This is a genomic window from Alkalibaculum bacchi (assembly GCF_003317055.1).
Classification (GTDB): Bacteria; Bacillota; Clostridia; order Eubacteriales; family Alkalibacteraceae; genus Alkalibaculum; species Alkalibaculum bacchi.
In genome coordinates, this window is the sequence record NZ_QNRX01000004.1 from 111,952 (window position 1) to 197,007 (window position 85,056).

Consider the following 85,056-nt stretch of genomic DNA (forward strand, 5'->3'; position numbering starts at 1 on the left):
GAGTTATATCTGAAATTCTTTAATAAAAAAGGGCTAAGGCCCTTTTTTTATTAGCATGAGCGTAGCTTCAGGTCATGCCTTTAGGGTCCAGCCACCAGCGTTCCGTCACCAGTATTGGGGTCATCCCTTACGGGTCTTTTTTAAGCTACCCAAGGGTAGCAAAATGAAGATAAGAGAAGCTAGTCGGCTACCGTAGATAGTAGTTGCATTGACTTGACCTAAAAGGAATAGCAGAAAGCAAAGCCGTAAAAGAGGCGACCCAAGCCCACTGATTGCTGATTGCTGGATGCTGATTGCTGGTGGCTAGTGGCAGGTCACTGAACGCTGATGGCTGGTTGCTGTATTTTTCAGCTTCCAGCATTCAGCTTTCCGCTGAAAACCAAACAACTATAAGGTGACTTTCAACTAACGAGGATATATTTTAAAGAAATAAAAAAAATAATCAAAAAAACACAAAAAAACTTGTATCCAAGTTCTAGTTATTATATAATATGTAAGCTGTGACAAATGCGATGAAGTGAAAGGTTGCTATGCAATAGGGAATTTTCACGGAGTAGTCCAGATCATGAATCGGGCGACGTTATTTTTGGGGAAATTCATTATTTTTTAATAATGAAACACCAGGCAGGGTGTTCCTAAGAATATAAGTCGTACCTAAGAAAAATTTTCGAGGAGGGGAATTTAGGTATGGCAAAACAAAAAATCAGAATTCGACTTAAAGCATATGATCACAAGGTATTAGATCAATCTGCTTTAAAAATTGTAGAAACGGCAAAGAGAACTGGTGCTGAAGTGTCAGGTCCTGTGCCATTGCCAACGGATAAAGAAATCATTACTATTCTTAGAGCAGTTCACAAATACAAAGACTCTAGAGAACAATTTGAAATGAGAACACATAAAAGACTAGTCGATATCTTAAATCCAACACCAAAGACAGTAGATGCTCTTATGAGATTAGATTTACCTGCAGGTGTCGACATTGAAATAAAACTTTAAGAAAAGATATTATGATTGCCCTGAGCAATCCGCTAATATAGGAGGTGTAACGATTGAAGAAAGCTATTATTGGAAAAAAAGTAGGAATGACTCAAATATTTGACGCGGAAGGTCAAATGGTACCAGTGACCGTTGTAGAAGTTGGTCCTTGTAAAGTAGTACAGATTAAAAATCAAGAAGTAGATGGTTATAATGCCCTTCAAATTGGTTATAAACAGGTGAAGGAAAGCAAAGTAACAAAGCCTATAAAAGGACATTTTGACAAAGTAAACGTCGATTACATGAAAGTGTTAAGAGAGTTTAAGCTGGAAGATACTTCTGCATATGAAATTGGTCAAGAATTAAAGGCAGATGTATTTGAAGCTGGAGATAAAATCGATATAACAGGTACTTCTAAAGGTAAAGGTTTTGCAGGTGTTATAAAAAGACACGGACAATCTAGAGGACCTATGAAGCACGGTTCTAAATATCATAGAAGCCCAGGTTCGATGGGTGGTTCATCTAGCCCTTCAAGAGTTCGAAAAGGTAAAAAACTACCAGGACAAATGGGTAATGTAAAAGTAACTGTTCAAAATTTAGAAGTCGTTAGAGTAGATGCTGACAGAAATTTATTACTTGTTAAAGGCGCAGTTCCAGGGATTCGAGGAAGTGTAGTCACTATCAAGGATTCAGTTAAAAGCTCAAAGTAATATAAGGAAGGAGGACTAGGAATGGCAAAAGTTGATGTTTTAAATATTAAAGGCGAAAAAGTTGAAGAAATAAATTTAAACGATGATGTTTTTGCAATTGAACCTAACGAAGCAGTTGTGCATCAAGTGGTAGTAGCTCAACTTGCTAACAAAAGACAAGGCACTCAATCAACAAAAACAAGATCAGAAGTAAGAGGCGGCGGAAGAAAACCTTGGAGACAAAAAGGAACAGGTCGTGCAAGAGCAGGTAGCATCCGTTCACCATTATGGAAGGGTGGCGGCGTTATATTCGCTCCAAAGCCAAGAGATTACTCACAAAAAGTAAACAAAAAGATGAGAAGATTAGCGATGAAATCTGTATTGTCTTCAAAAGTACTAGATAACGAACTGATTGTATTAGATAGTTTAAACTTTGATGCTCCAAAGACAAAAGAGATGGTTGAAGTACTAAAAAACATAAATGCAAACAAAGCGTTGCTTGTTTTAGCAAACAACGATGAAAATGTATATAAATCAGCTAGAAATATTCCTGATGTTGCAACAGCAACAGTTGATAGTTTAAATGTGTATGATATGTTGAAATACTATCAATTGGTTGTAACAAAAGAAGCTGCTCAAAAAATTGAGGAGGTGTACGCGTAATGTTAAGTCCTCATGATATTATCGTAAAGCCAATCGTTACTGAAAAAAGCATGGATGACATGGCTGAAAAGAAATACACTTTTAAAGTAATGAAAAAAGCGAACAAAGTTCAAATCGCAAACGCAGTGGAAGCAGTGTTCGGCGTAAAAGTAGAGAAAGTATATACAATGAACATGACTGGCAAGAAAAAACGCATGGGAAGATTCGTTGGAAAAAGATCTGATTGGAAAAAAGCAATTGTTAAATTAACAGAAGATAGCAAAGAAATTCAATTCTTTGAAGGACTCTAAAAATTTAATGACCTATAGCACAAGGAGGTAAGAAGAAATGGGTATAAAAGTATACAAACCTACTTCCCCAGCTAGAAGAAACATGAGCGTTAGTACATTTGAAGAAATCACTACTGACACTCCTGAAAAAAGCTTACTAGCTCCCTTATTTAAAAGGGCTGGAAGAAATGATAACGGAAAAATCACTGTCAGACACAGAGGCGGTGGAGAAAAAAGAAAATACAGAATTATTGATTTTAAGAGAAATAAAGATGGTGTTCCTGCAAAGGTAGCAACAATCGAATACGATCCAAATAGAACATCTAATATCGCACTACTACATTATGTTGATGGCGAAAAAAGATATATCATTGCTCCTGTAGACTTACATGTAGGCGACACAGTTGTTTCAGGTCCTGAAGCGGATATCAGAACTGGTAATGCATTGCCACTTTCTAATATTCCAGTAGGTACCGTTGTTCACAATATTGAATTAAAAGCAGGTAAAGGTGGACAAATGGCAAGATCAGCTGGCGCTTATGCTCAGTTAATGGCTAAAGAAGGCAATTATGCTATTCTTAGACTACCATCTGGCGAAATGAGAATGGTTCGTAAAGAGTGTAGAGCGACTGTTGGACAAGTAGGTAATACAGATCATAGTAATCTTACAATCGGTAAAGCTGGACGTGTAAGACATATGGGTATCAGACCAACTGTAAGAGGTTCTGTAATGAATCCTAACGATCACCCTCACGGTGGTGGTGAAGGTAGAACTCCAATCGGCCGACCAGGTCCATCAACTCCATGGGGTAAACCTGCACTTGGATACAAGACAAGAAAGAAAAACAAACCATCCGATAAGTATGTCGTTAGAAGTAGAAAAAAATAGCACTGAGAGGAGGTAACTAGCCCATGAGTAGATCGGTAAAGAAGGGCCCTTTTGTACAAGAAAGACTCTTAAAAAGAATTGAAGAAATGAACGAAAAGAATGAAAAGAAAGTCATTAAGACTTGGTCAAGAAGTTCAACGATTTTTCCACAAATGATAGGGCATACTATTGCAGTTTATGATGGAAGAAAACACGTTCCTGTGTATATATCTGAAGACATGGTAGGCCATAAATTAGGTGAATTTGCTCCTACTAGAACATTTAGAGGTCATGCAGGAGAAAAAACTTCAGGTGTTAGAAAATAAGGTTTGGAAGGAGGTATACTAATTGGAAGCTAGAGCTACAGTTAAATATATAGGGATTCCCCCTAGAAAAGCTAAATTAGTTATCGATTTAATTAGAGGAAAAAAGCTAGGTGAAGCGTTAAATATATTAGCATTGACACCAAATAAATCAGCAAAAGTTGTGGAAAAATTAGTAAAATCTGCTGCTGCAAACGCTGAAAATAATTATGATATGGATCCTGCAAACTTGTATATCGCTGAGATTTGTGCAAATCAAGGTCCTACCTTAAAGAGATTTAGAGCGGGCTCTATGGGTAGAGCGAGCGTAATCAAAAAGAGAAGCAGTCATATATCTGTTGTATTGAAAGAAAAAGAGTGAGGAGGGGATAATTAGTGGGTCAAAAAGTAAATCCGCATGGATTAAGAGTTGGAGTTATTAAAGACTGGAGTACTAGATGGTATGCAAAAGATAAAGACTTTGCAGACTTATTGATAGAAGATAATAAAATTAGAAATTTTATTAAGAAAACACAGTTTCAAGCAGGTGTATCTAAAATTGAAATTGAAAGATACGCAAATAGAGTTAAAATTCACATCTACACAGCTAAACCAGGTATGATTATCGGTAAGGGCGGAGCTGGTATTGAAGCTCTTAGACAAGAGATTGCTAAGAAGACAGGAAAAAATATTTTCATTAATATCGTAGAAGTAAAACAAGTAGATGTTGACGCTCAATTAGTTGCTGAAAACATTGCATCTCAAATCGAAAGAAGAGTTTCTTTTAGAAGGGCTATGAAACAAGCAATTAGCAGAGCTATGAGATTTGGTGCTTTAGGTATTAAAACAAGCATATCAGGCCGTTTAAATGGTGCTGAAATGGCGAGAAGAGAGCATTATAGCGAAGGCAATGTGCCACTTCATACACTTAGAGCGGATATCGAATATGGTTTTGCTGAAGCAAACACAACTTATGGAAAAATAGGAATTAAAGTATGGATAAATAAAGGAGAAGTTCTTCCTGAAAAGAAGGTTAGCAAGAAGAACTAAGGAAGGAGGATACCGTTATGTTAATGCCTAAAAGAGTAAAGAGAAGAAGAGTGTTCAGAGGCCGAATGAAAGGCAAAGCAACTCGAGGCAATACGATAACTTACGGAGAATATGCAATTCAGGCTACTGAGCCAGGCTGGATTACTTCAAGACAAATTGAAGCAGCCCGTGTTGCGATGACAAGATATATAAAAAGAGGTGGTCAGGTTTGGATTAAGATTTTCCCAGACAAACCAGTCACTCAAAAACCTGCTGAAACTCGAATGGGTTCTGGTAAAGGTTCACCAGAATACTGGGTAGCAGTAGTTAAACCAGGTAGAGTAATGTTTGAAATTGCTGGTGTATCAGAAGAACTAGCTCGTGAAGCTATGAGACTAGCACAGCACAAACTACCTATAAAGACAAAATTTATATCACGCAAGGATATTGAAGAGGAAGTGGGTGGACAATCCGATGAAGGCTAAAGAGATTAGAGAGCTAACTACTCCAGAATTAAATCAGAAATTAGTTGATTTAAAAGAAGAATTATTTAATCTAAGATTTCAAATGGCAACTGGCCAATTGGATAACCCAATGAGAATAAGAGAAGTAAAAAGAACTTATGCAAAGGTAAAAACAATTCTTAGAGAACGTGAAATAAAAGCATTAGAAGCTTAATGAAAGAAGGAGGTCTGACTAGTGGAAAGAGCATTTAGAAAGACGATAGTCGGAAAAGTTGTCAGCGATAAAATGGACAAAACGATCGTCGTTGCTGTTGAGACTTTTGTAAAGCACCCTCTTTACAATAAACGAGTTAAAAAAACAGTGAAGTTTAAAGCGCATGACGAAGAAAATGTATGCAAAATTGGCGATACAGTAAAATTAATGGAAACAAGGCCTTTAAGTAAAGATAAAAGATGGAGAATGGTCGACATCGTTAAGAAGGCACAATAATTACTGGTGCTGAAGGGAGGTAATAGTTATGATACAACAAGAAACTAGACTAAAAGTTGCAGACAATACTGGGGCGAAAGAACTTTTATGTATTAGAGTTCTAGGAGGTTCTGGTAAAAGATATGCAAAAGTTGGAGATATAATCGTTTGTTCTGTAAAAAGCGCAACGCCAGGCGGTGTTGTTAAAAAAGGTGACGTAGTAAAAGCGGTAGTAGTTCGTACAAAAAAATCTACTAGAAGAAATGACGGAAGCTATATTGCATTCGATCAAAACGCTGCTGTTATCATTAAAGATGATCAACAACCAAGAGGAACTCGTATATTCGGACCTGTAGCTAGAGAGCTAAGAGAAAAGAAATTTATGAAAATATTGTCCCTAGCACCAGAGGTACTATAAGAGGAGGTGACTTTATTGGCTAACAAAGTCCATGTGAAAAAAGATGATATAGTTATGGTAAACGCAGGTAAGAGCAAAGGCGTTAAAGGCAAAGTCTTAGCTGTTTACCCTAAAGAAAATAGAGTAGTCGTTGAAGGTGTTAATGTCATTACAAAACATATGAAACCTTCACAACAATCGCCTCAAGGCGGTATCGTAAAAAAAGAAGGAAAAATCCACGCTTCTAATGTATTATTATACTGTGAAAAATGCCAAAAAGGCGTTCGAGTTGGAAAGAAATTCTTAGAAGATGGTTCAAAAGTAAGATACTGTAAAAAGTGCGGAGAAACATTTAACAAGTAGTTGGGAAGGAGGTACTATTAGATGCCTAGATTAAAGGATAAATATACAACAGAAGTAATTCCAGCATTAATGGAAAAATTCAAATATAAAAACATTATGGAAGTTCCTAAACTAGAAAAAGTCGTTATCAATATGGGTTTGGGAGATGCCAAAGATAATTCAAAAGCTTTTGAAGCAGCAGTAAATGATTTGGCTATTATCTCAGGTCAAAAGCCGATAATAACAAAAGCAAAAAAATCTGTATCAAACTTTAAACTTAGAGAAGGTATGAACATCGGTACTAAAGTTACTCTAAGAGCTAACAGAATGTATGAATTTACGGATAAATTATTAAATATTGCATTGCCTAGAGTTAGAGACTTCAGTGGGGTTTCAAACAAGTCATTTGACGGAAGAGGAAATTACTCTTTAGGAATTAAAGAGCAATTGATTTTCCCAGAAATTGAATACGACAAAGTAGACAAAATAAGAGGTATGGATATCATTTTTGTAACGACTGCAAAGAGTGATGAAGAAGCATTGGAATTATTGACTTTGCTTGGAATGCCTTTTAAAAGATAATAGGAGGAATAACAAATGGCTAAAAAAGCAATGGTGAATAAACAACAAAAAACACCTAAGTATTCTACAAGGGCTTATAATAGATGCCGTATTTGCGGAAGACCTCACGGATATTTAAGAAAATACGGAGTTTGCAGAATATGTTTTAGAGAATTGGCTTATAAAGGCGAAATACCAGGCGTTAAAAAAGCAAGCTGGTAATTGATTTAGTGGAAGGAGGTATACGGAATGACTGATCCAATAGCAGATATGCTTACAAGAATTAGGAATGCGAACAATGCAAAACATGATACAGTAGAGATTCCAGCATCTAATGAAAAGAAAGCAATTGCAAAGATTTTATTAGAAGAGGGATTCATTAAAAATGTTGAGTATATAGATGACAATCTTCAAGGCATTATTAAAATTGCTTTGAAATATGGTGCGAACAAAGAACGTATCATCACTGGTATTAAGAGGATTTCTAAACCAGGTTTAAGAGTATACAGCAATAAAGAAGAATTGCCAAAAGTACTAAATGGCTTAGGAATCGCAATTATTTCAACATCTAAGGGTGTTGTGACGGACAAAGTTGCTAGAAAAGCAGGCGTAGGCGGAGAAGTGCTTTGTTACGTTTGGTAATAGTATTATTTGATTAGGAGGTGCTAGTATGTCTAGAATAGGAAGATTACCTATAACAATTCCATCAGGGGTTACGATTGATATGAATGACGGTGTAGTTACTGTTAAAGGACCTAAAGGTCAACTTACAAAAGAATTTCACCCTGATATGAAAATTGAGCTAAATGAACAAGAATTAACTGTGTCAAGACCTTCTGATAAGAAAGAACACAGATCGTTACACGGCTTGACAAGATCACTTATAAATAACATGGTTGTAGGTGTAACAAATGGTTTTGAGAAAAAACTTGAAATCAATGGCGTAGGATACAGAGCTGCAAAGCAAGGAAATAAATTGACTTTAAGCCTTGGTTACTCACATCCAGTAGAAATGATTGATCCAGATGGTGTTAGTACAGCAGTAGAAGGTACAAATAAAATCACTGTTTCTGGAATCGATAAAGAAGCGGTAGGTTTACATGCTGCAAATATCAGAAGCAAAAGAGCTCCTGAGCCATATAAAGGTAAAGGTATTAAATATGCGGATGAAGTAATCAGACGTAAAGAAGGTAAAACAGGCAAGAAGTAAGAAGGAGTGAATCCAGTATGATTAAAAAGCCAATAAAAAATAAAGTAAGAAAAGGTAGACATAAAAGACTGAGATATAAAATCAGCGGAACTACTCAAAAACCTCGTTTAAATGTCTTCAGAAGTAACTCGAATATTTACGCTCAAATTATTGATGACGTAAACGGAGCTACTTTAGTTGCTGCTTCTTCTCTTGATAAAGATCTAAAAGGTACTTTAGAATCCCTTAATCATAAAGAAGTAGCAAAGGCTGTTGGCAAAGCTATTGGTGAAAAAGCAGTGTCTAAAGGCATTGAGTCAGTAGTATTTGATCGTGGTGGTTATATATACCACGGACGAGTTAAAGAACTTGCAGACGGAGCAAGAGAAGCAGGACTTAAATTCTAGGAAAAGGAGGTTAATTATGCAAAAGCAATTAATTGATGCGAGTGCTCTTGATTTAAAAGAAAGAGTTGTAACAATAAATAGAGTAACTAAAGTTGTTAAAGGCGGTAGAAACTTTAGATTTAGCTGTTTAGTAGTAGTCGGAGATGAAAATGGTCATGTAGGAGCTGGAGTTGGTAAAGCTTTAGAAATCCCAGAAGCTATTCGAAAAGGCATTGAAGACGCAAAGAAAAATCTTATTAAAGTTCCAATCGTAAACACGACAATCCCACATGCTATAAATGGAAAATTCGGCGCTGGTAGTGTTCTATTAAAACCAGCTGGAAAGGGTACTGGAGTTATTGCTGGTGGCCCAGTTCGTGCCGTACTTGAATTAGCAGGTATTAGGGATATTAGAACAAAATCTCTAGGAACGAATAATGAAAGAAATATGGTTAATGCGACAATGGAAGGTTTATCTCGATTGACTACAGTAGAAGAAGTTGCTAAAAAGAGAGGGAAAACCCCAGAAGAGATTTTAGGATAGGAGGGATTATCCTTGGCTAATTTGAAAATAAAGCTTAAAAGAAGTAAAATCGGAAGAAAAAAAGACCAAATTGCAACCATTGAAGCTTTAGGACTTAAAAAAATCGGTCAAACGGTTATAAAAGAAGATACACCTCAAATAAGAGGTATGGTTAAAAAAGTGGACTTTATGCTAGATGTAGAAGAAGTATAAGGAGGTGTAGTAATGAGATTACATGAATTAAAACCTGCAGAAGGCTCAACTCATAAGAAGAAGAGAAAAGGTAGAGGTACTGGTACAGGACTAGGTAAGACAGCTGGAAGAGGTCAAGATGGTCAAAAATCAAGAGCTGGCGGTGGAGTACGAATCGGTTTTGAAGGTGGTCAGATGCCACTTGCTAGAAGACTTCCTAAGAGAGGTTTCTCTAATGCAAGATTCAAAACACAATATGCTATTGTAAATGTTCAAGACTTAAATGTATTTGAAAAAGATACAGTCGTAAGCCCAGAAACATTGAAAGAAGCAGGTTTAATCAGCAAATTATTAGACGGCGTTAAGATACTAGGCGAGGGAGAACTAAATGTTGCCCTTACAGTAAGAGCTAATAAAATAAGTAAATCTGCTGAAGAAAAAATAACATCAGCAGGAGGAAAGGTAGAGGTGATTTAATATGCTTTCTACCTTAAGGGACGCTTGGAAGATCCCTGAGCTCAGGAACAAAATTATATTCACCTTAATCATGCTGCTTATCTATCGTTTAGGTACGTTTATACCTGTACCTTACATTGATACAGAGGTTTTGCAACAGTATATAGCTGATGGTGGTATGTTAGGTTTGTTCGACATTATGTCAGGGGGAAACTTTAGCAACTTTACTATCTTTGCAATGAGCATTACACCTTATATTAACTCATCTATTATCATGAACTTATTGACTTTTGCTATCCCCTCACTTGAGAGACTTGCAAAAGAAGGTGAAGAAGGTAGAAAGAAAATCACTCAGTATACTAGATATTTAACTATATTGCTAGCGATTGTTCAAGCTTTGGGAATTGCACTTTCATTCTCAAATATTTTAACTGAGAAAAGCTGGATGACGATCTCTATAGTGATTCTTACAATCACCGCAGGAACAGCTTTCTTGATGTGGTTAGGGGAGCAAATAACGGAGAGTGGAATCGGGAATGGTATCTCTTTAATTATCTTTATAAGTATTATCTCTCGTTTACCATCTAGTATAGTTGAATTGTTTAATTTGGTACAGGTTGGAACTTTACATTGGTTAAGTGTTGTGTTATTCTTTATTTTTGCAATAGTTGTTATTGTAGCTGTTGTAGCAGTACAAGAAGGCCAAAGGAAAATTCCTGTGCAATACTCTAAAAGAGTTGTAGGTAGAAAGATGTATGGGGGCCAAAGCACTCATATACCTCTTAAAGTAAATATGGCTGGCGTTATACCAGTAATATTTGCAAGTTCGATAACGATGTTCCCAGCGACTTTAGCTAGTTTCTTTCCAAGCTCGAGCGTAGCAAACTGGATTAATAAATTCTTTGCGTGGGGAAATGTATTTACAACAATTGTGTATATCATACTGATTATTGCCTTTACGTACTTTTATACGGCGATTACATTTAATCCTATTGAGATTGCTGATAATATGAAGAAACAAGGTGGGTTTATACCAGGGATTAGACCAGGAAAACCTACATCTGATTACTTTAATAAATCAGTTACAAAGCTAACATTGTTTGGTGGAGTATTCTTAGCATTTATTGCGGTTATTCCAATAGTGGTGGGCAATATCATGAACGTTAACCTTCAATTTGGAGGTACGAGTCTTTTGATTATCGTTGGTGTAGCCCTAGACACAATTAAACAACTAGAGTCACAGATGCTAATGAGAAATTATCAAGGATTTTTAAAGTAAATAAGGAACGGAGATGGAACTGTGAGAATTGTATTATTAGGACCTCCAGGAGCTGGAAAGGGAACGCAAGCAGCTAAGATCATTGAAGAGTATAGTGTTCCACATATTTCCACGGGAGATATCTTTAGAAAAAATTTAAAAGAAGGCACACCTCTTGGCATTAAGGCAAAGGGATATATGGATCAGGGTTTACTTGTTCCAGATGAATTGGTAGTTGATCTCGTAAAGGACAGACTTTTAGAAGAAGACTGTAAAGACGGATTTATGTTGGACGGTTTTCCGAGAACAGTTCTCCAAGCAGAATCATTAGAAGAAGAACTGACTAGATTAGGTCAAACTTTAAATGCAGTGATCAATATCAATGTAGATGCTGAACTTTTATTTAAAAGATTAACTGGAAGGCGAATATGTAAATCTTGTGGTGCTACTTACCATGTTTACTTTAACCCTACAAAGTCAGAAGGCATTTGTGACAAATGTGGAGGAGAACTTTATCAACGAGATGACGATCAAGAAGCTACAGTTAAAAAACGACTTGAAGTTTATCAAGAACAAACTCAACCACTAATTGATTATTATAAAAATAAGGGAACTCTTGTAGATATAGATGGCGTTGGAGAAATCGATGATGTATTTAGTCAGATTAGCGCCTCTCTTCAGGAGCGAGCATAATGATTATTATCAAATCCCCATCTGAAATAGAATTCTTGCGAAAAGCGGGGAAATTAGTAGCCCAAACTCACGAATTGATGAAAAAACATGTAAGACCTGGTATTACCACATTAGAATTGGATAGAATAGCAGAAGAGTACATCCGTAAGTCAGGTGGAACGCCAACTTTTAAAGGCTATAATGGATTTCCAGCTTCAATTTGTGCATCTGTTAACGACCAAGTAGTCCACGGTTTTCCTTCTAAGAGGCGTTTAGAAGAAGGAGATATTATCTCTATTGATATAGGGGCTACTTTAGATGGATATGTCGGCGATAGTGCGAAGACTTATCCAGTAGGGCAGATTGATGAAGAAGCAAAGAGATTAATTGAAGTGACGAGACAGAGCTTTTATGATGGAATAGAAAAGGCAATCAATGGAAATAGATTATCTGACATATCTAATGCCATACAAACCACGGTTGAGAATAATGGTTTTTCTATAGTGGTTGACTATGTAGGTCATGGTGTTGGAAGGGAAATGCACGAAGATCCACCTATACCTAATTATGGAAGACCAGGAAGAGGTCCCAGACTACAAGAAGGTATGGTATTGGCAATTGAACCAATGGTTAATCAAGGAACCTACAAAGTAAAAGTCCTTGACGATGATTGGACTGTTGTTACACTTGATGGCAAATTATCAGCTCATTATGAACATACAATTGCTATTACAAAAGACGGTCCACCAGATATACTGACAATCTTATAAGGTACAGAGGTGAATTCATGGAAGAACAAGACTTAAATCTAGGTCAAGTTGTTCGTTCACTTGCTGGTAGAGATAAAGGACACTTATTTCTAGTGATCGAAAAAGTAGATGATCGTCATGTCATCATAAGTGACGGTAAATATCGAAAAGTTGATAAAGGAAAGAAAAAGAAAGTCAAACACCTGAAAAAGACGAACTATATAGTCTATGAGCTACAGAAGAGTTTAAAAGAACAGAAAACAATATCTGATGCCCAGATTAGAAGATATCTGAAAGACTATCCACAAAGCCTATAAGGCACATACCTGAATGAAGAATGGGGGAATTGAAAATATGGCTAAACAAGATATGATTGAAGTAGAAGGTACGGTGTTAGAAGCACTTCCTAATACGGTATTTCAAGTAGAATTAGAAAGCGGACACAAAATACTAGCGCATATATCCGGTAAGCTTAGGATGAATTATATAAGAATATTGCCAGGAGACAAGGTAATAGTCGAATTATCACCTTATGACTTAACCCGTGGCCGAATTATATGGCGTGGTAAGGGTAAAAAGGTATAGAGGAGGAATCTATTATGAAAGTTAGACCATCAGTTAAGCCTATTTGTGAAAAATGTAAAATTATTAAGAGAAAAGGCAAAGTAATGGTTATTTGTGAGAATCCTAGACACAAACAAAAGCAAGGTTAATAACAATGAATGTGATGCGGCTGAGTGTAATACTGTCATGTTCTTTATATACAAATACAATCTAACAGGAGGTGTGACATGGCTAGAATCGCCGGTGTAGACTTACCAAAAGAAAAAAGAGTTGAAATAGGGTTAACTTATATTTATGGCATTGGAAATACAAGTGCTAAAAAGATCTTAAAAAAGACTGGTATAAACCCTGATACAAGAGTAAAAGATTTAACTGAAGCAGAAGAAAATCAATTAAGAACACTTATTGATGAAGAGTATACTGTTGAAGGTGACTTAAGAAGAGAAGTAAACTTAAATATAAAGAGATTAATTGAAATAGGTAGCTATAGAGGACTTCGTCATAGAAGAGGTTTACCTGTAAGAGGTCAAAAAACGAAGACGAATGCTAGAACGAGAAAAGGTCCAAAGAGAACTGTAAGCAGAAAGAAAAAATAGTTTAGGATAGGAGGGGAAGACAAGAGTGGCAGCAAAAAAAGTAGTAAGAAGTAGAAAAAAGAAGATTAAAAAGAATATTGAACGCGGTCAAGCCCACATTCAATCTACATTTAATAATACCATTGTTACAATCACAGACGTTGCTGGAAATGCATTGTCTTGGGCAAGTGCTGGTGGATTAGGTTTTAAAGGTTCTAGAAAGAGCACTCCTTATGCAGCTCAAATGGCGGCAGAAGAAGCAGCGAATGCAGCAATGGAACACGGTTTAAAACATGTTGACGTCTTTGTAAAAGGACCAGGCTCAGGAAGAGAAGCTGCAATAAGATCATTACAAGCAGCAGGTTTAGAGATTACTTCTATTAAAGACGTAACTCCTATACCACATAATGGATGTAGACCACCAAAGAGAAGAAGAGTTTAGTTAGACTAGGAGGTGTAAAAAAAGATGGCAAGATATACAGAAGCAGTATGCAGACTATGTAGACGTGAAGATATGAAACTATACCTTAAAGGGGATAGATGTTATACAAATAAATGTGCAATTGATCGTAGAGGTTATGCTCCAGGTCAACATGGACAAAGAAAGCACAAACAAACAGAATACGGCATGCAACTTAGAGAAAAACAAAAAGCTAAGAGAATTTACGGCGTATTAGAAAGTCAATTTAGAAAATATTATGACATGGCTGTAAAGAAAAAGGGTGTAACAGGTAATAACTTACTACAAATCCTTGAAACTCGTTTAGACAATGTTGTTTATCGACTAGGTTTCGCAGCATCAAGAAAAGAAGCAAGACAATTGGTTTTACATGAACACTTTACTGTAAATGGTAAAAAGGTAAATATTCCTTCTTATCTAATAGAAGTAGGCGATGTAATTCAATTAAAAGATAAGAGCAAAAAGTCCGACAAATTTAAAGCTGTTGTAGAATCTACTTCTAGTAAGATTGTTCCAAAATGGTTAGAAGTTGATGTGGATAAATTTGAAGGAAAAGTAATCGCACTACCTGAAAGAGAAGACATTGATTTAGAAATTGAAGACCATTTAATTGTAGAGCTTTACTCAAGATAATTTTTTTAATTAGTTACCCTCAGAAAATTCCACGATTTACAAAATATTATAGGAGGGTTTTTAATGATAGAAATTGAAAAACCAAGAATCGAGATTATCGAATTGTCAGATGACGATACCTATGGAAAATTCAGTGTTGAGCCTTTAGAGAGAGGTTATGGTATAACTTTAGGTAATTCCCTTAGAAGAATTTTACTATCCTCTCTTCCAGGAGCAGCAGTTACAAGTGTGAAAATCGAAGGTGTTTTACACGAATTTTCTACTGTCCCTGGAGTAGCAGAAGATGTGGTTGAGATTATCCTAAATCTAAAAAAGATTGCTGCTAAATTGTACAGCGAGGAACCAAAACTTGTGCGCATCGAGAAAAAAGGTGAAGGCGAAGTCACGGCAGCGGATATTATTGGCGATGCAGATGTAGAGATTTTAAATCCTGATCTACATATCGCTACATTGAGTAAAGATGCAGAATTGAATATGGAAATCGTGTTTGAAAAGGGTAGAGGTTATGTTTCTTCCGATAGAAATAAGAAACCAGATCAACCTATTGGCACGATTCCAATCGATTCTTCCTTTACGCCTGTAAGAAAGGTTAATTACGATGTAACGGATACTAGAGTAGGTCAAGTGATTGATTATGATAAATTGACTATGGAAGTGTGGACAGATGCGTCCTTATCTCCAGAAGAAGCTGTCTCTCTCGCGGCAAAAATACTAAACGAGCATTTAAATCTCTTTATCAACTTAACTGAACACGCAAGTACTGTCGAAATCATGGTTGAAAAAGAAGAGAACAAGAAAGAAAAAATGCTTGAAATGTCTATAGAAGAACTTGAACTTTCTGTAAGAAGTAGCAATTGTCTACGTAGAGCAAATATTAATACAGTAGAACAATTGACTCAAAAGTCTGAGGAAGATATGATGAAAGTTCGAAACTTAGGCAAAAAATCATTAAATGAAATCAAACGTAAACTCGCAGAAATCGGTCTAGGACTTAGACAGAGCGATGAGTAATAAGTAATAAGGAGGGATAAACATGGCTGGTTATAGAAAACTGGGACGTCCCACAGATGAAAGAAGGGCAATATTAAGAAATCTAGTTACTGCTCTATTAGATAATGGCAAATTAGAAACTACTGTTACTAGAGCAAAAGAAACTAGAAGAATTGCAGAAAAAATGATCACTCTTGCAAAAAGAGGAGATTTACATGCGAGAAGACAAGCCCTTTCTTATATTAATAGTGAAGCTGTTGTAGCAAAGTTGTTTTCAGAGATTGGACCAAATTATGCTGATCGCAATGGTGGATATACTAGAATATACAAGCTAGGACCACGTAGAGGCGACAGTGCTGAAATGGCAAAAATCGAGTTAGTATAAAGATTCAATTGCTTCAAACATGAATAATGTTTGGAAAAATGTAAAATTTGTAGATTGAATTATTGGGATTAAACGCTGTTTAATCCCTTTTCTCCATCATGAGTACAAGGAGGAAAAGCAGTGAAGGATGTCATCTCAATAAAGGATGTTACCTATAGATATATACAGGATGAAGAAGAGAATACTGCTCTAAATGAAGTCAGTTTGAACATAAAAGAGGGAGAATTTCTTGCTATAATTGGACATAATGGCTCTGGCAAATCTACTTTGTCAAAGCTTATGAATGGAATTCTTATGCCTACAAGCGGAGACATAAAGATTTTTGACTTAAATACAAAAGATCCTGAGAATATTTGGAAGATAAGACAAAGTGCAGGAATGGTATTTCAGAATCCAGATAATCAGCTTGTGGCTACAATAGTAGAAGAAGATGTAGCTTTTGGACCTGAAAACCTAGGTGTTTCTCCTAAAGAAATTCGACAACGGGTAGATTGGGCTCTTGATATCGTGGGCATGTTAGATTATAAAAAACAAAAACCACACCAATTGTCTGGAGGACAAAAACAAAGAATTGCAATTGCTGGAATTTTAGCTATGAAACCTCGATGCATCATTCTAGATGAACCAACTGCCATGTTAGATCCATCTGGTAGAAGAGAAGTAATCAATACCATTAAACATTTAAATAAAGATGAGAAGATGACTATTGTTCATATTACTCATTATATGGATGAAATCGTAGATGCAGATCGGGTAATCGTCATGGAAAAAGGTAAAATCGCAATGGAAGGGAAACCAAGAGAAATATTTTCTCAGGTAGAAAAGCTAACATCCCTTCGGTTAGATGTACCACAGATTACAGAATTAGCGTTTGAACTGAGCAAAGAGGGGATTGACATCGATAGTAATATATTAACGGTGGATGAAATGGTGAATCAATTATGGCAATCGAATTAATTAATTTAGAACATACATTCTCTGAAGGTACGCCCTTTGAACATAAAGCTTTAGATAAGATTAGTTTAACCATTGATACAGGAAATTTTATTGGACTTATTGGGCATACGGGTTCAGGGAAATCTACTCTAATTCAACATATTAATGGTCTCATTAAGCCTACAGGTGGCACAGTCGTCGTAGATGATTTGGATTTAAGTCATAAAGATACGAAGATGGCACAGATTAGGCGGAGAGTAGGTCTAGTATTTCAATACCCAGAGTATCAGCTCTTTGAAGAAACCATAGAAAAGGATATTGCCTTTGGACCTACAAATCTTGGATTTGATAAGGAAGAAGTATCAAAGCGAGTTGTAGAGGCTATGGAATCTGTCGGTTTAGATTACAATGAGTACAAAGATAAATCACCCTTTGACTTGAGTGGCGGCCAGATGCGCAGAGTAGCTATAGCTGGAGTAATTGCTATGAAGCCAGATGTCTTAATATTAGATGAACCTACTGCAGGGCTCGACCCTAGAGGAAGAGATGAAATACTAGAAGAAATACAGACAATGCACGATAAATTTAAGATGACCGTTATTTTAGTATCTCATAGCATGGAGGATATCGCTAAATACGCAGATAAAATCATCGTTATGTATAAAGGTAAGGTTGAATTTTATGATTCTCCTAGTAGTATCTTTAAGGAATCAGAACGCTTGATAGAGATTGGATTAGCAGTGCCACAAGTTACAGAGCTCATGAAGAAATTAAAGGCTGTGGACCCTTTAGTTGATGAGGGCATTTTTACTGTAGAGGCTGCCAAAGAGGAAATAATGAATATGATAAGGAGACGTAATAATGTTTAAGGACGTTACCGTTGGGCAATATTATCCTACAGATTCCATTATCCACAGTTTGGATCCAAGGACGAAAATCAATTTTACCTTTCTATATATTATTTCTTTATTTTTAATTAATAATTTTACTGGATACTTAGTAGCATTCTTGTTTTTAGTAGGGATTATCCTTTTATCAAAGATACCTGTAATGTATGTTGTACGAGGAATCAAGGCATTATTATTTATCATACTCTTTACTGTAGTCATCAATCTCTTTATTACACCAGGAACGCCGAGATTTGAATTTTGGATATTTACTATTACAGAAGAAGGTATCGCCTTAGCAGTATTTATGGCACTTAGATTGATCTTCTTAGTGACCGGCACTTCTCTTATGACCTTAAGCACATCTCCCATTGCCTTGACAGATGGTATTGAATATTTATTAAAAAGAGTCCCCATTGTAAAGCAATATGCTCACGAATTGGCTATGATGATGACCATTGCTCTCAGATTTATTCCTACATTGATGGAAGAAACAGATAAAATCATGAAAGCACAAAAAGCTAGAGGTGCAGATTTTGAAAGTGGAAATCTTTTCGCACGAGCAAAGAACTTAATTCCTCTATTAGTACCTTTATTTATTAGCGCTTTTAGACGAGCGGATGAATTAGCTGTGGCCATGGAAGCAAGATGCTACAGAGGTGGCGAAAACAGAACGAGAATGAAAGAATTAGCTTATAACAAAAGAGACTATGCAGCTTATTTTATAACGATACTTATGGTAGTGATTATCTTCTTGACTAGGTACTCTCCAATATGAACTTTGAAAGAAATATCCAGCTTATTATAGAATATGATGGTAGCAATTATTGCGGTTGGCAAGTTCAAAAGAATGGAGTTAGTATACAGGAAGTGTTGAATAAAGCCATTCAAAAGATTACGAAAGAAGATATTTACATTACTGGATCAGGTAGAACAGATGCGGGCGTACATGCTTTAGGACAAAGTGCTCATTTTAAGACTCAAACCTCTATACCAATAAATAAAATTCCTTTTGCTATAAATAGTCAATTACCTAAGGATATACGCATTCAAGATGCAATAGAAAGAAATATAGATTTTCACAGCAGGTATAGTGCTGTAGGGAAAATATATGAATATAAAATATTAAATAGTGAACACGGTAGTGCTTTAGATAATAATCGTATGTATCACATTAGGGAGCGACTAGATATAGATAAAATGCGACAAGCTGCGAAATATTTTTTAGGCACTCACGATTTTACTGGCTTTTCTAGTGTTCATAGCAGTGTTATAAATAAAGTTAGAACAATCGATTATTCAGATTTTGATATAGATGGTACTCATATTATTTATACGGTAAGAGGCAATGGTTTTTTGTATAATATGGTACGAATTATAATTGGTACATTAATACAGGTTGGTAAGGGAAAGATTGATCATGAGGACATACCCATGATTATTGGCAGTAAAGAGCGAGCTAAAGCAGGACCTACAGCACCAGCTCATGGATTATATTTACAAAAAGTTTTGTATTAAACTATTTGACACGCCCGGCACAATGTAATAGAATATAGTAGTTAATGGCATGTTATCTGATCCAAGCCCCGGGTCAGTTTAATCATAAAAAATGAATAGAAACATAAGAAACATAGGAGGGAAAACCATGCAAGCAAGAGCTACAGTTATGGCTAAAGTCAATGAAGTAGAAAGAAAATGGTATGTAGTTGACGCAGATGGAAAGACATTAGGTAGATTAGCTACTGAGGTTGCTACAGTATTAAGAGGGAAACACAAAGCAATATATACACCTCATGTTGACACAGGAGATCATGTAATTATAATAAATGCAGAAAAAATCGTAATGACAGGTAATAAATTAGATCAAAAAGTTTACAGAAGACATACAGGATACCCAGGTGGACTAAGAGAGGTAAGCTACAGAAAATTATTAGCGGATAAGCCAGAATTCTTAGTTTACAAAGCAGTTAAAGGTATGATTCCTAAAAACAGATTAGGAAGACAAATGCTTTCAAAATTAAAAGTATACAAAGGTAGTGAGCACCCACATCAAGCTCAAAAACCAGAAGTATTAGAAATCAAAGGTTAATTAGAAAGGAGGAAAAAAGATTGGTACAATATCAAGGAACAGGTAGAAGAAAAAAATCAATAGCTAGAGTAAGATTATTACCAGGTACAGGTAATATCACAATAAATAAAAAGAACATAAATGATTACTTTGGTCTAGAAACATTAAAAGTAATTGCAAAACAACCATTGACATTAACAGAGACATTAGACAAATATGATGTATTTGTAAATGTACATGGTGGTGGATTTACAGGACAGGCAGGTGCAATCCGACACGGAATCGCGAGAGCATTACTGCAAGTTGACGAAAACCTAAGAGGAGACCTTAAAAAAGCAGGCTTCCTAACTAGAGACCCAAGAATGAAAGAACGTAAGAAATACGGACTTAAAAAAGCGAGAAGAGCACCACAGTTCTCAAAAAGATAATATTGGTTGCGCAAAAATACAGTACATCGTGGAAGCGAGTTTCCAGATGCTACTGTATTTTTTTAGTTGAAAGGTGGTCCACCTTCTTCCGTATATTTTGTACTAAACTCTACCTATAGCTGCATAAATTAGTTAAGAGGTGAGGATATTGGGAAGAAATAAAAATATTATACTAGCAATAATTGGGATAACTATTGTGATGTTATCCATCTCATATTACATAGGAACTTATTTGCCAGCTAGTTTAGAATACCCATTAAACGGAAAGACTATCGTTATAGATCCAGGTCATGGCGGGATTGATCCCGGAAAAGTAGGCCTGTACGGTGTAGATGAAAAATTTATTAATTTTGATATTTCCATGATGCTAAAAGAAGTATTAGAGATATCAGGTGCAAAGGTAATTATGACAAGGGAGGATAATGAGGGTCTCTATGTGGAAAATGTCCCTAATCCTTCATGGATTAAAAGCCAAGATATGCTTCAGAGAAGAAAGATCATTCAAGAAAGCAAACCTGATATTATGATCAGCATCCATATGAATAGTTTCCCTGACACGAATGTTTATGGTCCTCAAACCTTTTATCATGAAGGGGATGAACAGAGTGAAAGATTGGGCAAATGCATACAAGAAGAATTACTCCAAGTGTCTTGGAAAGAAAGTAGAAGAGTAGCAAAACCTAATAGCTCGTATTTTATTCTAAAAAACCATATGCCATCTTTAGTAATCGAATGTGGATTTCTCTCAAATGTTCAAGAAGAACAGAAGTTAAACGACAAAAACTACCAAGAAAGTATTGCCTGGGCAATAGTAAAGGGAATTATGAGGTATTTTTACGAAGAATGACACTCTTTGCCGAAAGCTGAAGGCGGAACTCTGTATGTTATTGGGTGGAAAAACCATAAAACCGTCTCTATTAAGCTATTCTAGTCATCCAGGGGAGTCAAGTGACGAAGGATCTTATCAGTAGGACTAATACATAAGGTACCATAGTTATATAAAATCTTCAGTGAACAATGAAAACTGAACATTGAACAGCGAACAGTGCGAGTATACGACTCTTGCTATGCATTTGCTTACCACCTGACCACCTCGCATAAGTTGACTATCTGCCACCCTATGCCTTTTGTCAGAGAATAACTAGTGACTAGTAAATGTTTATGATATAATAAAAAAGATTCTAAAACAGAAAGAGTTGATCTATTTGGGTAATAAGGATTTACCTATTGGGGTCATGGATTCTGGAGTAGGCGGATTGACTGTTGCTAAGGAGTTGATTCGCTTATTGCCTTGCGAGAATGTCATCTATTTTGGTGACTCTAAGAGAATGCCCTACGGAAATAAAACAGAAGAAGAAATTGTATATTTAGCAAATAAGATTATTGAATTTTTAGAAAATATAGGCGTAAAAGGTATCCTTCTTGCCTGTAACACGGTCTCATCTCAGATACACAAATTGAGGAGCAATGTGCCCTTATTTGGCATAATTGAAGCGGGTTGTGAAGCGGCTTTAGATGCTACTGTAAATAGTGAGATTGGCTTAATTGCTACAGTTGCTACAGTAAAAAGCAGCGTATATGAAAGAACACTAGAAAAAATGGACTCAAGTAAAACAATTTTATCCAATGATAGTCGAAAGCTTCCCAAAATTATAAACGATCATTTGGAGCGAAGAGATTTACTAGATATTCACATTAAAGAGTGCATAGACCCTATTCTAGAGAAGGGGAATATAAAAGAACTTATATTAGGTTGTAGTCATTTTCCCATTATTCAAAAAGAAATCCAAGAACTTTACCCTAATCTAGTACTCATTAATCCTGCAAGCAAACAAGTAAAAAAAATCCAGACTTATTTAGAGGAAAAGAACTTTTTACGCCAATGTCAAGATCACACTGTCCAAATATACACCACAAATGGCATAGAAGAGTTTAAGGCAACCCTGAATCGATTGGAGATTGGTGAATATTCACTAGATAAGGTAAAGTTGTTAGAGGGAGATTGAGTACTCGGTTGGACGGTTGGGCGGGAAAAACTTAAAAGTGGGAAGCTGAAGAAAAAACCGCCTTGGGCGAGATAGTGAAAACATAAGATCCTTCGTCGCAAGCTCCTCTAGGATGACTTACGCAGTAGCTAGGGTCAAAAATGTGCCTTTGGCACATAAAGAAGACCCACAGAGCTAGTCTCAGCTAACTGCCTCAGTCATTCTTGAGCGAAGCGAAGAATCTAAAGACCCGCAAAGCGCGACTTAAAAGGAATGCATAAGTTTTAATAGCTGAAAGCAGAAAGCTGAAAAAACAACTGATAAATTATGATATGTAGAAGCTTTAAACAATTGTTTAACTACCGTTTAACCATCTTTTAAACAACCGCTTAACTATTGTTAACTAGTCGTCTTAGATGCTTTAACATAGAACTTAAAACATAGAACTTAAAACTTAAAACATAGAACTTACAACTAATATACAAAGGAGAAAAGAATGGAAGAACAAAAGAAGATTTTATTTAGTGGAATACAGCCTTCTGGTGTATTCACTATTGGTAATTATTTTGGCGCTTTAAAGAATTGGGTTGAATTACAGGATGAATACAATTGCTATTACTGTGTAGTAGACTTGCATGCAATTACCGTTCCACAAGTGCCAAAGGACTTACGACAAAATAGCAAAAACGCATTGGCAATGTTATTAGCTTGTGGGCTAGATCCTAAAAAGGCTACAATTTATTATCAGTCTCATGTGTCAGGTCATGCTGAATTGGCTTGGATTTTAAATTGCTTCTCTTATATGGGAGAGTTAAGCCGCATGACTCAATTTAAGGACAAGTCTAGAAAGCAAGGTGAAAATATACGCGTTGGCTTATACGATTACCCAGTGCTTATGGCTGCAGATATTCTCTTATATCAAGCTGATTTAGTACCTGTTGGACAAGACCAAAAGCAGCATCTAGAACTTACAAGGGATATTGCTCAGCGCTTTAATAATACTTTCTCACCTACATTCACAATTCCAGAACCTTATATTCCAAAAGCAGGGGCTAGGGTAATGAGTTTGCAAGAGCCAGAGAAGAAGATGTCAAAATCAGATGAAAATATTAATGCTTTTGTCTCTATGACAGATCATAAAGATACGATTATTAAAAAGTTTAAAAGAGCTGTAACAGATTCAGAGGCAGAAGTTCGATACGATGAAGAGAACAAGCGAGGAATTTCTAATTTAATGGAAATCTATAGTGTAGCCACAAATAAATCCTATGAAGAAATCGAAAGAGAATTTCAAGGAAAGGGTTATGGAGACTTTAAACTTGCAGTAGGTGAATCCGTAGCAAATCTCTTAGAGCCCATTCAAAGGGAATATACAAAATTATTAAATGAAAAAGGATATATGGAAGAAATTCTAAAAGAGAGCACAGAAGTCGCTAGAAGAGTTTCCAATAAGACTCTAAGTAAAGTAAAGAAAAAAGTAGGCTTTGTCAGCTTCTAGAAGCACCTGTAGCGCTTCATTTCTAAGTTGTACGTTGTAAGTTTTAAGCAAAACCTTTTAGACCATAGTGCTCTGCAGATAAACCTCAAAGGAAAAGACACATTGGAAACAAATAAATGAAAGTTTTTTAAAAAAACTTTCACCCGATTGAATATACTGAATAATAATGATATAATATTCGAATCAACAGATTGGCTCACAGAAATTAGGATGTTTTTCGTGTTTGCACGAGAAAATGGGATGGTTTCTATGAGCAGATGCCAACGACCAAAACTGAGAAGTGACTGAAGCAATCTGCGCATATTTGTGATATAAAATACTATTATACCAGAATAGGGAATTGGGATTTAGAAGGAATGAAATTTGCTCTGAAATCCTAATTATGCATGTGAACAAGGAATATAATTCATAATGTTATGAATATATATCCAGGTGTAATTGAAATCCTAATAATTAAACTTGCAAACGGGAGGCAGATATATGAGCAAAGAGTATAAGTATAAACCTATAGATGTAACAGAAGCGAATTTATATAATGAATATTTTCCGTATGAAGAAATACCTAAGGTAGCCATTAATAATAAAATTGTACCTTTAAATCTGCCAGAAGAGATCTGGATTACAGATACTACCTTTCGGGATGGTCAGCAATCTATGTCCTCTTTTACAGTAAGGCAGATTCTAAAGCTTTATGATTACCTGCATGAAATTGACAACAATATGGGCGTTATTCGACAATCAGAGTTCTTTTTATATTCTAGCCGAGACCGAGAAGCTGTTAGAAAGTGCCAAGAAAGAGGATATGAGTTTCCACAGATTACATCCTGGATTAGGGCAGACGAAAAAGATTTTGAGTTGGTAAAAAAGATGGAAATCAAAGAGACTGGTATGTTAATGTCTTGCTCGGATTACCACATCTTTAAAAAGCTAGGACTAAATCGAAGAGAAGCTATGGAAAAGTATATAACTGTGGCCAACAAAGCTTTAGACGCAGGTATTACGCCAAGATGTCATTTAGAGGATATTACTCGGGCAGATTTCTATGGCTTCGTCGTTCCTTTAGTAAAAAACATAAACGAGCTAGGAAAGAAAGCAAATATCCAGGCAAAATTTAGAGCATGTGATACCCTTGGACTAGGTCTTCCATACGGAGGAGTAGAGTTACCTAGAAGTGTCCCCGCCATCATTAGCGGTTTACGTGAAGAATGCGGAATTCCCTCTAAAGCTCTGGAATGGCATGGTCATAATGATTATCACAATGTAGTAACCAATTCTACAAGCGCCTGGTTATATGGTGCAGCCTCTGTAAATACAACATTACTAGGGGTTGGGGAGAGAACAGGAAATAGCCCTCTTGAGGCTATGCTTGTTGAATACGCCCAATTAAAAGGACAAAAGGGAATTCGATTAGAATTGATACGAGAAGTTTGTGAGTATTTTTCGAGAGAGTTTGATTATACTATAGATGCCAAAAGACCATTTGTAGGTTCTGAATTTAATATGACCAAAGCTGGCGTTCACGCCGATGGTATACTTAAGTATGAGCCGATTTACAATTCCTTTGACACGAAAAAAATCCTTAATAGCCCAGTAGTCATAAAAGTTAATCAAAGTTCAGGTCTTGCTGGTATTACTGCTTGGATTAACTCTTATTACAATTTAAAAGGTCATAATAAGATTAACAAAAGGGATTTAAGGGTTCAATCCATTAAGAATTGGATAGACAACGAATATGAAAGTGGAAGAAATACAGATATTACGAGCAATGAATTAGTAAATTTGACTAACAGATACTTTTCAGTAGAGTTGGCAAATTTAGAGATGGATCAATTAGATGAAGTAAATTAAGAAAGGTGGAGCAAAATGGGATTAACGCTAACGGAAAAAATCATCAAAGAACATTTAGTCGTAGGAGAAATGATTCGAGGTACAGAAATTGGCATTCGAATTGACAATACACTAACACAAGATTCTACTGGAACAATGGCTTATCTTCAATTTGAAGCAATGGATGTACCTAAAGTAAAGACAAAGAAGTCTATCGCGTATATTGATCACAATATGCTACAAACTGGTCCAGAAAATATGGATGACCATATATACATTCAAACTGTAGCTAAAAAACACGGTATTATCTTTTCTAAACCAGGAAATGGAATATGTCATCAAGTCAATATCGAACGATTTGGCAAGCCAGGTGAAACTTTACTGGGTTCTGATAGCCACACACCAACTGGTGGAGGTATAGGTATGTTGGCCATTGGTGCAGGGGGTCTTGATGTAGCAGTTGCCATGGCTGGTGGTGAATACTATATTACAATGCCTGAGATCGTAAAAGTAGAGCTAAAAGGGAAATTACAACCAGGAGTAACATCAAAAGACATTATATTAGAAGTGTTAAAGCGATTTACTGTAAAAGGTGGAATCAATAGAGTTTTCGAATACGTTGGAGAAGGTGTAAAGTCTTTATCTGTACCAGATCGAGCTACTATTACCAACATGGGTGCTGAACTAGGTGCGACTACATCTATTTTCCCATCTGACGAAGAAACAAAACTTTTCCTTAAAGCACAAAAGAGAGAAGACGATTTTATCCCTCTAAATGCAGATGTAGATGCTATCTATGACGAAGAGACCGTAATAGACTTAGGCCAATTAGTACCTATGGCAGCAGCGCCACACAGTCCTGACAATATAAAACCTATAGATGAACTAGAGGGAATGAAAATCAATCAAGTAGCTATAGGTTCTTGTACGAACTCCTCATTATATGACTTAATGAAGGTAGCGAGCATTCTTGAAGGCAATACGGTAGCAGAGGAAGTATCCCTAGTAATTTCTCCGGGTTCAAAACAAGTACTAAATATGCTTGCAGAAAACGGCTCTTTAGCGAAGATGATCGATGCTGGTGCAAGAATACTAGAATGTGGCTGTGGTCCATGTATAGGTATGGGACAATCTCCAAATACAAAAGGCATTTCTTTAAGAACATTTAACCGAAACTTTAAGGGACGCTCTGGAACTACAGATGCAGATGTTTACTTAGTAAGCCCTGAAGTAGCTGCTATATCAGCTATCCATGGAGTAATTACAAATCCTGTAGGTAAAGTAGGTGAGGCTGTAGCAGGCGTAGAAGTAGCTAAAGAATTTAAAGTCCATGACAATATGTTTGTTGTGCCAGCTGAGGAAGGGGAAGAAGTAGAAGTTATAAAAGGACCAAATATTAAGCCATTCCCTAAAACAGAAAAATTAAAAGATAGCATTCACAAAAATGTGTTGATCGTTGTAGAAGACAATATTACAACAGACCACATTATGCCATCGAATGCAAAACTATTGCCATATAGATCGAATATTCCTTACTTATCAGATTACTGTTTAACGCCATGTGATCCTGAGTTCCCAGCAAGGGCTAAAGAGCAAGATGGTGGAATCATTGTAGCAGGTCACAATTATGGACAAGGATCAAGTAGAGAACATGCAGCTCTTGCCCCATTGTATTTAGGAATTAAGGCAGTAATCGCAAAATCCTTTGCTCGAATCCACAAGAATAACTTAATAAATAATGGAATACTTCCATTAATCTTTAAAGATGAAAAAGACTATGATAGCTTAAATCTAAGGGATCGCTTATCACTAGACAATGTATTAGCTGGAGTAGAAGCTAAAGAGCTCATTGTAAAAAATGAAACAACTGGAAAAGAAATAAAAGTAGTTCTAGACATTACAGATCGCCAAAAAGAAATGATTCTTGCAGGTGGATTGATTAATATGATGAAGGAAAATGTCTAAAGGCAGGTGGTAAGGTAGTCAGGTGGTAAGGTGGTAAGAAAAAGCTTGGTGGCATTATGACTTCTCTACCTATATGGAAAAAAGCGCTGAAAGGCGCTTTTTTCGTATAATAAAAATCTGACCTTGATTCTGACTTCTACGCCGTCATTTTGGCTCCCACTCTGTCATTCTGAGCCTTAGCGAAGAATCTTAGCTTAACAATTCTAACAAGTGTTTAACGATGGTTTAACCACAGTTAAACTATTGCTCAACAATTGTTCAATTACTGTTCCCCAAAAGGGGTACAATAGAATAAAGTACAAACAACAGGGTGGTGTGAAAAGTGGTTGCTTTAATTTGTCAAGTAGAGATGCGCATACAGGATGCTACCACATTAAAAGAAAAGCGAAGTGTGGTAAAGAGCATTATTGAACGAACGAAGAAAAAGCATTTTATCTCTATTATAGAAAGCGATTTTCAAGATTTTTGGCAAAAGTCCCAGCTTAGCTTTGCCTTTTGTTCCTTAAACTTAAAGGACGCAGATAAGAAATTAAATAATATCCTTGATTACATTGAGTCTAATCCTTATATTGAGGTTTATGATATTCAGAGGGAGGAAGTGCATTTGTAAAAACGGCGCACGCCGTTTTTACAGCTGAATGCTGAACTCGCTAGTTGGAATGTTGGAAATGTAGCTAATTAGCTAAGAAAAGAGATGTAGACTCCATTAGGAATCAAGCAACGAAGGATCTCACTAAGGTATCTATTGTATATTAAGCACAGTAGTTATATAAAAACTTTTAATGAACAATGAAAAATGAATGTTGAATAATGAATAGTACAAATATGCGATTATTTGTCTAGTCTTTAATATTGTTCATTATTCATTGTTCCATATTCACTGTTCATTGCGACGTCAGTCGCATATTTGCCGTCCAACCAAAATAGAGAAAAAACCAATGAATCAAATTCATTGGTTTTTTCTCTATTTATAACTATTGGGGAAGGGGATCAATCACATTTAATATCGGAAGAGGATTGCCATAATCCGTGAATATTGCAATAGCTTAGTGCATAAAGTGTACCTGGTGTTTGTACTTTTGTCTTTACTACTCCATAATAATCGCTGTAGACTTCAGATTCGCCGTGAGCGCTGAAATTTACATTTCCAATTTCTATAGGGAATTTGCTTCCTTCTGGTTTAAAGAAAACTTTAATCCATACAATGTGATGTTCTAATGTATTAGGATGAGAGATTTCATTGCCGATGCTTACTACGACGTCAAAGGTCTCATCTTTTTTAACACTTTGAGGTGCTGTAATTACTGGTACGTGTTTTTCGTTTTTCCAATCTCCACTTTGTATCGTTTCTGCTAATAAATGATGCATATTAAAATCACTCCATTCTAATCTTTGTTCAATTTAGATATACCCATTATCTAAGAATTTAAACAATTGACAGCAATATTATTATATTTCAATTAATGTGTAGTAATTCATTGTAAAAAAATGAATTATCGTATATAATTCATTGAGAAAAAAGGAAAGCCGTCAACGGTCAGCAATCCGTTTAGACTACTTAAATTAGCTAAAACAACCAAAAAAGAATGCTCGAGTACAATACTTAGGGATTGGTGGCTGGGAGTTTAAAAATGGAGGGTACAAATGAGTTTATATGAACAATGGAAAAAAATAATTGAAGAAGCATCAACAGATGAAGAAAAACAGCGGGATTTTTGGGTCGATTATTGCGAACAAGAAAAAAATATTTACCAAGATATACTTGCAAATAAGGATGCTGTTGTAGAAGGAACAGTAAAGGAATTAACTCAAAAATATAATATGGAAATCCCATACTTCATAGGTTTTTTAGATGGAATCAATGAAAGCATAAAGAATTCTTTAGACATATCTTCATTAGAAGAAGAGAGCACCATTACATTAGAAATCAATTTTAGAGAGCTTTATAAAAACATGTTAGCAGTTCCAGCAGAATGGCTTTACAATCTTGAAGAATGGTCTAATATCTTTACAGAAAAAGAAAGAAAAGAAATCTCAAAAGAGTACAATAAATCAAAAACTTTTGTCAACACAAACAAAGTAGGCAGAAATGACCCATGTCCATGTGGAAGTGGGAAGAAGTACAAGAAGTGTTGTGGAGCGAATTAAGGTGGTAAGATAGTAAGGTGGTAAGGTGGTAAGCAAAACTCGCCTTCGGGCAAGGTAAAGGCCAACGAAGCTAGCCCAAGCTCCTGCTTTTGTCATCCTGGAGCGCTAGCGAAGGATCTTTGACTTCAGAGACTGACCCAAACTAACTGCCCCAGTCATTCAGAGCGTAGCGAAGAATCCCTGTATTATAACTATGCGATAGTAAGCTATGGTAAAGCTAGATATTAGGTTAGGAACGTCATTATTCGCCTCCGGGTGAGCGTAGTTTTCAGCGTTCAGCATTCTGCTTTCAACCTTTTGAAGCATCTGGCACCTTTATACTTATAAGTTAAAATCTGAAGCAAAACAGCCTGGCGAAGTGCCAGGCTGTTTATTTATCCGTCAAATAGAGCAATGTCACAATCGACAACACCGTCTCTGGAGAGAAAAGACTGACTAGTTTAGTCATAAGGTTTACAGAGCTCGTCTGAAGACTAATAAAATACATATAGTAGCTCATAAATGTAAGATTAGTTAATGGAATAGTAGATAATTCACTAGGTGTTTTAAAGATACTGGTGATATTGTCTGTGCTCCTAATGAGTTGAATATTATCTTGTATTAAATTATTTACAGCAATTAAGATCTCACGAATAAGTTCACTAGGTTTATATACTTTTAAACGCTCTATATTGAGTTGATTAGCAGTAATCTCCAGCAAACTCAATGGGATGCTCTTGTTTTTATACTTTGTACGGTTAAGGAGGTTTAGTATAGGAGGTATTAAATCAAATTTAGATTCAATAGAATCTACGCCAAGGAGTAAGGGGAGCTTCTTATTTACTTCACCCTTTAGAGGATTTCCCAACTTCTCAGAAAACCTAGCGTAATACGAATCTTCTTTCTCAAGATCAATATAATAACAAAACCCACTTAATCTACCAAATTTTCTTAAAGTATCTAAATACCCTAATTGAATATTTCTCCTCATTAAATTAGGAGTAAAGTCTAATACGCCGCCGAGTTGATCAGAAGGGTCAATGTTTATGATATTTAAGTCTTTTATTTTTGTTTTTGTTTTAATACCAAAACCCATAAGAGACACTGTAATCAAGTTCTCATAACCACATGAAGTAAGAAGTTTTACAGGAAGATTATCATAGAAGCCTCCATCTAAAAAAACAGTGCCATCGATTTCATGTTTCTTAAATGCAGGTAAAGCTGCACTAGCCAGTAAATAGTCGTTTAATTTTCCCTGAGGTATTTGGTCAATCATCAGCTCAATAGGTTTTAAATCTGTAAGAGATATGGTTACTAGCCCTAGTTTAATGGGGGATTTTCGAATCCTATCTTCACATATATACTTATTCATATTCTCTTTCAGAGGGCCAATATCTAAGCCGCCGTCGGAGAGCAATGTTCTAAAAGTAGATAAAAGAGTACGAAAATCCAGTCTGACCCATTCAGAATTATATTTTTCTAAAGACTCTTTATCGATAGAGAACACATCTTCAATTTTTACATTAGTCCAAAAATCTATAGCCCATTCTAAGTCGTTTTGAGCAATAATAGCACCATTAATAGCACCTATAGAAGTTCCAGAAACGGCAGTAATATTGATACCTAATTCTTTTAAAGCCTTCCACACACCAATTTCATAAGACCCCATAGTCCCCCCACCACCAAGGACCAAACCGTATTCCATAGTAATCAACTCCTGCTTTAGATTTTGTTGTTCATATTATATCATATGAGGTGGTCAGGTGGTCAGCTTTAAGGTGGTCAGGAAAGGCACAACTCGCCAAAGGCGAGATTATTGTTTTACTTCGTCTATAGACGATAAATGTAGGTGTGAATGACTCTGTTCTACTTCAATAAAGCTACCTTCAGTGGCATAAATGCCTTTGCTGACCACCCGACCACCTGACCACCTGACCACCTTTCCAATCTTCTTCACGTCGCTTTCCGCGTTTACACTTGAAAATCTCCTTCGAAAAGTATACAATAACTACCTACGACAGTTCGAAACCATCCTGTCGCAAAATAAAACTATGGAGGAAAAGAAATGAATGAGAAAGTGCGTTTTATCGCCAAAGCAGGTATTATCGCCGCCATCTATGCGGCAGTAACAGTACTCGTGGCCCCTTTAAGTTATGGGAGTTTGCAGATGAGGATTTCGGAGGCTCTTACAGTATTGCCTTATTTTACAAAGGCATCTATTCCAGGGCTCTTTATTGGGTGTTTGTTAGCCAACTTTTTTGGTAGCCCTTTAGGTATGCTTGATGTAGTCTTGGGGAGTTTAAGTACCCTTGTAGCAGCTCTTTGGGCATCTAAAATAAAGACAAAAGCATTTGTACCTCTTCCATCAATTATCGTCAATGCGCTAGTGGTTCCATATGTATTGTGGCAAGCACTAGGTGTTCCATACCTTCCTTCTGTTCTTTATGTAGGGTTAGGGCAAGCTATTGTTACATATGTTCTAGGGTATCCATTATTGTTGTACATTGATAAAAATAGTAGTTTAAAAGAGAGAATCCTAGATTAAATCCTGAACCGCTGGAAAATTTCTGGGAAATAGGATATGATATATTAAGCAGTAAGTGGATGTTTTAGTGATTTAGAAATTCTTACAAAATTACTTTTAAAGAAATAAGATCATCTATAAGGCTGCGTTATAGTAATCGTATGGAGGAAACAGCATGTATGAATCTGGAGAAAATTATTTAGAAACTATTTTTGTTCTTCATAAGAGAAATGGTTCCGTAAGATCCATTGACATTGCAAGAGAACTTGATTTTAGCAAGCCTAGTGTAAGTCGCGCAGTAGGTATACTAAAGGATTCAGGCTATATAATAGTCGATGAACACGGCTTAATCAATTTAACAGATGAAGGTCGAGAAAAAGCAGAATCCATATTTGAAAGGCATCAATTACTCACAGCCTTTTTAATGAAGACCGCAAAAGTATCTGAAGAAGTGGCAGAAGAAGATGCATGTAAAATAGAACACGTAATCAGCGACGACACGATCCAAGGAATAAAAGACTACCTTAAAGGCAGTCACTAGCTGCTAGACACTAGACCCTAGCTTTTTGTGCCCAGAGGGCTCGTAAAGCAAAATTTCGAGGAAATTTTGAAAAGCTACTGACTATAGTCTAGTGACTAAAAAGTACGGAGGTTAACCTCCGCACTTTTTTAGTTTTTACTCAAATGCTACCTTCGGTAGCAAAATGACCCAAGAGTAATACCCTAAAAGCTAGTGACTAACGACTAGCACCTAAGGACTAAAAGAAAAATACGAAGGCTTAGCCTTCGTATTTTTCTTTTAAGGCATCTACTAAATCAAAAGCCACCTGATTGATTGTTTGAGATCCAGCTACTAGTACAAAATCATCTTTTACCGTATTATCTACAAGGTATTTAACAATGTCTTTAAATTCACTAATATGTTTTGCAGGTATTCCTAATCGGTCTTCTACTGCTTTTACTAAGTCTTCCGCATGAATATTAAAAGAATTAGCTTCTCTATCAGAGTAAATATCATTGATAATAACAAAATCTGCGCCCTTAAAGGAGTTTACAAAATCATCAAAGAAATAGTAAGCTCTTGAGAAGGTATGCGCTTGGAAGACTACCCATAATTTATTATAGTCATAGTTCGTACAAGCACTAACCGTAACTTTTAATTCTGTAGGATGATGAGCATAATCTTCAAATACTTTAATATTATTTACTTCGCCTCTGAACTCAAAACGCCTATGAGCACCTTGGAAATCGGACAAAGTATCTTCTATAATTTCCTTTGATATATTTAAGTGATTGGCACAAATAATAGAGGCTAGAGAATTGAGTATATTGTGTTCGCCTGGTACATCTAATTTAAAATGCCCAAACAAACTACCATTATTGTACACATCAAAACTTGGTTTGCCTAAGTGATCATAGGTAATATTCATGGCTTGCCATTGATTGGTGTTTTTTAGTCCAAAAGTCACCACGGCACAGTCTAAGTCCTTTGTGACATCTAAAACATCTTTTGAATCCCCATATGCGATTAAGACCCCATCAGATGGAAGGATTTTTGCAAATTGATGAAAAGATTTCTTCATTTGATCTAGGTCTTTAAAGTAATCAATGTGGTCTAATTCAATATTGAGAATAATACCAATTTTGTGATGAGATTTTAAAAAGCTATCTACGTATTCACATGCTTCTGTTACAAAATATCCGCTTTGACCAACTCGATAATTTCCACCTATTAAGTCTAAACTACCACCAATGCTTACAGTAGGATCTAAATCTGCATTAAATAATAGAGAGGAAACAATAGATGAGGTAGTGGTCTTACCATGAGTACCTGCTACAGCTACGGTTTCGCCAAAATCTTTTGTCAATGCTCCTAAAAAGTCGGAACGCTCCATTAAAGGAATGTTTAGCTCTTTTGCCTTTAATATTTCAGGATTTTCTCCGTTGATCGCAGCGGAATAAACAACCAAATCACAATTGTCAGTAATATTTTTTTCATCATGACCTATGTAGACTTTTGCTCCTTTAGCGACTAACTTTTCTGTATAGTTTGAGCTTTTCATATCTGAACCAGAAACACCTATGCCTTTATTCATAGTTATTTGAGCTAGTCCGCTCATGCTAGTACCGCCAATACCTATAAAATGTACTAGATTAATTTTTTTATTTAACATTTTTTCTAAATAAAATTTCATTATAAAACCCCCAGTTACAAATAGTCCACTATTATTATTATTACCATTTTCTTCAGAATATTATACTTTAAATAAATTCCGTAGTCTGCTTGCACGAATATTATACCACATAGTAAATAGTACTCACTTATTTTATTTTTATTTTATAAAAACCTGTGAAATCTAGTTGAAATATGAATGAAATTGAGATATCATTTGTTTAATATTCGTGTTTAGGGGTGTAGAATGGAGAAATTTAAAAGAAACGAACGGATAGGAGCTATTATAAAAGTTTTAGCGGATCATCCAAATCAAGTGATTACTTATAATTATTTTAGTGAATTATTAACTGCTGCAAAGTCAAGCATTAGCGAAGATGTGGCTGTAGTTAAAAAGACAATAGAGGAGTTGAAGATGGGGAAAGTTGAAACCGTATCAGGTGCTGCTGGTGGGGTTAAATACATTCCAGTTTTAGATAACAGCGATAGAGAGCAGTTTATTGATGAAATGTGTACCATGCTCCAAGATCAAAATCGAATCATCTCTGGAGGGTATTTATATTATACAGATATTATTTATTCTTCAGAATACGTAGATAGAATTGGAAAGATTATTGCTGGAGATTATATTTATAAGGATATCGATTATGTAGTGACCATGGAGACTAAAGGGATTCCCATTGCCATGATGACTGCCAGGTATTTGAATCGCCCCTTGGTAATTGTTCGAAGAGGTAATAAGGTTACAGATGGAGCTACTGTCAGCATTAATTATATTTCTGGGACCAGCAGTACAGTCCGCACGATTTCTTTGCCAAAGAGATCTTTAAAAGATGGATCAAAGGTCATTATTGTAGATGATTTTATGAAGGGTGGAGGTACTGCCTTAGGAATAATAAATTTATTAAAAGAATTTAATACTATTGTAGAAGGCATTTCTGTATTAATAGCATCTGAAGCACCTCAAAACAAACTAATAAAAGACTACGAGCCTCTAATGATTCTCAAAAATCTAAACTCAAACAGTGAAGCGATTGAAATTGTGCCTTATAAAAAGGGGGATACTGTACTTTAATTACTAGTTAGACAGCATCACTTCAGAAACTACAGCAAAAGCACTGTTTTCGCATAGCTCTCTAGTAGGAAACTTCTCCCTTTGAATAAAGTTCTTATTGATATGTAAATACTTAAGGGCAACGGTCACCATTGGTGACCTAAATCATTTACATAGAGCTTACAACATATAACTTAGAACGAAAGCGTCGAAGGCGCTTTTCCCCTACTTTGTGAAAAATAATAAAAAAGTTTTAAAAAAAAGAAGGAGTTTTAAAGTTTATATCGAATAATATATATATACCTATACATAAGATCCTGAGGGGGGACATAATATGCAAATTACTGATGTACGTATTAGAAAAATTTCTAAAGATGGAAAGATGAAAGCGATAGTCTCTGTTACATTTGATGATCAATTCGTTGTACACGATATCAAAGTAATAGAAGGACAAAATGGTTATTTTATTGCAATGCCAAGTAGAAAGACACCAGATGGTGATTTTAAAGACATTGCGCATCCCATTAATATGAATACTCGTACTATGATTCAAGATGCTGTATTGGATAAGTACAACGCAGTATTATTAGAAGAAGAGTTTGTAGAAGCAGAAGGTGTTGTAGCAACAGAGGAAGAATAAGAATCAAGTACATGAAGAAAGAGGGGATACCCCCTCTTTTTTGCATGTTCTAAACGGTTGGTCGGGAAAGAACAAGCTAAAAGGAAGTCCCTAGTCTTTAGTCCCTAGCATAAAGGCTACTTAAAGTAGCCATAGAGCTTAAGAGGAATCCATGCAAGCTAGTGGCTAAGGACTAGCGACTATATTTTTTCCTATACAAAAATTATAAAAATCTATATAATAAGTGTGCAGTATGCTTTTAAAGGAGAGGGTATCAATGAAGGAAAATATTGCGATTATTTTAGCTGCAGGACAAGGGACAAGAATGAAATCCGATATGCCGAAAGTTTTACATAAAATTTGCGGGAAATCGTTGATTCAGCATGTACTAGACCATTGCACAGATGCATCTATAACAAAAAAATACGTAGTAGTAGGTCATAAACACGAAGAAATTCGAAAAGCTTTAGAAGATACAGTAGAGTACGTTCTTCAAGAACAGCAATTAGGAACAGGTCATGCCATTATGCAGGCAAAAGACATATTAGAAGAAAATCTTGAAAGCAATATTATCGTTCTTATGGGAGATGCACCTTTAATATCTTCTCACACATTAGATAAATTTATAAAGCTTCATGAAAAAAATAAAAATAGTGTAACGGTATTAACTGCTACTACAAAAAGTCCTCATGGATATGGTAGGATAGTTAAAGATCAAGGTGGAAATTTGCTGAAAATTGTCGAACAAAAAGATGCTACTGAACAGGAAAAGCAAATACAAGAAATTAACTCAGGGGTATACTGTTTTAAAGGAAAGGATCTTGTAGATGCATTATCTAAATTGACAAATGATAATGCACAAGGAGAATACTACCTGACAGATGTAATTGAAATCATGAAAAAAGATCATCTTATAGCAGGGGTATATAATACTTGTGAAGAAGATATTAAAGCAGTCAATTCAAAGAGAGAATTAGCTGAAGCCGATTTCATTATGAGAAGGCGAATTAATAATAAATTAATGGACGCTGGGGTTACTATTATTGATCCAAACTGTACTTATATCGGTGCAGATGTTATCATAGGTAGAGATACGATTATCTATCCTGGAACGATAATTGAAGGCGATACTGTTATCGGAGAAAAAACCACTATTGGTACAAATTGTAAAATTGTCAGTAGTCAAATTGGAGATAGAGTAGATATTCAAAGTTCTACAGTACTTGAGAGCGAAATCATGAACGAGACAAAAGTCGGTCCATACGCCTATATTCGCCCTAATTGTACCATTGGAGAAAGGGTTAAAATAGGAGATTTTGTCGAGGTTAAAAATAGCACTATAGGAAATGATACAAAGGCATCACATTTAACCTATATAGGAGATGCTAAAGTAGGCTCTGGGGTAAATTTAGGTTGTGGAGTAGTATTTGTAAACTACGATGGGAAGAAAAAGCATCAAACCATAGTAGAAGATGATTGCTTTATAGGATGCAATGTAAATTTAATCGCACCAGCTAATATAAAAAAAGGTTCATACATTGCAGCAGGTTCCACAATAACAGAACCTGTTGAAGAGGATACTTTAGCTATTGCACGATGTAAACAAATTAATAAAGTAGGCTATATAAAAAATAAATAAAAGAACACATATTCTAAGGAGGAAATAGTTTATAATGGATGGTAAATTTCAGGGAGTGAAGCTAATTGCGGGAAATTCTAATCCCATACTTGCACAGGAGATATCACAAATATTAGACATTCCGTTGACCAATGCAACAATTCAAACTTTTAGTGATGGAGAAATCTCAGTTAATGTTAATGAAACGGTAAGAGGAGCTGATGTCTACGTAATTCAGTCTACATCTAATCCAGTTAACGACAATTTAATGGAACTGTTAATCATTATCGATGCAATGAAGAGAGCATCTGCAGGAAGAATCAATGCAGTAATCCCTTATTATGGATATGGAAGACAAGATCGAAAAGCAAAATCTCGAGATCCTATTACTGCAAAATTAGTAGCAGATTTAATTACAGTAGCAGGAGCAGATCGTGTAATCACTATGGATTTACATGCAACTCAAATTCAAGGGTTTTTTAATGTGCCTGTAGATCATTTATTAGGTATGAATATTTTAGCAGATTATTTCAATGAATTAAATCTTTCGGATTTAGTAGTTGTTTCACCAGATGCAGGTAGTGTAAAGAGATCAAGATTGCTTGCCCAGAAGCTTGAGGCACCTCTTGCTATCATTGATAAGAGAAGACCTAAGGCAAATGTCTCTGAAGTAATGAATATTATCGGAGATATCGTAGGAAAAAACTGTATTGTAATAGATGATATGATTGATACTGCTGGAACCATATGCAATGGAGCAGAGGCACTTATAAAATTAGGAGCTAAAAATGTGTACACAGTATGTACCCATGGTGTGCTTTCAGGTCCAGCTATAGAAAGATTGAAAACGGATAATATTAAAGAAGTTGTTGTACTTAATACAATACAAATTCCAGAAGAAAAGAAACTCGATAAAATGACCATATTATCAGTAGGACCTATTTTTGCAAAAGCTATCGAGCGAGTTCATGATAGCAAATCTTTGAGTAAACTATTCGACTAATTAGAAACAGGTGATTCTTTGAAAGCAATAGTTGGTTTAGGCAATCCTGGAGACCAGTATGCCCATACGAGACATAATATAGGATTTCAAGTCATCGATGCTATTGCTGATAGTTATGCGGTGCACTTTAAATCAAAGGGTAAATCTCTTATAGGAACATTTTTCTTAGATGGCGAAAAGGTCCTTCTAGTAAAGCCTCAGACCTTTATGAATTTAAGTGGAGAAAGTGTATTTGATGTAGTAGATTACTACGATTTGGATATGGAAGATCTTCTGATTATTTACGATGATATTGACATTGATGTAGGAAAAATGCGAATAAGGCAAAAAGGCAGCGCAGGAACACACAATGGAATGCGTTCTGTCATTTACCATCTAAAAAGCGATGAAATGGCCAGAATACGATTAGGTATTGGAAAACAGGACAATATACCATTAGATAAATACGTTTTAGGCAAATTTACTCCTGACGAATTATCCATTGTAAAAGAGACCGTTGAAAAAGCAGCAAAAGCAGCCCTGTTTTTTGTAAAAGAAGGCATAAATCTTTGTATGAATAAGTATAATGTACGATGAACAACGAGCCAAGCGAAGGCGGAGCTTTTGCTGTAGATATAAGATGTAGCAGCCAAATAGCTTGCTAATTTGGCTGAGGAATCTTATATCTACGTAAATGAAAGCGCAAGCTTTCATTTGGCGAGTGTCACGACCGCAGAATCGACGTAGGAGATTCTAAGGTTTTAAGGTGGTCAGGTGGTAAGGGAAAGCTGAAAGCGGAAAAACCCAACTCGACTTTGAGTGAGGTAGCTTGATTGGTTGGATGGTTGGTTCGTTGGACGGGGAAAACAAAAAAGCTGAAAGCTGAATGCTGAAAGCGGAAAAAAACTAAACTCGCCTTTAGGCGAGATAAAGACCTGGGCTCCTACCCCAGTCATCCTCAGCGTCAGCGAAGGATCTTTACGAATTAACTACAAGAATATACAGTATGTAAGGTCTGATGATTCATTTATAGAATGATAGAATAAAAAAGTAATACTTATGCATACTCTGTTTGACTATCGTTAAAAGCTAATATGTAAAGCAATATAATTTAATAAGCAAAAATAATCTCTACGCTACTAAAATAAATAGTATAGAGACGAAACACCTATGCCCGGTTCTTAAAGCCGGGCTAGTGGTATTTAGAGGTGAAAAATGAAGAATTTGTTACAAGATGTAGTACAAAGTACAAAATCCTATAGTCACTTAGTGGAGGAACTAAATAGTAAAGATCATGTGGGAATAGTCAATATTGATGAGGGGCTAGCCCTAGTCTATGCAGTAAATTTACTGGAAAAAGAGAATATTCTTCTCATATGCGAAAATGAGCTACAAGGGGAAAAAATCACTACAAGCCTTAATGAAATCTCTCCTGGAGTTGCCATCTTTCTTCATTCTGAGCCGAGCCATTTTTATTTTGTCAACTCTCATAGTAAAGAATTGACTCATGATCGAATTCGAGCTTTTTATGAGATTCTTTCTCATAAAAAAAGAATTATCGTTACGCCATTAGAATCTTTATTTAAAAAATTAATGCCCCCAAAGGAATACAAGAAATTATTTAAAACCATAAAAGTTGGGCAAATCATTGAAATGGATGATTTTGTGAAATTGCTCACAGATTTTGACTATCAACGTTGCGAAATGGTAGAGAATCCAGGACAATTTTCGGTTAGGGGGGGAATTGTCGATGTATTTAATATTATTGACAAGAATCCTATTAGAGTGGAATTTTTTGATGATGAAATTGACTCCCTTCGGGTGTTTGATATAGAAAACCAACAATCTATGGAAAAACTAGATAAACTAAGGCTCTCACCTGCTCATGAAATCCTGTTTAAAGATTATGAAAAACAGGAACTTTATGACTCGCTACAGAAAGATATGAAGAAGTCAAAGAAGAAGGTTGGAGAACGAGAGATACGTTTAGAAAATCTAACAGAAAATTACATCAATGGACAAGTAGAAAATCTAGAGGGATTAATACCCTATTACAAAGGGGAACTATGTTCTTTAATTCATTACTTTAGTCAAGACACTCATTTTTTATTTTTTGAAGGAGATCGATTTAATAACCAATTTGAGAGTTTTTCAAGTCAATTAAAAGAAGACTTTCAAAGTTTATTGGAAAGAGGCGAAATCTTTCCTAATTTTTTTCAGCGCTTTTTTGCTTTTGAACAAGTACAAGATTTTTTACAGGATAAGAAGACTATTGATTTTCAAGGCTTAAGTAAGAAGTTTAATTTTATTAAACCACAATCTATAATCGAAGTGAATTCTAAAGAGGTCTATTCTTTCTATGGAAAAGTTCCCGAGTTTATGGATCAATTGGCCCAATGGAAAAAAGAAGCCTACACTGTCCTTATCCTTGGGCAAGACAAGAGCAGATGCAATAATATAGTTGAAATGCTTTCAAATTATAGCATAGAAGGTTATATTCAAAAAGAAAATATCTTAAGCAAAAAAGTAAATATTGTACAGGGGTCTTTAGAAAAGGGATTCGTCTTGTATGAAGACAAATTAGTCGTTTTATCTGACCGAAATATCTTTAAGGAAAAGATAAAGAGCAAAAAGAAAAAGAAAAATAAAAAAGGGAAAAAAATAGAATCTTTTACAGATTTAAAAGTAGGAGATTATATTGTACACGATACTCATGGTATTGGTGTATATGCTGGAATAGAGCAGATTGCAGTTGAAGGTGTGAAAAAGGACTATCTCCATTTAAAATATGCTAAAGGGGATAAGCTTTATATTCCAGTAGACCAAATGGACTCTGTACAAGTTTATATTGGTTTTGGCGATAAAAAACCTAAAGTCAATAAATTGGGTAGTATAGAATGGAAGAAATCAAAGCAAAAGACAAAAGAATCCGTAACGGACATGGCCAAAGAATTGCTAGAAGTTTATGCAAAGAGAAGAAAAGCAAAAGGCTATGCTTTTTCAAAAGACAGTAATTGGACGAGGGAATTTGAGGAAAAATTTCCTTATGAGGAGACTGGAGATCAGCTTCTGGCTATTGAAGATGTAAAAGGAGATATGGAATCCGATATGCCTATGGACCGCCTAATCTGTGGAGATGTAGGTTATGGTAAGACAGAGGTAGCTATAAGAGCAGCGTTTAAATGCATTATGGATAATAAACAAGTTGCCATGTTGGTACCTACAACCATCCTTGCACAACAACACTATAATAGCTTTATGGCTCGATTTGAAGATTATCCTATACGCATAGAAATGCTTTCTCGCTTCAGGACAAAAAAGCAGCAAGAGCAAATTATCGAGGATATAAAACGAAATCAGGTAGACATTATCATTGGAACACATCGCTTACTATCAAAAGATGTAAGATATCATGATTTAGGGCTACTCATCGTGGATGAAGAGCAACGTTTTGGCGTCAAGCATAAAGAACAGATTAAGGAATTAAAGACCAATATAGATGTCTTAACCCTCAGTGCTACGCCTATACCAAGGACTCTTCACATGTCCTTAATAGGTGCAAGGGATATGAGTATACTAAACGAACCTCCTCATAATCGAACGCCAGTACAGACGTATATCATGGAATACAATGAAATACTCATACGAGACGCCATCAATCGAGAATTGGCTAGAAATGGTCAAGTCTATTATGTTTACAATAAGGTTTATGATATTGAAACAATAGTTGCAAAGGTGTCAAGGATGGTACCAGAGGCGAGGATTGCCATAGCTCACGGAAAAATGAGTGAGACGAAATTAGAAAATATAATGATGGACTTTATGGATCATGAATACGACATCTTAATATGTACTACGATTATTGAATCGGGACTTGATATTTCAAACGCCAACACAATCGTTATAGAGGATGCGGATCATATGGGACTTTCTCAGCTATATCAGCTAAGAGGTAGAGTAGGTCGTTCAAATAGATTATCCTACGCTTATATTACTTATCGAAAGGACAAAACCCTTAGTGAAATCGCAGAGAAAAGGCTGAAAGCTCTTAAAGATTTTACAGAATTTGGTTCAGGTTTTAAAATAGCTATGCGAGATTTGGAAATTAGAGGGGCGGGCAGTATGCTAGGCTCTAAACAGCATGGTCATTTAACTACTGTTGGTTACGATATGTACTGTAAGATTTTAGATGAGGCAGTAAAAGAGTTAAAGGGAGAAGAGACTTCAATACAAATCAATACCACAATCGAGTTAGATGTAGATGCTTATATTCCATCTACCTATGTGGAAAGCGAAAAACAAAAATACCAAGTGTATAAAAAAATTATTGGTATTGAAAGCCAAGCGGAATTAAATCAAATTGAAGAAGATATTGAAGACAGATATGGTAATTTACCAAAAAGTGTTCAAAACCTTCTGTATATTTCCTATATTAAAAAAATGTCTTCAAGTCTAGGTATGGACAAAATCAAAGGAATAAATAATCAGATCGTCTTCACCTTTGAAAATAGCTTCTTTTTAAGCATAGATGAGATTAAAGAAATAATTAAGGAATATCCTGTACAATTTAATACGGACCGATCTGGAAATACAAGTCTTATATTGAAACAATCTGTACATGACAGAAATGTTCTCATTAGCCTAAAAGAGTTTGTAGAGAAGATTAAGGCTATTAAAAACCAGTAAGATTCGATATAATTATTTTAGTGGAAAGTGGGAAGTGGACGATGAAAAGTTGTAGTGTAGGGAATGACGCCCTCGTCGTTCCTAAACAATCAATCTATTTAAGGGAGGAAACAATTTGATTAAGAAAAAGAGTACTCTAGTAGCACTCATACTTGCTGTTATCATGGGATTTAGCGGATGTAATATGGTCAAAGTAAATCCTGAGCAAGATATGAAAAGAGTCGTATATGAGACGAAGGATGGGGAAGTTACGAAAAAAAGGTTTACGGAGCTATTAACTTACTATGAGATGGTTTATCAACTAAATGGCTATGAAATGCCGAAAGACAAAGAACTTACTACTTTAAAGGAAGAGCTATTAGATACATTAGTTGAAATAGATTTGTTAAAAGCAGAAGGGGTAAAAAAAGACCCTGAAATTGACCCAGAAGAAGTGCAAAGCCAAGTAGAAGGCACAATCTCTAATATGAAGTCTGGTTTTAAAACAGAAGAAGAATATAAAAAATTTATTACAGATCGAAATCTTACTCAAGAAGAATTTGAAGACTTCATTAAAACCTATACAGAAGATATAAACTATGCAAATGCCTTTATCGAAACTTATACAGATGAGCTTTTTAAAAGCGGCGAGGAAGCGAAAAAGGTTGCTGTTACTGTAAACGACCAAAAATTAATGAAAGATGAATTGTACTATTATTTATCTCAAGTAGAATTAAATTACTATATGACTACTGGTAGTGGTTTACCTACAGATGAAGAATCTATCAAATCAACTTATAATCAAGTGCAAAATCAAATGGCTATCTCTCATTTGGTTCGAGAAGATGCTAAAAAGCAAGGCATAAAAATCGATGATAAAGCACTCACTGAAAAGCAAAAGGAGATAAAATCGCAATTTGAAAGTTTTTATGGCGAAGACGTGACAAATTATTTAAAGAGTTATTATATTTCAGAAGCGAGGTACGATGAACTAACGAAATCAGATGCTTTAACAAGACTTTATGAGGAAGCTATAAGTGAAAATTTCAAAAAAGATACAAATGTAACAAAAAAAGAAATTGAAACCTATTACAAAGAGAACAAAGAATCTTATAATACGAGTACAGTATCTGCTAAGCATATATTAACTACTTCAGAAGACTTAGCAAAGACTATTAAAGGTGAAATAAAAGATGCAGATACTTTTGAAGCCGCTTTAAAAAAGTATCAAGATCATGAAGAGGTATCAGAAGCTGCAGATTTAGGCGAATTCGGATATAAAAAAATGGTAGCTGAATTTGAGAAGGCTGCCTTCGAGTTAGAACCAGGTCAGATTAGTGATGTAGTAAAAACAGATTTCGGCTATCACATCATTTATGTTTATGACAAAAACATAGTAGAGCTTCCTACTTTAGGAGAAAAGACGGATGAAATAAAAGAAAATCTATTAAATGAAAAAGTGAATACCAAATTAAATTCTTATAAAGATAAAATTTTAAAAGATGGGGATGTTAAAAACGCGAAAATCGTAGACCCTTTTGAGAGCTTTATTAATAATTTGAAAGAGGAATACAAAGTAAAAACCTATCCGAAAGTATTAAATTAAGGGAAAGAGGTTCTCTGGTGAGAAGAGCACAGATTGTCTTTGTACTAGTAATTCTACTTTTGATTAGTGGCTGCAAATCGAATACAGAGGTTGTAGCTACAATCAATGATAAGAAGATCGTAAAGGAACAATTAAATAGGCAATTAGTCTTGACGGAAATAAGCTATAGTATAAATGGCTACGATTTTCCTAATAGCGGTGAAACCCGGAAGGATTTAGAGAAAAAACTCATAAACAAACTGGTAGAATCTTATGTATTAGTGGATGTAGCAAAAAATGAGGGCATCGAAATACAAGAAAAAGAAGCTTTAGCTCAAAGGGATTCTCTTATAGAGACTATTATCTCCTTATACGGAAGTAACGAAAAGTATAATGAGTTCTTAAAGGGAAAAGGCCAGGATAGAGATGCTTTTGATGAGTATCTTTTAGGCTTGGCCAAAGAAAGTGAATACATCTCTAAATTATATGAAAAAATAACGAAAAGTATATCCGTAAACTCTGAAGAAATCTCAAATTATTATGACGAGCACATAAAGTATTATAATTATAGTATGAAATCCATTATGGATATTGAGGCTAAAGACCAAAATACGGTACAGAAAATTTATAATGAGCTTAAAAAGAAAGATTTAAGTTTTGAAGAAGCTCTAAAAGAATTTGAAGATAAGAATGATGTAAATGCTTCTGACCTAGGTACTGTATACTACAGTAGCAATGAAAAAGAGTATTCTGAAATTGTTTTTTCTACGAAAGTAGGCGAAATGAGCTCTGTTTTCGAGAGTCAAGGAAAGTACCATATTATCTACGTTTATGACGAAAATATTCAAGAGCCAATACCCTATGAACAAGTCATGGAAAGAGTGGAAAAAGATCTTCTAAAAGAAACAAAAGATCAGGCCTACAAAAACTATATAGAAGGTCAAATGAAAGATTACGATATTAGGTTAAATTAGAAAAATTTGAATAAAAAGACCAATCTAATAGAATACTAAATTTTAGACAACAGTATCTATTAGGAGGTAATAATTTGAAAGCAACTGGTATTGTTAGAAGAATAGATGATTTAGGCAGAATAGTTATACCAAAGGAAATAAGACGAACTTTGCATATAAGAGAAGGAGATCCATTGGAAATTTATACGGATCGACAAGGAGAAGTAATCTTAAAAAAATATTCTCCTATAGGTGAATTGGGAAAATTTGCTCAAGAGTATGCAGAGTCTATATTTCAGATGGCCAAGTATATAGTATGTATATGCGATCGCGATAATATTATAGCTATTTCGGGCTTACCAAAGAAAAATTTGCTAAACAAAAAGATTGGTCCTCAGATAGAGAAGGTAATAGAAAATCGAAGAACTGTCGTAGGGGACAAGTCTACAGGAAATGAATATACTTTATTAGTAGATGAAGATGAGGATTTATTTGTTTGTGTTATATCTCCTATCGTAGCTCAAGGAGATCCTATCGGAGCCTTAATACTATTATCAGAAGATAATAATATTAAAATAACCGATAACGAAGTAAAAATCGCAGAAATTGGCTCAAGTTTCTTAGGGAAACAGATGGAGCAGTAAAAAAAGCCACTTTAGGTGGCTTTTTTACGTTCTACGTTTTAGGTAAAAGCAGGTGGTCAGCAAAAGCGTATCTCGCCTATAGGCGAGTTAATGAAAGATCTTATGGCGCTAGCTTCTCCGGCAGTCATCCTGAGCGTAGCGAAGGATCTCTACAAACTAATTACTACAACCAAACTTCTCTTCATAACAAAATTTAATATAATTTTCCGCTTTCAGCTTTCCGCTAAATTCACGAATATTTTTTATTTCCCCGCGTATGTTTTATTGATAACCAAAACATAAATATACGGGGGTTACTTATATGTCACGAAATTCCTACATACGTGGTGCGGGAATATTAGCTATTGGAGGGCTGTTGTCGCGTTTTATAGGGCTTTTTTATAAGGCTGCTATAACAAAGATTTTAGGTAGTTATGCCATGGGCCTTTATTATAATACGTTTTTTGTGCTCAATTTTGTCTTAAGTTTTATTATAGCAGCAGTACCTATTACTTTGTCAAAGATGATTGCTGAAAAGCGCACTTTAGGACAGACAAAAACCATCAATAAGATTATGGTTGTAGTGACAGTGCTCTTAAGTTTAATAGGGGCCTTTTTTACTTATACTATTATCTTTTATGGTAAGTCCTTTATTGCTTTTGCAGGTTGGGATCCAAATACGTATTATCCTTTAATTGGCTTGTCCTTTGCACCTTTGTTCATCGTCTTTGTATGTATTATTAGAGGATACTTCCAAGGTATGAATAAAATGGATCCTACGGCTAAATCTCAAATAGCAGAGTCCCTTGCCCGATTGTTAGTAGGAGTGCCCCTTTGTTATTATATGACCAATACCTATAATACTTCATTAGGAGCTGGTGGAGCTACGTTTGCCATATCTATAAGCGAGGCGGTTGGATTAGTAGTTCTATTTGCTGCTTACACAAGATATAAGAGAGAAAATACTGTTCGTTTAAATTCAAACCAATCTATAGACAGTATGCAAAGCATCGTAAAGAACTTTTTGTCTATAGCAGTTCCCGTTTCTATTACGTCTATACTATTATCTCTCAATGGCATGGTCAATTCCGTTACATATGCACCTAGATTGGCTATTGCAGGGGTTGCCCTTGAAGACGCTACAAAGATGTTTGGAGACTACTCGAATGCCAGCACCTTAATTAATATCCCTATGACTATCAGTATGGCTGTATCTACAGCAATTCTTCCAGCTATAACAGAATCCTACGTGAGAAAAGATATGGCATCTATTTGCAGAAAAACAGAGTCTGCAATGAGAATTATATTCATGGTAGGATTTCCTTGTATTGTAGGTTTAAGTTTATTTTCCGATCAAATATTTAGCTTGATTTTTAATGATTCTATTTACGGTGGGCATATCTTGTCTTATAGTTCTTTTTCCATTCTATTCATTATGATGGTAGCAACATTACAGACGATACTACAAGCAATGAATATATTCAAGCAAGTTATGAAAGATATTGTAATAGGAACGATCATTAAGTTTATATTAAACTATACATTGATGGCTATTCCAGAGCTAAATATTGACGGTATGGTTATCAGCAACTTTGTTTCTTTTGGCGTCATCGCCCTATTAAATTATAGAATACTAAAAAAAATTGCCGGTTATAAGATGAACATATGGCAAACTATTATAAAGCCGCTACTGTCTAGCTTAATTATGGCTATATTTTTGATTTTGTTAGGAAATATTGTCTTTGCTTATTTTAGCAATAGCATTGCAATTATTTTAATCGTTTTAGTAGCTATACCTTTTTATACAATAGCCTTGTTCTTGACAAATACTATAAAACAAGAAGATCTAGATATGATACCTGGAGGAGAAAAACTAAAAAAATATTACCGAAAAGGATAGAGAATGCAAAAAAAGAATTGAGTACAAAAAAATAGGTGATATAATAACAAAGGTAGTATGGCACTCGATGGGTGCCACACTACCTTTGTTAGTTGTAAGTTTTAAGTTCTACGTTGTAAGTAAAACTTAAAGTCACCAAAGGTGATTTTAAGGCATTTACATAGAACATAGAACAATAGAACTTAGAACTTAGAACTTATAAAAGAGGGGGATTGCCTTGAGTTCATATATAAAAAGTGCAGGAATATTAGCAATTGGAGGCATCATTTCTAAGCTATTAGGATTGTTTTTCAAAATACCTATAGGCCGTATCTTAGATAGCTTTGGTTATGGTTTGTATTACAATTCATACAATATTTATAATCTGTTATTAACTGTATCCATTGTAGGAATTCCCGTTGCGATATCGAAGATGATCGCAGAGAGAGCATCTGTTAAGAATTACTATGGAGTATATAATGTATTTAAGCTATCTATGATCCTTTTAATCGTCATAGGCAGTATATCTAGTGCGTTTTTGTATTTTGGTGCAAATTGGATTATTCAGATAGCCGATTGGGACGAAGGTACTTATTACGCCATTATTGGACTTGCAGCTGCCCCGTTCTTTGTTTCGATTATGTGTGCCATTAGAGGTTTTTTTCAAGGCATGCAGATGATGACTCCTAGTGCCATCTCTCAGATTATCGAATCCTTTGTAAGAGTAATCTTTGGAATTGGTTTGTGTATCTATTTGACGAATCAATATGGACAAGCGCAAGGAGCAGGTGGTGCCTCTGCAGGAGCCTCTATTGCAGCTGTTGCAACTACAATTTTCTTGTTATTTGCTATGAATGTATTTCTAAAAGATTTTAAACGACCTATTGAGAAGTCTAAGAAAAAGTTTAAAAGAGAATCCTATAGAGCTTTGCTAAAAAGATTAGTAAATATCGCAGTGCCAGTAACTTTAGCTTCTGCTTTTGTGTCCTTATTTGGCTTAGTAAACTCTTTTACTTATGTGTCAAGACTGGGAGTAGCAGGAATAGATCAAAAAATGGCTACTATTTTGTTTGGCGACTTTGGCTTAGGACAAACTATGATCAATGTGCCCTTGACTTTTAGCTCGGCGATGTCTTTAACTTTAGTGCCGGCAATTAGTGCGTCTTTTGCCATAAAAAATATGGAATCTATTCGATACAAAACAGAACTAGGTATTCGCACCATGCTGCTGATCTCCTTACCATGCGCAGTTGGATTATCCATCTATTCACAGCCTATTTTTGACCTATTGTTTCCTTCAGCTCATAGCGGAGGAGCCATCTTGAGATATTTGGCTTATAGTGTAGTATTTATTATGGTGGGTAATATTTTGCAAAGTGTGCTGCAGTCCTTAGACAAATTCAGAATTCCCGTATTTAATTTGTTTATTGCTCTTATCGTCAAATTTGTACTTAATTACATTTTAATGGCAATACCAAGTATTAATATTTACGGTATGGTTATATCTAATATAGGAGCTTTTGCTGTTACAAGCATTTTAAACTATATTGCCATTAAACGTACTGTCAACATACAGATTGATGTAGGTCAGACCATTATTAAACCTTTAATCGCATCTGGTATTATGGGGGCATTTGGGGTATACATCTACAATTTGTTCAGCAATTTCTTACCAAACAGCATCAATGTATTGATAGCCATATTACTATGTGCTATCGTGTACTTTGCAGTACTCATTCTTATAAAAGGAATTACAAAAGGAGAACTAGCCCTTATGCCAGGGGGTAGGAAGATTGTCGCGAAGTTTGGTAAAATAATTAAATAAGGTGGTCAGGTGGTCAGCAAAGGCAATACTCGCCAGAGGCGAGTTAATAAAAGATTTGTTGATCCTACTTCCTGCCCAATATCATCCTAGCGCAGCGAAGGAGCTTGGGCTCGAAAGCCCTACCCAAAAACAATCTCGCCTATAGGCGAGATACGCTTTTGCTGACCACCTTAAAGCTGACCACCTGGGAGTAATACCCGATTTGTCTAGGCTGAAGGGCGAGAGAAATCGAGTGGTATTACCCCTGTCAAGGTTGGCGAGGTTTGTAGCGACTATAAGGAGCTACAAGCCCGCAACCTACGACAGACCACCTTGAAAAGAAAGGAAGTGATCTATTGGGGACGATTCATGTTATTGGATTGGGACCGGGGAATATGGAACATTTGACATTAGAATCTTATAGGCTTATGAAAAATGCGCCTCTTGTCTATGTTCGAACGATAAAGCATCCTCTGATTGAAGATTTGATTCAAGAAGGAATACCCATTGAGGGTTTTGATTATTTATATGAGAATGCCGATACATTTGAAGAAATTTACCATAAAATTGCAGCTATATTAGTAGAAAAAGCTCAATTAGAGCAAAAAATTGTCTTTGCAGTGCCGGGACATCCATTATTTGCTGAGAAAACAGTTGAAATCCTAATAGAAATATTAGATAATAGACAAGACGAAGGGAATATTGAAATTCATTCCAGTATGAGCTTTCTCGATGTAGTAATTACTTCTTTAAGAATAGACCCCATTAATGGACTTAAAATGCTAAATGCTGTTTCCCTAGAAACAAATCCACCAGATCCCAATATTGGAAATATCATCACGCAAGTTTACGATCGTTTTGTAGCATCTGATGTAAAACTAGCATGTTTAGAGATTTATGATGATGAACAAGAAATATATGTATTGAGTGGAAGTGGTATGAAAAACAGAGAAAAAATAGAAAAGATTCCATTATATCAGTTAGACCGAATTGAATGGATTGACTATTTGACTACAGTATATATTCCACCTGTTCAAAAACCTAAATTAGAGCATATAAATACTTTATTATCTGTTATGGAGCAATTAAGGAGTCCAACAGGATGTTCTTGGGACAAAGAACAAACCCACGATTCCCTTAAAAGATATCTTATCGAAGAAGCTTATGAAGTCATAGACGCCATCGAAAAAAATAACCCAGATGATCTTGTTGAAGAGTTAGGGGATTTGTTGTTACAAATCATCTTTCATTGCCAAATTGCAAAAGAAGAAGGTTTGTTTGATTTGAAAGATGTAGTAAAAGGTATCAATCAAAAACTAATCAATAGGCACCCACATATTTTCAATAAAGATAAAAAAATAGACAAAAGCTGGGAAGAATTAAAGAAAACAGAAAAAGGCTTTCAGTATCAATATGAAATCATGGAAGCAGTACCAAAATCTCTGCCTTCTCTTTATTTAGCAGAAAAAATTCAAAAAAAAGCTGCTGATGTTGGCTTTGATTGGAATAATCCATTGCCTGCTTTGGACAAGATAGTAGAAGAGAGCATAGAGTTAAAAGAAGCTATGGAAAAACTCAACGATGATGAGATGACAAAAGAGCTGGGAGATTTGCTTTTCTCTGTTGTCAATGTCAGCAGATTACTCCACATTGATCCAGAAGAAGCTTTACACAAAACTGTGGACAAGTTTATAAGACGATTTAAATTTATTGAAGAATCTTTAGCCGAGAAAGGAATAAGCCCAAAAGAAAGTGATTTAGAAACAATGGATTCTTTGTGGGAACTTTCGAAGGATAAAAAAAGTTAATATTCAATGAAACTCATTGAATGAAATAAAAATATGTAAAATTATCAAGGAGGGTTATCAATGAATAAAGCCGAATTAGTTGCAGCATTAACCGAAAAAACAGGACTAGCAAAGAAAGATAATGAAAAAGTATTAAACTCCCTTATAGAAACAATTATCGAAGAATTACAAAACGGAGAAAAAATCTCTCTAGTAGGTTTTGGTACATTTGAAGTAAGAGATAGAGCAGAAAGAATGGGTAGAAATCCTAAAACAATGGAAGAATTACTCATCCCAGCATCAAAAGCACCTACTTTCAAAGCAGGAAAAGCTCTTAAAGATGCAGTAAACAATAAATAGTTTAAAAAAAGCCGAGATTCCTCGGCTTTTTTTTAAAAGCGGAGTGCGGAAAGCGGAAAGCTGAAAAGAAAAGCATACTCGCCTTTAGGCGAGTACTAAAGGCCCTAGCTCCTGCTTCAGTCATCCTGAGCGTAGTGAAGGATCTTAGACCCCAGAGATCTACTTTAAACATAATCTTGCCCATTGGTGAGTAGGTTTTTTGCTGCTTTCTGCTTTCCACTTTCCGCCAAAAAGAGTATGTTGGCTAGGGTAGATTCACCTAAAACAAGGAAGTGAAAACATGAGATTAGATAAATTTCTAAAAAACTCCAGATTAATCAAGCGAAGAACTGTAGCGAAAGATGCTTGTGATGGGGGAAGAATTCAAGTAAACGGACAAGTAGCCAAAGCAGGCACTCAGTTAAAAGTAGGAGATCAAATCTCTATACAATTAGGAGAAAAAGAAATTAAAGTAAAAGTAACTGCACTACTAGAACACGTGACAAAAGATGACGCCGATAAAATGTACGAATAACTACAGCTACCAGCGGCCAGCAACCAGCAACCAGTGCTAGGGTCGATCCTCAATGGTCTTTATAAGCTACCCGTTGGGTAGCTTTCCGCTTTCCGCTAAAGAATTTTTTGATTTTCTGCAGTAATATTAATCAAAGCACTATCTCCTAATTTCACATGGAGTTCTAAATCTTTATAAAAATCGTATTTTCCAAAGGAATGCATAGGGATTACGACTTTTGGATGGATGGTCTCGATAAAATAGTTAATAGCTAAATATCCGTGTTCTTCCAATCTAGGGTCTACTGGGACGAATGCGTAATTTATGATTTTATCCTTTAGTAAACTTATTTCTCTCTTAAAATCTCTTTCCTCTATTTTTAATTCATCTTCATTCATTCTCTTCCAGTGCCACCAATTTAAATCTCCGCTATGAAAGAGGGTATCTTCAAAGAAATGAATAAAATAGGAATTGCCCATGTCTGTAGAGCCAAAAGACTCAATTTTTATATCTTCAATTTTAAGTTGTTCATAATTGTTCATAATGTGCAAATTCTTTATGGTAGATTTGTCAATATTAGATTCAATATCCTTGCTAAAGACAAAATGAGCCTTTTCATCACGATAGTAGCTTTCGAAATATTTTGGACTAAAATGATCGTGATGAGAGTGACTAGAGAATACAATGATACTCTTATAATCTTTCGGAATACTAAAATCAGAAATAGGATCAAATAGTAAGTAATTTCCTTGGTTTTCAACTAAGAATCCGCTATGGGATAAATGTTCAATATACATAAAATTCACCTCATCAACCATATTAACATAAATAAAAAAAGAAACAAAAGAGAAAAATATACGAATGTTTATAAAAGACTTGAAAAAAATGTTCGTTTATTTTATTATTAGGGTAATAGATAAATGAGGTGAGAAACATGAGTTCTGAAAAGATTAAAAGAGTTTATGTAGAAAAACGCGAAGGATTTAATATTGAATCCAAACATTTAAAAACAGAGTTAAAGGAAACTCTGGGAATAATTGGATTAGAGGGACTTCGTATTCTCAACAGATACGATTTTGTGGCTCAAGAAGACTCTGTTTATGAGCAGATTAAAAAGCTCATATTGTCAGAACCCAATGTAGATAAGGTATATGATGAAGATTTTCCACATGTAGAAGAAGAAAGATTTTTTGCTATGGAATACTTGCCAGGTCAATATGATCAAAGGGCAGATTCTGCAGCACAGTGCATACAGATACTCCTCCCTGAAGCAAGATCTAAAGTAAAAACGGCAAAAGTAATATTGTTAAGAGGAAAAATTTCAGATAAGGAATTTACAAAAATAAAAGACTACTGTATTAATCCAGTAGATTCAAGAGAAGCATCTATGGAAATCCCTCATAAACTGACAGATGATTTAGAGGAACCAAATGATATTGAAATAATAAAAGGCTTTATCTTATTTAATGATGAAGAACTAGAACAGTACCGAAAAGAAAAAGGCTTTGCTATGAGCAAAGAAGATATGTTATTTGTCAAAGAGTACTTTGGAAAAGATGAAAAAAGAAATCCTACAGTGACAGAATTAAAAGTGATTGATACCTATTGGTCTGATCATTGTAGGCATACTACCTTCTTTACAGAAATTCGAGACATTCAAATTGAAGAAGGTCCTTATAAAGAACAGATAGAAAGCACTTTAAAGCAGTATTTAGCTTCAAGAGAATACATTGAGACAAAGAAACCAATTACCCTTATGGACCTAGGGACCATCAATACAAAACAGTGTAAGAAGATGGGTTTGTTAGAGGATTTGGATCAATCAGAAGAAATCAATGCCTGCAGCATAAAGATTGATGTAGATGTAGATGGACAAACTGAGAAATGGCTTTTAATGTTTAAAAATGAAACTCATAATCATCCTACGGAAATCGAACCTTTTGGTGGGGCTGCAACTTGTCTAGGCGGTGCCATTCGGGATCCCCTTTCAGGAAGAAGTTATGTTTATCAAGCTATGAGAGTAACAGGCAGTGGAGATCCAAGAAAATCTATAGATGAGACAATACCAGGTAAATTATCACAAAGAAAGATATCTAAAGAAGCCGCTAAGGGATTTAGTTCCTATGGAAATCAAATTGGGCTTGCAACAGGACAAGTCACCGAAATTTACCATCCAGGATATATAGCAAAGAGAATGGAGGTAGGTGCAGTAATCGGAGCAGCCCCACAGGAAAATGTAGTGAGAGAAGAGCCTTTGCCTGGAGATATTGTGTTAATCATTGGTGGAAGGACAGGAAGAGACGGATGCGGAGGCGCTACTGGTTCTTCTAAGGCACATACAGAAGAATCTTTAACTCAATGTGGAGCTGAAGTTCAAAAAGGAAATCCACCAGAAGAGAGAAAGATTCAAAGATTGTTTCGAAAACCTAAAGTGACGAAACTCATAAAGAGATGTAACGACTTTGGTGCAGGTGGTGTTTCTGTAGCAATAGGAGAGCTTGCAGATAGTTTAGATATTGATCTAGATGCGGTGCCTAAAAAATACGAAGGATTAGATGGTACAGAATTAGCAATTTCAGAATCTCAAGAGAGAATGGCAGTAGTCATAGCTGCAAAAGATTTAGAAGATTTTATTTCCTTTGGACATGAGGAAAACCTTGAGGTAACAAAAGTAGCAGATGTAACAGCAAGTGGCAGACTGATTATGAAATGGAGAAATAAAGTCATACTTGATTTGAGCAGGGCGTTTTTAAATACAAATGGAGCGAAACAATACGCAGATGTAATGATTGCCTCACCAAATCAAAGTGTAGAAAATCATCATCATGAAGATTCGTTAAAAGAAATTTTTATGAGTGAATTACAGGACTTAAATGCTTGCTCTCAGCAAGGGCTTGGGGAGATGTTCGATGGTTCTATTGGGGCTGGATCTGTACTCATGCCTTATGGGGGAAAATACGCTATTACACCTGCTGAAGGTATGGCTGGAAAAATCCCTGTCCTCAAAGGAGAGACCAATACTTGTAGTTTGATGAGCTATGGATACGACCCAGAAGTATGTGAGTGGAGTCCTTATCATGGAGGTATATATTCCGTAGTAGAATCTGTAGCAAAAATCGTAGCCATGGGCGGAGATTACACAAAAATTCGATTGAGCATGCAGGAGTACTTTGAAAGATTGGAAAAAGACCCTGTTAAATGGGGGAAACCTTTTAGTGCTCTATTAGGGGCTTACTTTGCGCAAGATGCTCTAGGGATTGCAGCCATTGGTGGAAAAGACAGCATGTCCGGAACCTTTAATGATTTGACAGTACCACCTACTATTATCTCTTTTGCAGTTACAGTAGATAAGGCGGAGAACGTATTATCTCCAGAATTTAAACAAACGGGTTCAAAAATTTATCTAGTAGAAATCAAAAGAGATGAGAAAGAAATTCCAAACTTTGAGGAATTGAAACAAAAGTACTCAAAAATTAAAAACTTAATAAATCAAAAGGTGATTCTATCAGCTAAGACCATTGGAAAAGGTGGCATTGGAGTGGCTCTAGCTAAGATGAGTTTTGGGAATAAAATTGGTGTAAGTATAAATGAATCCTTTGAGGTAAATAGGCTATTTGATAAAAGCATTGGCAGTATCCTTGTAGAGGTAAAGGCCAACAAAGAAGGTCAACTAGATAATCAATTTACCCTTATAGGAGAGACCGTTGATGAAGAATTAATTAAAATAGGCAAAGAGAATATAGATGTAGACTCTTTAATAAAGGCTTACGAGTTACCTCTTGCTAAGGTTCATCCAATAAAAGAGGATGAAATAGGTGACTTAAAGACTCTTCATTTTGAAACCAGCCCAAGAGTATATAAAGGTCAAAAAATTGGCGCTCCAAGGGTATTTATTCCTGTTTTTCCAGGTACTAATTGTGAATATGATTCTATCAAAGCATTTGAAAAAGCAGGTGCAACTGTGAACTCTATGGTCTTTAAGAATTTAAATTCACAGGATATTGAAGAATCTTTAAAGAACATGGCAAAGAAAATTTCGGAGGCACAAATCCTAATGATGCCAGGAGGCTTTAGTGCAGGGGATGAACCTGATGGATCAGGTAAGTTTATTGCTACAATATTTAGAAATCCATATATTACAGAAGCTGTTATGGAACTGTTAAATAAGAGAGATGGTTTGATTTTAGGCATCTGCAATGGCTTTCAAGCACTGATTAAACTAGGTCTAGTACCATATGGTAAGATTCGGCCTTTAGGCGAATCTGCGCCAACATTAACGTATAATAAAATAGGTAGACATATTTCTCGATTGTCTATGACAAAAGTGGTTTCCAAACGCTCTCCTTGGTTAAATAAGGTAGAACTTGGACAAATGCATAATATCCCTATGTCTCACGGCGAAGGACGATTTGTAGCTGATGAGAGCACTTTACAAGAACTTATTGATAAGGGCCAAATTGCAACTCAGTACGTAGATTTATCAGGAAATGCAAGTTATGATGGACGATATAATCCTAATGGCTCCCTTTACGCAGTAGAAGGAATCACAAGTCCAGATGGAAGAGTATTAGGTAAGATGGGACACTCAGAGAGAATCGGAAATGATATTCATAAAAATCAAAGCGGCGAAAAAAATCAATTCATATTTGAATCAGGAGTTCAATATTTTCAAATATAATTTTGAAATACAATAGACAATATAAAAGATAAGAAAAAGGTTGGACGGTTGGACGGTTGGACGGTTGGACGGTTGGACGGTTGGACGGTTGGACGGTTGGACGGTTGGACGGGAAAAACTCAAACTCGCCGTAGGCGAGAAAAGGTTTTGCTGACCACCTTACCACCTTACCACCTTACCACCTGACCACCTTATTAAAGATGAGGTGAATGTAGATGCCAAAAGTAGGAATTGTAATGGGTAGTGACTCAGACTACCAAGTTGTAAAAGAGACTATAGATATACTAAAGAAATTTAATGTAGAAGTAGACGCTAGAGTAATCTCAGCTCATAGAACTCCTCAAATAGCCTTTGAATTTGCTAAAAATGCAGAATCCAATGGCATAGAGCTTATGATAGGAGCAGCAGGAAAGGCAGCTCACCTGCCAGGAGTACTTGCTGGAATCACACCACTTCCTGTTATAGGACTACCTATAAAATCATCTACTATGGATGGACTAGATTCCCTTTTGTCTATAGTACAGATGCCATCAGGAGTGCCTGTTGCTACAGTAGCTATTAACGGTAGCTTAAACGCAGGGTTACTAGCTATTCAAATTCTATCCGTAAAATACCCAGAGTTAAGAGCATCCTATAAAGAATATAAACAAGAATTAGCAAAACAAGTGGTTGAAAAGAACGACAAGTTGCAGAAGATGCTGTAAAAAATGCTAAACAGTTGGTTAATTTAACAATGGTTAAACAATAGCTGAACGGTAGTTAAACAATTGTTAAACTATTGTTCAACTACTGCTCAACCATTGTTTGACTACTGTTCAAAAGGGAGTTTTGCTTATGAATAAACTAGATATGCTATATGAAGGAAAAGCCAAAAGAGTGCATACAACAGACGATTTGGATGATAAATTAAAAGAAGAATGTGGAGTTGTCGGTGTCTATTGCACTGATGAACAAAAAGATGTGGCTAGATTGCTTTATTATGGTCTTTATGCTCTACAACATAGAGGTCAAGAAAGTGCTGGCATTGCCACAAATCAAGATGGGAAAATCAGCAAATTTAAAGAAAATGGTATCGTATCCGAAATCTTTAAAGGTAATGAGTTTATTGAAAGCTTAAAGGGCAATATTGGAATAGGTCATGTAAGATATGCTACAAGTGGAGATGGTGATATTCGAAATGCACAACCTTTATTTGTAAATTATAAGACAAATCAAATCGCCCTAGCACATAATGGTAATCTGATTAATTTCAAAGCTTTAAGAGAAATGTTAGAAGATAGTGGAGTAGTCTTTCAGACAGATATTGATACAGAGGTTATTGTAAATTTACTTGCAAGAAGCTTAAAGGATGGCATGGTCAATGCCATAAGAAGAGTGGTAGAGATCATTAAAGGAGCCTATGCTTTAGTCATCACCACGGAAGATAAGTTAATCGGCATTCGTGATCCCCATGGCTTAAGACCTTTGTGTCTTGGTAAGACAAACGATACTTATGCAATTGCATCAGAAAGTTGCGCCCTAGATGCAATTGGTGCAGAGTTGGTACGAGATATAGAGCCAGGTGAAATTGTGGTTATAGATAAGGATGGAGTTCAATCTTTTCAACAAAATAACTGGGTTAAGAGAAAGTCTTGTATCTTTGAATTGATTTATTTTGCTCGCCCAGACTCCATCATCGATGGCAGGAGCGTATATTATGCAAGGCATAATGCAGGTATGATTTTGGCAAAAGAACATAGTGTTGAAGCAGATATCGTAATAGGAGTACCGGACTCAGGAATACCAGCGGCTATTGGTTACGCTCAAGAATCTGGAATTCCCTACGGTATGGGACTTATTAAAAACAAATATGTTGGAAGGACCTTTATCCAACCTACTCAAGAACTGAGAGAAGAAGGCGTAAAGATAAAACTTAACACCATTAAGGAAAATATTGACGGTAAGCGAGTTGTCATTATCGATGATTCTATCGTAAGAGGGACTACTTCAAAAAGATTAGTGAAATTACTACGAGCGGCTGGTGCAAAAGAAGTGCATTTTAGGGTTAGCAGTCCTCCTGTTACTCATACCTGTCATTTTGGCATTGATACTCCTTATAGACAAGATTTAATTGGTTCAAAACACGATGTAGAAGAAATCCGAGAAATGATTGGTGCAGATACATTAGGATTTATCTCTGTAGAAGGATTGTTACAATCCGTTGGCGGTGAAAACACCTATTGCAAGGCTTGTTTCGATGCAGATTACCCAATGGAAGTTCCAATACAAAGAGAATAAGGTGGTAAGGTGGTAAGGTGGTAAGGTGGTAAGACTCACCTTGGGTGAGCTAATATCATTTTCGCTAACTTGCTTTTACCTCCTGATATTGAATAATGGAGTGCTAAAGGCTGACAAATATGTTACTTCATTAAGAATAGGAGAAGGATATGAAAAAAATAACGTATAAAGATGCTGGTGTAAATATTGAAGCAGGATATGAATCTGTAGAACGAATAAAAAAACATGTAAAGAAGACCTTTAGTAAAAATGTAATCTCTGATTTAGGCGGTTTTGGAGGTCTTTTTGCTTTGCCTAGTGGATACAATAACCCAGTATTAGTTTCTGGAACAGATGGAGTCGGTACAAAGCTTGTTATATCTCAAAAGATGGATAAACACAATACTATAGGTATTGACTGTGTAGCTATGTGTGTCAATGATATTATATGCCAAGGGGCAAAACCGCTTTTCTTCTTAGATTATATTGCATGTGGAAAAAATAACCCTGAGAGAATTGAACAAATTGTGGCAGGAGTTGCAGAGGGTTGTCTCCAAAGCGAAGCCTCTTTAATTGGTGGTGAAACAGCAGAAATGCCTGATATGTACACAGAAGACGAATACGATATAGCTGGTTTTGCAGTAGGTATTGCTGATAGAGAAAAAATTATTACAGGTAAAAACATTAAAGAAGGAGATGTAGTATTAGGAATTCCTTCTAGTGGTATCCATAGCAATGGTTTTTCATTAGTGCGTAAATTATTTTTTAATCATAGTCAATTTTCATTAGATCAATACATTCAAGAATTCGGAGCCACTTTAGGCGAAACACTACTAACTCCTACTAAAATCTATTATCATTCTGCTTTCAAGGCCATAACAGAGAATAATATTAAAGGGATTTCTCATATTACTGGCGGTGGCTTCTACGAAAATATTCCAAGAATGATTCCCCAAGGTTTAACTGCAAATATTTATAAAAATCGAATCCCCAAATTGCCTGTATTTGAAATGATGCAAAAGCTAGGAAATTTAGAGGATGACGATATGTACAATACTTTTAATATGGGAATTGGTTTTGTCATGGTTGTATCTCCTGAAGACGTAGATACAGTGGTAAGTTCTATTAAGCAAGGGAAAGAAGAGACTATTATTCTAGGGGAAATTGCTAATGGTGACCAGGGTGTTGCTTTATGGCCTTAAAAAATATTGCCGTCTTTGTGTCAGGCGGAGGGACGAATCTCCAAACGTTAATGGATCAGGTTCACGGAAAATATGGCAATATTGAATTGGTTCTCTCAAATAACTCAAAAGCTTACGGGTTAAAAAGAGCTGAGGACCATAATATAGTAGGTTATTATATAGATTCTAATGAAGACGATAAAATAATAAAAATATTAAGAAATAAAAAAATTGACTTTATCGTTTTAGCAGGTTATTTAAAAAAAATATCCTCTAAACTAGTGCATTCTTATAAGGGTAAAATCATCAATATTCATCCCTCTCTTATTCCTAGTTTTTGTGGTACTAGTTATTATGGATTAAAAGTCCATGAGAAGGCTATTGAATACGGTGTAAAAGTTAGCGGAGCAACCGTTCATTTCGTAGATGAAGGAATGGATACAGGACCTATTATTATGCAAGAAACAGTAGCAGTATACCCAGACGATAGCCCTGAAGACTTACAAAAGAGGGTATTAGAAGTAGAACACAGAATACTAAGCGAGAGCGTTAAAAAAATGTGTCAGAATAAATTAATACTAAATGGTAGAATAGTTACAGTATTAGAGTAAAGGAGGAGTCTGTACAAGTGAGAGCATTAATAAGTGTATCAGATAAAGAAGGGATTTTATCTTTTGCAAAAACATTAGATGAGATGAATGTAGAAATCATATCCACAGGTGGAACAGCCAAATTATTACAAGAGGAAGGGATTAAAGTTATCCCAATTAGTGATGTTACAGGATTTCCAGAATGTCTAGACGGTAGAGTGAAAACATTACATCCAAAAATTCACGGCGGAATTCTAGCTATGAGAAATCAGCCTGACCATATAAAGCAATTAGAAGAATTAGAAATCACACCAATAGATGTGGTAGTAGTAAACTTATATCCATTTAAGAAGACCATTGACAAAGAAAATGTGACTTTAGAAGAAGCTATTGAAAACATCGACATTGGTGGTCCTACAATGCTTCGGTCTTCTGCTAAGAATTACAGAGATGTTGTAGTGATTACAGATCCTGAAGATTACAATAAGATAATTCAAGAACTAAAAGAAAATGGGGAAGTATCTCTTGAGACAAGATATAATTTGGCTTTAAAAGTCTTTGAACATACAGCTCAGTATGATTCTATGATTGCAAATTACTTAAGAAAGAGAACAGGTTCTAAAGAATACCCTGCTACTCTTACCCTATCCTTTGAAAAAGTTCAAGTCTTACGATATGGTGAAAATCCTCATCAATCAGCTGCCTTCTACAAAGATGTAGAGAGAAGCGAAGGTACACTGATTAATGCAATTCAACTTCATGGAAAAGAACTTTCTTATAATAATATTAGCGACACAAATGGAGCCTTAGAAATCTTAAAAGAATTTAAAGGCGAGCCTACTGTTGTGGCTGTAAAACACGCAAACCCATGTGGAATAGCCAGTGCAAACAGCATCTTAGAGGCTTATAAGAAGGCTTATGAATGTGATCCTGTTTCCATCTTTGGGGGAATCATTGCAGCCAATAGAGAAATCGACGAAGAAACAGCTTTAATAATCAACGAAACCTTTATTGAAGTCATCGTAGCTCCTTCTTATACAAAAGAAGCATTAGAAGTATTAAAGGAAAAGAAAAATATTCGAATTATGGAATTATCTAATATCGAAAAGCAAGACTATGGCATGGAGTTTAAAAAAGTCCTAGGAGGCATATTAGTACAAGACCGAGATGAAAAGCTCCTAGATGGAGAAGTAAGATGCGTTACAAATAGGCAGCCTACAGATAAGGAAATGGAAGACTTGCTCTTTGCATGGAAAGCTGTTAAAAATACGAAATCAAATGGTATTAGCATTGCAAAAAATAAAATGCTAATAGGAAATGGTCCAGGTCAAGTAAGTCGAATTTGGGCTCTAGAAAACGCCATTCGCCAGTCTGCAGATAAAGTACAAGGAGCTGTTATGGCGTCTGACGCCTTCTTCCCATTTGAAGATTGCGTAGAAGCAGCCGCCAATGCAGGCATCACCGCCATCATCCAACCAGGAGGCTCTGTTCGAGACGAAGACTCTATAAAACTATGCAACGAAAAAAATATTGCTATGGTATTTACGGATTTGAGGCATTTTAAACATTAAAATAGGTGGTCAGGTGGTCAGGTGATAAGGTGGTCAGCAAAACCTTTTCTCGCCTGGGGCGAGTCATGGGGCGAGCTGTGTTCGCGTACATTAAGCCACTGTCGGTGGTTAGGGTCCGACCCTAGCTACTGCAGAAGTCATCCTGAACGCTAGCGAAGGATCTCTGTATGATAAGTACGAAATAAAAAACTATGGTAATAGGCAGTTCGTTGGTTAGGGAGAGCGGAAAGGGTAAGACTAATAAAGCTTTCAATGAACGATGAAAAATGAACAGTGAACATAGAACAATACAAATATGCGACTATTACTTAGCATTTCTTATTGTTAATTATTCATTGTTCTATATTTATTGTTCACTGCGACGCCAGTCGCATATTTGCTGACCACCTGACCACCTTATCACCTGACCACCTCAAAAAGGAGGCATTCACATGAACATTCTAGTTATCGGATCTGGGGGAAGAGAGCATGCTTTGGTTTGGAAAATATCTCAGAGTTCAAGAGTAGAAAAGATTTACTGTGCTCCAGGGAATCCTGGAATTGGGCAGCTTGCACAGTGTGTAAATATTTCTGTAGAAGATTTAGATGGTTTAGTATCCTTTGCCGTAGAAAATGCAGTGGATTTAACGGTTGTTGGACCAGAAGTACCACTAGTTCTTGGCATATGCGATAAATTTGAAGAAAAGGGTTTAAAGGTAATTGGACCTAATAAGATATGCTCTCAGTTTGAAGGGAGTAAAGCCTTTACAAAAAAATTTTTAGAAAAGTATGATATCTCAACAGCAGCCTATAGAGAATATACAGATTTAGACTCTGCATTAAAAGGTTTAGATGAATTTGATTTGCCCGTTGTAGTCAAGGCCGATGGCTTAGCTGCAGGCAAAGGGGTAATCATAGCAGAAACAAAAGATATTGCCAGACAGACACTAAAGGAAATGATGGGTGATTTGTCTTTTGGAGAAGCTGGCACAAAGGTAGTATTAGAAGAATTCTTAAGTGGAACAGAAGCGTCCATTCTTTGCTTTGTAGATGGTAAAAACATCGTCCCAATGGAAAGTGCTCAGGATTATAAGCGGATTGGGGATAATGATCAGGGCAACAACACAGGTGGCATGGGTACATACTCACCCAACAGATTATTTGATTCTCATTTGAATGAAATCGTAAAAAGAGAAGTCTTAGATCCCATAATAAAAGGCTTTAAAGATGAAGGGCTAGATTATAAAGGCATCCTCTTTATTGGTTTGATGATTGAAGAAAACAAGCCAAAGGTCCTTGAATTTAATGTGCGATTTGGAGACCCAGAAACTCAATCTGTACTTGTAAGACTAGAAACAGATATTGTAGACATATTTGAAAGCATGATAAAAGGAACATTATCAACACAAGACATAAGGTGGAGCAATAAAAGCGCAGTAACTATTGTTCTAGCATCAGGAGGATACCCAGATCGTTACGAAAAGGGAAAAGTCATTACAGGACTTGAACAAATAGAAAATAGCATAGTCTTTCATGCTGGAACAAAAGAAAAAGAAGGCAAAATCATAACCGATGGAGGGCGAGTCCTAGGCGTAACATCTATAGGAGATACAACAGAAGAAGCAAGAGATAAGGCATACGAAGATGTAAAGAAGATTTCTTTTGAAGGAATGCAATATAGAAGGGATATTGCATATTAAAGTCTGACTTATGCAGGTGCTCCTGGATCAATGGAAGCAGCGGAATGGTCTATGGCCATCTCTTTTTTACATTGGGGAGTTAGCCCTTAGCACTTCATTTTGAATTAAATGAAATCACTAAGGGAATTATTGAAAAAGCAGTTAATGCAGATATAGCAAGTGGCATATATGTATTATTTAATCAATTTCCCTTAAGAGAAATAACGATACCTATTGTTCTATTTGTTGTATTTACTTTTTTCGTGGTTTCTACGGATTCAGCGACTATTGTACTTGGAATGCTTTCTAGTGGAGGAAACAATTCACCTAAAACAAGTTTAAAACTTTTATGGGGTATAGCACTAGCGTTGTCTGCAGCAATCTTGATTATTATGGGCGGGCTAGAGGCTTTACAGACTGTCGCTATCATTGCTGTTTTTCCATTTATATTCATAATGTTTGCTCTTTGTTATTCTACGTTTAAGATGGTACAAAGTGATTCAATGATGAATATACCATCTGTTGAAAAAGATAAAACGTAATATTGATCAAATGTTACTTCTCTAATAAGATGACCGCCATTGACGGTCATCTTATTATTTGTGCAGATTATCTGCTTTGCACTAATCATTTTTTGGTCGTATATTATAAGAAAAAGCAACATGTGCTTACATAAAAGCAGATGGGATTTGACTAAAAGTAGAAGAGCATACTCACGTATAGGGGGAATATTTTGATAATCGCGTATCAATTGATTTCTAACTGCTTAACAATCGTTCGGCAACTGCTCAACAATTGTTTGACCATTGTTCTACAACTGTTCGACAATTGTTCAATTAGCAATAATATGGTATATTCATATTATTGATTTTTTAAGAAATTAGTAAGGTGTGAGTTTATGGAAATAAAGCGTATAAAAAATAAAGAAGAACGAAAAGATGCATTCTATATTCGATTAAAGGTCTTTGTAGAGGAGCAGGGAGTGCCTAGGGAGAATGAATTAGATGAATACGAAGATGTTTCTGAACATATCGTACTTTATAAGGACAAACTTCCTGTAGCAACAGGAAGAATTAGAATTATCCATGGAGATGCGAAATTACAGAGGATTTGCGTTCTAAAAGAATACCGAAAATTAGGATTAGGAAAAGTAATTATTGAGTCTTTAGAATCCATAGCAAGGGAAAAGGACTGCAAAAAAGCCATACTAGGCGCCCAAGTACAAGCCAAAGAATTCTACGAAAAGCTAGGATATACTCAAAGTTCAGGTCTCTTTGTGGACGAGGGCATTCCGCACGTAGAGATGACAAAACAATTGTAATAGCGGAAAGCTGAAAGCGGAATGCGGAAACACAGCAACCAGCGGCCAGCGTTCAGCGACCAGTACTTAGGTATTCCTTTTGGGTCATAAGATCCTTCGTCGCAAGCTCCTCAAGGATGACAAAAGCAGTAGTTAGGGTCAAGCGTGCCTTAGGCACATAAAAGACCTGCCAAGCCATCCCTAGCGAACTGCCCCGTCATCCTAGAGCGCAGTGAAGGATCTTGCCTTTCTCTACCTTGCCAAAGGCGAGTACATCCTTTCTGCCCAACTAACAAACTATCTGGATTTTTCTAACTTTCAAACATACCAACTTTCCAACTAAAGAGTTCCGCTTGCAGCATTCAGCTTTCAGCCTTTTCTACTTAAAACTTCATTGTATTTTCTTTTTTTCTCAGCGCTTTTTGATAATCCATATTACATCCTATGATTTCATAACATCTTTTAGTAATATATTTATTTTCTTTAAATAAAATGAATTAAGGAGTTGTGAACTTTTTTAAAGGAGATTAATATGAGAAGAAAAGACAATTATCTGCCCTTTATTTTTATTTTTATTATCTGCATTATCGTTATCTCATCAGTAAATCACTTTGGTCAGGAAGAGCAAATGAGTACATCTGCAAATAGCAATCAGGCTGAAACTAGTGGTGTTGACTGGTTTGTTCCAAAAAGTGAGAAGAATCAAAGACCCGTATTTCCAAATTATGTTGATTCTTATATAGAAAAATACAATGCTTATGTAATAGGTAGTGAAGAAAAAGAGATATACTTAAGTTTTAACTGTGGATATGAGCTTAATAATTATACTTTGGATGTATTAGATATCTTAAAAGAGCAAAATGTAAAAGCAACCTTTTTTATCACAGGTGATTATTTGAGAAGCAGCACAGACATTGTAAAGAGAATGAAAGAGGAAGGTCATATTGTTGGCAATCATGGTAATACACATGCAGATTTATCTACTTTATTATCAGGAGAAATCAAAAAGGAACTTGTAGATTTTGAGCTTTGTTACAAGCAAGTAATGGGTGTAGATTATACCGATAAGTTTTTTAGACCTGCTTCTGGTAGATTTACAGAAGAGAGTTTAAAAATTGCTAAGGAGTTAAATTATACTACTGTGTTTTGGTCTTTATCTTACAAAGATTGGGAAACGGATAACCAACCAGGTAAAGATATAGCTTATGAAAAAATTATAAGCTCTGTACATCCAGGTTGTATTCTTATGCTTCATACAGTATCCCAAAGTAATGTGGAAGCACTAGGGGATGTTATTTCAGATTTAAAAGACCAAGGATACACTTTTAAATCTTTAGAAGAGTTTTCGTAAGCTAACGAGCTCTAATCTACCTAGAGCAGTAAAGCATTTAAACAATTGTTTAACCATCCTTCCACAATTGCCTAACAAATGTTCAACTATTGTTAAAAAGTAGAACTTAGAGCTTATAACGAAAAAGTCGTACCAAATTCCAAGGTATGAACAAAAGGAACGGACATAAATCTTCAATTTTCTTATAAAAACTACAGGTATATTTGAAAGATTTGCACATATAAATAGTATATATATAGGAGGTGTATAGCATGGACGATCAAAAAATAATGGGAACGGGTAAAGTAGAGTTAATATCTAGAGAAGAACTAAGATTATCTGGGGTTAAAGATGTACATAGTTTTAATGAAGAGACAGTTATTTTAGAGACGCATTTGGGTTTATTAACTATAGGTGGTCAGGATTTACATATTGTCAAATTAAATTTAGAGGGTGGAGAACTAGAGGTAAAGGGAATCATTGATTCTTTTGTTTATAGCGATGAAAGTAGTCTATTTAAAAAAGGAGAAGGTATTTTTAGCAGATTATTTAAATAGAGTTTAGGGGACAATCATGAATGAAAATATCTATTTGCAAGTCTATGTATTCCTCTATACTTTGTATGGAGGAATAATCATTGGAATTCTTTACGACTTTGTAGATGTCTTAATAAATGACAATCTCATTAAAAGAAGATCTATTTCAGATTTATTGTTTTGGGCTTTTGCTTTTAGCATTATTGTAGGGCTATTGTTTTATGTTAATAATATCAATTTTAGATTTTATAATCTTTTAGGATTTGGTTTAGGATGGTTTATTTACTTCTTTACCTTAAGTAAACTAGTTCGAAGGGTATTTCATTTAATCAAGGAGATTATTAGGCTAATTGGTAGAAAAATAATTTGTTTTTTTAAAATCATTACTTTTCCGATTAGAAAGATTGCACAAAAGAGCAAGGCAGTGAATAATTTATGGAGAAAGATTATCAACAAAGTAGTGAAAGATTTTAAAAAATATAAATCATATTTATTCAAGAGTTGATAAGTCTTGTGTTTTCCCTCATTTTGTGAAATAATATATCTATTAATAACAAAGGGGAAGCGTAGATAGTGAAAAAGAAAAGAAAAATAAATAAAGGTCGACTGCTAATTATCGTAGGAATACTTTGCTTTTTTCTTTATAATATTATCTCCGTAGAAGTGCAGTATTATCAACTCAAGAATCAAAAAAAAGAACTTGAGCTTCAGCTATCCCAAGAAAAGGACAAACTAGAACAATTAGATAATGAGCTTACTCAAATGGAATCTGAAAAATATATTGAGATGTTAGCCAGGAAATATTTTGGACTAGTCTACCCTGAAGAAAAAGTAATAATAGAAGTAGAATCTGAAGAAAAGTAGTTATTATTGGTATCAATTATTATTTATAATATATGAGGAGGATTTTTGTCAATGCCATTTGAGGTAAATCAAATAGTAGAAGGTGTAGTAAAAAGCATTACAAAATTTGGTGCATTTGTTGATATTGGAGGCAAAGTTGGTTTAGTCCATATCTCTGAAGTAGCAGATGGATTTGTAAAGGAAGTTTCAGACTATTTAAAAGAAAATGACACTGTAAAAGTAAAGATTATTTCCATCAATGAAGGGAAAGTAGGATTATCCATACGACAAGCGCAACCTAAAAAGGAACAACCCCCAAAACAGCAACCCCCCAAACAACAATATAAGCCAAGAAATAATCATTATAAGAAGAACGAAAGCAACAATCACGCCCCTACTTTTGATGATCAACTTAGTCAATTCCTAAAGGATAGTGAAGAAAGACAACAAGCTCTTAAGAAAAACGCTAAGAAAGCAAAAAATAGGTGTTTTAATAGATAATATAGAGAACAATAAAAGCATCCTAAGGGATGCTTTTATTGTTCTCTAGGTGGTAAGGTGGTAAGCTTCAAGGTGGTAAGTAAAAACAACTCGCCTTTAGGCGAGATAAAGACCTACGCGGAGGGACCTCAGTCATCCAGAGCGCAGTGAAGGATCTTTGCGAAATTAACTACGTGCAACTAGAATTTAAAATAGAAGAACTGGATGTGCAAATTGAAAGATAAGCTCGCCGAAGGCGGGTAAATGCTTTTGCTTACCACCTTACCACCTCGTACCACCTTACCACCTTAACCGGAAGGAGCTTTCAAATGAAAAAATACGCCGTAATTGATATTGGAACAAATTCTACACGACTTCTTATTGCCTCTGTTGAGGAGGATAGAATTATTCATAGAGAAAAGCATTTAATTACTACTCGCATGGGACAAGGAGTGGATGAGAATAAGATCATTAATCAAGAGACTATTCTCAGAAATGTAGAAGCTCTTAAAGAGTTTAAAGAACTAAGTGAGAGTAAAGGAGTCGATGGGTTTATTGTTTTTGGTACCAGTGCCCTTAGGGATGCGAAAAATGCCAGTGAATTTATAGATTTGGCTAAGAAGGACTTGGGTTTAACAGTAGATATTTTAGATGGTCAGACAGAAGCTAGATATGCTTTTTTAGGTGTAAGTGAACAATATAAGGGAGAGCCTATTATTATTATGGATGTAGGAGGGGGCAGTACAGAGTTAATTTGTGCAGCTAAGGGCAGAATTTTAAATAGTATAAGTTTTGATATGGGCGCAGTGCGGATGACAGAGAGATTTATAAAAAATGATCCACCTATAGACCGAGAGCTAAGAGATATTAGTCATATGGTACAGGAAACCTTAAGAGCAGCAAATAAAATGGAGGAATCTTTTACAATAATTGGTGTAGGGGGAACAGCTACCACATTGTCTCAAATAGTTCAAGAAATGGAAGAGTATACTCCAGAAAAAATACACAATAGTGAAGTTTTTTTAGAAGATATAGATAAAATGATTAAAAAATTTTCTATGCTTAAAGATGAACAGCGAAAAAAAATCTTGGGACTAAATCCTCAAAGATCTGATATCATAACAGCTGGCGCCATCATTGTTTCTGAAGTTTTAAAGCGTTATAAAAAGGAATCTTTTAAGACAAGTGATTACGATAATTTAGAAGGTGCTATTTTTAATTTTTTAAAAAAGTAAAAAAAGTTATTGACGAATAGTTGAAGATGTACTATAATAATTTTTGTCCCTTGTGGACAAGCCGAAGTGGCGGAACTGGCAGACGCACAGGACTTAAAATCCTGCGGTCCTTAAAGACCGTACCGGTTCGATTCCGGTCTTCGGCACCAATTAAGTTGTAAGTTATAAGATCTACGTTGTAAGTAAAAGCATTATAATCACCAAAGGTGATTTAAATACTTAGAACATAAAACATAGAACTTAGAACTAATAGCGCGGGATGGAGCAGCTTGGTAGCTCGTCGGGCTCATAACCCGGAGGTCGTAGGTTCGAATCCTGCTCCCGCAACCAAATAATATGGCGGCGTAGCTCAGTTGGCTAGAGCACACGGTTCATACCCGTGGTGTCAGCGGTTCAAATCCGTTCGCCGCTACCATTAATAAATAAATAGTGGCCCTATGGTCAAGCGGTTAAGACATCGCCCTTTCACGGCGGTATCCCGGGTTCGATTCCCGGTGGGGTCACCATATAACAATGAACAGTGAAAAATAAATAATGAACAATGTACGATAAAGGCTAGCACCAGGGAATCGAACCCTGAGAGGGTTTCGGAACGGTGCGAAGCAATTCAATATGCTAAATGCATATTGAATAGTGAAGAAATCTCTGAGTGAGCCAAGCGAACGAAGAGGGTAGACGCGAAGCGGATACTTCCCGGTGGGGTCACCATATAATAATGAACAATGAACAATGAATAATGAACAATGTTTAAATAGAGTCATAAGTTTAATAGTCACCATAGGTGACTTAATTACTTAGAACTTGCAACATAGAACATACAACTAATATGGTCGCATAGCTCAGCTGGGAGAGCACCTGCCTTACAAGCAGGGGGTCATAGGTTCGAGCCCTATTGCGACCACCATTTAATAATGAACAGTGAAAAATGAATGATGAACAATGAAAAGTTTTAAAACAACAGTCCCGTAGGTGACTTAATTACTTAGAACTTAAAACGTAGAACATACAACTAATATGGTCGCATAGCTCAGCTGGGAGAGCACCTGCCTTACAAGCAGGGGGTCATAGGTTCGAGCCCTATTGCGACCACCAAACTTAATAATAAGCAATGAATAGTTAACTTCTAGTTTATACTTTTGTATAGGTTAGAAGTTTTTTTATTATATAGATGGGCGGTTGGACGGGAAAACTTTAATAGTGGAAGGTGAAAGGTGGAAGGTGGAAGGTGGAAAACTCGCCTATAGGCGAGGTAAAGACCCAAGCTCCTGCAGTAGTCATCCTGGAGCCCAGCGAAGGATCTAAGACCTAAAAGGAATACCCGAGTACGCTGGCTGCTGGTCGCTGATTGCTATTTTTATTCCGCATTTTTTTACAAAATTCCTATATAGCCTTTGTTATAATCGTAAGTAATTTACTACTATAATAGGGGGAGAGGGTATGGCCTCTAATTTTCAGACAAGCGTACAAAAGAAGAGTATAAAAAAGGGATATCAATTCCTTGAAGATAATAATCGTTTTTTTTCAGTAAAAGATTTGTTTATATTAGTATGTGGCTTTATTTTGAGCAGAGGGTATTTTACAAGCTATCTAATGCCATTTGGATATTCTTTATATTGCTACATTTTATATTATGATAAGAAAAAATGGTGGCTAGGAAGTTGTTTAATACTAGGGATTTTAACCACTGGTGAATATGGAGTATTGATTAAGAATCTTTTGGTTTATGGGCTTATGACTATTGCTTATTTTAAATTGTTCAAGCATATTACAAGAAAGTGGCAGCTTGCTGTCTTGATGAGCATAAGCATTATTATTGTAGGTTTGCTCATGAATTCATTTCAAGCTAATTACCTATTTGATACAGTGCTTGTTTTTGTTGAGAGCTTATTATCTTTGTCTCTATTTTACATATACAATGTAGCTATAAGTCTATTTATAAATCGTAATCGAAAAATATACTCTAATCAAGAAATTGTATGTTTAGGTATATTTGTATCTGTATTGATACTAGGATTAAACAATATTGAGTATTTTGGCATATCTATACCCACAGTTTTAACAGTATTTCTAATTCTGCTCTTTAGTTTGCGTATAGGGATAAGCGTATCAGCGCCATTAGGTATGATACTAGGTCTTGTGCAAAATTTAAGTACAAACTCTAATCCTTTGCTTATTGTGATTTACGGTCTATGCGGTATTGTATCGGGGGTTTTTCGAGATGGAGGAAAAGTAATGGTTATTACAGGCTTTATAGTCAGTAATGCCATGATGGCTTTTTATTTAAATGGCTCAACGGAAGTCTTTGTCCACCTACAAGAGATTATTATTGCTTCTGTAATTATTTTGATTATTCCTAAAGCTCTATGGGATAAGGTTCATTTTTTCAATTTTGACAAAGTAAATGAATCTTATCAATCCTTCTGCAAAGAGAGAATTAATGAGAACTTGCGAACTAGGCTAAATAAATACTCGATATTATTAAAACAAATGGGGACAAGCTTTTTTAATCCAGAATATGAAAATATGGAAGTGTATCACAAAGTTTTTGATAAAATCACAAATTGTGTCTGCAAAGAATGCTATCTAGCTCAAAAATGTTGGAAGACGAATGGAGAAAACACTTATAAGATGTTTTTAGAAGTAGCTCAAATACTTGAAGAAGAGCCTGTAGATTATTCTTCTAAAGTATTTGAAGAATTAAGCACAATGTGCATTTGTGATGAAGATTTGCTAGAACAATTTAAATTTCAAGTTCAATTTATAAATGCAGAAAAGGAAATGATTCATCGAATTAGTCAAAATAATCTCTTTGTATCCAATCAATTGGAATTTGCAGGGGAGTTGATTCAGGATATGAAAAACAGCTTAAATGATAAATGGCTAATCAAATCCGATGAAGAAAGAAATGTCTTTGTAGAATTAGATAAAAATGATATAAGCGTAGAAAAGCTGTATGTAATTCAAGAAGCAAATGAAAGGTATAAGGTGACCATTGCCAGTAATAAAAGATTGCAAGAAGCCATATCAAAAGACAAAATTCCGCGAATGCTATCAGATGTCCTAGATGTAAAAATCGGTTTGGATAATGAGATGTTTTCATCAGAATATGGGGGACACTTATATATTTACCGTGAATTGTCAGAATATAGAATCAGTACAGGTCTTGTCTCTTACTCAAGTGTAGCTGGAGAAAAATCAGGAGATATTTTCTCCGATAAGACTTTAGAAAATGGTAATCGAGTTCTTGCACTATGTGATGGTATGGGAATAGGCGATAACGCTTATGAGGAAAGCGATACCACTATGAATTTACTAGAGAAGTTTATGGAAGCAGGAATAGACAAGACTGTTATGATTAAAAATATCAACTCTGTACTTATGCTTCGCAATGAAAAAGAAACTTTTTCAACTTTAGACTATGTACTCTTTGATACCTTTACGGGAGTAGCAGAATTTAATAAGATTGGTGCAGCTATTACATTAATAATACAAGATGGAAAAGTAAAGCTGTTAAGGGGTCAATCCTTGCCTGTAGGTATTTTAGACGAAATCGCTATAGAATCTATTACTCTTTCCTTAGGTGAAGGTGATTTGATTGTCATGATGACAGATGGCATATTTGAATGTTGCAATAATACAGAAGCGGTGGAAGAATGGATTACAAATGCTGTAAAAAACATCTCGTCTAACAACCCACAGAAGATAGCAGACAAAATATTTACTCAATTCAAGGCCATTTGCCCTAATCCAAAAGATGATATTACCATATTAGTTGGTAGGGTTTGGAAAGTATAGTTAGCAAGTCATCCTAGCCCTAGTCCTAGCTTAGATATAGAGATTCTAAATATAATTGTTTATGAAGCTTTATAAATTATCTATATGCTAGTGGCTAGTGGCTTTATTTTTTTCGATTTATTGTTTTATCTTGAAACAATAATCCAAAACATATACAATAAGCCTATGTTTACGTGAAGTGGTGATGGAATGGAAGAAAAGGTTTTAAATTTTGTCAATGAGAACAAATTGTTAGATGTTGGGGATCGGATCCTTATAGGTGTATCAGGGGGACCTGATTCTATTGCTTTATTTCATTTTTTATACTCAATCCGTGAGAATTTTGGCTTAGAGATTGCTGTTTGTCATTTAAACCATATGATCCGTGGAAAAGAAGCAAATGAAGATGAAAAATTTGTTCGGGATTTATGTGAAAAAAACAAGATAGCATTTTATAGTAAAAGATGTGAGGTAGAAAGGTTAGCCAAAGAAAGAAAGATTACCGTTGAAGAAGCAGGTCGAGAAGAACGCTATAAATTTTTTTATTATTTAAAGCAGAAGTTGGGTATAGATAAGATAGCTTTAGCACATCACCTCGATGACAATGTAGAGACCATACTTATGAGATTTCTTCGTGGTACAGGAGTGAAGGGTCTAAGAGGAATTGTTCCAATGAGAGAAGATAGGGTTATAAGGCCATTTTTGTCCGTTCAAAAGAGAGAGATACTAGAGTATTGTAAAATTCATAAACTTTCTACCAAACTAGATAAAACGAATTTAGAAGCAAAATATCATCGAAATAAACTGAGATTAGAAGTGATTCCCTACTTAGAAAAATTTAACCCTAATTTTGCTCAAGGAGTAAGCCAATTAGGTAATATTTCTACAGAATACTATGATTTTGTTCAGAAATGTGCAAAAGCAGAAGTAAAACGAATTACTATTGATGGAAAAATAGATATTAAAAAGTTTAATGATCTTCATATATGTTTAAAGAGGGAAGTATTAATAGAAGTACTACGAAAAACGAATAAGAAAATCTCATTAGAATACCATCATATTGATCTTGTTCTCAATAAATTAAAAGATAAACATAATACTGTCTGGGGTTTGGATTTGCCCAATAGAATAAAAGTAATCCGCCAGTATGACTATTTATTTGCTGAAATTCATAGAAATAGAAGGGAAATAAATTCTTTTTGCTACGAATTGACGCCGGGTAAGGTATTATTATTATCTAAATTACATTGCTGTTGTAGTATGGATATTATGAGCATGGATGTATACAGAAATCTTAATCCTAAGCCTTTTGGAGCTGTTTTTGATTATGATAAAATTTTGGAGCAAGGCAAACACCTTCTTCTTAGAAGTAGAAAAGAAGGGGATCGTATTGAACCTATGGGGATGCAAGGTACAAAGAAAGTAAAAGATATTTTCATTGATAAGAAAATTCCTGCTGAAAGACGCTGGGAAATTCCTTTGCTTTGCGTCGACAATAATGTAATATGGATAGTGGGTTATCACAAAAGCAGAAGATTTAAATTAAATGAAGATACTCAAAATGTATTAATCGTATCTTTTGACTATTATGAGGAGGCATAAAATGAATAAGGACATAAAAAAGATATTAATAGGTGAAGAAGAATTAAAGGAAAAAATAGTTGAATTAGGTAAAGCACTTACTATTGAGTACAAAGACAAGTTCCCACTAGTTATTTGCGTATTAAAGGGTGCTGTTCTATTTATGTCAGATTTAGTACAGAAAATTGATGCTTCTTTAGAGATGGATTTTATGGCTGTATCCAGCTATGGAGACTCAACAAAGACTTCTGGTCAGGTAAGAATTGTTAAAGACTTAGAAAAAAGTGTAGATGGAAGAGAAGTATTAATCGTAGAAGACATTGTTGACAGTGGCTTGACTTTAGCTTATCTCATTAAGCTATTACAAGAAAGAAATGCAAAGAGCATAAAAGTTTGTTCCTTATTAGAAAAACCAGAAAGACATATTGCTGATGTAAAAATTGATTATGTAGGATTTGTAGTACCAGATGAATTTGTAGTAGGTTATGGATTAGACTATGCTGAAAGATATCGAAATCTTCCTTATATAGGCGTTCTAAAAGAAGAAATATACAACGACTAACAGTTGCGCTTTATACTCGCTAGAGAAGTTTCGTTTTTCACCCTAGCTCCTGCCCAGTCATCCTGAGCGCAGCGAAGGATCCTGACCCAAAAGGAATACCTCAATGCTAGTGACTAATGACTAGCAGCTAAAGAGATAGCTATCTCGTGTAGTTGTATTTTCATGAAATATATGGTAAAATGACATTTTGGAAATCTTACAAAGATAATAAATCATATTGAATACATTATCTATCATAAGTTTATAGGCAAATAAATGTTTTGTTGACGAAAGGAGCGTGAGCCTTTGAATAAATATTTAAGGATGATAGGGTTTTATTTAGTAGTGCTTATTTTAATAGCAACTTTACTAACGAATATTAAACCTGGCCAGAACATTCCCACTACATTAACATATTCTGAATTATTATCTGGTATTGAAGATGAAAGCATAAGTGAGTTGACAGTAGATATTGATAAGTATATTGTTTCTGGCAAATTAAATGATGGCAAAGACTTTCAATCGATAGTTTTACCTAGCAGTTTTACTACTTTTCTAAATGACTATTTACAAGAAGGTGGTACAGTAAAAGCTGACTTTAAACAACCAGAGCAGGCACCATGGTGGTTTACCATATTACCATCTGTCTTTCTAATCATTATTATGGTTGTTTTCTTCTTAATGTTTACACAACAATCAGGAAGTGGCGGTGGAAAGGTTATGTCCTTTGGAAAGAGTAAGGCAAAACTTCACACTCCGTCGAAAAAATCAGTAACATTCAAAGATGTTGCTGGTGCAGATGAAGAAAAGGAAGAACTTGAAGAAGTTGTAGACTTTCTGAAGTCCCCTGCGCGATTTTTAGAATTAGGTGCCCGTATTCCCAAAGGTGTTCTCTTAGTGGGACCTCCTGGAACAGGTAAAACTTTGCTAGCACGAGCTGTAGCAGGTGAGGCAGGAGTGCCCTTTTTCAGTATTAGCGGTTCTGACTTCGTTGAAATGTTTGTAGGGGTAGGTGCTTCTAGAGTAAGGGATCTATTTGAAACAGCAAAGAAAAATTCTCCTTGTATTATTTTCATAGATGAAATTGATGCGGTAGGTCGTCAAAGAGGTGCAGGCCTTGGTGGAGGACATGATGAAAGAGAACAAACATTGAATCAACTTTTAGTAGAGATGGATGGTTTTGGAGATCATGAAGGCATTATCATGATAGCAGCTACGAACAGACCAGATATTCTGGATCCAGCTCTTTTAAGGCCAGGTCGATTTGACAGACAAATTGTAGTAGGAACGCCAGATGTTAAGGGCAGAGAAGAGATTTTGCGTGTTCACGTTAAAGATAAACCTTTAGCAGAAGATGTAGATTTAAGAGTTATTGCTAAAGGAACCCCAGGTTTTACAGGCGCAGATTTAGAGAATATTATGAATGAAGCCGCCTTACTAGCTGCAAGAAAAAGATTGACTAAAATCACTATGACAGAATTAGAAGAGGCCATAAAAAGGGTTATTGCAGGACCAGAAAAGAGAAGCCGAGTTATAACTGAAGAAGATAAAAAGATCACTGCAGTACACGAAGCAGGTCATGCTATCGTTATGAAAAATCTTCCTACATCTGACTCCGTCCATGAAATATCCATCATACCACGAGGAATGGCTGCTGGTTATACCATCTCTCTACCTGATGATGATAAGATGCATATGTCAAAGACGAAATTATTAGAGATCATTGTAGGGCTTCTTGGTGGTAGAGCAGCAGAAAAAATTGTTCTTGATGATATATGCACAGGTGCTAGTAACGACATTGAAAGGGCTACGGATTTAGCTAGAAAAATGGTCACTGAATACGGTATGAGTGATTACTTAGGACCAATGACCTTTGGTAGCAAACATAATGAAGTTTTTATAGGCAAGGATCTATCTAGAGGTAGAAACTACAGTGAAGAGGTTGCTGCTGCAATAGATAAAGAAATAAGAACGATAATCGCCGAATGTTACGATAGAGCTTTAGCAATATTAGAAGCAAATAAGGGTAAATTAGAGCTTATTACAAACAAACTGTTAGAGCAAGAGACGATTAATCGAGCAGAATTTGAAGAATTAATGAATATGTAATAGAATGACCATCCTTTCTAAAGGATGGTTATTTTTTCTATTATTGTAAAAACCAAAAGTTGGTAAGTGTTAGTATATTTGTCAGTAATTCATTTCTTTTTCCTAAAATAAAATCGTTGTCACAGGATTAATTATTTGTTATACTATCGTTAAAAATATGTCTTGTATCCGAAAGGAACGAGAACAGGAGGAAGAAAAATGAATAAGAAAAACGAGACGAGCAAGCTCACCTTTATGGGAGTTATGCTAGCACTAACCATTGTTTTTATTCTAACTTCAATGGTACCTAATCCCGCTTCAGCAAATATAGCGGTATTATTATTTTTGCCTACCATATTGACAGCAGTAATTTATGGATTTAAATCGGGGGCTATTATGGGTTTATGCGCAGGGACAGCCAGTTTGCTAAGAGCTCTCTTAATGCCAAACTCGCCATTAGATCCTTTTTTTATTAATCCATTGGTTTCGGTTATTCCTAGAATTTGCATTGGTTTAGTAGCAGCTTTTGTTTTTGCTTTATTACATAGGAAATTAAAAGTAAATAGAATCGTGAGTTCGTCTATTGCCGCTGGATTTGGCATGTTTACGAATACTCTTTTGGTAATAGGTTCATTATATTTACTTTATGGACAAGGTGTAACGGGAATACTAGGAGCAGGTTTTGTTGTAGCTTTAGGGGCTATCTTCTTATCTAACGGTCTGCTAGAGTTAACTGTTGCTGCAATCATTATACCAATTATATATAGTGCATACAGTCGTTATAATAAGATAAAATAGCGAGCACACTAGATTAAAGGAAGTGACATGAGGTGTTATTGGCAATTGATGTGGGGAATACTAATATAGAAATAGGAATTTTTGATGGGGACAAACTTGTAGGTACTTGGAGGATGATGACGAGAACTCCTAGAAGCTCTGATGAGTACGGCATAACAATGATTTCAATGCTTCGAAATGATAATATTGAAAGGCAGGATATCAATGGAGTTATAATCTCTTCCGTTGTACCAGGTATTATGTACTCACTCACAAATAGTATAAGAAAATACTTTAAAACAGAGCCTATAATAGTGGGACCAGGAACTAAAACGGGAATTTCCATTCAAACAGAGAATCCTAAAGAAGTTGGTGCTGATAAAATATGTGACATCGTAGGAGCTTATTATCAATATGGTGGTCCTGCAATTGTGATAGACTTTGGGACAGCTACTACTTTTGACTTTGTGACAAAAGATGGTGTGTTTAACGCTGCAGTAATCGCCCCAGGTATTCAGATTTCAGCAGATGCTTTGTGGAGTAAGGCTGCAAAATTACCTAATATTGAAATAATAAAACCAAAGAGCATACTAGGCAGAAACACTATTCATAGTATGCAGGCAGGCTTAGTATATGGATATATAGGGCTTGTAGAATACATCATAAAAAAAATGAAAGAAGAAACTGGTTGTCCAGATGCTAGAGTAATATCTACCGGTGGCTATGCAAAGATTATCATTCCAGAAACAAATGCAATTGATTTACACGATCCTGTACTCTCGCTAAGAGGTATTAAGGTTATTTACGATAAGAACAAGTGATGTAGCCACCAGCGGCCAGCTTTCAGCCTCCAGTAATAGGTATTCCTTTTGGGTCTTAAAACCCTTCGTCGCAAGCTCCTCAAGGATGACAAAAGCAGTAACTAGGGTCAAAGTGTGCTTTCAGCACATAAATGATCCGCGAAGCCATCCCTAGTAACTGCCCGTCATCCTTGAGCGCACGCGAAGGATCTTGACCTGTGAGGATTGACCCTAGAGCACTGATGGCTGTCAGCTGGTCGCTATTAGCTACACGTTGTGATGAGGTGAGACATGAAAATTGGAGACTTGGAATTAGACAATAAATATATACTCGCACCTATGGCAGGGGTAACAGACCTGCCTTTTAGATTATTATGCAAAGAACAAGGCTGTTCTCTTATGTACACTGAAATGATTAGTGCAAAAGGACTGTATTATGGGGATAAGAAGACAAGGTCTCTCATAGAAACTCTAGACGAAGAAAAGCCCATTGGCATTCAGATTTTTGGAAGTGATCCTAAGATTATGGCCAAAGTCGTCAAAGAGCAGATTAATGATATGAATTTCGCATTAGTTGATATTAATGCAGGTTGCCCTGCTCCAAAGATTGTAAAGAATGGGGATGGTTCTGCTCTAATGAAAAACCCAGAATTATTGGGAGAAATCGTATATGCAGTGGCAAAGGAATCTCGTATACCTGTAACAGTAAAAATTCGCTCAGGATGGGATGATGCCCACATTAATGCTGTAGAAGTGGCAAAGATTATTGAAGAAGCTGGGGCAAATGCTGTTACTGTTCACGGAAGGACAAGGGAGCAGTTCTACTCAGGAAAAAGCAATTGGGACATCATCAAGAGGGTAAAAGAACAGTTACAGATTCCTGTTATAGGTAATGGAGATGTAAAATCATATAAAAGTGCAATAAGTCTACTTGATTCGACAAAATGTGATGGTATAATGATTGGAAGGGGATCCCTAGGAAACCCTTGGATATTTTCCATGCTCATAAATCAATCGGAAAAGTGTCCAAAACCTCAAGAAAAAATCCAAACTGCAATTAGACATATGGAAATGCTACTTGAGATAAAACCTGAAAAAGTTGTTATGGGTGAAATTAGAAAACACATTGGATGGTATACAAAGGGACTACAGGGCTCAGCTGAAATTAGAAATCAAATCAATCAAACCTTGTCTAGTGTAGAAGTGAAAGATTTATTAATAAACTATATGAAACTCACAGAAATATAGAAATAATTTAATATTTCATAGAATATATATGATAATAAAAAACTGTGAGTGGATATTATGAAGAAATTTGGTTATATTATTAATCCTAAAGAGACGAGATTCTATCAGCTATCGGGGGGGTTCAATAGAATTAAATTGAATCTACCTATTATAAAAGATGAAGTCATGAAGGTATCCGAAATATTCGACAAGGATAATCATTATATAGGGGATGTATTATCTGTTCCCAATAATGTAAATTTCGCAGCTTTGCAGGAAAAGTTATTAAATTACATGACGAAAAATCATCTTGAATTTATCTGTTTAGGAGATGGTCTTAAAAATCAAAACACAAGTAAATTGCAACATCACAAATTAATAACAGGGATATATGGGATAGTTTATATTAGTACTTTGTTTATGCAAAAGTACCTAAAAGAGATTTTTGACTTGACTATATACGAAGCCGAGATCGTTATAGCGATCGATGAATACAGTCCTATTGTTAAAGAAATGATTGAATATATTAGTAGCCAAGGAAACTATATTTTTTTAACAGGAAAAAACTTAAAAAAGGATGAAGAGTTTTTAGATCGCATATATAGTCATCAAGGCATTAGTATAGGTTTTAATGAGGATTATACAAGTCTAAAGGTAAACTGGCATGTCTTTATTAATCTTAGTTCTAATATACAAATGAAAAAATTGAAGAATAAAGGTGAAAAGGGGATTGTAATAGACCCACTTTTTTTAATACATGAGAAACGCGATGAGTATAAGGTTGTCAGTGAACTTAGTATGTATTCAAATGATATTGTGTTTTTTAATAAGCTAAACATTATAAACAATGCATACTCACCTCAACTTATCGAAAGTTTGGTTCGTATTAAGAATCAGAACAATGAAGACAATATTTATGATCTCATAGAGCAAGAAATTGTAGAAAATGAATACACATTAATAGATGAATGATTTAATAAATGTATTACTATATTTTAAAATAGGAAAAGGGGCATAATGATGGCACAAAAGGAGTATATACTAACCTATGAGGGGTTAAAAAAATTAGAAGAAGAGTTAGACTATTTAAAAACCGTTAAAAGAAGAGAAATCGCAGAGCGTATAAAAGTAGCAAGAGAATTTGGCGATATTAGTGAAAATGCTGAATACGATGAAGCGAAGAATGAACAGGCTTTTACAGAAGGTAAAATTGCAGAGATTGAACATAAGCTAAAGATCGCTAAAGTTATAGATGATGAAGACATTGCTACAGATGTTGTAAGCATAGGTTCTTGTGTAAAGGTGAAAGATTTAGAATTTGATGATATAATAGATTTCTATATTGTAGGCTCGTCAGAAGCAAATCCAGCGGAAGATAAAATTTCTAATGAATCTCCAGTAGGTGCAGCTCTTATTGGTAAAGAAATTGGGGATAAAGTCGTAGTAGCAGTACCAGATGGAGACATTACTTTTGAGGTGCTAGAAATCAACAAGAAGTAAGAAGGAGGATTCAGTTTGTCACAAGATACAAATGAAAATTTAAGTGAAGTATTACAGGTTAGAAGAGATAAGTTAAGTGACTTGCAAGAAAAAGGAAAAGATCCTTTTCGCATTACAAAATACCATGTTGACAATAATTCGAAGAATATAGAAGATCATTTTGAAGAGTATGAAGAAAAGATGGTTTCAATAGCTGGTAGAGTTATGTCTAAAAGAGGACAAGGAAAAGTAAGTTTTTATGACTTACAAGATAGTGTAGGAAGAATCCAAATGTTTCTTAAGAAAGACACTCTAGGAGAAGAAGCTTATGCTGAAATCAAAACCCTAGACATTGGAGATATTGTAGGTGTGAAAGGGGAAGCTTTCAAGACAAAGACTGGTCAAATATCAATAAGAGTTAAAGAACTTACTCTCCTTACGAAGTCCTTACAAGTACTACCTGAAAAATTTCATGGATTAAAAGATCCTGATTTGAGATACCGACAAAGATATGTAGACTTAATCGTCAACAGAGAAGTAAAAGATGTGTTCGTAATGAAATCTCTAATTCAAAAGAATATACGAAACTTTTTAGATGATAGGGGATTCTTAGAGGTAGAGACACCTGTATTATCAAATCTAGCAGGAGGAGCATCTGCTAGGCCGTTTATGACTCATCATAATGCACTAGATATACCTATGTATTTGAGAATTGCTTTAGAATTGCCATTAAAGAGGTTAATTGTAGGCGGTTTTGATAAAGTATACGAGATGAGCAGAGTGTTTCGAAATGAAGGGATGGATGCAACCCATAATCCTGAATTTACAATGCTTGAAACATATGAGGCATATGCTAATTATGAAGATGTTATGAAAATGGTAGAGGAACTCTTTCATTACCTTGTGACAAAGCTATACAATAAAGACAGTGTAATTTATCAAGAAAGAGAAATCAGCTTAAAAGCTCCATTTAGAAGAGCTCGTATGGTAGATTTAGTAAAGGAACATACAGGTGTAGATTTTGATAGCATAGTAGATATTGAAGAAGCTTACAAAAAGGCTGATGATTTAAAACTAGAATACACTAAGAATGACAGGATAGGTGATTTGATTAATATTGCCTTTGAACAATACGTAGAGGAAAAGCTTATTCAACCTACCTTCGTAACCCATCATCCAATAGAAATATCACCATTGGCTAAAAAGGATTATTCAGATCCAAGATATACTGAGAGATTTGAACTTTTCATCAATGGGAAAGAATTTGCCAATGCATTCTCTGAATTAAATGATCCAATCGATCAAAAAGAGAGATTTGTTGCACAGGTAGAAAAGAAAAATAGCGGAGACGACGAAGCCCATCCATATGACGAAGACTTTATCAACGCCCTAGAAGTCGGACTACCTCCAACAGGAGGGTTAGGAATAGGGATAGACCGATTAATTATGCTCTTTACAGATCAAAGAAGCATTAGAGACGTCATTCTATTTCCAACGATGAAGCCGGGAGTGTAAAAAACAGGTGGTCAGGTGGTCAGGTGGTAAGGTGGTCAGGTAAAACGTTAGTGCGAAACGCAAATTTTAACTTGCGATAAGCAAGAGAAACTTTCACTTTTCACTTCTCATCTCTGACTTCGTAGTTCGTAGGGGACGACATCCTCGTCTTCCTGCATAAAGGCTCCCTAGGAGCCCTTTTTGTTGTCAGCCTGAGCGAAGAGAAGGAGCTTAGACCCTCAGAGCCCGACCTAAGAGATGTTTTTGCTGACCACCCGACCACCTGACCACCTAAAATTTCCATTTGACATTCCTCCCGGAACGTCATATAATAATAACTCCACGCAAGCAGTATCACAGTGGAACGTCAATCAAATGGAAATTTTAAAAAAGTCATTGACAAAAGGACGAAAGGTCCTTATAATAGTAAAAGTCGCCAGAAACGACGATAAATTACAAAAGTCGACAACGAAAAAGAAATTTAAAAAAGTAGTTGACAAAAGAAGCAAAATAAAGTAAGCTATAAAAGCTGACTCGAAAGAGACAAGCTGAGTATTGAACAAGGTATTTGAAAATAGAATAGTGCACACAAACCCAAGCAAATTAGTTGCGAGTCTTTAAGACAAGCAACATTAAAGTAATAAAATGTAACAAGCCAGCAATTTATTTAGAGAGTTTGATCCTGGCTCAGGACGAACGCTGGCGGCGTGCTTAACACATGCAAGTCGAGCGAGATT

The 85,056-nt window shown here is 35.5% G+C and carries 92 protein-coding genes, 6 tRNA genes and 1 rRNA gene; 93 read left to right on the plus strand and 6 right to left on the minus strand.

Going from position 1 to position 85,056, the window contains the following annotated elements:
* Nucleotides 1-687 precede the first annotated feature (687 nt).
* The 44 genes from rpsJ to DES36_RS04335 all read left to right on the plus strand — a co-directional run bounded on the left by rpsJ (nucleotide 688) and on the right by DES36_RS04335 (nucleotide 28,264).
* On the plus strand, nucleotides 688-996 hold the full coding sequence (rpsJ, locus tag DES36_RS04120) for a 30S ribosomal protein S10 (RefSeq protein ID WP_113919960.1): 309 nt from the start codon (nucleotides 688-690) through the stop codon (nucleotides 994-996).
* 53 nt (nucleotides 997-1,049) lie between these two features.
* Nucleotides 1,050-1,685, plus strand: a complete 636-nt coding sequence (rplC, locus tag DES36_RS04125; RefSeq protein ID WP_113919961.1) for a 50S ribosomal protein L3 — start codon at nucleotides 1,050-1,052, stop codon at nucleotides 1,683-1,685.
* A gap of 21 nt (nucleotides 1,686-1,706) precedes the next feature.
* Nucleotides 1,707-2,327, plus strand: coding sequence for a 50S ribosomal protein L4 (rplD, locus tag DES36_RS04130; protein WP_113919962.1), 621 nt, complete (start codon nucleotides 1,707-1,709; stop codon nucleotides 2,325-2,327).
* Nucleotides 2,327-2,617, plus strand: a complete 291-nt coding sequence (rplW, locus tag DES36_RS04135; protein ID WP_113919963.1) for a 50S ribosomal protein L23 — start codon at nucleotides 2,327-2,329, stop codon at nucleotides 2,615-2,617. Before rplD ends, rplW begins: the two co-directional genes overlap by 1 nt.
* A gap of 37 nt (nucleotides 2,618-2,654) precedes the next feature.
* A complete protein-coding gene (gene rplB / locus DES36_RS04140) occupies nucleotides 2,655-3,485 on the plus strand; it encodes a 50S ribosomal protein L2 (protein WP_113919964.1) in 831 nt (276 codons plus the stop codon).
* 23 nt (nucleotides 3,486-3,508) lie between these two features.
* Entirely contained in the window at nucleotides 3,509-3,790 is a 282-nt protein-coding gene (gene rpsS, locus DES36_RS04145; RefSeq protein WP_113919965.1) for a 30S ribosomal protein S19, read from the plus strand.
* 22 nt (nucleotides 3,791-3,812) lie between these two features.
* Nucleotides 3,813-4,148, plus strand: a complete 336-nt coding sequence (gene rplV, locus DES36_RS04150; RefSeq protein WP_113919966.1) for a 50S ribosomal protein L22 — start codon at nucleotides 3,813-3,815, stop codon at nucleotides 4,146-4,148.
* A gap of 14 nt (nucleotides 4,149-4,162) precedes the next feature.
* Nucleotides 4,163-4,816 carry a 30S ribosomal protein S3 gene (rpsC, locus tag DES36_RS04155; protein WP_113919967.1) on the plus strand — a complete coding sequence of 218 codons (654 nt, stop codon included), beginning with the start codon at nucleotides 4,163-4,165 and terminating at the stop codon, nucleotides 4,814-4,816.
* Between the two features lie 17 nt (nucleotides 4,817-4,833).
* Nucleotides 4,834-5,280, plus strand: coding sequence for a 50S ribosomal protein L16 (gene rplP, locus DES36_RS04160; RefSeq protein WP_113919968.1), 447 nt, complete (start codon nucleotides 4,834-4,836; stop codon nucleotides 5,278-5,280).
* A complete protein-coding gene (rpmC, locus tag DES36_RS04165) occupies nucleotides 5,270-5,473 on the plus strand; it encodes a 50S ribosomal protein L29 (RefSeq protein WP_113919969.1) in 204 nt (67 codons plus the stop codon). The genes rplP and rpmC overlap by 11 nt, the downstream gene beginning before the upstream one ends.
* A gap of 21 nt (nucleotides 5,474-5,494) precedes the next feature.
* Entirely contained in the window at nucleotides 5,495-5,749 is a 255-nt protein-coding gene (gene rpsQ / locus DES36_RS04170; RefSeq protein WP_113919970.1) for a 30S ribosomal protein S17, read from the plus strand.
* Between the two features lie 28 nt (nucleotides 5,750-5,777).
* Nucleotides 5,778-6,146 carry a 50S ribosomal protein L14 gene (gene rplN, locus DES36_RS04175; protein WP_113919971.1) on the plus strand — a complete coding sequence of 123 codons (369 nt, stop codon included), beginning with the start codon at nucleotides 5,778-5,780 and terminating at the stop codon, nucleotides 6,144-6,146.
* A gap of 15 nt (nucleotides 6,147-6,161) precedes the next feature.
* Entirely contained in the window at nucleotides 6,162-6,488 is a 327-nt protein-coding gene (gene rplX, locus DES36_RS04180) for a 50S ribosomal protein L24 (RefSeq protein ID WP_113919972.1), read from the plus strand.
* Nucleotides 6,489-6,509: 21 nt separating this feature from the next.
* The gene (gene rplE / locus DES36_RS04185; protein ID WP_113919973.1) at nucleotides 6,510-7,049 is read left to right on the plus strand and encodes a 50S ribosomal protein L5; all 540 of its coding nucleotides are present in this window, start codon (nucleotides 6,510-6,512) and stop codon (nucleotides 7,047-7,049) included.
* A gap of 15 nt (nucleotides 7,050-7,064) precedes the next feature.
* Nucleotides 7,065-7,250, plus strand: coding sequence for a type Z 30S ribosomal protein S14 (locus tag DES36_RS04190; protein WP_113919974.1), 186 nt, complete (start codon nucleotides 7,065-7,067; stop codon nucleotides 7,248-7,250).
* Between the two features lie 27 nt (nucleotides 7,251-7,277).
* A complete protein-coding gene (rpsH, locus tag DES36_RS04195) occupies nucleotides 7,278-7,670 on the plus strand; it encodes a 30S ribosomal protein S8 (protein WP_113919975.1) in 393 nt (130 codons plus the stop codon).
* Nucleotides 7,671-7,698: 28 nt separating this feature from the next.
* Nucleotides 7,699-8,238, plus strand: coding sequence for a 50S ribosomal protein L6 (gene rplF / locus DES36_RS04200; protein ID WP_113919976.1), 540 nt, complete (start codon nucleotides 7,699-7,701; stop codon nucleotides 8,236-8,238).
* 17 nt (nucleotides 8,239-8,255) lie between these two features.
* Nucleotides 8,256-8,624 carry a 50S ribosomal protein L18 gene (gene rplR, locus DES36_RS04205; RefSeq protein WP_113919977.1) on the plus strand — a complete coding sequence of 123 codons (369 nt, stop codon included), beginning with the start codon at nucleotides 8,256-8,258 and terminating at the stop codon, nucleotides 8,622-8,624.
* Between the two features lie 16 nt (nucleotides 8,625-8,640).
* Complete coding sequence (gene rpsE / locus DES36_RS04210) at nucleotides 8,641-9,147, plus strand: 30S ribosomal protein S5 (protein WP_113919978.1); 507 nt, start codon at nucleotides 8,641-8,643, stop codon at nucleotides 9,145-9,147.
* Nucleotides 9,148-9,159: 12 nt separating this feature from the next.
* Nucleotides 9,160-9,339 (plus strand): 50S ribosomal protein L30, encoded by a 180-nt coding sequence (gene rpmD / locus DES36_RS04215; protein ID WP_113919979.1) that lies wholly within the window; start codon nucleotides 9,160-9,162, stop codon nucleotides 9,337-9,339.
* Between the two features lie 12 nt (nucleotides 9,340-9,351).
* Nucleotides 9,352-9,795, plus strand: coding sequence for a 50S ribosomal protein L15 (gene rplO / locus DES36_RS04220; RefSeq protein ID WP_113919980.1), 444 nt, complete (start codon nucleotides 9,352-9,354; stop codon nucleotides 9,793-9,795).
* A gap of 1 nt (nucleotide 9,796) precedes the next feature.
* On the plus strand, nucleotides 9,797-11,053 hold the full coding sequence (gene secY, locus DES36_RS04225; RefSeq protein ID WP_113919981.1) for a preprotein translocase subunit SecY: 1,257 nt from the start codon (nucleotides 9,797-9,799) through the stop codon (nucleotides 11,051-11,053).
* Between the two features lie 21 nt (nucleotides 11,054-11,074).
* Nucleotides 11,075-11,725: an adenylate kinase gene (locus tag DES36_RS04230; protein ID WP_113919982.1), complete on the plus strand. Its 651-nt coding sequence runs from the start codon at nucleotides 11,075-11,077 to the stop codon at nucleotides 11,723-11,725.
* Nucleotides 11,725-12,474, plus strand: a complete 750-nt coding sequence (gene map, locus DES36_RS04235; protein ID WP_113919983.1) for a type I methionyl aminopeptidase — start codon at nucleotides 11,725-11,727, stop codon at nucleotides 12,472-12,474. Before DES36_RS04230 ends, map begins: the two co-directional genes overlap by 1 nt.
* A 17-nt stretch (nucleotides 12,475-12,491) precedes the next feature.
* Nucleotides 12,492-12,770 carry a KOW domain-containing RNA-binding protein gene (locus DES36_RS04240; protein WP_113919984.1) on the plus strand — a complete coding sequence of 93 codons (279 nt, stop codon included), beginning with the start codon at nucleotides 12,492-12,494 and terminating at the stop codon, nucleotides 12,768-12,770.
* 37 nt (nucleotides 12,771-12,807) lie between these two features.
* Nucleotides 12,808-13,038, plus strand: coding sequence for a translation initiation factor IF-1 (gene infA / locus DES36_RS04245; RefSeq protein WP_113919985.1), 231 nt, complete (start codon nucleotides 12,808-12,810; stop codon nucleotides 13,036-13,038).
* A gap of 14 nt (nucleotides 13,039-13,052) precedes the next feature.
* Entirely contained in the window at nucleotides 13,053-13,166 is a 114-nt protein-coding gene (gene rpmJ / locus DES36_RS04250) for a 50S ribosomal protein L36 (RefSeq protein ID WP_102365587.1), read from the plus strand.
* A gap of 78 nt (nucleotides 13,167-13,244) precedes the next feature.
* The gene (rpsM, locus tag DES36_RS04255) at nucleotides 13,245-13,613 is read left to right on the plus strand and encodes a 30S ribosomal protein S13 (protein WP_113919986.1); all 369 of its coding nucleotides are present in this window, start codon (nucleotides 13,245-13,247) and stop codon (nucleotides 13,611-13,613) included.
* Between the two features lie 25 nt (nucleotides 13,614-13,638).
* Nucleotides 13,639-14,034: a 30S ribosomal protein S11 gene (gene rpsK / locus DES36_RS04260; protein ID WP_113919987.1), complete on the plus strand. Its 396-nt coding sequence runs from the start codon at nucleotides 13,639-13,641 to the stop codon at nucleotides 14,032-14,034.
* Between the two features lie 24 nt (nucleotides 14,035-14,058).
* Nucleotides 14,059-14,685, plus strand: coding sequence for a 30S ribosomal protein S4 (gene rpsD / locus DES36_RS04265; RefSeq protein WP_113919988.1), 627 nt, complete (start codon nucleotides 14,059-14,061; stop codon nucleotides 14,683-14,685).
* 63 nt (nucleotides 14,686-14,748) lie between these two features.
* The gene (locus DES36_RS04270) at nucleotides 14,749-15,696 is read left to right on the plus strand and encodes a DNA-directed RNA polymerase subunit alpha (RefSeq protein WP_113919989.1); all 948 of its coding nucleotides are present in this window, start codon (nucleotides 14,749-14,751) and stop codon (nucleotides 15,694-15,696) included.
* 22 nt (nucleotides 15,697-15,718) lie between these two features.
* Nucleotides 15,719-16,060, plus strand: a complete 342-nt coding sequence (rplQ, locus tag DES36_RS04275; protein ID WP_113919990.1) for a 50S ribosomal protein L17 — start codon at nucleotides 15,719-15,721, stop codon at nucleotides 16,058-16,060.
* 120 nt (nucleotides 16,061-16,180) lie between these two features.
* Nucleotides 16,181-17,017, plus strand: coding sequence for an energy-coupling factor transporter ATPase (locus tag DES36_RS04280; protein ID WP_113919991.1), 837 nt, complete (start codon nucleotides 16,181-16,183; stop codon nucleotides 17,015-17,017).
* A complete protein-coding gene (locus DES36_RS04285) occupies nucleotides 17,002-17,865 on the plus strand; it encodes an energy-coupling factor transporter ATPase (RefSeq protein ID WP_113919992.1) in 864 nt (287 codons plus the stop codon). Before DES36_RS04280 ends, DES36_RS04285 begins: the two co-directional genes overlap by 16 nt.
* Entirely contained in the window at nucleotides 17,858-18,661 is an 804-nt protein-coding gene (locus DES36_RS04290) for an energy-coupling factor transporter transmembrane component T family protein (protein ID WP_113919993.1), read from the plus strand. Before DES36_RS04285 ends, DES36_RS04290 begins: the two co-directional genes overlap by 8 nt.
* Entirely contained in the window at nucleotides 18,658-19,401 is a 744-nt protein-coding gene (gene truA, locus DES36_RS04295; RefSeq protein WP_113919994.1) for a tRNA pseudouridine(38-40) synthase TruA, read from the plus strand. The genes DES36_RS04290 and truA overlap by 4 nt, the downstream gene beginning before the upstream one ends.
* 127 nt (nucleotides 19,402-19,528) lie before the next feature.
* Complete coding sequence (rplM, locus tag DES36_RS04300) at nucleotides 19,529-19,972, plus strand: 50S ribosomal protein L13 (RefSeq protein ID WP_113919995.1); 444 nt, start codon at nucleotides 19,529-19,531, stop codon at nucleotides 19,970-19,972.
* 20 nt (nucleotides 19,973-19,992) lie between these two features.
* A complete protein-coding gene (rpsI, locus tag DES36_RS04305; RefSeq protein WP_113919996.1) occupies nucleotides 19,993-20,379 on the plus strand; it encodes a 30S ribosomal protein S9 in 387 nt (128 codons plus the stop codon).
* Nucleotides 20,380-20,527: 148 nt separating this feature from the next.
* Nucleotides 20,528-21,226 (plus strand): N-acetylmuramoyl-L-alanine amidase, encoded by a 699-nt coding sequence (locus DES36_RS04310; RefSeq protein WP_113919997.1) that lies wholly within the window; start codon nucleotides 20,528-20,530, stop codon nucleotides 21,224-21,226.
* A 358-nt stretch (nucleotides 21,227-21,584) separates the two neighbouring features.
* Nucleotides 21,585-22,385, plus strand: coding sequence for a glutamate racemase (gene murI / locus DES36_RS04315; RefSeq protein ID WP_113919998.1), 801 nt, complete (start codon nucleotides 21,585-21,587; stop codon nucleotides 22,383-22,385).
* 475 nt (nucleotides 22,386-22,860) lie between these two features.
* Entirely contained in the window at nucleotides 22,861-23,862 is a 1,002-nt protein-coding gene (gene trpS / locus DES36_RS04320; RefSeq protein WP_113919999.1) for a tryptophan--tRNA ligase, read from the plus strand.
* A 480-nt stretch (nucleotides 23,863-24,342) separates the two neighbouring features.
* Nucleotides 24,343-25,710: a beta/alpha barrel domain-containing protein gene (locus DES36_RS04325; RefSeq protein WP_113920000.1), complete on the plus strand. Its 1,368-nt coding sequence runs from the start codon at nucleotides 24,343-24,345 to the stop codon at nucleotides 25,708-25,710.
* Nucleotides 25,711-25,725: 15 nt separating this feature from the next.
* Complete coding sequence (locus DES36_RS04330; RefSeq protein WP_113920001.1) at nucleotides 25,726-27,654, plus strand: aconitate hydratase; 1,929 nt, start codon at nucleotides 25,726-25,728, stop codon at nucleotides 27,652-27,654.
* A gap of 322 nt (nucleotides 27,655-27,976) precedes the next feature.
* Nucleotides 27,977-28,264, plus strand: a complete 288-nt coding sequence (locus DES36_RS04335) for a DUF503 domain-containing protein (protein ID WP_113920002.1) — start codon at nucleotides 27,977-27,979, stop codon at nucleotides 28,262-28,264.
* A gap of 380 nt (nucleotides 28,265-28,644) precedes the next feature.
* On the opposite strand, the gene DES36_RS04340 is transcribed toward DES36_RS04335, so the two are convergent.
* The gene (locus DES36_RS04340) at nucleotides 28,645-29,022 is read right to left on the minus strand and encodes a class II SORL domain-containing protein (RefSeq protein ID WP_113920003.1); all 378 of its coding nucleotides are present in this window, start codon (nucleotides 29,020-29,022) and stop codon (nucleotides 28,645-28,647) included.
* A 276-nt stretch (nucleotides 29,023-29,298) separates the two neighbouring features.
* Between DES36_RS04340 and DES36_RS04345 the strand changes: the two genes are divergently transcribed.
* The gene (locus DES36_RS04345) at nucleotides 29,299-29,802 is read left to right on the plus strand and encodes an SEC-C metal-binding domain-containing protein (RefSeq protein ID WP_113920004.1); all 504 of its coding nucleotides are present in this window, start codon (nucleotides 29,299-29,301) and stop codon (nucleotides 29,800-29,802) included.
* Nucleotides 29,803-30,172: 370 nt separating this feature from the next.
* On the opposite strand, the gene DES36_RS04350 is transcribed toward DES36_RS04345, so the two are convergent.
* The gene (locus tag DES36_RS04350; RefSeq protein ID WP_113920005.1) at nucleotides 30,173-31,486 is read right to left on the minus strand and encodes a patatin-like phospholipase family protein; all 1,314 of its coding nucleotides are present in this window, start codon (nucleotides 31,484-31,486) and stop codon (nucleotides 30,173-30,175) included.
* Nucleotides 31,487-31,594: 108 nt separating this feature from the next.
* Complete coding sequence (locus tag DES36_RS14735) at nucleotides 31,595-31,738, minus strand: hypothetical protein (protein ID WP_170128168.1); 144 nt, start codon at nucleotides 31,736-31,738, stop codon at nucleotides 31,595-31,597.
* Nucleotides 31,739-31,846: 108 nt separating this feature from the next.
* Between DES36_RS14735 and DES36_RS04355 the strand changes: the two genes are divergently transcribed.
* Together DES36_RS04355 and DES36_RS04360 are read left to right on the plus strand one after the other, a co-directional pair.
* On the plus strand, nucleotides 31,847-32,326 hold the full coding sequence (locus tag DES36_RS04355; RefSeq protein WP_113920006.1) for a QueT transporter family protein: 480 nt from the start codon (nucleotides 31,847-31,849) through the stop codon (nucleotides 32,324-32,326).
* A gap of 154 nt (nucleotides 32,327-32,480) precedes the next feature.
* A complete protein-coding gene (locus tag DES36_RS04360) occupies nucleotides 32,481-32,846 on the plus strand; it encodes a metal-dependent transcriptional regulator (protein ID WP_113920007.1) in 366 nt (121 codons plus the stop codon).
* A 238-nt stretch (nucleotides 32,847-33,084) separates the two neighbouring features.
* On the opposite strand, the gene murC is transcribed toward DES36_RS04360, so the two are convergent.
* Nucleotides 33,085-34,500 (minus strand): UDP-N-acetylmuramate--L-alanine ligase, encoded by a 1,416-nt coding sequence (gene murC / locus DES36_RS04365; protein ID WP_113920008.1) that lies wholly within the window; start codon nucleotides 34,498-34,500, stop codon nucleotides 33,085-33,087.
* Nucleotides 34,501-34,725: 225 nt separating this feature from the next.
* Here murC and purR point away from each other — a divergent pair, with 225 nt between their 5' ends.
* The 14 genes from purR (at nucleotide 34,726) to DES36_RS04445 (ending at nucleotide 52,921) form a co-directional block, all read left to right on the plus strand.
* Nucleotides 34,726-35,553, plus strand: a complete 828-nt coding sequence (gene purR / locus DES36_RS04370; RefSeq protein ID WP_113920009.1) for a pur operon repressor — start codon at nucleotides 34,726-34,728, stop codon at nucleotides 35,551-35,553.
* Nucleotides 35,554-35,866: 313 nt separating this feature from the next.
* Entirely contained in the window at nucleotides 35,867-36,172 is a 306-nt protein-coding gene (gene spoVG, locus DES36_RS04375; protein ID WP_113920010.1) for a septation regulator SpoVG, read from the plus strand.
* Between the two features lie 256 nt (nucleotides 36,173-36,428).
* Nucleotides 36,429-37,790 (plus strand): bifunctional UDP-N-acetylglucosamine diphosphorylase/glucosamine-1-phosphate N-acetyltransferase GlmU, encoded by a 1,362-nt coding sequence (glmU, locus tag DES36_RS04380; RefSeq protein WP_113920011.1) that lies wholly within the window; start codon nucleotides 36,429-36,431, stop codon nucleotides 37,788-37,790.
* Between the two features lie 34 nt (nucleotides 37,791-37,824).
* Nucleotides 37,825-38,772, plus strand: coding sequence for a ribose-phosphate diphosphokinase (locus DES36_RS04385; RefSeq protein WP_113920012.1), 948 nt, complete (start codon nucleotides 37,825-37,827; stop codon nucleotides 38,770-38,772).
* A gap of 18 nt (nucleotides 38,773-38,790) precedes the next feature.
* Nucleotides 38,791-39,348: an aminoacyl-tRNA hydrolase gene (pth, locus tag DES36_RS04390; RefSeq protein WP_113920013.1), complete on the plus strand. Its 558-nt coding sequence runs from the start codon at nucleotides 38,791-38,793 to the stop codon at nucleotides 39,346-39,348.
* A 618-nt stretch (nucleotides 39,349-39,966) separates the two neighbouring features.
* Nucleotides 39,967-43,437, plus strand: coding sequence for a transcription-repair coupling factor (gene mfd, locus DES36_RS04395; protein WP_113920014.1), 3,471 nt, complete (start codon nucleotides 39,967-39,969; stop codon nucleotides 43,435-43,437).
* A gap of 115 nt (nucleotides 43,438-43,552) precedes the next feature.
* Nucleotides 43,553-45,022: a peptidylprolyl isomerase gene (locus DES36_RS04400; protein WP_113920015.1), complete on the plus strand. Its 1,470-nt coding sequence runs from the start codon at nucleotides 43,553-43,555 to the stop codon at nucleotides 45,020-45,022.
* Between the two features lie 17 nt (nucleotides 45,023-45,039).
* Nucleotides 45,040-45,975, plus strand: a complete 936-nt coding sequence (locus tag DES36_RS04405; protein WP_113920016.1) for a peptidyl-prolyl cis-trans isomerase — start codon at nucleotides 45,040-45,042, stop codon at nucleotides 45,973-45,975.
* Nucleotides 45,976-46,049: 74 nt separating this feature from the next.
* The gene (spoVT, locus tag DES36_RS04410; protein ID WP_113920017.1) at nucleotides 46,050-46,598 is read left to right on the plus strand and encodes a stage V sporulation protein T; all 549 of its coding nucleotides are present in this window, start codon (nucleotides 46,050-46,052) and stop codon (nucleotides 46,596-46,598) included.
* A 301-nt stretch (nucleotides 46,599-46,899) separates the two neighbouring features.
* Complete coding sequence (locus DES36_RS04420; RefSeq protein WP_113920019.1) at nucleotides 46,900-48,477, plus strand: putative polysaccharide biosynthesis protein; 1,578 nt, start codon at nucleotides 46,900-46,902, stop codon at nucleotides 48,475-48,477.
* 217 nt (nucleotides 48,478-48,694) lie between these two features.
* Complete coding sequence (locus tag DES36_RS04425; RefSeq protein WP_170128169.1) at nucleotides 48,695-50,281, plus strand: putative polysaccharide biosynthesis protein; 1,587 nt, start codon at nucleotides 48,695-48,697, stop codon at nucleotides 50,279-50,281.
* 335 nt (nucleotides 50,282-50,616) lie between these two features.
* Nucleotides 50,617-52,068, plus strand: a complete 1,452-nt coding sequence (yabN, locus tag DES36_RS04430; RefSeq protein ID WP_113920021.1) for a bifunctional methyltransferase/pyrophosphohydrolase YabN — start codon at nucleotides 50,617-50,619, stop codon at nucleotides 52,066-52,068.
* A gap of 60 nt (nucleotides 52,069-52,128) precedes the next feature.
* A complete protein-coding gene (locus DES36_RS04435) occupies nucleotides 52,129-52,407 on the plus strand; it encodes an HU family DNA-binding protein (protein WP_113920022.1) in 279 nt (92 codons plus the stop codon).
* Between the two features lie 280 nt (nucleotides 52,408-52,687).
* Nucleotides 52,688-52,921: an RNA-binding S4 domain-containing protein gene (locus DES36_RS04445; protein ID WP_113920024.1), complete on the plus strand. Its 234-nt coding sequence runs from the start codon at nucleotides 52,688-52,690 to the stop codon at nucleotides 52,919-52,921.
* A gap of 95 nt (nucleotides 52,922-53,016) precedes the next feature.
* On the opposite strand, the gene DES36_RS04450 is transcribed toward DES36_RS04445, so the two are convergent.
* The gene (locus tag DES36_RS04450) at nucleotides 53,017-53,697 is read right to left on the minus strand and encodes an MBL fold metallo-hydrolase (RefSeq protein ID WP_170128170.1); all 681 of its coding nucleotides are present in this window, start codon (nucleotides 53,695-53,697) and stop codon (nucleotides 53,017-53,019) included.
* Between the two features lie 137 nt (nucleotides 53,698-53,834).
* Between DES36_RS04450 and DES36_RS04455 the strand changes: the two genes are divergently transcribed.
* The 8 genes from DES36_RS04455 (at nucleotide 53,835) to DES36_RS15425 (ending at nucleotide 65,376) form a co-directional block, all read left to right on the plus strand.
* Nucleotides 53,835-57,578 carry a phosphoribosylformylglycinamidine synthase gene (locus DES36_RS04455; protein WP_113920026.1) on the plus strand — a complete coding sequence of 1,248 codons (3,744 nt, stop codon included), beginning with the start codon at nucleotides 53,835-53,837 and terminating at the stop codon, nucleotides 57,576-57,578.
* Nucleotides 57,579-57,793: 215 nt separating this feature from the next.
* Entirely contained in the window at nucleotides 57,794-58,282 is a 489-nt protein-coding gene (gene purE, locus DES36_RS04465; protein WP_113920027.1) for a 5-(carboxyamino)imidazole ribonucleotide mutase, read from the plus strand.
* A 145-nt stretch (nucleotides 58,283-58,427) separates the two neighbouring features.
* Nucleotides 58,428-59,855: an amidophosphoribosyltransferase gene (purF, locus tag DES36_RS04470; RefSeq protein WP_113920056.1), complete on the plus strand. Its 1,428-nt coding sequence runs from the start codon at nucleotides 58,428-58,430 to the stop codon at nucleotides 59,853-59,855.
* 149 nt (nucleotides 59,856-60,004) lie between these two features.
* Nucleotides 60,005-61,036 (plus strand): phosphoribosylformylglycinamidine cyclo-ligase, encoded by a 1,032-nt coding sequence (gene purM / locus DES36_RS04475; RefSeq protein ID WP_113920028.1) that lies wholly within the window; start codon nucleotides 60,005-60,007, stop codon nucleotides 61,034-61,036.
* Nucleotides 61,027-61,626, plus strand: a complete 600-nt coding sequence (gene purN, locus DES36_RS04480; RefSeq protein WP_113920029.1) for a phosphoribosylglycinamide formyltransferase — start codon at nucleotides 61,027-61,029, stop codon at nucleotides 61,624-61,626. The genes purM and purN overlap by 10 nt, the downstream gene beginning before the upstream one ends.
* A 17-nt stretch (nucleotides 61,627-61,643) precedes the next feature.
* Complete coding sequence (gene purH / locus DES36_RS04485) at nucleotides 61,644-63,176, plus strand: bifunctional phosphoribosylaminoimidazolecarboxamide formyltransferase/IMP cyclohydrolase (RefSeq protein WP_113920030.1); 1,533 nt, start codon at nucleotides 61,644-61,646, stop codon at nucleotides 63,174-63,176.
* Nucleotides 63,177-63,607: 431 nt separating this feature from the next.
* Nucleotides 63,608-64,855: a phosphoribosylamine--glycine ligase gene (purD, locus tag DES36_RS04490; protein ID WP_113920031.1), complete on the plus strand. Its 1,248-nt coding sequence runs from the start codon at nucleotides 63,608-63,610 to the stop codon at nucleotides 64,853-64,855.
* Between the two features lie 164 nt (nucleotides 64,856-65,019).
* Nucleotides 65,020-65,376 (plus strand): BCCT family transporter, encoded by a 357-nt coding sequence (locus DES36_RS15425; protein ID WP_479722698.1) that lies wholly within the window; start codon nucleotides 65,020-65,022, stop codon nucleotides 65,374-65,376.
* Here the strand turns inward: DES36_RS15425 and DES36_RS14740 are convergent.
* A complete protein-coding gene (locus DES36_RS14740) occupies nucleotides 65,304-65,465 on the minus strand; it encodes a hypothetical protein (RefSeq protein ID WP_170128171.1) in 162 nt (53 codons plus the stop codon). The genes DES36_RS15425 and DES36_RS14740 overlap by 73 nt on opposite strands.
* A 267-nt stretch (nucleotides 65,466-65,732) precedes the next feature.
* Between DES36_RS14740 and DES36_RS04500 the strand changes: the two genes are divergently transcribed.
* The 24 genes from DES36_RS04500 to DES36_RS04620 all read left to right on the plus strand — a co-directional run.
* A complete protein-coding gene (locus DES36_RS04500) occupies nucleotides 65,733-66,155 on the plus strand; it encodes a GNAT family N-acetyltransferase (protein ID WP_113920033.1) in 423 nt (140 codons plus the stop codon).
* Between the two features lie 511 nt (nucleotides 66,156-66,666).
* A complete protein-coding gene (locus DES36_RS04505) occupies nucleotides 66,667-67,485 on the plus strand; it encodes a polysaccharide deacetylase family protein (RefSeq protein WP_113920034.1) in 819 nt (272 codons plus the stop codon).
* A 251-nt stretch (nucleotides 67,486-67,736) separates the two neighbouring features.
* The gene (gene yabP, locus DES36_RS04510) at nucleotides 67,737-68,021 is read left to right on the plus strand and encodes a sporulation protein YabP (RefSeq protein ID WP_113920035.1); all 285 of its coding nucleotides are present in this window, start codon (nucleotides 67,737-67,739) and stop codon (nucleotides 68,019-68,021) included.
* Between the two features lie 16 nt (nucleotides 68,022-68,037).
* Nucleotides 68,038-68,505 (plus strand): spore cortex biosynthesis protein YabQ, encoded by a 468-nt coding sequence (gene yabQ, locus DES36_RS04515; RefSeq protein WP_113920036.1) that lies wholly within the window; start codon nucleotides 68,038-68,040, stop codon nucleotides 68,503-68,505.
* A gap of 68 nt (nucleotides 68,506-68,573) precedes the next feature.
* Entirely contained in the window at nucleotides 68,574-68,864 is a 291-nt protein-coding gene (locus DES36_RS04520) for an FtsB family cell division protein (protein ID WP_170128172.1), read from the plus strand.
* A 51-nt stretch (nucleotides 68,865-68,915) separates the two neighbouring features.
* A complete protein-coding gene (locus DES36_RS04525; RefSeq protein WP_113920038.1) occupies nucleotides 68,916-69,344 on the plus strand; it encodes a S1 RNA-binding domain-containing protein in 429 nt (142 codons plus the stop codon).
* 308 nt (nucleotides 69,345-69,652) lie between these two features.
* The gene (locus DES36_RS04530; RefSeq protein WP_113920039.1) at nucleotides 69,653-70,558 is read left to right on the plus strand and encodes a Ppx/GppA phosphatase family protein; all 906 of its coding nucleotides are present in this window, start codon (nucleotides 69,653-69,655) and stop codon (nucleotides 70,556-70,558) included.
* 60 nt (nucleotides 70,559-70,618) lie between these two features.
* Nucleotides 70,619-70,707 (plus strand) — tRNA-Leu (locus tag DES36_RS04535).
* 104 nt (nucleotides 70,708-70,811) lie between these two features.
* Nucleotides 70,812-70,888 (plus strand) — tRNA-Met (locus tag DES36_RS04540).
* An 8-nt stretch (nucleotides 70,889-70,896) separates the two neighbouring features.
* Nucleotides 70,897-70,973, plus strand: a tRNA-Met gene (locus DES36_RS04545).
* 16 nt (nucleotides 70,974-70,989) lie between these two features.
* Nucleotides 70,990-71,064 (plus strand) — tRNA-Glu (locus DES36_RS04550).
* A gap of 322 nt (nucleotides 71,065-71,386) precedes the next feature.
* Nucleotides 71,387-71,462: transfer RNA gene (locus DES36_RS04555), tRNA-Val, on the plus strand.
* A gap of 112 nt (nucleotides 71,463-71,574) precedes the next feature.
* Nucleotides 71,575-71,650 (plus strand) — tRNA-Val (locus DES36_RS04560).
* 345 nt (nucleotides 71,651-71,995) lie between these two features.
* Nucleotides 71,996-74,353 carry a stage II sporulation protein E gene (spoIIE, locus tag DES36_RS04565; RefSeq protein WP_113920040.1) on the plus strand — a complete coding sequence of 786 codons (2,358 nt, stop codon included), beginning with the start codon at nucleotides 71,996-71,998 and terminating at the stop codon, nucleotides 74,351-74,353.
* Between the two features lie 189 nt (nucleotides 74,354-74,542).
* On the plus strand, nucleotides 74,543-75,934 hold the full coding sequence (tilS, locus tag DES36_RS04570; protein ID WP_113920041.1) for a tRNA lysidine(34) synthetase TilS: 1,392 nt from the start codon (nucleotides 74,543-74,545) through the stop codon (nucleotides 75,932-75,934).
* A 1-nt stretch (nucleotide 75,935) separates the two neighbouring features.
* Nucleotides 75,936-76,475 carry a hypoxanthine phosphoribosyltransferase gene (gene hpt, locus DES36_RS04575; RefSeq protein WP_113920042.1) on the plus strand — a complete coding sequence of 180 codons (540 nt, stop codon included), beginning with the start codon at nucleotides 75,936-75,938 and terminating at the stop codon, nucleotides 76,473-76,475.
* Between the two features lie 285 nt (nucleotides 76,476-76,760).
* Entirely contained in the window at nucleotides 76,761-78,563 is a 1,803-nt protein-coding gene (gene ftsH / locus DES36_RS04580; protein WP_423230748.1) for an ATP-dependent zinc metalloprotease FtsH, read from the plus strand.
* A gap of 198 nt (nucleotides 78,564-78,761) precedes the next feature.
* On the plus strand, nucleotides 78,762-79,340 hold the full coding sequence (locus DES36_RS04585) for an ECF transporter S component (RefSeq protein ID WP_113920043.1): 579 nt from the start codon (nucleotides 78,762-78,764) through the stop codon (nucleotides 79,338-79,340).
* Between the two features lie 32 nt (nucleotides 79,341-79,372).
* Nucleotides 79,373-80,140, plus strand: coding sequence for a type III pantothenate kinase (locus tag DES36_RS04590; RefSeq protein WP_113920044.1), 768 nt, complete (start codon nucleotides 79,373-79,375; stop codon nucleotides 80,138-80,140).
* 270 nt (nucleotides 80,141-80,410) lie between these two features.
* Nucleotides 80,411-81,367 (plus strand): tRNA dihydrouridine synthase DusB, encoded by a 957-nt coding sequence (dusB, locus tag DES36_RS04595; RefSeq protein ID WP_113920045.1) that lies wholly within the window; start codon nucleotides 80,411-80,413, stop codon nucleotides 81,365-81,367.
* Nucleotides 81,368-81,424: 57 nt separating this feature from the next.
* Nucleotides 81,425-82,318 (plus strand): hypothetical protein, encoded by an 894-nt coding sequence (locus tag DES36_RS04600; RefSeq protein ID WP_113920046.1) that lies wholly within the window; start codon nucleotides 81,425-81,427, stop codon nucleotides 82,316-82,318.
* Between the two features lie 45 nt (nucleotides 82,319-82,363).
* Complete coding sequence (greA, locus tag DES36_RS04605) at nucleotides 82,364-82,846, plus strand: transcription elongation factor GreA (RefSeq protein WP_170128173.1); 483 nt, start codon at nucleotides 82,364-82,366, stop codon at nucleotides 82,844-82,846.
* 15 nt (nucleotides 82,847-82,861) lie between these two features.
* Entirely contained in the window at nucleotides 82,862-84,340 is a 1,479-nt protein-coding gene (gene lysS / locus DES36_RS04610) for a lysine--tRNA ligase (protein WP_113920048.1), read from the plus strand.
* 643 nt (nucleotides 84,341-84,983) lie between these two features.
* A 16S ribosomal RNA gene (locus DES36_RS04620) occupies nucleotides 84,984-85,056 on the plus strand; the annotation flags it as partial.

What these genes read in the sequence shown, in the direction of transcription:
- DES36_RS04325 (WP_113920000.1), top strand. Translation starts at nt 24,343, where the DNA reads ATGAGCAAAGAGTATAAGTATAAACCTATAGATGTAACAGAAGCGAAT.
- purD (WP_113920031.1), top strand. Translation starts at nt 63,608, where the DNA reads ATGAACATTCTAGTTATCGGATCTGGGGGAAGAGAGCATGCTTTGGTT.
- rplP (WP_113919968.1), top strand. Translation starts at nt 4,834, where the DNA reads ATGTTAATGCCTAAAAGAGTAAAGAGAAGAAGAGTGTTCAGAGGCCGA.
- rpsM (WP_113919986.1), top strand. Translation starts at nt 13,245, where the DNA reads ATGGCTAGAATCGCCGGTGTAGACTTACCAAAAGAAAAAAGAGTTGAA.
- DES36_RS04345 (WP_113920004.1), top strand. Translation starts at nt 29,299, where the DNA reads ATGAGTTTATATGAACAATGGAAAAAAATAATTGAAGAAGCATCAACA.
- DES36_RS04290 (WP_113919993.1), top strand. Translation starts at nt 17,858, where the DNA reads ATGTTTAAGGACGTTACCGTTGGGCAATATTATCCTACAGATTCCATT.
- rplR (WP_113919977.1), top strand. Translation starts at nt 8,256, where the DNA reads ATGATTAAAAAGCCAATAAAAAATAAAGTAAGAAAAGGTAGACATAAA.
- DES36_RS04330 (WP_113920001.1), top strand. Translation starts at nt 25,726, where the DNA reads ATGGGATTAACGCTAACGGAAAAAATCATCAAAGAACATTTAGTCGTA.
- rplM (WP_113919995.1), top strand. Translation starts at nt 19,529, where the DNA reads ATGCAAGCAAGAGCTACAGTTATGGCTAAAGTCAATGAAGTAGAAAGA.
- rpsH (WP_113919975.1), top strand. Translation starts at nt 7,278, where the DNA reads ATGACTGATCCAATAGCAGATATGCTTACAAGAATTAGGAATGCGAAC.
- rpsD (WP_113919988.1), top strand. Translation starts at nt 14,059, where the DNA reads ATGGCAAGATATACAGAAGCAGTATGCAGACTATGTAGACGTGAAGAT.
- rplD (WP_113919962.1), top strand. Translation starts at nt 1,707, where the DNA reads ATGGCAAAAGTTGATGTTTTAAATATTAAAGGCGAAAAAGTTGAAGAA.
- DES36_RS04450 (WP_170128170.1), bottom strand. Translation starts at nt 53,697, where the DNA reads ATGTATATTGAACATTTATCCCATAGCGGATTCTTAGTTGAAAACCAA.
- purM (WP_113920028.1), top strand. Translation starts at nt 60,005, where the DNA reads ATGAAAAAAATAACGTATAAAGATGCTGGTGTAAATATTGAAGCAGGA.
- rpmJ (WP_102365587.1), top strand. Translation starts at nt 13,053, where the DNA reads ATGAAAGTTAGACCATCAGTTAAGCCTATTTGTGAAAAATGTAAAATT.
- purF (WP_113920056.1), top strand. Translation starts at nt 58,428, where the DNA reads ATGCTATATGAAGGAAAAGCCAAAAGAGTGCATACAACAGACGATTTG.
- rpsS (WP_113919965.1), top strand. Translation starts at nt 3,509, where the DNA reads ATGAGTAGATCGGTAAAGAAGGGCCCTTTTGTACAAGAAAGACTCTTA.
- trpS (WP_113919999.1), top strand. Translation starts at nt 22,861, where the DNA reads ATGGAAGAACAAAAGAAGATTTTATTTAGTGGAATACAGCCTTCTGGT.
- secY (WP_113919981.1), top strand. Translation starts at nt 9,797, where the DNA reads ATGCTTTCTACCTTAAGGGACGCTTGGAAGATCCCTGAGCTCAGGAAC.
- purE (WP_113920027.1), top strand. Translation starts at nt 57,794, where the DNA reads ATGCCAAAAGTAGGAATTGTAATGGGTAGTGACTCAGACTACCAAGTT.
- DES36_RS04505 (WP_113920034.1), top strand. Translation starts at nt 66,667, where the DNA reads ATGAGAAGAAAAGACAATTATCTGCCCTTTATTTTTATTTTTATTATC.
- rpsE (WP_113919978.1), top strand. Translation starts at nt 8,641, where the DNA reads ATGCAAAAGCAATTAATTGATGCGAGTGCTCTTGATTTAAAAGAAAGA.
- DES36_RS04355 (WP_113920006.1), top strand. Translation starts at nt 31,847, where the DNA reads ATGAATGAGAAAGTGCGTTTTATCGCCAAAGCAGGTATTATCGCCGCC.
- DES36_RS04240 (WP_113919984.1), top strand. Translation starts at nt 12,492, where the DNA reads ATGGAAGAACAAGACTTAAATCTAGGTCAAGTTGTTCGTTCACTTGCT.
- DES36_RS04445 (WP_113920024.1), top strand. Translation starts at nt 52,688, where the DNA reads ATGAGATTAGATAAATTTCTAAAAAACTCCAGATTAATCAAGCGAAGA.
- murC (WP_113920008.1), bottom strand. Translation starts at nt 34,500, where the DNA reads ATGAAATTTTATTTAGAAAAAATGTTAAATAAAAAAATTAATCTAGTA.
- rpmC (WP_113919969.1), top strand. Translation starts at nt 5,270, where the DNA reads ATGAAGGCTAAAGAGATTAGAGAGCTAACTACTCCAGAATTAAATCAG.
- rplE (WP_113919973.1), top strand. Translation starts at nt 6,510, where the DNA reads ATGCCTAGATTAAAGGATAAATATACAACAGAAGTAATTCCAGCATTA.
- DES36_RS04350 (WP_113920005.1), bottom strand. Translation starts at nt 31,486, where the DNA reads ATGGAATACGGTTTGGTCCTTGGTGGTGGGGGGACTATGGGGTCTTAT.
- DES36_RS04420 (WP_113920019.1), top strand. Translation starts at nt 46,900, where the DNA reads ATGTCACGAAATTCCTACATACGTGGTGCGGGAATATTAGCTATTGGA.
- infA (WP_113919985.1), top strand. Translation starts at nt 12,808, where the DNA reads ATGGCTAAACAAGATATGATTGAAGTAGAAGGTACGGTGTTAGAAGCA.
- DES36_RS04585 (WP_113920043.1), top strand. Translation starts at nt 78,762, where the DNA reads ATGAATAAGAAAAACGAGACGAGCAAGCTCACCTTTATGGGAGTTATG.
- purN (WP_113920029.1), top strand. Translation starts at nt 61,027, where the DNA reads ATGGCCTTAAAAAATATTGCCGTCTTTGTGTCAGGCGGAGGGACGAAT.
- DES36_RS14740 (WP_170128171.1), bottom strand. Translation starts at nt 65,465, where the DNA reads ATGATTAGTGCAAAGCAGATAATCTGCACAAATAATAAGATGACCGTC.
- purR (WP_113920009.1), top strand. Translation starts at nt 34,726, where the DNA reads ATGGAGAAATTTAAAAGAAACGAACGGATAGGAGCTATTATAAAAGTT.
- rplO (WP_113919980.1), top strand. Translation starts at nt 9,352, where the DNA reads ATGAGATTACATGAATTAAAACCTGCAGAAGGCTCAACTCATAAGAAG.
- DES36_RS04360 (WP_113920007.1), top strand. Translation starts at nt 32,481, where the DNA reads ATGTATGAATCTGGAGAAAATTATTTAGAAACTATTTTTGTTCTTCAT.
- DES36_RS04285 (WP_113919992.1), top strand. Translation starts at nt 17,002, where the DNA reads ATGGCAATCGAATTAATTAATTTAGAACATACATTCTCTGAAGGTACG.
- rplW (WP_113919963.1), top strand. Translation starts at nt 2,327, where the DNA reads ATGTTAAGTCCTCATGATATTATCGTAAAGCCAATCGTTACTGAAAAA.
- rplB (WP_113919964.1), top strand. Translation starts at nt 2,655, where the DNA reads ATGGGTATAAAAGTATACAAACCTACTTCCCCAGCTAGAAGAAACATG.
- DES36_RS04190 (WP_113919974.1), top strand. Translation starts at nt 7,065, where the DNA reads ATGGCTAAAAAAGCAATGGTGAATAAACAACAAAAAACACCTAAGTAT.
- mfd (WP_113920014.1), top strand. Translation starts at nt 39,967, where the DNA reads ATGAAGAATTTGTTACAAGATGTAGTACAAAGTACAAAATCCTATAGT.
- rplF (WP_113919976.1), top strand. Translation starts at nt 7,699, where the DNA reads ATGTCTAGAATAGGAAGATTACCTATAACAATTCCATCAGGGGTTACG.
- map (WP_113919983.1), top strand. Translation starts at nt 11,725, where the DNA reads ATGATTATTATCAAATCCCCATCTGAAATAGAATTCTTGCGAAAAGCG.
- rpsJ (WP_113919960.1), top strand. Translation starts at nt 688, where the DNA reads ATGGCAAAACAAAAAATCAGAATTCGACTTAAAGCATATGATCACAAG.
- DES36_RS04455 (WP_113920026.1), top strand. Translation starts at nt 53,835, where the DNA reads ATGAGTTCTGAAAAGATTAAAAGAGTTTATGTAGAAAAACGCGAAGGA.
- DES36_RS04435 (WP_113920022.1), top strand. Translation starts at nt 52,129, where the DNA reads ATGAATAAAGCCGAATTAGTTGCAGCATTAACCGAAAAAACAGGACTA.
- DES36_RS04500 (WP_113920033.1), top strand. Translation starts at nt 65,733, where the DNA reads ATGGAAATAAAGCGTATAAAAAATAAAGAAGAACGAAAAGATGCATTC.
- DES36_RS04385 (WP_113920012.1), top strand. Translation starts at nt 37,825, where the DNA reads ATGGATGGTAAATTTCAGGGAGTGAAGCTAATTGCGGGAAATTCTAAT.
- glmU (WP_113920011.1), top strand. Translation starts at nt 36,429, where the DNA reads ATGAAGGAAAATATTGCGATTATTTTAGCTGCAGGACAAGGGACAAGA.
- rplN (WP_113919971.1), top strand. Translation starts at nt 5,778, where the DNA reads ATGATACAACAAGAAACTAGACTAAAAGTTGCAGACAATACTGGGGCG.
- spoIIE (WP_113920040.1), top strand. Translation starts at nt 71,996, where the DNA reads ATGGCCTCTAATTTTCAGACAAGCGTACAAAAGAAGAGTATAAAAAAG.
- spoVG (WP_113920010.1), top strand. Translation starts at nt 35,867, where the DNA reads ATGCAAATTACTGATGTACGTATTAGAAAAATTTCTAAAGATGGAAAG.
- DES36_RS04340 (WP_113920003.1), bottom strand. Translation starts at nt 29,022, where the DNA reads ATGCATCATTTATTAGCAGAAACGATACAAAGTGGAGATTGGAAAAAC.
- truA (WP_113919994.1), top strand. Translation starts at nt 18,658, where the DNA reads ATGAACTTTGAAAGAAATATCCAGCTTATTATAGAATATGATGGTAGC.
- yabQ (WP_113920036.1), top strand. Translation starts at nt 68,038, where the DNA reads ATGAATGAAAATATCTATTTGCAAGTCTATGTATTCCTCTATACTTTG.
- DES36_RS04525 (WP_113920038.1), top strand. Translation starts at nt 68,916, where the DNA reads ATGCCATTTGAGGTAAATCAAATAGTAGAAGGTGTAGTAAAAAGCATT.
- yabP (WP_113920035.1), top strand. Translation starts at nt 67,737, where the DNA reads ATGGACGATCAAAAAATAATGGGAACGGGTAAAGTAGAGTTAATATCT.
- DES36_RS04270 (WP_113919989.1), top strand. Translation starts at nt 14,749, where the DNA reads ATGATAGAAATTGAAAAACCAAGAATCGAGATTATCGAATTGTCAGAT.
- DES36_RS04530 (WP_113920039.1), top strand. Translation starts at nt 69,653, where the DNA reads ATGAAAAAATACGCCGTAATTGATATTGGAACAAATTCTACACGACTT.
- dusB (WP_113920045.1), top strand. Translation starts at nt 80,411, where the DNA reads ATGAAAATTGGAGACTTGGAATTAGACAATAAATATATACTCGCACCT.
- rplQ (WP_113919990.1), top strand. Translation starts at nt 15,719, where the DNA reads ATGGCTGGTTATAGAAAACTGGGACGTCCCACAGATGAAAGAAGGGCA.
- greA (WP_170128173.1), top strand. Translation starts at nt 82,364, where the DNA reads ATGATGGCACAAAAGGAGTATATACTAACCTATGAGGGGTTAAAAAAA.
- tilS (WP_113920041.1), top strand. Translation starts at nt 74,543, where the DNA reads ATGGAAGAAAAGGTTTTAAATTTTGTCAATGAGAACAAATTGTTAGAT.
- DES36_RS04600 (WP_113920046.1), top strand. Translation starts at nt 81,425, where the DNA reads ATGAAGAAATTTGGTTATATTATTAATCCTAAAGAGACGAGATTCTAT.
- hpt (WP_113920042.1), top strand. Translation starts at nt 75,936, where the DNA reads ATGAATAAGGACATAAAAAAGATATTAATAGGTGAAGAAGAATTAAAG.